This is a genomic window from Variovorax sp. W2I14, assembly GCF_050435205.1.
Taxonomy (GTDB): domain Bacteria; phylum Pseudomonadota; class Gammaproteobacteria; order Burkholderiales; family Burkholderiaceae_C; genus Variovorax; species Variovorax paradoxus_C.
In genome coordinates this window covers 4,168,291-4,280,547 of the sequence record NZ_JBNDJX010000001.1, presented here as the reverse complement: position 1 = coordinate 4,280,547, position 112,257 = coordinate 4,168,291, and the positions used below count along the sequence as shown (strand labels likewise).

107 protein-coding genes and 2 tRNA genes (2 of these 109 cut by a window edge) are annotated in these 112,257 nt (G+C 66.1%); 65 read left to right on the top strand and 44 right to left on the bottom strand.

The genetic code is table 11. The features are described from left to right. On the top strand, positions 1–1,004 hold the 3' portion of the coding sequence (locus QF040_RS20185) for an acetyl-CoA C-acetyltransferase (RefSeq protein WP_429612533.1). It extends 175 nt beyond the left edge of the window; the window shows 1,004 of its 1,179 coding nt (coding positions 176–1,179); the start codon falls outside the window, past its left edge; it ends in the stop codon at positions 1,002–1,004. A gap of 150 nt (positions 1,005–1,154) precedes the next feature. On the opposite strand, the gene QF040_RS20180 is transcribed toward QF040_RS20185, so the two are convergent. The 6 genes from QF040_RS20180 to QF040_RS20155 all read right to left on the bottom strand — a co-directional run bounded on the left by QF040_RS20180 (position 1,155) and on the right by QF040_RS20155 (position 6,372). Beyond that, positions 1,155–1,637 carry a hypothetical protein gene (locus QF040_RS20180; RefSeq protein ID WP_429612532.1) on the bottom strand — a complete coding sequence of 161 codons (483 nt, stop codon included), beginning with the start codon at positions 1,635–1,637 and terminating at the stop codon, positions 1,155–1,157. Between the two features lie 184 nt (positions 1,638–1,821). Next, the gene (locus tag QF040_RS20175) at positions 1,822–2,553 is read right to left on the bottom strand and encodes a ubiquinone/menaquinone biosynthesis methyltransferase (protein ID WP_429612531.1); all 732 of its coding nucleotides are present in this window, start codon (positions 2,551–2,553) and stop codon (positions 1,822–1,824) included. A gap of 4 nt (positions 2,554–2,557) precedes the next feature. Then, positions 2,558–3,004: a hypothetical protein gene (locus QF040_RS20170; RefSeq protein WP_429612530.1), complete on the bottom strand. Its 447-nt coding sequence runs from the start codon at positions 3,002–3,004 to the stop codon at positions 2,558–2,560. A gap of 100 nt (positions 3,005–3,104) precedes the next feature. Next, a complete protein-coding gene (locus tag QF040_RS20165) occupies positions 3,105–3,980 on the bottom strand; it encodes a DMT family transporter (RefSeq protein ID WP_429612529.1) in 876 nt (291 codons plus the stop codon). 35 nt (positions 3,981–4,015) lie between these two features. Then, positions 4,016–5,635, bottom strand: coding sequence for a metallophosphoesterase (locus QF040_RS20160; protein ID WP_429612528.1), 1,620 nt, complete (start codon positions 5,633–5,635; stop codon positions 4,016–4,018). 65 nt (positions 5,636–5,700) lie between these two features. Then, positions 5,701–6,372: a nitroreductase gene (locus tag QF040_RS20155; protein WP_429612527.1), complete on the bottom strand. Its 672-nt coding sequence runs from the start codon at positions 6,370–6,372 to the stop codon at positions 5,701–5,703. Between the two features lie 350 nt (positions 6,373–6,722). On the opposite strand from QF040_RS20155, the gene QF040_RS20150 reads away from it, so the two are divergent. Next, positions 6,723–8,363 carry a 3-(methylthio)propionyl-CoA ligase gene (locus QF040_RS20150; RefSeq protein WP_429612526.1) on the top strand — a complete coding sequence of 547 codons (1,641 nt, stop codon included), beginning with the start codon at positions 6,723–6,725 and terminating at the stop codon, positions 8,361–8,363. 269 nt (positions 8,364–8,632) lie between these two features. On the opposite strand, the gene QF040_RS20145 is transcribed toward QF040_RS20150, so the two are convergent. From QF040_RS20145 to QF040_RS20135, 3 genes are all read right to left on the bottom strand, one after another. Next, positions 8,633–9,118: a copper chaperone PCu(A)C gene (locus QF040_RS20145; RefSeq protein WP_429612525.1), complete on the bottom strand. Its 486-nt coding sequence runs from the start codon at positions 9,116–9,118 to the stop codon at positions 8,633–8,635. Positions 9,119–9,163: 45 nt separating this feature from the next. Continuing rightward, the gene (locus QF040_RS20140) at positions 9,164–9,781 is read right to left on the bottom strand and encodes an SCO family protein (protein WP_429612524.1); all 618 of its coding nucleotides are present in this window, start codon (positions 9,779–9,781) and stop codon (positions 9,164–9,166) included. A 112-nt stretch (positions 9,782–9,893) separates the two neighbouring features. Continuing rightward, positions 9,894–10,295, bottom strand: a complete 402-nt coding sequence (locus QF040_RS20135; protein WP_429612523.1) for a DUF2946 family protein — start codon at positions 10,293–10,295, stop codon at positions 9,894–9,896. A 265-nt stretch (positions 10,296–10,560) separates the two neighbouring features. Here QF040_RS20135 and QF040_RS20130 point away from each other — a divergent pair, with 265 nt between their 5' ends. From QF040_RS20130 to QF040_RS20080, 11 genes are all read left to right on the top strand, one after another. Further along, complete coding sequence (locus QF040_RS20130) at positions 10,561–11,001, top strand: helix-turn-helix domain-containing protein (protein WP_429614677.1); 441 nt, start codon at positions 10,561–10,563, stop codon at positions 10,999–11,001. Positions 11,002–11,109: 108 nt separating this feature from the next. Continuing rightward, a complete protein-coding gene (locus QF040_RS20125; RefSeq protein WP_307601403.1) occupies positions 11,110–11,556 on the top strand; it encodes an SRPBCC family protein in 447 nt (148 codons plus the stop codon). Between the two features lie 212 nt (positions 11,557–11,768). After that, positions 11,769–13,055, top strand: coding sequence for a tyrosine-type recombinase/integrase (locus QF040_RS20120; protein ID WP_429612522.1), 1,287 nt, complete (start codon positions 11,769–11,771; stop codon positions 13,053–13,055). Between the two features lie 267 nt (positions 13,056–13,322). After that, complete coding sequence (locus tag QF040_RS20115; protein ID WP_429612521.1) at positions 13,323–13,685, top strand: hypothetical protein; 363 nt, start codon at positions 13,323–13,325, stop codon at positions 13,683–13,685. Beyond that, the gene (locus tag QF040_RS20110; RefSeq protein ID WP_429612520.1) at positions 13,630–14,037 is read left to right on the top strand and encodes a helix-turn-helix transcriptional regulator; all 408 of its coding nucleotides are present in this window, start codon (positions 13,630–13,632) and stop codon (positions 14,035–14,037) included. Before QF040_RS20115 ends, QF040_RS20110 begins: the two co-directional genes overlap by 56 nt. A gap of 65 nt (positions 14,038–14,102) precedes the next feature. Then, positions 14,103–14,975, top strand: coding sequence for a hypothetical protein (locus QF040_RS20105; protein ID WP_429612519.1), 873 nt, complete (start codon positions 14,103–14,105; stop codon positions 14,973–14,975). Next, positions 14,972–15,256, top strand: a complete 285-nt coding sequence (locus QF040_RS20100; protein WP_028258539.1) for a hypothetical protein — start codon at positions 14,972–14,974, stop codon at positions 15,254–15,256. Before QF040_RS20105 ends, QF040_RS20100 begins: the two co-directional genes overlap by 4 nt. Positions 15,257–15,273: 17 nt before the next feature. Continuing rightward, entirely contained in the window at positions 15,274–15,579 is a 306-nt protein-coding gene (locus QF040_RS20095; protein WP_429612518.1) for a hypothetical protein, read from the top strand. A 318-nt stretch (positions 15,580–15,897) separates the two neighbouring features. Further along, complete coding sequence (locus QF040_RS20090; protein ID WP_429612517.1) at positions 15,898–17,595, top strand: phage major capsid protein; 1,698 nt, start codon at positions 15,898–15,900, stop codon at positions 17,593–17,595. Positions 17,596–18,207: 612 nt separating this feature from the next. After that, the gene (locus tag QF040_RS20085) at positions 18,208–19,077 is read left to right on the top strand and encodes a serine/threonine-protein kinase (protein WP_429612516.1); all 870 of its coding nucleotides are present in this window, start codon (positions 18,208–18,210) and stop codon (positions 19,075–19,077) included. A 13-nt stretch (positions 19,078–19,090) separates the two neighbouring features. Beyond that, a complete protein-coding gene (locus QF040_RS20080; RefSeq protein WP_429612515.1) occupies positions 19,091–20,239 on the top strand; it encodes a hypothetical protein in 1,149 nt (382 codons plus the stop codon). A 225-nt stretch (positions 20,240–20,464) separates the two neighbouring features. On the opposite strand, the gene QF040_RS20075 is transcribed toward QF040_RS20080, so the two are convergent. Beyond that, a tRNA-Met gene (locus QF040_RS20075) sits at positions 20,465–20,541 on the bottom strand. Between the two features lie 263 nt (positions 20,542–20,804). Between QF040_RS20075 and QF040_RS20070 the strand changes: the two genes are divergently transcribed. Further along, positions 20,805–21,470, top strand: coding sequence for a sigma-70 family RNA polymerase sigma factor (locus QF040_RS20070; protein ID WP_429612514.1), 666 nt, complete (start codon positions 20,805–20,807; stop codon positions 21,468–21,470). A gap of 73 nt (positions 21,471–21,543) precedes the next feature. Continuing rightward, positions 21,544–22,935 carry a hypothetical protein gene (locus QF040_RS20065; RefSeq protein WP_429612513.1) on the top strand — a complete coding sequence of 464 codons (1,392 nt, stop codon included), beginning with the start codon at positions 21,544–21,546 and terminating at the stop codon, positions 22,933–22,935. A 28-nt stretch (positions 22,936–22,963) separates the two neighbouring features. On the opposite strand, the gene QF040_RS20060 is transcribed toward QF040_RS20065, so the two are convergent. Further along, a complete protein-coding gene (locus tag QF040_RS20060) occupies positions 22,964–23,743 on the bottom strand; it encodes an enoyl-CoA hydratase (protein WP_307612062.1) in 780 nt (259 codons plus the stop codon). 129 nt (positions 23,744–23,872) lie between these two features. Between QF040_RS20060 and QF040_RS20055 the strand changes: the two genes are divergently transcribed. Further along, on the top strand, positions 23,873–24,460 hold the full coding sequence (locus QF040_RS20055) for a DUF2325 domain-containing protein (protein ID WP_429612512.1): 588 nt from the start codon (positions 23,873–23,875) through the stop codon (positions 24,458–24,460). On the opposite strand, the gene QF040_RS20050 is transcribed toward QF040_RS20055, so the two are convergent. From QF040_RS20050 to QF040_RS20040, 3 genes are read right to left on the bottom strand one after another with little or no spacing between them, the layout of a single operon-like run. Beyond that, positions 24,457–26,289, bottom strand: a complete 1,833-nt coding sequence (locus tag QF040_RS20050) for a M61 family metallopeptidase (RefSeq protein WP_429612511.1) — start codon at positions 26,287–26,289, stop codon at positions 24,457–24,459. The two genes, QF040_RS20055 and QF040_RS20050, sit on opposite strands and share 4 nt — an antisense overlap. Continuing rightward, on the bottom strand, positions 26,289–27,011 hold the full coding sequence (locus QF040_RS20045) for a DsbC family protein (protein ID WP_429612510.1): 723 nt from the start codon (positions 27,009–27,011) through the stop codon (positions 26,289–26,291). The genes QF040_RS20050 and QF040_RS20045 overlap by 1 nt, the downstream gene beginning before the upstream one ends. A 34-nt stretch (positions 27,012–27,045) precedes the next feature. Next, positions 27,046–28,173 (bottom strand): FAD-dependent monooxygenase, encoded by a 1,128-nt coding sequence (locus tag QF040_RS20040; protein ID WP_429612509.1) that lies wholly within the window; start codon positions 28,171–28,173, stop codon positions 27,046–27,048. A 195-nt stretch (positions 28,174–28,368) separates the two neighbouring features. Between QF040_RS20040 and QF040_RS20035 the strand changes: the two genes are divergently transcribed. Then, entirely contained in the window at positions 28,369–29,250 is an 882-nt protein-coding gene (locus QF040_RS20035) for an MOSC domain-containing protein (protein ID WP_429612508.1), read from the top strand. A gap of 1 nt (position 29,251) precedes the next feature. Here the strand turns inward: QF040_RS20035 and rbsD are convergent, their stop codons facing one another. The 6 genes from rbsD to QF040_RS20005 all read right to left on the bottom strand — a co-directional run bounded on the left by rbsD (position 29,252) and on the right by QF040_RS20005 (position 35,390). Further along, on the bottom strand, positions 29,252–29,650 hold the full coding sequence (gene rbsD, locus QF040_RS20030) for a D-ribose pyranase (RefSeq protein ID WP_429612507.1): 399 nt from the start codon (positions 29,648–29,650) through the stop codon (positions 29,252–29,254). Beyond that, entirely contained in the window at positions 29,647–30,609 is a 963-nt protein-coding gene (gene rbsK, locus QF040_RS20025) for a ribokinase (protein WP_429612506.1), read from the bottom strand. Before rbsK ends, rbsD begins: the two co-directional genes overlap by 4 nt. After that, entirely contained in the window at positions 30,606–31,679 is a 1,074-nt protein-coding gene (locus QF040_RS20020; protein WP_013543603.1) for a LacI family DNA-binding transcriptional regulator, read from the bottom strand. The genes rbsK and QF040_RS20020 overlap by 4 nt, the downstream gene beginning before the upstream one ends. Positions 31,680–31,720: 41 nt before the next feature. Next, on the bottom strand, positions 31,721–32,710 hold the full coding sequence (locus QF040_RS20015; protein WP_429612505.1) for an ABC transporter permease: 990 nt from the start codon (positions 32,708–32,710) through the stop codon (positions 31,721–31,723). Continuing rightward, the gene (locus tag QF040_RS20010) at positions 32,707–34,317 is read right to left on the bottom strand and encodes a sugar ABC transporter ATP-binding protein (RefSeq protein WP_429612504.1); all 1,611 of its coding nucleotides are present in this window, start codon (positions 34,315–34,317) and stop codon (positions 32,707–32,709) included. The genes QF040_RS20015 and QF040_RS20010 overlap by 4 nt, the downstream gene beginning before the upstream one ends. A gap of 119 nt (positions 34,318–34,436) precedes the next feature. Further along, on the bottom strand, positions 34,437–35,390 hold the full coding sequence (locus QF040_RS20005; protein WP_307501580.1) for a sugar ABC transporter substrate-binding protein: 954 nt from the start codon (positions 35,388–35,390) through the stop codon (positions 34,437–34,439). Between the two features lie 200 nt (positions 35,391–35,590). Between QF040_RS20005 and ychF the strand changes: the two genes are divergently transcribed. After that, positions 35,591–36,682: a redox-regulated ATPase YchF gene (ychF, locus tag QF040_RS20000; protein ID WP_306881537.1), complete on the top strand. Its 1,092-nt coding sequence runs from the start codon at positions 35,591–35,593 to the stop codon at positions 36,680–36,682. Positions 36,683–36,804: 122 nt separating this feature from the next. Here the strand turns inward: ychF and QF040_RS19995 are convergent, their stop codons facing one another. Beyond that, the gene (locus tag QF040_RS19995) at positions 36,805–37,794 is read right to left on the bottom strand and encodes a trypsin-like peptidase domain-containing protein (protein WP_429612503.1); all 990 of its coding nucleotides are present in this window, start codon (positions 37,792–37,794) and stop codon (positions 36,805–36,807) included. 133 nt (positions 37,795–37,927) lie between these two features. On the opposite strand from QF040_RS19995, the gene QF040_RS19990 reads away from it, so the two are divergent. Further along, positions 37,928–38,602 carry a glutathione S-transferase gene (locus QF040_RS19990; protein ID WP_429612502.1) on the top strand — a complete coding sequence of 225 codons (675 nt, stop codon included), beginning with the start codon at positions 37,928–37,930 and terminating at the stop codon, positions 38,600–38,602. 15 nt (positions 38,603–38,617) lie between these two features. Here QF040_RS19990 and QF040_RS19985 read toward each other — a convergent pair whose 3' ends face one another. Continuing rightward, positions 38,618–39,088 carry a YqaA family protein gene (locus QF040_RS19985; RefSeq protein ID WP_013543594.1) on the bottom strand — a complete coding sequence of 157 codons (471 nt, stop codon included), beginning with the start codon at positions 39,086–39,088 and terminating at the stop codon, positions 38,618–38,620. A gap of 184 nt (positions 39,089–39,272) precedes the next feature. Between QF040_RS19985 and dusB the strand changes: the two genes are divergently transcribed. The 3 genes from dusB to purH are packed head-to-tail and all read left to right on the top strand — an operon-like array spanning position 39,273 to position 42,210. Next, positions 39,273–40,331: a tRNA dihydrouridine synthase DusB gene (dusB, locus tag QF040_RS19980; protein WP_429612501.1), complete on the top strand. Its 1,059-nt coding sequence runs from the start codon at positions 39,273–39,275 to the stop codon at positions 40,329–40,331. A gap of 19 nt (positions 40,332–40,350) precedes the next feature. Continuing rightward, on the top strand, positions 40,351–40,587 hold the full coding sequence (locus QF040_RS19975; protein ID WP_007838304.1) for a Fis family transcriptional regulator: 237 nt from the start codon (positions 40,351–40,353) through the stop codon (positions 40,585–40,587). A 15-nt stretch (positions 40,588–40,602) separates the two neighbouring features. Then, positions 40,603–42,210, top strand: a complete 1,608-nt coding sequence (gene purH / locus QF040_RS19970) for a bifunctional phosphoribosylaminoimidazolecarboxamide formyltransferase/IMP cyclohydrolase (protein WP_429612500.1) — start codon at positions 40,603–40,605, stop codon at positions 42,208–42,210. A gap of 108 nt (positions 42,211–42,318) precedes the next feature. Here purH and QF040_RS19965 read toward each other — a convergent pair whose 3' ends face one another. From QF040_RS19965 to thiD, 3 genes are read right to left on the bottom strand one after another with little or no spacing between them, the layout of a single operon-like run. Further along, complete coding sequence (locus QF040_RS19965; protein WP_429612499.1) at positions 42,319–42,807, bottom strand: hypothetical protein; 489 nt, start codon at positions 42,805–42,807, stop codon at positions 42,319–42,321. 3 nt (positions 42,808–42,810) lie between these two features. Then, entirely contained in the window at positions 42,811–44,091 is a 1,281-nt protein-coding gene (gene hemL / locus QF040_RS19960; protein WP_429612498.1) for a glutamate-1-semialdehyde 2,1-aminomutase, read from the bottom strand. Between the two features lie 7 nt (positions 44,092–44,098). After that, entirely contained in the window at positions 44,099–45,061 is a 963-nt protein-coding gene (thiD, locus tag QF040_RS19955; RefSeq protein ID WP_307601437.1) for a bifunctional hydroxymethylpyrimidine kinase/phosphomethylpyrimidine kinase, read from the bottom strand. A gap of 111 nt (positions 45,062–45,172) precedes the next feature. Between thiD and QF040_RS19950 the strand changes: the two genes are divergently transcribed. The 6 genes from QF040_RS19950 (at position 45,173) to QF040_RS19925 (ending at position 55,167) form a co-directional block, all read left to right on the top strand. Further along, positions 45,173–45,343: a rubredoxin gene (locus QF040_RS19950; protein WP_007838397.1), complete on the top strand. Its 171-nt coding sequence runs from the start codon at positions 45,173–45,175 to the stop codon at positions 45,341–45,343. 79 nt (positions 45,344–45,422) lie between these two features. Then, positions 45,423–45,821 carry a response regulator gene (locus QF040_RS19945; protein WP_013543588.1) on the top strand — a complete coding sequence of 133 codons (399 nt, stop codon included), beginning with the start codon at positions 45,423–45,425 and terminating at the stop codon, positions 45,819–45,821. Beyond that, positions 45,821–46,186 carry a response regulator gene (locus tag QF040_RS19940; protein ID WP_013543587.1) on the top strand — a complete coding sequence of 122 codons (366 nt, stop codon included), beginning with the start codon at positions 45,821–45,823 and terminating at the stop codon, positions 46,184–46,186. Before QF040_RS19945 ends, QF040_RS19940 begins: the two co-directional genes overlap by 1 nt. 19 nt (positions 46,187–46,205) lie before the next feature. Next, positions 46,206–46,739 (top strand): chemotaxis protein CheW, encoded by a 534-nt coding sequence (locus QF040_RS19935; RefSeq protein WP_013543586.1) that lies wholly within the window; start codon positions 46,206–46,208, stop codon positions 46,737–46,739. A gap of 42 nt (positions 46,740–46,781) precedes the next feature. Beyond that, positions 46,782–49,100, top strand: coding sequence for a methyl-accepting chemotaxis protein (locus QF040_RS19930; RefSeq protein WP_429612497.1), 2,319 nt, complete (start codon positions 46,782–46,784; stop codon positions 49,098–49,100). A gap of 34 nt (positions 49,101–49,134) precedes the next feature. Next, positions 49,135–55,167: an Hpt domain-containing protein gene (locus QF040_RS19925; protein ID WP_429612496.1), complete on the top strand. Its 6,033-nt coding sequence runs from the start codon at positions 49,135–49,137 to the stop codon at positions 55,165–55,167. A gap of 45 nt (positions 55,168–55,212) precedes the next feature. Here the strand turns inward: QF040_RS19925 and QF040_RS19920 are convergent, their stop codons facing one another. Continuing rightward, the gene (locus tag QF040_RS19920) at positions 55,213–56,712 is read right to left on the bottom strand and encodes a cryptochrome/photolyase family protein (protein WP_429612495.1); all 1,500 of its coding nucleotides are present in this window, start codon (positions 56,710–56,712) and stop codon (positions 55,213–55,215) included. Between QF040_RS19920 and QF040_RS19915 the strand changes: the two genes are divergently transcribed. From QF040_RS19915 to QF040_RS19890, 6 genes are all read left to right on the top strand, one after another. Continuing rightward, positions 56,713–57,312, top strand: a complete 600-nt coding sequence (locus QF040_RS19915) for a YqgE/AlgH family protein (protein ID WP_429612494.1) — start codon at positions 56,713–56,715, stop codon at positions 57,310–57,312. A 118-nt stretch (positions 57,313–57,430) separates the two neighbouring features. Continuing rightward, positions 57,431–57,856 carry a Holliday junction resolvase RuvX gene (ruvX, locus tag QF040_RS19910; protein ID WP_013543581.1) on the top strand — a complete coding sequence of 142 codons (426 nt, stop codon included), beginning with the start codon at positions 57,431–57,433 and terminating at the stop codon, positions 57,854–57,856. Between the two features lie 5 nt (positions 57,857–57,861). Next, positions 57,862–58,359 (top strand): bifunctional pyr operon transcriptional regulator/uracil phosphoribosyltransferase PyrR, encoded by a 498-nt coding sequence (pyrR, locus tag QF040_RS19905; protein ID WP_429614676.1) that lies wholly within the window; start codon positions 57,862–57,864, stop codon positions 58,357–58,359. Between the two features lie 88 nt (positions 58,360–58,447). Then, on the top strand, positions 58,448–59,410 hold the full coding sequence (locus QF040_RS19900) for an aspartate carbamoyltransferase catalytic subunit (protein WP_013543579.1): 963 nt from the start codon (positions 58,448–58,450) through the stop codon (positions 59,408–59,410). Further along, the gene (locus QF040_RS19895; protein ID WP_429612493.1) at positions 59,407–60,690 is read left to right on the top strand and encodes a dihydroorotase; all 1,284 of its coding nucleotides are present in this window, start codon (positions 59,407–59,409) and stop codon (positions 60,688–60,690) included. Before QF040_RS19900 ends, QF040_RS19895 begins: the two co-directional genes overlap by 4 nt. A gap of 18 nt (positions 60,691–60,708) precedes the next feature. After that, positions 60,709–61,455, top strand: a complete 747-nt coding sequence (locus QF040_RS19890; RefSeq protein ID WP_013543577.1) for a lysophospholipid acyltransferase family protein — start codon at positions 60,709–60,711, stop codon at positions 61,453–61,455. 271 nt (positions 61,456–61,726) lie between these two features. Here the strand turns inward: QF040_RS19890 and QF040_RS19885 are convergent, their stop codons facing one another. The 3 genes from QF040_RS19885 to QF040_RS19875 all read right to left on the bottom strand — a co-directional run bounded on the left by QF040_RS19885 (position 61,727) and on the right by QF040_RS19875 (position 63,399). Next, positions 61,727–62,416 (bottom strand): site-2 protease family protein, encoded by a 690-nt coding sequence (locus QF040_RS19885; RefSeq protein ID WP_429612492.1) that lies wholly within the window; start codon positions 62,414–62,416, stop codon positions 61,727–61,729. A 43-nt stretch (positions 62,417–62,459) separates the two neighbouring features. Then, a complete protein-coding gene (locus QF040_RS19880) occupies positions 62,460–62,831 on the bottom strand; it encodes a hypothetical protein (RefSeq protein ID WP_429612491.1) in 372 nt (123 codons plus the stop codon). Positions 62,832–62,973: 142 nt separating this feature from the next. Beyond that, positions 62,974–63,399 (bottom strand): nuclear transport factor 2 family protein, encoded by a 426-nt coding sequence (locus tag QF040_RS19875; protein WP_429612490.1) that lies wholly within the window; start codon positions 63,397–63,399, stop codon positions 62,974–62,976. A 75-nt stretch (positions 63,400–63,474) separates the two neighbouring features. On the opposite strand from QF040_RS19875, the gene QF040_RS19870 reads away from it, so the two are divergent. The 7 genes from QF040_RS19870 (at position 63,475) to QF040_RS19840 (ending at position 67,281) form a co-directional block, all read left to right on the top strand. Continuing rightward, positions 63,475–63,915, top strand: a complete 441-nt coding sequence (locus QF040_RS19870) for a winged helix-turn-helix transcriptional regulator (RefSeq protein ID WP_429612489.1) — start codon at positions 63,475–63,477, stop codon at positions 63,913–63,915. Positions 63,916–64,106: 191 nt separating this feature from the next. Further along, complete coding sequence (locus tag QF040_RS19865; protein ID WP_429612488.1) at positions 64,107–64,628, top strand: STM3941 family protein; 522 nt, start codon at positions 64,107–64,109, stop codon at positions 64,626–64,628. A gap of 125 nt (positions 64,629–64,753) precedes the next feature. After that, on the top strand, positions 64,754–64,948 hold the full coding sequence (locus QF040_RS19860; RefSeq protein ID WP_306881555.1) for a hypothetical protein: 195 nt from the start codon (positions 64,754–64,756) through the stop codon (positions 64,946–64,948). A gap of 173 nt (positions 64,949–65,121) precedes the next feature. Then, positions 65,122–65,865, top strand: a complete 744-nt coding sequence (locus QF040_RS19855; protein ID WP_429612487.1) for a nitroreductase family protein — start codon at positions 65,122–65,124, stop codon at positions 65,863–65,865. A gap of 43 nt (positions 65,866–65,908) precedes the next feature. Further along, the gene (locus QF040_RS19850; protein ID WP_429612486.1) at positions 65,909–66,346 is read left to right on the top strand and encodes a cupin domain-containing protein; all 438 of its coding nucleotides are present in this window, start codon (positions 65,909–65,911) and stop codon (positions 66,344–66,346) included. A 24-nt stretch (positions 66,347–66,370) separates the two neighbouring features. Beyond that, positions 66,371–66,826 (top strand): carboxymuconolactone decarboxylase family protein, encoded by a 456-nt coding sequence (locus tag QF040_RS19845; protein WP_429612485.1) that lies wholly within the window; start codon positions 66,371–66,373, stop codon positions 66,824–66,826. A 119-nt stretch (positions 66,827–66,945) separates the two neighbouring features. After that, a complete protein-coding gene (locus QF040_RS19840) occupies positions 66,946–67,281 on the top strand; it encodes a YnfA family protein (protein ID WP_307601466.1) in 336 nt (111 codons plus the stop codon). A 35-nt stretch (positions 67,282–67,316) separates the two neighbouring features. Here QF040_RS19840 and QF040_RS19835 read toward each other — a convergent pair. After that, positions 67,317–67,391: transfer RNA gene (locus QF040_RS19835), tRNA-Arg, on the bottom strand. 254 nt (positions 67,392–67,645) lie between these two features. Between QF040_RS19835 and QF040_RS19830 the strand changes: the two genes are divergently transcribed. The 4 genes from QF040_RS19830 (at position 67,646) to QF040_RS19815 (ending at position 71,891) form a co-directional block, all read left to right on the top strand. Beyond that, complete coding sequence (locus QF040_RS19830) at positions 67,646–68,677, top strand: Bug family tripartite tricarboxylate transporter substrate binding protein (protein ID WP_429612484.1); 1,032 nt, start codon at positions 67,646–67,648, stop codon at positions 68,675–68,677. 276 nt (positions 68,678–68,953) lie between these two features. Then, positions 68,954–69,475, top strand: coding sequence for a tripartite tricarboxylate transporter TctB family protein (locus QF040_RS19825; RefSeq protein ID WP_307501657.1), 522 nt, complete (start codon positions 68,954–68,956; stop codon positions 69,473–69,475). Between the two features lie 19 nt (positions 69,476–69,494). Next, complete coding sequence (locus QF040_RS19820; protein WP_013543565.1) at positions 69,495–71,027, top strand: tripartite tricarboxylate transporter permease; 1,533 nt, start codon at positions 69,495–69,497, stop codon at positions 71,025–71,027. Positions 71,028–71,054: 27 nt separating this feature from the next. After that, on the top strand, positions 71,055–71,891 hold the full coding sequence (locus QF040_RS19815; RefSeq protein ID WP_429612483.1) for a cytidylate kinase family protein: 837 nt from the start codon (positions 71,055–71,057) through the stop codon (positions 71,889–71,891). A gap of 164 nt (positions 71,892–72,055) precedes the next feature. Here the strand turns inward: QF040_RS19815 and QF040_RS19810 are convergent, their stop codons facing one another. Further along, complete coding sequence (locus QF040_RS19810; RefSeq protein ID WP_013543563.1) at positions 72,056–72,664, bottom strand: Crp/Fnr family transcriptional regulator; 609 nt, start codon at positions 72,662–72,664, stop codon at positions 72,056–72,058. A 152-nt stretch (positions 72,665–72,816) separates the two neighbouring features. Here QF040_RS19810 and oxc point away from each other — a divergent pair, with 152 nt between their 5' ends. The 11 genes from oxc to QF040_RS19755 all read left to right on the top strand — a co-directional run bounded on the left by oxc (position 72,817) and on the right by QF040_RS19755 (position 84,899). Beyond that, positions 72,817–74,640: an oxalyl-CoA decarboxylase gene (gene oxc, locus QF040_RS19805; RefSeq protein ID WP_429612482.1), complete on the top strand. Its 1,824-nt coding sequence runs from the start codon at positions 72,817–72,819 to the stop codon at positions 74,638–74,640. Between the two features lie 34 nt (positions 74,641–74,674). After that, positions 74,675–75,931: a formyl-CoA transferase gene (frc, locus tag QF040_RS19800; protein WP_013543561.1), complete on the top strand. Its 1,257-nt coding sequence runs from the start codon at positions 74,675–74,677 to the stop codon at positions 75,929–75,931. A gap of 36 nt (positions 75,932–75,967) precedes the next feature. After that, entirely contained in the window at positions 75,968–76,402 is a 435-nt protein-coding gene (locus QF040_RS19795; protein ID WP_013543560.1) for a PAS domain-containing protein, read from the top strand. Positions 76,403–76,418: 16 nt separating this feature from the next. Further along, a complete protein-coding gene (gene frc / locus QF040_RS19790) occupies positions 76,419–77,666 on the top strand; it encodes a formyl-CoA transferase (protein ID WP_307601474.1) in 1,248 nt (415 codons plus the stop codon). A 171-nt stretch (positions 77,667–77,837) separates the two neighbouring features. After that, the gene (locus QF040_RS19785) at positions 77,838–78,224 is read left to right on the top strand and encodes a hypothetical protein (RefSeq protein ID WP_307501673.1); all 387 of its coding nucleotides are present in this window, start codon (positions 77,838–77,840) and stop codon (positions 78,222–78,224) included. Between the two features lie 14 nt (positions 78,225–78,238). Next, positions 78,239–79,411 carry an ADP-forming succinate--CoA ligase subunit beta gene (gene sucC / locus QF040_RS19780; protein ID WP_429612481.1) on the top strand — a complete coding sequence of 391 codons (1,173 nt, stop codon included), beginning with the start codon at positions 78,239–78,241 and terminating at the stop codon, positions 79,409–79,411. Between the two features lies 1 nt (position 79,412). Continuing rightward, the gene (sucD, locus tag QF040_RS19775) at positions 79,413–80,312 is read left to right on the top strand and encodes a succinate--CoA ligase subunit alpha (RefSeq protein WP_429612480.1); all 900 of its coding nucleotides are present in this window, start codon (positions 79,413–79,415) and stop codon (positions 80,310–80,312) included. Between the two features lie 61 nt (positions 80,313–80,373). Continuing rightward, on the top strand, positions 80,374–81,150 hold the full coding sequence (locus QF040_RS19770; RefSeq protein WP_429612479.1) for a fumarylacetoacetate hydrolase family protein: 777 nt from the start codon (positions 80,374–80,376) through the stop codon (positions 81,148–81,150). A gap of 60 nt (positions 81,151–81,210) precedes the next feature. Further along, positions 81,211–82,224, top strand: a complete 1,014-nt coding sequence (locus tag QF040_RS19765; RefSeq protein ID WP_429612478.1) for a 2-dehydropantoate 2-reductase — start codon at positions 81,211–81,213, stop codon at positions 82,222–82,224. Positions 82,225–82,396: 172 nt separating this feature from the next. Continuing rightward, a complete protein-coding gene (gene pyk / locus QF040_RS19760) occupies positions 82,397–83,818 on the top strand; it encodes a pyruvate kinase (RefSeq protein ID WP_429612477.1) in 1,422 nt (473 codons plus the stop codon). A gap of 133 nt (positions 83,819–83,951) precedes the next feature. Further along, complete coding sequence (locus tag QF040_RS19755; RefSeq protein ID WP_429612476.1) at positions 83,952–84,899, top strand: LysR family transcriptional regulator; 948 nt, start codon at positions 83,952–83,954, stop codon at positions 84,897–84,899. A 54-nt stretch (positions 84,900–84,953) separates the two neighbouring features. On the opposite strand, the gene QF040_RS19750 is transcribed toward QF040_RS19755, so the two are convergent. Then, a complete protein-coding gene (locus QF040_RS19750) occupies positions 84,954–85,127 on the bottom strand; it encodes a hypothetical protein (RefSeq protein WP_429612475.1) in 174 nt (57 codons plus the stop codon). 702 nt (positions 85,128–85,829) lie between these two features. On the opposite strand from QF040_RS19750, the gene oxlT reads away from it, so the two are divergent. The 6 genes from oxlT to QF040_RS19720 all read left to right on the top strand — a co-directional run bounded on the left by oxlT (position 85,830) and on the right by QF040_RS19720 (position 93,855). Next, the gene (oxlT, locus tag QF040_RS19745) at positions 85,830–87,119 is read left to right on the top strand and encodes an oxalate/formate MFS antiporter (RefSeq protein WP_373423469.1); all 1,290 of its coding nucleotides are present in this window, start codon (positions 85,830–85,832) and stop codon (positions 87,117–87,119) included. A gap of 497 nt (positions 87,120–87,616) precedes the next feature. After that, a complete protein-coding gene (locus QF040_RS19740; protein ID WP_429612474.1) occupies positions 87,617–88,117 on the top strand; it encodes a formate dehydrogenase subunit gamma in 501 nt (166 codons plus the stop codon). Beyond that, positions 88,114–89,673: a formate dehydrogenase beta subunit gene (locus QF040_RS19735; RefSeq protein ID WP_429612473.1), complete on the top strand. Its 1,560-nt coding sequence runs from the start codon at positions 88,114–88,116 to the stop codon at positions 89,671–89,673. The genes QF040_RS19740 and QF040_RS19735 overlap by 4 nt, the downstream gene beginning before the upstream one ends. A 47-nt stretch (positions 89,674–89,720) precedes the next feature. Further along, entirely contained in the window at positions 89,721–92,597 is a 2,877-nt protein-coding gene (gene fdhF, locus QF040_RS19730; protein ID WP_429612472.1) for a formate dehydrogenase subunit alpha, read from the top strand. A gap of 15 nt (positions 92,598–92,612) precedes the next feature. After that, positions 92,613–93,503, top strand: a complete 891-nt coding sequence (gene fdhD, locus QF040_RS19725; protein ID WP_429612471.1) for a formate dehydrogenase accessory sulfurtransferase FdhD — start codon at positions 92,613–92,615, stop codon at positions 93,501–93,503. 43 nt (positions 93,504–93,546) lie between these two features. Next, positions 93,547–93,855, top strand: a complete 309-nt coding sequence (locus tag QF040_RS19720; protein WP_429612470.1) for a formate dehydrogenase subunit delta — start codon at positions 93,547–93,549, stop codon at positions 93,853–93,855. 93 nt (positions 93,856–93,948) lie between these two features. Here the strand turns inward: QF040_RS19720 and QF040_RS19715 are convergent, their stop codons facing one another. The 9 genes from QF040_RS19715 to QF040_RS19675 all read right to left on the bottom strand — a co-directional run bounded on the left by QF040_RS19715 (position 93,949) and on the right by QF040_RS19675 (position 104,045). Next, positions 93,949–94,242 carry a hypothetical protein gene (locus QF040_RS19715; protein WP_307597492.1) on the bottom strand — a complete coding sequence of 98 codons (294 nt, stop codon included), beginning with the start codon at positions 94,240–94,242 and terminating at the stop codon, positions 93,949–93,951. A 243-nt stretch (positions 94,243–94,485) separates the two neighbouring features. Then, entirely contained in the window at positions 94,486–98,565 is a 4,080-nt protein-coding gene (locus QF040_RS19710) for a translocation/assembly module TamB domain-containing protein (RefSeq protein ID WP_429612469.1), read from the bottom strand. A 14-nt stretch (positions 98,566–98,579) separates the two neighbouring features. After that, the gene (locus tag QF040_RS19705) at positions 98,580–100,511 is read right to left on the bottom strand and encodes an autotransporter assembly complex protein TamA (protein ID WP_429612468.1); all 1,932 of its coding nucleotides are present in this window, start codon (positions 100,509–100,511) and stop codon (positions 98,580–98,582) included. Between the two features lie 85 nt (positions 100,512–100,596). Continuing rightward, on the bottom strand, positions 100,597–101,784 hold the full coding sequence (locus QF040_RS19700; protein WP_013543538.1) for a vWA domain-containing protein: 1,188 nt from the start codon (positions 101,782–101,784) through the stop codon (positions 100,597–100,599). Between the two features lie 2 nt (positions 101,785–101,786). Further along, the gene (locus QF040_RS19695; protein WP_429612467.1) at positions 101,787–101,948 is read right to left on the bottom strand and encodes a hypothetical protein; all 162 of its coding nucleotides are present in this window, start codon (positions 101,946–101,948) and stop codon (positions 101,787–101,789) included. Between the two features lie 124 nt (positions 101,949–102,072). Further along, positions 102,073–102,288, bottom strand: coding sequence for an addiction module protein (locus QF040_RS19690; RefSeq protein WP_429612466.1), 216 nt, complete (start codon positions 102,286–102,288; stop codon positions 102,073–102,075). Between the two features lie 33 nt (positions 102,289–102,321). Further along, positions 102,322–102,924, bottom strand: coding sequence for a GNAT family N-acetyltransferase (locus QF040_RS19685; protein ID WP_429612465.1), 603 nt, complete (start codon positions 102,922–102,924; stop codon positions 102,322–102,324). A gap of 18 nt (positions 102,925–102,942) precedes the next feature. Continuing rightward, positions 102,943–103,194, bottom strand: a complete 252-nt coding sequence (locus tag QF040_RS19680; protein WP_093442654.1) for a hypothetical protein — start codon at positions 103,192–103,194, stop codon at positions 102,943–102,945. After that, positions 103,191–104,045 carry an AAA family ATPase gene (locus QF040_RS19675; RefSeq protein ID WP_013543535.1) on the bottom strand — a complete coding sequence of 285 codons (855 nt, stop codon included), beginning with the start codon at positions 104,043–104,045 and terminating at the stop codon, positions 103,191–103,193. The genes QF040_RS19680 and QF040_RS19675 overlap by 4 nt, the downstream gene beginning before the upstream one ends. A gap of 162 nt (positions 104,046–104,207) precedes the next feature. On the opposite strand from QF040_RS19675, the gene QF040_RS19670 reads away from it, so the two are divergent. Then, on the top strand, positions 104,208–104,903 hold the full coding sequence (locus tag QF040_RS19670) for a c-type cytochrome (protein ID WP_307684416.1): 696 nt from the start codon (positions 104,208–104,210) through the stop codon (positions 104,901–104,903). A 76-nt stretch (positions 104,904–104,979) separates the two neighbouring features. Here QF040_RS19670 and pcaG read toward each other — a convergent pair whose 3' ends face one another. Together pcaG and pcaH are read right to left on the bottom strand one after the other, a co-directional pair. Further along, positions 104,980–105,591 (bottom strand): protocatechuate 3,4-dioxygenase subunit alpha, encoded by a 612-nt coding sequence (pcaG, locus tag QF040_RS19665; protein WP_429612464.1) that lies wholly within the window; start codon positions 105,589–105,591, stop codon positions 104,980–104,982. Positions 105,592–105,605: 14 nt separating this feature from the next. Then, positions 105,606–106,331: a protocatechuate 3,4-dioxygenase subunit beta gene (gene pcaH, locus QF040_RS19660; protein ID WP_307597500.1), complete on the bottom strand. Its 726-nt coding sequence runs from the start codon at positions 106,329–106,331 to the stop codon at positions 105,606–105,608. Positions 106,332–106,435: 104 nt separating this feature from the next. Here pcaH and QF040_RS19655 point away from each other — a divergent pair, with 104 nt between their 5' ends. Further along, positions 106,436–107,419 carry a LysR substrate-binding domain-containing protein gene (locus QF040_RS19655; RefSeq protein WP_429612463.1) on the top strand — a complete coding sequence of 328 codons (984 nt, stop codon included), beginning with the start codon at positions 106,436–106,438 and terminating at the stop codon, positions 107,417–107,419. Here QF040_RS19655 and QF040_RS19650 read toward each other — a convergent pair whose 3' ends face one another. Further along, positions 107,420–107,854 (bottom strand): DUF1841 family protein, encoded by a 435-nt coding sequence (locus tag QF040_RS19650; protein ID WP_007838777.1) that lies wholly within the window; start codon positions 107,852–107,854, stop codon positions 107,420–107,422. It lies immediately after the preceding gene. A gap of 499 nt (positions 107,855–108,353) precedes the next feature. Here QF040_RS19650 and QF040_RS19645 point away from each other — a divergent pair, with 499 nt between their 5' ends. Further along, positions 108,354–112,257, top strand: partial view of a hypothetical protein gene (locus tag QF040_RS19645; RefSeq protein ID WP_429612462.1) — the 5' portion only. The gene runs 767 nt beyond the window's last position; only the first 3,904 of its 4,671 coding nucleotides appear in the window; its start codon is at positions 108,354–108,356; its stop codon lies off the right edge, out of view.

Below are 112,257 nucleotides of genomic sequence, written 5' to 3'. Positions count from 1 at the left end.
TCGGCGAGCAGGCCTCGAACATCGCGCGCAACGCGGTGCTGGCCTCGCGGCTGCCCGAGTCGGTGCCGGCCACCTCGGTCGACCGGCAGTGCGGCTCGTCGCAGCAGGCGCTGCACTTCGCGGCGCAGGCCGTGATGTCGGGCAGCATGGACATCGTGATCGCCGCCGGCGTCGAGAGCATGACGCGCGTGCCGATGGGCACGCCGAACATCCTGCCGATGAAGAACGGCCTGGGCTTCTACGTGAGCCCGCTGATGCAGAAGCGCTACCCCGACATCCAGTTCAGCCAGTTCACCGGCGCCGAGATGATCGCGAAGAACTACGGCATCGAGAAATCCGAGCTCGACGCCTACGCGCTGCGCAGCCACCGAAACGCCATCGCCGCGACGAAGGCGGGCCGCTTCGACGCCGAGATCGTGCCCGTGGCCGCGCGCCTGAACGACGGCACCGAGCCGGGCGACATGCACACCACCGACGAAGGCATCCGCTACGACGCCACGCTGGAGAGCATCGCCGGCGTGAAGCTCATCGCCGAAGGCGGACGCTGCACCGCGGCCACCGCGAGCCAGATCTGCGACGGCGCGAGCGGCGTGATGGTGGTGAATGAGCGCGGGCTCAAGGCGCTGGGCGTGAAGCCGCTCGCGCGCATCCACCACATGAGCGTGATGGGACACGACCCGGTGATCATGCTGGAGGCCCCGCTGCCCGCGACGCAGCGCGCCTTGAAGAAGGCCGGCATGAAGATCGAGGACATCGATCTGTACGAGGTCAACGAAGCCTTCGCACCGGTGCCGCTGGCATGGCTGCAGGCATTGGGTGCCGACCCGGAACGCCTGAACGTGAATGGCGGCGCGATCGCGCTGGGCCATCCGCTGGGCGCCTCGGGCACCAAGCTGATGACCACGCTGGTTCAGGCGCTCGCGCAGCGCGGCAAGCGCTATGGGCTGCAGACGATGTGCGAAGGCGGCGGCATGGCGAACGTGACGATCATCGAGCGGCTCTGAGCGAGGACGGTCGGCGGCCCGCGCGAGAACGCATACGGAATCGCGTTCGATCTTGCCAAAACCGTTCGGGCTGAGCTCGTCGAAGCCTCGCGCGGCGCTTCGACAAGCTCAGCGTGAACGGATCTCTACTCTTTCGAACGCGACCCGGTATCAGGCCTGCCAGGCCTTCAGCGCGGCCCGCAGGCACTCCTCGAAACCACGCTCCACGCGCGACGGATTCACCGACTCGATGCCCAGCGCCTCGTGCGTGACGCCATGCTCGCCCGAGCGCTGGTCATAGGACGACACGTGGTGCACCTGCCGCGTCGCCGCGAAGGCACGCAGCGTGAAGACCGACTCCCGCGAAGCCAGGTCTTCAAGCCTCACACCGGCGACTGGCGAGAAGCGCACGGAGATGTAGGGCTTGTAGGGATTGGCGAGGTCGTCGTCGACTATCGCATCGTGCCGCGAGGCGACGAGGTCGGAGGCGAAGGCGTCGAGCAGCGGCCTCACGCCCGCTTCGACCCGCGTCTTGAACTCCGAGAGAAAGGCTTCGCGCGCGACCTGCGTGTTGATGGCGGCGGCCGCCTTGCTGGCGGCACGCGCGGCGATCGCGGCCTTGTGTTCTTCGATTGCTTTCTTGACCAGCGACATGGGGGAGCTTCAGGTGTCTGCGTTCGCGTTCGCCCGAAGCGCCGAGGGGCGGCGCAGGATCGGGGGCGGGTGGGGCCCAAGTGACTCCAGACGGAAAAATCGGGCGCGGCGACTGTAACGGCGTGGCCCGGCCCGCCAATGGGCAAAGGCAAAAAGTATCGTTTGGCGATACTGAAGGTAGCAGTCAGGCGCGCGGCACTAGGGGCTTGCGCGCGATATGGATCGCGACGATGCCGAGCGACAGCCGCTCGAACGAGACGTCTGCGAATCCCATCTCCCGGAGTTCGGCGGCGAGCCCTTCGGCCGTGGGAAAGTCCTGGATGCCCTTGAGCAGGTAGCGGTAGGCCGAAGCGTCGCCGCCGGTCGCAGCCCATCCGATGACGGGCATGCACACGGCCATGTAGCCGAGGTAGGCGCGGTGAAGCCAGCGCACCGAAATGTTCGACGCTTCCAGCGCGATGAAGCGACCGCCCGGCTTGAGCACTCGAAGCGCTTCGCGCAGTGCCAGCTTGCGCTCGCAGATCTTGAGACCCAGTGAGATGGAATAGAGATCGACGCTGTTGTCCGCGACGTCCGGCATCGCATGCGCATCGAGCACGCGGAACTCGACCGGCACCTTCAGTTGGGCGGCGCGCCGGCGCGCAATCGCGAGCATCTGCGGGCTGATGTCGGTGGCGAGAATCTTCTGGCCCGGCTGCAAGCCCTTGTGCTGCGCCACCTTCAGCACGACGTCGCCCGTCCCTGCTGCGACATCGAGAAGATCGGTCCATGGCTCTTGCGTGATGAGCGCTGCCACTCGCCGCTTCCACAGCCGGTGAATGCCGAAGCTGAAGAGGTCCGACAGCAGGTCGTAGCGTCCGGCGATGCGGCCGAACACGTCGTCTTCTTGTGTATGGAAGTCGGCGGCGTTGTTCATGGGCTCACGCCCCTCGGGAAAACAGCCGGAACGGGGAACTCAGCAAACAGCCGATCCACAGCGATGCGAGCCCATCCGATGCCTCGTCGTGCCAGCCGTGCTTGTCGTCCCAGCGCAGCGCGTCGTCTTCGATCTGCACGCTCCACCTGGCATCGGCGAGCACTTCGCGGCGAATGCGGTTGAGGCAATCGACCCAGTGGCGCGCGCCCTTGTGCATGGCGAAGGGCTTGTTGTCGGGGAGCGCGGTTGCGCCCGAGAACACCTCTTCGCCCTTGGGCCGGGAGGTTTCGTAGAGGGTGAAGCTTTCCCAGTTGAGGCCCTTGCCCGTGTGGGCGTAGCGCTCGATCTCGGCGGTGACCTCGAATGCCTGCACGATCGAATCGATGCGCTGCGTTTCGCTGGGGGTCAGCGGTGTGTCCCGCTTGGCGGTGTAGTAGATGCTGAAGCCCATGGTGCGATGCCCTGAGTGCTGGTGGTCCGCTGCGGAGGCGCGGTGGTGGGCGGGATTCTGCCGCAGGGTCGTGCCTCGCTCCCGGGCGGATCGGTCGCCTCTACCTGATGCGGGCCCCACTCGCAAGCACGATCCCCGGCACCACCAGCGCCAACGCCAGCACCACCGCCGCCGTGATGGGCTCGCCCATGAAGAAAGCCGCGCAGAGCGTCGTCAGCACCGGCACGGCCGCCGCCGACAGCGAGGCGCGTGCCGCGCCGAGGTGCGAGATGGCCACCGCGTAAATGACCAAGCCGAGCGTGCCGGCGACCATGCCTTGCCCCACGGCCTGCAGCGCGACATCCGGCCAAGGCGCGCCGAGCAGCCGCGGCATGCCTGTGAACCACAACAGCGGCAGCAGCAACAGCGTCGACCACCCATTGACGAAGGCCGCACCTTGCCACGGTGTCAGGCCGCAGTGCCCGAACGCGAGCGAGTAGACGGCCCAGAGCATCGCCGCCGCGAGAAAGAGCAGATCGCCTTGCCAGCTCAGCGAGCCCGGCCGGAAGCTGCCCACCGCGAAGAGCGCCATGCCGAGGGCGATGCAGCAGAGACCGATCAATCGAACGCCTTGCACCTTTTCTCCCTTGTGGATGCGCGCCCCGATGGCCGTGAAGAGCGGCAGGCTGCCCGCCAGGAAAACGCCCATGTGGCTGGCCGGCGCCCACTGCGCACCGGCGAGCACCAGCAACCCGAAGGGCAGGCCGCCACCGAGGACCAGCAGCACGAGGGCGATGCGTGGCGCCTTGGGCGAGCCTCGCCCCTTGCCGAACAGGAAGGGACACAGCAGCAATGCCGGAATGCCGTAGCGCAGCAGCGCGATGTCCAGCGGGCCGAGCGTGGTCGTGACGCCGTGGCGCGAGATGAGTTGCCAGGTGCTGCCGACGAGCGCCGCGGCCAGTGCGGCAAAGAAGCCGATGGGAAGGTTGCGATCCATCGGGCGAGTCTGGCGACGGCCCGGCGCGAAAGCTATCAGATTCGTGCGCCCTTGCCGAGCATGCGGCGGGCTTCGCCCAGCGTGACGCCGACCTCCTGTTTGAACACCGCGCCGAGGTGGCTCTGGCTGCAGTAGTTGAGATCGTGCGCGATGCCGGCGAGGTCGCGGTCGCCATCGACGAGGCGTTCCATCGCCGCGACCAGGCGCAGATGCTGGCGGTACTGGTGCAGGCTGAGGCCAGTCTGCTTCCTGAAGCTGCGCGCCATATGGAAGGGAGAGCGCGAGACTGCATCGGCGACTTCGTGCAGCGACGGGCCTGCGTGCCGGTCGGCGGTTTCCGCGAGCAGTCGCCGGGCGTTGGCGACGGGCTCGGTCAGCGGTATCAGCCTGCGCGCGGAACGCAGCTCGCCGACCAGCGAGGCGATGCCGGCCGCATCGTCGTTGCCCGATCGAAGCTGCTGCTGCGCGGCATGAACGCGGTAGAGCGACTTCGGCGAGAGAAAGCAGACAGCCGGCTCCGAATCCCCGGAGACCCGTTGATGTCCGCTGACGACCACGCTGCGCCGCGTGGCCCGCACACCCGGCCGCAGTTGGTAGATCGCCGCATCGCCGAAGCTGACGGCGGTCAGCCCGTCGACCAACCAGGTGTCGTTGCCGAAGCGCAGGTCCAGCATCGCGCGGCTGATCGGAAAGACGATGCGCTGCGACGCCATGACGTACGGCGCGCTCCATTCATGGCTGCCATGCGCGTGGGAGCGAACGTGCTCCACCTCGAACTCGCGTCCTGCGTAGAGAAGTGTTCGTTCGTGGGGCATGGCGTGCGTGTATGCGTGTGCGGGTGAAATCGCGAGTGGCAGTGTCACGCAAACGGATACGGCCCGTCCATCTTTCCGATGTGGCTCACATGGCTCACCATGCCCTCTGCCTCGTCCCACAGATGCAGCATGCAACCCGGCCGCCCCAGGTACGACGCGGGCGCCGCATCGGGCGCAAGCTGCAGTGCGATCTCGGTCGTGCTGCTCGGGCACGAACAGACGACGGTGCCCGCGCCAGCGCCTGAGCATCGTGCGATGCACGTGGCCGCAGAGCACGAGCTCGATGTTGCCGACGCTCCGCACGATGGCCTCGAGCGGCGCCGTGTCGATGTACCGATAGCTGTCCATGTACGGAATGCCGCTGGTGAACGGCGGGTGATGCAGCATCAGCAGCGTGGGCTTCTCGCGGTCGGCTTCGAGCGTGCGCTGCAGCCATGCGAGGCCCTCGGCATCGACGTGCCCGTGATGGAGACCGGGAATGCAGGAGTCGAGCGCGACGATGCGCACCGGGTGCGTGTCGATGCGGTAGTGCAATGCGCCCGTCGCGGGCAAGTAGGCGTGGTCCGCGAAGGCGGTGCGGAAGTTCTCGCGATGGTCGTGGTTGCCGGGGATGACGAGGTAAGGAATCGAGAGCCTTGCCAGCAAGCGGCGAGCTTCCGCGTATTCCTCGGAGCGGCCTTCATCGACGAGGTCGCCGGTCAATAGCACCAGGTCGGGCCGCTGGTCGAGCGCGTGCAGGTGCGCGATGGCCTCTTCGAACATCCGGTTCGAATCGACCACGCCCTGGTACAGCTGGCCGGCGGGTTGGACGTGCGGATCGGAGATCTGGGCGATGAGCATGAAAGGGAGTTCCGAGGTTTCCTTCGGCCAAGCAGGATTCGTTCCCTCTGCCGATGTCCCGTCGATCAGATGCCGATGAATTCGGCCACTTCGGCAAGCGGCGCGCGCTCCGTCACCAGCGCATCGAGCGGCTTGCTCCGGTCCGCGTACCCGATGGCCATGCCGGTGAACAGCATGCGCTCGGGCGGCAGCGCGATGAACTTGCCGATGGTCTGCGGGTACATCGCCCAGCATTCCTGCGGACAGCTGTCGAGCCCTTCGGCGCGCAGCAGCAGCATGACGTTCTGCAACATCATCCCGAGGTCGGACCACTGCGGCGGGCCCATGCGGCGGTCGACCGTGCAGAACAGCGCGAGCGGTGCGCCGAAAAACTGGTAGTTGCGCGCAAACCATTCGCGCCGCGCGGCCTTGTCCTCGCGCGGAATGCCCAGGCGCGCATACATCGCCTCGCCGACCGCGAAGCGGCGGTCGCGATACGGCGCGACGAGTTCGCGCGGGTAGATGTCGTATTCGGTTCCTTCGCCGGTCGGCGCCTCCTGCACGCGGGTGCGCATGATCGACTTGAGTTCGTCGAGCCGTTCGCCGCCCACCACATGCAGGTGCCACGGCTGCAGGTTGCCGCCCGATGGTGCGCGCAAGGCTTCCTGCAGCACGCGGCGAATGACGTCGGGCGCCACGGGCCGGCCCTGAAATTCGCGCACCGATCGACGGCTCGCAACGGCTTCGTACACGTTCATGCTTTGGCTTTCACTTTCGTTCATTCGGGAAGAGGGCGGGGATGCATTCATCTTGAACGAGGCCGATGCTAGTACGTCGCCCCGGAGATTTCGAAACATGACGAAAGCGATGGATTCGCGTCGAGGGCAAGGCGCAAACCGCAGCGATACCCGTAGGTATCGCGAGGATTTGCAACGCCGCCATCGGTGCGAAGACGCGCTTTCGTGTTTCGAAATCTCCGGGGCGGCGTACTCGGGACAACCCCGGGGTGCTCAATCGTCCGTTCCGACGATGTGGCGTGCAGAGGCTGCTGCCTACGATGCAGCCGGCCGCTGCATGAGATTCCCGTCGGCGCACAGGAGACAAGAACATGTTCGGATTGATGCAAGACCGCCCGCTGTTGATCTCTTCGCTGATCGACCATGCGGCCACCTTCCACCCGCATGCCGAGGTCGTGGGGCGCACGGTGGAAGGGCCGGTCCATCGCACCAACTATGGCGAGGTGCAGCGCCGCTCGAAGCAGGTGGCCAACGCGATGAAGGTGCTGGGCATCGAGCCCGGCGACCGCGTGGGCACGCTCGCATGGAACACGTACCGCCACCTCGCCCTGTACTACGGCGTCTCGGGCTCGGGCGCGGTGCTGCACACGGTGAACCCGCGGCTTTTTCCTGAGCAGATCGACTACATCGTCAATCACGCGGAAGACAAGGTGCTGTTCTTCGACACCAGCTTCGCGCCGCTGGTCGAGCAGCTCGCGCCGAAGCTGAAGACCGTGCGCGCCTTCATCGCGATGACCGACCGCGCGCACATGCCCGCCATCGATGTGCCCAGCCTGCTGTGCTACGACGAACTCGTCGGCGCGCAGAGCGCGCACTACACCTGGCCCGAGTTCGACGAGCGCACCGCGTCGTCGCTCTGCTACACCTCGGGCACCACGGGCAATCCCAAGGGCGTCTTGTATTCGCACCGCTCCACTGTGCTGCATTCGCTGATGGAGTGCGCACCCGACACCTTCGGCGTCAACTCGCAGATGACGCTCCTGCTTGCGGTGCCGATGTTCCACGCCAATGCATGGGGCATGCCGTATGCGGCCGCGATGACCGGTATGAAGCTGGTGATGCCTGGTCCGCACATGGACCCGCAGAGCCTGTACGAGCTGATGCGCGACGAGAAGGTTGGCTTCTCGCAGGCCGTGCCGACCATCTGGCTCATGCTGTTCCAGTACTTCGACGCGCACCCCGAGATCGACACGCACGCCATTGGCCTCAAGCGCATCGGCGTGGGCGGTGCGGCCACGCCGCGCGCCATGATCGAACGCTTCGAGCGCGATTTCGGCGCCGATTTCGTGCAGGGCTGGGGCATGACCGAGACCAGCCCCATCGGCGTGATCGGCAACCTCTTGCCCAAGCACCGCGCGCTATCGAAGGAGGAGCAGACGACGGTGAAGATGAAGCAGGGCCGCGGCGTGTGGGGCGTGGAGATCAAGATCGTCGGCGAAGACGGCCAGCGCCTGCCGCACGACGGCAAGGCCTTCGGCCATCTGCATGTGCGCGGGCCGTGGATCGCGAGCGGCTACTTCAAGGGCGAGGGCGGATCGGTGCTCGACGCCGAAGGATTTTTTCCGACGGGTGACGTCGCCAACATCGACGAGGACGGCTATGTGCAGTTGGTCGACCGCGCGAAGGACGTCATCAAGTCGGGCGGCGAGTGGATCTCGTCCATCGACCTGGAGAACGCAGCGAGTGCGCACCCGGCCGTGGCCGAGGCTGCGGTGATCGGCATCGCGCATCCGAAGTGGCAGGAGCGGCCGCTGCTCATCGTGGTGAAGCGCGCGGGCGCGGAGGTGACCGGCGAGGAACTGCTCACTTTTCTTTCGACGCGCGTGGCGAAATGGTGGCTGCCGGACGACGTGGCCTTCGTCGACAGCCTGCCGCATACAGCCACCGGCAAGCTGCTGAAAACCAAGCTGCGGGAAATGTTCAAGGGATATGTCGCGGCGAAGTCAGTTTGATGACTTGTTCGTTTTTTCTGTGGACAACTCTGTGGGTTGCCGGAGGAGGGCACCCTTCAAAGCGAGCATTGGCGGGCCTTCCCACCACGTTGCCTGTTGAATGAGCAGCCCGTCGGCCGACGGGGAATGCGGGCTACGCAAACCGGTGGGTTCAGGCTCGGCATAGGGGGAAATCCTCAGCAGATTTCTTGTGCGATGCGCGGCGGTCTTGGGTAACATCGCCGGCCGTTCGTGCGTGACGACCGGCGATTCATCTCTTGCAACGTCGCTCAGTGCTTGTGCTCGCCATGCGCGGCTGCAGGCTTGGCCGCGCTGTTGAGCGCGCGTACCGGCGCCTTCACCTCCAGCGTTTCGCGCTTGCCGTCCTGGCCTTCGAACACCAGCGTGAGCGGCACCGTGTCGCCTTCCTTCACCTGCTGCTTGAGGTCGAGCAGCATCACGTGATAGCCACCGGGCTTGAGCTCCACGGTCTTGCCCGCGGGCAGCACGACCGAGGGCACCTGGCGCATGCGCATCACGCCGTCCTGCATCGCCATTTCGTGCACCTCGACGACCGGCGTCACGGGCGAACTGGCCGAGATGAGCTTCGTGTCCTTTGCGGCGCTGAGCTGCATGAACGCGCCGGTGGCCTGCTGCTGCGGCACGGTCGCGCGGACCCATGCTTCCTTGACCGTGACTTGCGCGTGCGCGGTGGCCACGAGGAACGAAGCAGCGGAGAGGGCGAGGATGCGGGCGATGGGGGTCATGTTCGTCATGAGAGAAATCTCCTTGGATGTGAATGGATCGGGTTGAACTGAAGTTCAGGCGGTCGTCTTGAGAATCTTGCGCAGGTCTTCGGCGCATTCCGGCGCGCCTTGTTCGTGGCGCAGCACCAGCCGGATTTGTCCTTGCGGGTCGTACACGTAGCTGAAGGCCGAATGGTCCATCGTGTACGAGGAACCGGTGGGCACTTTCTTGTAGTAGGCCTTGAAGGCCTTCGCCGTCTCGCTGGTTCTCTGCAGGTCGCCGTAGAGGCCGATGAAGCTCGGATCGAAAGCGTTGGTATAGGCCTTGAGCACGACGGGCGTGTCGCGCTCCGGATCGACGGTGACGAAGATCACCTGCAGGCGCTCGCCGTCGGCGCCGAGCATGTGGCGGATCTCGGCGGCGCGCAGCAGCGCGGTGGGGCAGACGTCGGGGCATTGCGTGAAGCCGAAGAACAGCATCACGGCCTTGCCCTTGAAGTCGGCCACGGTGCGCTCGCGGCCGTCGGGGTCGGTCAGGCGGAAGTCCTGCGCGTAGTTGGCGCCGGTGATGTCGATGCCGTTGAAGCTCACGGGCAGTACCTTGTCGCAAGCGGCGAGGGACAGCGCGGCGAGGCCGCCGCCGGCAATGAGCAGATGGCGGCGTGAAAGTTGTCGAGGTCGTGTCGTGTGCATGAAAGCTCTTTCTGGCGGTCGCGCGAACGCGAGCGCATGAATGGCGGGAACGCGCGATGTGCGGCAACCACCATCGAGGCGGCATCTCACATGCGCAGGAACCGGAAGCGAATCAGCAGAGAGCGGGCGGCCCGCGTGCCGGCGGCGGCGCTGCGGTGATGGTGGCGATGTGCGTGTGCGCGACCACCGCGGCCGCGTGGACCGCGGGCACGACGGCTGGCAGCGAGACGCCGGGTGCTGCGGGCGGTGCGCCGCCGAGCACGCACAGCGGGCAGTCGAGGTGACCGGTGCCCAGCTCGTGCGCGCCGTCGTCGGTGTGCACGATGGCCTTGACCGAACCGCTGGCCGAGCAGACCAGTTCCATCGACACCGGATGCACCATCGGCGAGGCGATGGCCGCGCCGAGCGAGAGCGCGAACCACAGCAATGCCCAGCGAATCAGCGGCACGCCCGGACGCCGCAAGACCGCGTGGGCTGCGTGCCTGTTCGGTGCGGCGTGGAAAGGCGTGGGCATTGGCGCGGATTATCGGCGAGGCGTGCGGGCCGGGCATGTGCCTGCACTTCGCGGATGAAAGGGCTTTGCTTATGCGCGCGGACATGGACCATCAACTTCGAATCTCCACCGCGATCGAGGACCTGGACGTGCCGCTCATCCATCGCTTCCTGTCGGAAGAGTCGGCATGGGCGCGGCAGATTCCGATCGAGACCGTGCGCACGTCCATCCGCAATTCGTTGAACTTCGGCGGCGAGGCCGTTTACGATTTGGTCACAATGTGGGCATGCCAAACATTGCATCCATCCTCAAAGCCGAAATTTCACGCGTTGCCAGGAAAGAAGTGCGCGCGGAGATCGACATCCTCAAGAAGGCCTCCGCCAACCATCGTGCCTCGATTGCTGCATTGCGCCGGCAGGTGAGTGCATTGGAAAAAGAGCTGCGGCGTGCCGCCAAGGGCTCTTCGCGCCGCGCACCGGCCGATGATTCCGGCGACGCGAACGAGGCGGGACCGAAGCGGCGATTCAGCGCGACCCGGCTGGCTGCGCACCGCAGCAAGCTCGATCTCTCCGCGGCGTCCTACGGAAAGCTCGTGGGCGTGTCGGGCCAGACGATCTATCACTGGGAGCAGGGGAAGGCCCGGCCCCGTGCGGCGCAGCTCGAGAAGCTCGCTGCAGTCAGAGAGCTGGGCAAGCACGAAGTGGCAGAGCGGTTGGAAACCGCGTAGAAGGAAGCATCGCCCGTCCAGGGCGATTGATTGGCAGGATCTACGGTTTCTCGGTCCTTGTGATGCACCTTGGATGTCCGTAGGCTCATGGTTTCGAAAGGAAGAACCATGAGCACGAACACAGTCAGATTGCATCGCGTCCTTGCCGCAAAACCCGAAAAGGTCTACCGGGCGTTTCTCGACGCAGACGCCAAGGCGCGGTGGCTGCCGCCCAATGGCTTTACGGGCAAGGTCCACGAGATGGAGGCCAAGGTGGGCGGCAAGTACAAGATGTCGTTCACGAACTTCACCACGGGCAAGAGCCATTCGTTCGGCGGCGAATACCTGGAACTCGTGCCGAACGAACGGCTGCGCTACACCGACGTTTTCGACGATCCGAACCTGCCGGGGAAGATCCAGGTGACGGTCACGCTGAAGCAGGTGTCGGTCGGCACGGAACTGAGCATCGTCCAGGAGGGGCTGCCCGAGGTGATTCCGGTGGAAGCCTGCTATCTCGGCTGGCAGGAGTCGCTGCGGAATCTCGCGAGGCTGGTGGAGCCGGAGATCAACGAGTAGCGGGCGCCGCGCAGTCGTCTGTCGGCCAGGCGAAAAAAAGCCCTAAGTAGTTGATCTACTTAGGGCTTTTGGCTTTGGCGGAGAACCGCTTCGGCAGTGTTGGTGGCTCTTCACTGCATCGAAAGATGCGCCGAGAGCCGCATAAATGCTGATTTTTTGTTCGGGTGCGACCTTGAGTTACTGCCATAGTTACTGCACCTAGACGAACCAATATGCCACGCAATCTCATCGGCTCCGACACCGCCCTTCGATCCATCAAGCCCGGCGACCCACGCCGGCGCATCTCGGACGGCGAAGGCCTCTATCTCTTGCTCTTCGTGAAGGGAGGTGCGCACGGGTGGCGCTTCGACTACAGCATCCAAGGCAAGCGAAAAACACTTTCGCTGGGCACCTACCCAACGGTCGGCATCGGCTTGGCCCGAGAGCGGGCAGAGGATGCGCGAAAGAAGGTGGCCCAAGGGGTTGACCCCAGCGAGGCGCGAAAGGCCGTCAAAGCGGCCAATGCGCAGGTTCGAGAAGCATCGGCTCGTGCTGAGGCCGGTCTCCCGTTGCTTGATAGCTTTGAGCACGTTGCGCGGGAGTGGTACGACGTGCGGCGGGGTGATTGGGCGCAGAGCTACGGCATCAAGATCATCGGCCGCCTTGAGAACGACGTGTTCCCGTACATCGGTGCCCGACCCATTGCGCAAATCGACCCGCCCGAGCTGCTTACGGTGTTGCGTCGCATCGAAGGGCGCGGTGTTGTCGAGACGGCGCATCGTGCGCTTGAGAATTGCGGCCAAGTGTTCCGCTATGCGGTTGCCACGGGGCGCGCGACAAGCAACCCGGCGCGCGATCTCAAGGACGCTTTACGTAAGCCGCTCGTGCAGCACTTTCCCGCGATCACTGACCCCAAGCGCCTCGGCGAATTGCTGCGCGCGTGCGATGGCTACAAGGGCACGCATGTTGTGCGCACGGCTTTGAAGCTTGCTCCGATGGTTTTGCTGCGGCCGGGCGAGTTGCGCCATGCGCGATGGGAAGAAATCGACCTCGATGGGGCGTTGTGGACCGTGCCCGCCGCACGCATGAAGCGGAAGAAGGTTGGGAAGTTGCACGGCGCGCCGCACCTAGTGCCGTTGTCGACGCAGGCCGTCGAGGCGCTACGCGATCTGCATCCGCTGACCGGACGCAGTGCCTACGTGTTCACGGGCGAGCGCAGTCACGAGCGGCCGATGAGCGATGCCGCAATCAATGCGGCGCTGCGCGCTATGGGCTTCGGGAAAGACGAGGTGACGGGTCACGGGTTTCGCGCGACCGCGCGCACCATCCTTGCGGAGCGCCTCGGGGTCGATGAGTCCGTCATAGAGGCGCAGCTCGCGCACGCCGTGAAAGACAGTCTCGGCCGCGCCTACAACCGCACAGAGTTTCGCGTGGAACGTTTTTCGATGATGCAGAAGTGGGCCGATTACCTCGATGAATTGCGCCATGGCGCCAACGTGGTGAAGCTACACGCGGCTTGACGGAAGCGGCCGAGAACGTTTAGAGTTATGTCGCCTCGTGATGAGCGAGGTCGGGATTGGTCTCCCGAAGAAGTCCTGCGACGAAAGCCGCAGTTACCGCCTTGGTCTGCGGCTTTGTCGTTCGTGCCCCTTTTTTGGCGGCTCGATGGGCGGGCGCAAGCCCGGCCGGTTTCCGCAAGGACTTCCCGGTAGACCAACCCGTCGAGCTGCCGCCTTTGATTGGTCTCAGGGACGGCGGTTTTTGTAAACCGAAGTCCTTGGAGGCCTATGGCCGATTCTTCTAACGCTGGCGTTGACGCCGGCTGCTCTTTCGCGAGCTATCGCCCCACCGCTCAATTCAAGCCCTTCGAATGGGTTCGATGGGAAGGCCTGAGCCCTCCCCAGCGGAAGCTCGCCGAATTCTTGAACGATGCGCGCGACGTGGTGCAAGGCACGCACATGCTCGCCCAACTGCTTTCCTGGGATGAAGACCGGCGCGAAGCTGCTTGCTCCGACGAGAGCCCGGCACCCTTTTTCAATGCATGCCACCGCGGCGCGCTTGGGCGGCTTATGTCGGTTTCGCTAGGGCTTCTCAATGCTCAGATCGAACGCCAATGTGACGCGCTGGACAGTGCGCGCCGCCATGACTGAGGAGCAGGTGATGACATCGCAGGCCTTCTCAATGTCACCTCTTGTCGGTGATCCTCTTCCCATGTTCACTTCCGAAACCGTCCGTATGGAGACTCCAACCCCTCTCAAGGCTGCGCCTGGCGACCGCTTTCTCAGGATTCAAGAGGTCGAGCGCCGCGTGTGCCTGAAGAAGAGCGCGATCTACGCGCGCATGGCTACCGGCGCATTCCCGCGAAGCATCTCGCTGGGCCGTCGCTGCACGGTGTGGCTGAAGTCCTCCATTGATGGATGGATCGCCGAGCAGATCGAGACGGCCAACAACCTGGCCCTCTCGCCTGCGGGCAACACCGCGAAGCAAGCACCGAGGGCTTGAGCGCAATGGCGGATATGCATTGGTTCCGGTGGCATCACGGAACGGTCACTGATCCGAAGTTTGGCTTGATTGCGAAGAAGGCGGCCACTTCGGTGGCCAACGTCATTGCGATCTGGGCGTGCTTGCTGGAAGCAGCCAGCGCGTCCGAGGAGCGGGGCGACCCGGGAACGCTCGACTTCGAGGCCATCGACTTTTCTCTCGGCTTGGACGAAGGCACCGCCGAGCGCGTGTATGGGCTCATGCAGGACCGTTCGTTGATCGCCAAGGACACAGGTCGCCTGACCGCGTGGGAGAGGCGGCAGCCCAAGCGTGAACGCGATGACGATACCAGCGCCGAACGGAAGCGCCGCCAGCGTGAACGAGAAGCAGGAGACGTGACGGCTGTTGTCCCGCCAAGTCGCGCCGAATCAATCAGTGTCACACCAAGTCACGCCACGTCACGCCAAGTCACGCCCAGAGGAGAGGAGAGGAGAAGAGATAAGAGAACACCCCCCTACCCCCCGCAAGCGGGGGAAGTGGGGGGCGATGAATCTCAAACCTCCACGAAAGCGGGAACCGTCTGCAAAGCCATAAAGGCCAAGGGCGTTGCCGATGTCAGCCCCTCGAATCCGAAGCTGCGTGCGTTGGTCGAGAAAGGCATAGGCGTGGAGACCTTCGAGCAGGCGGCAGAGCTGTGCGTGAAGGCGACGCCGCCGAAAGGCATGGCATACCTGCTTGGCATTGTGGAGCGCCAGTTGCGGGAGGCCGCTGACATTGGCGCGAGCCCGGGTATGCCTGAAGCCGCATGGGACGCAACGCGCAGCAGCATCGAGGCGAAGGCCGCAGAGCTTGGCATTGCAAAGTGGAACGACGCGGACCTGAGCGTCCATCGTGAGCAGTGGCCTGCGTACCTGGCACGGGTGAGGGCTGCGGTCGAGCGCAAGGCGATTCACGCATGAGCGCCGCCGCATTGCAGATCGCACGTCGGCTGGCCTATGCGATCAATTCAGCGTGCTCGGTACGCGGCGACAACGACGCGAATCGGATAGCCCTGCTTGAAGAGGCAAGTCAATTGCCGTTGGAGGTGCAGCGCGGCTTGGCCGAGCACTTCGAGTTGGTCTATGTCGAGCTGCGACCTCGGGATCAATCGGCCACGGGTCCTTCCGCAGAGAGGCCCGTTACGGGTAATTCGAACCCCAACCTTGGACTGTTCGACGACTCCCCTAAGGGGGTTAAGTGAAGATGAATGGAGCAACCATGAGCAAGCGTATTGAAGATTTGATGCTGTCCGATGAGGACTCGGCCGCAGTGAATGCCCTCCTCGCCACGGCCGCTCGCGAGCGGCGCTTCGGCGCCCTGACGTTCTTCGCCGAAAGCCGTTGCATCGCGTGGTGCGGGTTGCTCTACGACGGCGTGCTGACGGCTCAGACGTTCATGCCGGCGGCGAGCGCGGCGACGGGCGAGGCCGTGGCCCGATGCCTGGCCGATACCCTTCTCACGAGCATCCGTGCTAAGAGCGCGCAGTCGGCGACCGACGCCGCTCTTCGCAAGATCATGAACTGAGGCGCTCTTGATTTCACGTCGAATTCATGATAACGTGGCACTGCTTCACGCAATCTGAAGTAAGCGACTCTCACGCCGTAGTGAGCGGTGCGCCGACACAGACGACACGTCGCGATGTAAAGCGGCATTCACGCGAAAGCAAACGAGGACGGCATCTGCCGTCGCCCATCCCCGCAAGGGGTTAACCGTTTGCGCCTGCTGAATCGCCGTATTCGGACGCTATGCATGCGCTGGAGTCTCTTCATGCCAGAAACAAGGCACCGAGCGTTCACTGCGACACGCAAAGGTGATGCGGCAAAAAACACGTTTGAAGCGAGCTTGAGCTCGGAATACCAGTACCTGCGCGGGTACGGGTACGAGGTGCTTTCGCACGAATCGAACGCTGTCGATCTGTCGCGCAGCAAGGACGGCCTTCCGCTGTTGCTGCAGCACGATCCTGGCCGCCCCATCGGGATGGTCGAAAACATCCGCATCGAATCGAAAAAGCTGCGCGCTCGGCTTCGCTTCTTCACGACAGAGGCCGGCATCGAGGCGGCCACCATGGTTGCCGAGGGACTGCGCACGCTGTCCATCGGCTACGTGGTCGATGACGCTCAGCAGACGGGGACGCGCGACAACATGCCCGTTTTCACAGTCAGCCGGTGGACGCCTTTCGAGTGTTCGCTGGTTTCCATTCCCGCCGATCCCTCCGTAGGCATCGGCCGCTCTTCTTCATCTTTCAATTCAAACCACATCATGACCACTGCAACCGAAGCAACTGAAATCTCCGCACTGCAAACGCGCGCCCGCGAGGCCGAGCGCGCGAACGAAATCAACGCGATTGCCGCCTTGATCCCCGGCGGCCCTGAGCTGGCACAGCGAGCCATTGGCGCCGGCGAATCGGTCGAAGCCTTTCAGCGTTCGCTCATCCGGCACCTTTCGACCAAGCCCGTGGCAACCGCAGACATCCGAGGCAATATCGCGCCTGCTGGTGATCGCTACAGCCTGCGCAACCTCATCCTGGCATCTGTCGATCCGGCCAAGTACGGGCACCTGTGCGGCTACGAGCGCGAGCAATCGTCGGAGATTGAACGCCGCTTCAGCATGCGCGCTGAAGGGTCGTTCATCCCGGCGAGCGTCCTTCGGCGTGACCTGGCAACCGGGCTTAACGGCGGGCGCAGTGTCATCGAGGACACGATGCGCGAAGACATGCTGTTGCGCGTGCTTCGCCCCCAGGCTCGCGTGATTCAGGCAGGCGCGCGCGTCCTCGGCGGGCTCTCGGGGAACCTTCGTATTCCGCGACAGACCGCCGGCGCCGAGACCTCATGGAAGACCGAACAAGGCGAGGCCTCCGAAACGAATGTTGAACTCGACGACTTGGAACTGAGCCCTCGACGGCTAACGGCCTACATCGACGTATCGAAGCAGCAGCTCATTCAATCTTCGGTCGAAATCGAAGCGATGCTGCGCGACGACCTCATGAAAGCCGCGGACCAGCTGATCGACTTCGCCGCCATCAACGGCACTGGCATCGGCACTCAGCCGCTCGGCATTCGATACACGCCCGGCGTTGGCACGGTGGTGGGAGGCGCGAACGGTGCGGCCTTCAACTGGGGTCATGTGGTGGATCTTGAAAGCCGCGTCGCTGAGACCGATGTCGCGATGAATCGGCCGGGCTACCTGGCCAATGCAGCAACTCGCGCCTGGATGCGCAAGACGCAGCGCGGGCCGGACATGGACTTCATCCTTGAGGGCAAGGTGCAGGACGAGCCATTGAACTCATGGCCGCTGCTCGTGAGCAACAACGTTCCGAAGAACCTCAGCAAGGGCACTTCGAACGGCATCTGTTCGAGCCTGATCTTCTCGGGCGATTGGAGCGAATTGCTCATCGCGCAGTTTGGCGAGCTGGATGTGATCGTGGACCCCTACACCTTGGCTTCGACGGCCACGGTGCGGATCACGATCAATCAGTTCGTGGACATCGCGGTTAGACAGCCCAAGGCCTTCTCGATCATGGAGGATGGACTCACGGCCTAGTACCTGGATCTTCCTCGTTCAGGCAGCCGGCCAGCATCTTGAACTGGCCGGCTGGCTAAAGCAAAGCGTTCCATCGAGGTTTGCCCGTCGTGACTGGCTCCTCAGATGGTGCAATACTCGACAAATGGTGTGGAGAGGGGCGTTGCGGCGCCTGATTTTTGAACATGGAATTGCAAGAGAAGCCCAACAATCTCGGTTTCGCCAGTGAGGCGATCCTCGTGGAGGCGTTCGTCCAGAAACTGGCACGCGGCCGTAGTCCTTGGGGAAAGTTAGAACTTGCGACTGAGTGGGATCACAAAAGCGGAAGTGTCGATGTACTTGGTCGGACCCGGCAGAAGTCTCTCATTGCATTCGAAGCTAAATTGACAGAGTGGAAGCGCGCATATATGCAGGCGTATCGAAACGCTGCTTATGCAAACAAAGTGTTAGTCTTGATGCCGCCAGCGACTGTGCATCGAGCCCTCGCGGAGGCTGCCGAATTTGAGCTGCGAGGGATTGGCCTTTGCTCTTTTGACGGGCGTGAGATTCGAGTCTTGATCGAGCCGAAGGAACAAGACGAACTGCTCCGATGGGTGCGAGAGCGCGCACATACCCATTTCAATAGCCTTCGTCATGAGCTCGCACCCGCCGCCGCCGCTACTCCCCGCTCCAAGCCCCCTCGATGCCGCAAGAGAGTTCTGCAACCAGCGGGGCTATGACCTAGGCGACGACCTGGGCTCAGGGGCGTTCAAGCTGGTTTACAACGCCACCATTGATGGCGTGCCATTCGCGCTAAAGGTTGCGCCCGTTTACGGGTCCACTGAGCGCTTTGAGCGAGAGACCGACGCACTTTTGAGCTGCGCGCATCCCAGCATCGCGACCCTTCGTGAAGGCCTCTTATTCGAAATGGGCCCGACTAAGTTCTGGCTGGTCGTTGAGGAGTTGCTTTCTGGCGGCACTCTTGAAGCTCGCCTGGCGGCGGGCCTTCTAACCCGGGAAGAAGTGCGGACGATAGGCGCGCACCTGGCGAACGCCTTGGCGCACCTCCAAGAGCGGCGGCTGGTGCATAGGGATGTGAAGCCAGCAAACATACTTTTCCGGACTGATCTGACCATCCCAGTATTGACTGATTTCGGTATTGTTCGGGTGCTTGACGCACCCACCATTACTCAGGCATTTGCTGCCCAAGGTCCAAATACGCCAGCCTTCGCGGCTCCCGAGCAACTGAATAACGAGATGCCCCTTATTGATGGTCGCACCGATCAATTCGGCTTGGGCGTGGTCCTAGTTATGTCGCTGCTCGGAAGGCACCCATATATGGGTGAAGGAGAGCACATACAACACGCGATCGAACGGGTGCGCGCGCGCCAACCAATGCCCGCACAAAATATTGATTTGTTGACCGCCCAGGGTTTTACAAGCCTCATAAAGGCCCTGCAGCCTTGGCCCGCCCAGCGTTATCGGAAAACCAGCGAATTTGCAGAAGCAATTCGCACTAGTTGAAAGAGATTGATAAATGTCCGCATATCTTCAGCTTGGGCACGAATCTTGGAGTCTGATTGATGAGCCTGCTCTCGCAGACTTCAAAGGAATTGTTCTTAGTCCGGTTAACGACACGCCCGAATATGTCGAAGAAAGATTAAAGCGGCTCAAGGAGCGTCGAGGCGACTACGAGATAATTCTTGACCCGCAGTTTTATAATCCCGCGAGCAACAAAGCGAAGCTGGCCCAGTGGTCATTTTTTCCGAGTGACTTTGAAACCGCAGTAGGCGAGAGCTTGGATTGGTGGGCGCCTCGCGCAAAGGCAGTGGTCGAGGAAGCTGTGAATCTAGGGTTTGACGCAGTTTGCAGCCCGATCCGTATTCCGAAGATTTTTACCTCTGAGTACTACGCTCATGCAATGACGGTCGCGGACCTCACTTGTGAGTTTGCCGAAGAAACTGGGGTAGACGTTCTGGCGACGCTAATTGTGCGAATGAAGGATCTCTCGAATCCTCAAAAGGCGTTCGAAATCGCTTCCATAATGTCGAGAGGCGCGTCCGAGCGGGTCTACATCATATTTTTAGACGACCTGCCGCAGAGGGAGCCATTTGATGATAGTGAGGCGTTGCCCACTGCGGTTCACCTGATTCGTCTACTGACTGACCAGGGTTTGCGCGTGCATGTCGCTTTCTGCGCTCATGACCTCGTGCTTTGGAAGCATGCCGGAGCGGCGGATATTTCATCTGGAAAATGGATGAACGTACGCAGATTTTCACCTGGCCGTTGGGAAGAAGAGGAAACAGGCGGGCGCCAAGTTCCCTATTGGAATGAGGGGCCGCTCATTACTTTGCTCCGTGAACAGGACGTTAAGCGTCTGGATCGCGATGGATGGTTTAAGAATCGAAGTTTCTCTGCAAATCCCTTTGGCGCGCAAATCTTGGAAAGCATCCGAAGTGGCGCAGGAGCGCCCTGGCAGAAGCTCTCGTGGTTGCAGTATTTGCGTTGGACATCCAACGCGGAGGCGCTCTTTTCGAAGCCCGAGACAGCGGAGCGCTATCTTGAGCGCGCCGATTCGCTGTGGACGGAATTACAACTGAAGAAGATCCTTCTGATCGACCGCTTCAATGACGGAAGTTGGGTTCGGATCTGGCTCAATGCAGTCCGGGAGGGTAGCTCCAGATAACTGAGTGGCGCCCAGTCGTCGGGGAGGCGGCACGGGCGCTGAGGCCTTCGCGTCGCAGTAACTTGATGCCTGTCTATGAACGGGTATGGCGGTTACTGTCGAAGTTACTGCAAAATGCCGCGGAAGCACCCGGAGTTATGCGGATCGAGGCGGAAAGAAAAAAGCCCTAAGTAGTTGATTTACTTAGGGCTTTTTGACTTAAGCGGAGAACCGCGAAAGTAGTGTTGGTGGCTCTTCACGGATTCGAACCGCGGACCTGTGGATTATGATTCCATCGCTCTAACCGACTGAGCTAAAGAGCCGTTTCAGCGTTTTGCGCTGAGCCCAAAATTATAGCCCAGTCCGCGGGACCAGTTCAACCACCCGCCGGCAGCTTGCCCAATTCTTCCGTCACCAGCCGCACGATCGGCCGATCCGGCGTCTGGACCGAGTAGTTGGAAACATCGGCTGCGTCTCCCGAATCGGTCTGCTCGCAAGGGTTCGGGGTTTAGCCGCGCGACTTTTTTCCCGGTGGCGAACCCCGATGCGCTCCGCCGCCCGTACAAGCTCAGGTGAAAATCCGCCGATGTCTGCGCTCCCACGCGCCCCTTCCGCCAAAGCCGCCACCGAGCGCGACGCCATGCCCGACGATCAGTTGATGCTGGCCTACGCCCACGGTGACGCCGCCGCGTTCGACGTGCTCTATGCGCGCCACGAGGGCGGGCTGTTCCGCTTCGTCAAGCGCCTTTTGGGCGCGCGGCTCGCGGCGCAGGCCGACGAGGTGTTCCAGGACACCTGGGTGCGGATCATCTCGGCGCGCGAGAGCTTCTCGCCGCAGGGCGCCGCCTGGCGCACCTGGGCCTTCACGATCGCGCACAACCTTGCGATGGACCGCCTGCGCGTGAGCGGGCGCGAGGTGGCGCTCGGTGCGCATCCGGACGACGACGGCGATGCCGTGCCCACGCTCGACTGCGGCGTCCGCGGCGCGGTCGATGCCGCCGCGCATCCGTCCGCGGAGGAGCTCGCCTTCTGGCGCGCCGCCGGCCGGCGCCTGCTGGCCTGCCTCGATGAATTGCCGGTCGACCAGCGCGCCGCATTCCTGCTGCACCACGAAGACGGCCTGACCGTCGAGGCGCTGGCGGCGAGCCTGGAGATCGGTTTCGAGACGGTGCGCAGCCGCCTGCGCTACGGCTTGCAGAAGCTGCGTGGGTGCATGGAACGCTACCTGTCGGTGCTGGAGCAACGCGCATGAGCGCAGTGCCGGGCCGCCCCAAGCAAGCTCGCTCCCGCCTGGCGGGAAGGCGCGCAGCGCCAAGGGTGCACCGATGAGCGACGACATCGATCTCCACGACGACGGCGACCTGCGCGACCCGGCGCTGCGCCGCGCGCTCGACCATGCGCCCGATCGCGATGCGACGCCCGATCCGCGCACGCGCGATGCGATCCGGAAGATGGCGCACAACCTCGCCGCTGCGCCCACATCGGCGCCGGCATCCGCCGCCAATAACGCGAGCGCCGCGCCCTGGTGGCGCCGGCTGTTCGGCGGCGGCGACACGCGCGCACGCATGCCTTGGAACGCGGCCTTCGCCACCGTGCTCGTGGCCGGCTTCGTGACCGTGCTGTGGCACCGCGAGCCGATCCCCGATGCGAGGCTCGATGGCGAAGCGAAGGTCGCCAGCGCACCGGCGCCGGCACCCGCCGCAGCGCCGACGCCGCCCGCGGCGGAGACTGCATCCAGCCCCGCGATCGTTGCGCAGCAGGCGCCCTCGGCGGCGGAAGCACCCGCAGCTCCCGCGCGCGATGCGGTCAGGGAAGCGCCGGACCGCGCGACGGTGGATGCCGCCCGCAAACCCGCGCCGGCGGCTGCTCGAAAGCAGACAGAAGCGGCACCTGCACCGGAGGCAAAGGCGGCGCCTGCCGAACCGGCGTCGCCGCCTGCTCTGACCGAAGAGCGATCGGCGGCAGTGCATCTTCCTCCGCCGCCAGTCCTCGCTGCTCCGGCGCCTCCACCCGCACCTGCAATAGCGCCCGCACCACCGGCATTCGCGGCGGCAGCGCCGGGCGCAGCCGAGTCGTCTGCACGCGTGCGTCAGAAGAGCGAAAGCGCGCAGGATGAAAGAGAGCTGGAGAGGCGCAGTGCCTATGCCGCCGCGCCACCCGCGCCTTCGGTCGCACCCGCTCCCATCGCCGTGCCCGAAAGAGCGCCACCTGCCGTAGTGGCCGCTGCGCCACCCGCACCTGTGGCACCGGCGCCCTTGCGACGGGAGCTGCCGGCCAACGCATCCGGGGCCGTCGCGCCGGGAGGCAGTCCGAATGCCGACGTCTCGGGCGCCCTGCGCGACACGGCCCCGCCGCGCGCTGCTGCCGCCGCCAAGGCCGCCAGGTCGCCGACGGGTGCTTCGGCGTTCTCCGCGCTCGATCACTGGACGTCCTTCGACTTCGTGCGTGCGGGCCTGGGCGTGCGGCACGCGCGCGGCGACATCGAAGGCCTGGCGGCGCTGGTGAACACGGTGGCTCGCTCGGCCACGACGGCGGATATGCAACTGGACGCGCCGGTCGAGGCGCGCCTGTCGCTCCATCAGGGCGGCACGGTGATCGCGGTGCTCGAGATCGCGGGCGGCCAGGTGCGCTGGACGCCGCAGCCCGGCGGCACCGCCACGGTCGGCACGCCACCGGCACCGGCGCTCGCCGCGCTGCGGGCGTTGCTGACGCGCTAGTTAATCAGTAGCTGCGCGCCGCAGCGCCTCAGGCGTTCTTGAAATCCGGCGCCCGCTTGTTCAGGAAGGCGTCCATGCCTTCCTTCTGGTCGACCGTGGCGAACAGCGCGTGGAACAGCCGGCGCTCGAACATCACGCCGTCGCTCAGGCCGCTTTCGAAGGCGCGGTTGACCGATTCCTTGGCCGCCATCACCGAGATCTGCGAGAAGCCGCAGATGATGAGTGCCGCGCCCAGCGCCTCGTCCGCCAGCTTTTCGTAAGGCACCACGCGGCTCACGAGGCCCGCGCGCTCGGCTTCGGCGGCGTCCATCATGCGGGCGGTGAGCACCATGTCCATCGCCTTGCTCTTGCCCACCGCGCGCGGCAGGCGCTGCGTGCCGCCGGCGCCGGGGATCACGCCGATCTTGATCTCGGGCTGGCCGAATTTGGCGGTGTCGGCCGCAATGATGAAGTCGCACATCATCGCCAGCTCGCAGCCGCCGCCCAGCGCAAAGCCGGCCACCGCGCCGATCACGGGCTTGCGGATCGTGCGGATGGTTTCCCAGTTGCGCGTGATGTAGTCACCCTTGTAGGTGTCGATGAAGCTGTACTTCGCCATTGCCGCGATGTCGGCGCCGGCCGCGAAGGCGCGTTCGCTGCCGGTGAGGATGATGCAGCCGATGGCGTCGTCCGCATCGAAGGCCTTGAGCGCCTGGCCCAACTCGGTCATGAGCGCGTCGTTGAGCGCGTTCAGGGCCTTGGGGCGGTTGAGGGTGATGATGCCGACCTTGCCTGCTTCGGTCCGCACTTCGATGTTTTCGTAGCTCATGGTGTCTCCGGGAGAGGTGGGAAAAATTCGTCCGGGCCACTATACCGAGCAAGGCCTCCGGCCTGCTGACGCCCAATGCCCTTCCAGTTGAGAATTGCTCTCATCTAGAATGGCCACATGGAGTTCCCGATGCAAGAACATGCCGTGTTGCTGCGGGCGTATGCCCGGGTGCAGGAGCGCTGCTCGCGCCTGCTGACCGAACAGGCCGCGCTGGTCGAGCGGCTCGAGGCGCAGATCGTGCGCCTGCGCGGCGCGCTGGTGGCGCGTGATTCGGCCATTGCGATGGTGCGCGAAGAGCTCGCGGCGCGCGCGGCCGGGGGCGGTGCGCTGCCCAAGCGCCTGCACGCCCTGCTGTCGCCGGCCAGCCGGCGCCACGAGATGCCGCCTGCGCCCGAAGCGCCGGCCGATCTGCGCGAAAAGGCCGTGCTCTGCGTCGGGCGCGAGGAAGAAGCGCCTTCGCTCGCACGCCAACTGGTCGAAATCGCCGGTGGCCGCTACCTGCACCACGACGGCGGCGACGATGCCGACGATCCGGCACTCGAAGCCGGCCTGCGCGCCGCCGACCTCGTGATCTGCCAGACGGGTTGCATGAGCCACGGCGCCTACTGGCGCGTGCAGGACCATTGCCGGCGTACCGGCAAGCCCTGCGTGCTGGTGGGCGAGCCGCAGCCGATGCTGTTTGTGCGGAACCCGGCGGCGACGGAAATCGCTGGTTAACCGGCCAACCAGCCCGTCACTTTCGCAGCGTCGTGCGTGAAGAGGCGCCAGGTGGTCACGCCTGTCGGCAGCGTGAGCGGCAGCCGGAGCAGCTTGCGATCGCGCGCAACGATGGCGGTGAACTTCGTCGTGTCGCCCAGATACAGCGCGAGATCGTCCAGCTTGGCGATGCGCCAGGCCTGCGCAGATTTCTTCTTGCCAACAGCGGGCAGCTCGATACCGATCCACTCGTCATTGGCCGAGAAGCCGGCCTTTTCGGCCGCACCGCCGCGCAGCACCACCTTGACCTGCACGCTGCCGTTGGCTTCGGCCACGCGCAGGCCGAGCACCTGCGCCTGCTGCGACGGATCTTCGAGCGTCGCCACGCCGTGCGTGCGCAGGAGCTGCGAGATCGGCAGCTCCTCGGTCGAATGCACCCAGCGTGCAAGCTCCTGCGCATACGAGCGGCCGCTCACGGCTTCGAGTGCGGCCGCGATGTCCGCTTCGCTGATCGGCCCGCCGCCGCTGTGCGTCCACAGGTGGCGCATCACGTCGTCGAGCGATCCCTTGCCTTCGTGGCGCAGCGTGAGGTCGAAGCACAGCGCCACCAGGGCGCCCTTGGTGTAGTAGCTCACCGTGCTGTTCGGCGTCTGCTCGTCCTGGCGGTAGTACTTGACCCAGGCGTCGAAGCTCGCGTCGGCGACGGGCTGCACGAGCCGGCCCGGCGTCTGCTGCACCTGGTTGATGGTCTTGTTGAGGAGGCGCAGGTACGCCGCGTCGTCGATGCGCCCTGCGCGGCGCAGCAGCAGGTCGTCGTAGTAGCTCGTGAAGCCCTCGAAGAACCACAGCAGCTGCGTGTAGTTCTCGCGGCTGTAGTCGTAGTGGGCGAACTCCGCCGGACGCATGCGCTTGACGTTCCAGGTGTGGAAGTACTCGTGGCTGATGAGTCCCATCAGCGTGGTGTAGCCCTCGGCCTGCTTCTTCTTTTCGCCGCGCTGCGGCAGGTCGCGGCGGTTGCAGATGAGCGCCGTCGAATGCCGGTGCTCGAGCCCGCCGTAGCCGTCGTCGACGGCATTCAGCATGAAGACGTAGCGGTCGATCGGCAGCTTCGGTCCGCCGCGCTTGCCGGCCTTGTCGCCGTGCCAGAAGCGCATCTCGGCTTCGCAGATGGCCTTGGTGTCGGCGATCAGCCGGTCGCCGTCGAACGAGGCGGCGGCACCCGCGATCACGAAGCGGTGCGGCACGCCGCAGGCGTCGAATTCGGCGCTCCAGAAGGCGCCCATTTCGACCGGGCTGTCGGCCAGCTCGTCGTAGCCGCTGGCCTGGTAGCTGCCGAAGCCTTGCTTGTCGACCTTCGTAGGCACGAGCGCGGTGGCGCACGACCAGGCGGCGCCGTCGGCCGCCAATGACGGCGCGACGATGTCGAGCGCGTGCGGCGCATCGGTCTGCCCCTCGACGCGCAGGCACAGGCTCGTGCCATTGAAGAAGCCGCGTTCGGCGTCGAGCCAGGCGGTGCGCACCGAGTTGTCGTACGCGCAGACCTGGTAGTGCAACACCAGCGGCTGGCCCGGTGCGCAGTCGACCAGCCAGCTGCATTTGTCGACCTGCGTCAGCGTGGGTTTGCGGCGCCCCTGCGTGGCGCGCAGGCCCTGCAGGTTCTTGGCGAATTCGCGCACCAGGTAGCTGCCTGGAATCCACACCGGCAGCGTCACCCGCTGCAGCGCGGCGGGTGCGTCGATGGTCAGCGTGACGGCGAAGAGGTGCGCATGCAAGTCCGCGCACTCGACGCGATAGCGCACGCCTGCAGCGGGCGCGGCAGTTGCGCGCCGGGAAACGGCTTTCGTCGCCATCAGCTGGCGGAAGCGGCGAGTTGCTTCTCGACCTGCTCTGCGGGAATGGCGCCCGGCGTGCGTGTGCCATTGCTGAAGATCAGCGTGGGCGTGCCGGTGATGTTGTACTTGCGGCCGAACTCGACGTTGCGCTGAAGCGCGGTCACGTCGCAGCTGCTCGCCGCGGCGGTGGGTTTGGTGCCGCCTTCCATCCAGTCGCTCCAGGCCTTGCCCTTGTCCTTGCTGCACCAGATGTCGCGCGACTTGGCGCTCGAATCGGCGCCGAGCACCGGGTAGAGGAACAGGTAGACGGTGACGTTGTCGATCGTCTTCATGTCTTTTTCGAAGCGCTTGCAATAGCCGCAGTTCGGATCTTCGAACACCGCCAGCTTGCGCTTGCCGTTGCCCCGCACGATCTTGATCGAGTCCTTCAGCGGCAGCTTGTCGAACGCGACTTCGCTGAGCTTCTCGACGCGCTCCTCGGTGAGGTTGCGGCGCGTCTTCACGTCGATCAGGTTGCCCTGGATCAGGTAGCTGCCCTGCTCGTCGGTGTAGAAGATCTGCGAGCCGTTCACCCGCACTTCGTAGAGGCCGTTGACCGGCGACTTCGTCACTTCGTCGATCGGCGGGAACTGCGGAATGCTGGCCGGCAGGTTCTTGCGGATCTCGGCTTCGCCGGCGGTGGCGGTCATGGCCGCGCCCAGCGTGCAGGCGGCGAGAAGGAGGGTTCGTGCGAGGGTCATGGGAAAGAAGTCCGTTCGGTTCGAATGTGTGGCGTCATGCCTTCAAGCCCATGGCTTGCGCGGTGATCCAGTGCTTGAAGAGGCGCGTGCGGTCGAAGCCGCGCATGCCCCAGTTGCGCAACGCAGGCAGCGGGCCCAGGTTGTGCGAAAAAAGTTGCTGCAGGCCGTCGGTGGCGAGGCTCATCTGCAGCACGTCGGCGCGGCGGGCGCGTTCGTAGCGGCGCAAGAGGCGCGCATCGCCCACGCTGCGCCAGTAGTCGCGGGTCTTGATCACCTCGGCCAAGGCGGCCGCATCGGCCAGGCCGAGGTTCAGGCCTTGGCCCGCGAGCGGGTGCACCGTATGGGCCGCATCGCCCGCGAGTGCCCACGACCGGCCCGCTTGTCCGGACATCGCGCCGGTCCAGCGGTCGGCGATGGCGCGTGCGAGCGGCCAGGCCGCGCGCTCGCTCGCGAGCTTGAGCGCACCGAGCGCGCCATGGCTGGCCTCGGTCACTGCGGCGTTGAATTCTTCGTCGCTCTGCGCGAGCAGGGCGGGGGCCCGGAGCTGGTCGACCGACCACACCAGCGCGACCGTCTTGCCGTGCGTGCCGCCCAACGGCAGCAGCGCGAGCACTTCGCCCTTGTCGTTGAACCACTGGCGCGCGATGCCGTCGTGCGACTGCTCGGCTTCGAGGCGGGCGGCCACCGCATGCTGCGGATAGCGCGTCACTTCGTAGCTCACGCCGAGCGCTTCGCGCGTCGCGCTGGCCTTGCCTTCGCACACCACGGTGAGCGGCGCGGGCACGGGCTCGGTCACGACTTCGATCTGGGGCTGGAATCGCACCGCATCGGCCAGTTGCTGCTCGAGCGCCGGCACATCGACGATCCATGCCAGTGCATCGACCTTCTGGCGCGCCGCGCTGAACTGCACGCGGCCGCCTTCGTCGCCATGCACCAGCATCTCGCGCACCGGCGTGGCGTGGGCCGCATCGGGCCAGGCGCGCAGTGATTCGAGGAGGGTGCGGGAGGCCGTGTTGAGCGCGTAGGCGCGGATGTCCTGCTTGCCTTGCGCGGCGGGCGGCACCACCAGCGCCACGCGCACGCGCTCGCGTGCGAGCAGCAGGGCCAGCGTACGGCCGACGATGCCGGCGCCGCGAATGCAAACTTCTGGGGGGAGGGCCATCGAAGGATTGTAAGAACATGACCGCCCCCAGGGCTTCGCGCACTTCGTGTCGCTTCGCCAACCCCCTCGTGGGGGCGATACCAGCGGCCCGGCAAAGCCGGTTCCGCGGTATCCGCCCGAGGGGCTGGGAACGGGGTTTCGGCGCCGATGCGGGACAATCGCGGTCGCTTTCCAAGGATTCAAGGAACCCCCACCGTGTCGCAGCCCGTTTTCGACCTCGAAGCCACCATCGCGCGCCTGCTCGTCTACCCCGTCAAGTCGTGTGCCGGTGTCGAACTCAATGAAATGCTGCTGACCGAAACAGGCCTCGAATTCGACCGGGCCTGGATGGTGGTCGATGCCAACGGCGAGTTCGTCACCCAGCGCCAGATTCCGCGCATGGCGCTCATCAAGCCGCAGATGAAGCACATGGAGGTGGTGCTGCGCGCCCCCGGCATGCTGGCCCTGCACCTGGCCTTCGACCGCGTCGAGAAGCCCGTCCGCGTGCGGGTGTGGAAAGACGAAGTCGCCGCCTACGACATGGGCGACATCGCCGCCCAGTGGTTCAGCGATTTTCTCTCCGAGCCCGGCAAGCCGCAGACCCTGCGGCTGGTGCGCTTCGATCCCGAACACAAGCGACTGTCGAGCCTGAAGTGGACCGACGGCGTCGAGGCGCTGAACCAGTTTGCCGACGGCTATCCGCTGCTGGTGGCGAGTGAAGGGTCCCTGGTCGAACTCAACGAGCGGCTTGCCGCGGCGGGGCACGAGGCGGTTGGCATCGAACGTTTCCGGCCCAACATCGTGCTGGCCGGCATCGAGTCGCACGACGAAGATCGCGTCGACGCGCTGCATGTCACGACCGGCGAAGGCGAGGCCGAACTCAGGCCGGTCAAGCCCTGCACGCGCTGCCCGATCCCGGACATCGACCCGACCACCGCCGTCAGCAGCCCTGAGGTCGGCAATGTGCTGCGCACCTATCGCGCCGATGCGCGCGTCAATGGCGGCATCACCTTCGGCATGAACTGCATCGTGGTGCAGGGCGTGGAACACATGCTCAAGGTCGGGCAGACCGTGGGCGCGAACTACCGGTTCGAGTGATTTAGAACGTCACGCCCGCGCACAGGACGATGTTGGCGTAGGGCGTGCATTCGCCGGTGCGGATCACCGCCTTGGCGCGCGCGCTCAGGCGCTTGAGTTCCTCGTGAGAGACCGTCTCCGGCACCACGGCCAACTGGCCTTCGCACCATGCGGGCAGCGCGCCGGCGGGCAGTTGCTCCACCGCCTCGCGCGCCAGCAGCGCACGCTCCACCTGCATCTCCGACAGCACGGCCTTGAGCACGTCCGTGATGCGCGGAATGCCGGGCGTGAGCGCGAGGTCGATGCGCTTCGGGCCCTCGGGAATCGGCAGGCCCGCATCGCCGATGACCACCATGTCGCCATGCCCCAGCGCGGCAATCACTTGCGAGAGTTCGGCATGCAGCAGGGGAGAGCGTTTCACAGCGTGATCCAGTCAGGAGGCAGGGGGCTTTGCAGCACGGCGTCGCGCTGCGGAATAGACGGTTGGGCGCCGGGCTGCTGGATGCACAGCGCCGCGGCGCGGATGCCAAGGCGCACGGCTTCGTCGAACGATTGGCCTTCGCCCAGTGCCACGGCCAGCGCGCCCAGAAAAGTGTCGCCCGCGGCGGTGGTGTCGACCGCCTGCACCTTCGGCGCGGGATGATGGCGCGCACCGTCGGCATCGACGGCCACCGCGCCGCGCGAACCGAGCGTGACGACCACGCGCGCGATGCCCTTGGCGCGCAGCGCCCGGCCCGCCCGCGCGGCGTCTTGCGGGCTGTCGGCCGATTGGCCGCACAGCGTCTCGGCCTCGATCTCGTTGACCACCAGCGTGTCGATGCGCGACCAGAGCGGCTCGGCAATCGCCTGCACCGGCGACGGGTTGAGCAGCACCTTGCAGCCCGTCTCGTGCGCCACCGAAATGGCACGTGCGATCTGGTCCATCGGCGTCTCGAACTGCGTCACCAGAAAGGCCGCGCCCCGCAGTTGCTCGCGCATCGCCGCTTCATCGATTTCGACTCGCGCGTTGGCGCCGGGAATGATCACGATGCGGTTCTGCCCGCTGTCTTCCACCAGGATCAGCGCCGTGCCCGTGGGCTCGCCCTCGACCGTGCGCAATGCAGCGGTGTCGATGCCGTCGCGCTCCAGCGATTCGCGCAGCGCGCGGCCGTGGGCATCGTCGCCCACGCAGCCGATCATGCGCACCTGAGCGCCTTCGCGCGCGCAGCTCACGGCCTGGTTGGCGCCCTTGCCGCCGGGGATGTTGGCGATCGAATGGCCGATCAGGGTTTCGCCCGCGGCCGGTGCATGGGGGACGCGCAGCACCAGGTCCATGTTGAGGCTGCCGAGCACCACGATTCGCGGTGCTTCGGGACTGCGGGAAGAAGGCTTCGGACTCACGGGGTGCGGGACTTTCGGTTTTCCGTTGAAGGCGATTCGGTGGCCGGTGCGGCCGGCTCCTTGAAGCTCGCATGGCGCGCGGTCGAGGCGCGCACGCGCAGCTCGGGTTGCAGCACCACCTTGCGCGCATCGCGCCGCTTGCCGCTCACGCGCTCCAGCAGCATGTCGACCGCCAGTGCGCCGATGCGCTCCTTGGGCTGCGCGACGGTGGTGAGCGGCGGGCTGGTGTAGGCCGAGAGTTCGATGTCGTCGAAGCCGACGATCGACAGCTCGTCGGGCACGTGCACGCCGCTTTCATGCGCGGCGCGCAGGGCGCCGATGGCCATCAGGTCGTTGCAGACGAACACGGCCGACGGCGGATGCTCGGTGCGCAGGATGGCGTGCATCGCCTCGTAGCCGCTCTGGCTGGTGAAGGCGCCGCGCCACAGCAACGCATCGGCGTTCGGTGTGGTTCCGGCCTCGGCCAGCGCCATGCGCCAGCCTTCGATGCGCTGCTCGCTGGGCGTGAGGCCCTCGGGCCCGCCGAGGCAGGCGATGCGCTTGTGGCCGAGCGACAGCAGGTGCCGCACCGCGAGCAGGCCGCCCTGCATGTGCGCGGTTTCCACCAGGTCGCAGCTCGGATCGGCGATCTCGCGGTCGACCAGCACCGTGGGGATGCGCAGGCCCTGTAGCTGGGTCACGAGCGAATCGTCATCGCCCGTCGACACCACGATCAGCCCGTCGATGCGGCGCTCGGCCAGCACCTGCAGGTACACGCTCTGGCGGCGGGGCTCGTCGTCGGTGTTGCACAGCACCAGCGTGTAACCGGCGCCGAAGCACCGGTCTTCCACGATGCGCACGATCTCTGCGAAGTAGGGATTGGAGCTGTTCGGAATCAGCATTCCGAGCGTCGAGGTGGTGTTGCTCTTCAGGCTGCGCGCCATTGCATTCGGCACGTAGCCCAGTTCGCGGATGGCGAGCTCGACGCGCTCGCGGCCCTTGGCGCTCACATGGCGCGTGTCGTTGACCACGTGCGAGACGGTGGTGACGGAGACTCCGGCGCGCAACGCGACATCCTTGATGGTGGCCATGGTTTGTGTTCCTTGTTCCTGGTGGGTTCGTTCACACCTTCTTAGGCCAGGCGGCGGTCCGCGCGGCGCTGGCGCAAGGTGTCGATGATCACCGCAACCACGATCACCGCCCCGGTGATGATCCGTTTGCTCGGCTCGCTCGCGCCCACCTGCGCCAGGCCCGCTTCGAGCACCGCGATGATCAGCACGCCGAAGAAGGTGTTGACCACCGAGCCGCGCCCGCCCATGAGGCTGGTGCCGCCGATGACCACGGCCGCGATCACCTGCAGCTCGATGCCGACGCCCGCATTCGGGTCGGCCGCTTCGAGCCGCGCCGACTGCATCAGGCCCGCGAGCCCCGCAAGAAGGCCGGTGACGGCGAACACGATGATGCGGATCGGCCGCGGATCGACACCCGCCAGGCGCATCGCTTCTTCGTTCGTGCCGATGCCCACCACATGCCGGCCGAACACCGTGCGCGTGAGCACCATCTGCCCGATGACGACCAGCACCACCGCGAGCACGAAGGCAGCCGAAATGCCGCCGATCCATGGCGCGGCGAGGCCCGAGATCGCATCGCCCACGTACTGCGTGCGCGAGTCGGTGACGAGGTAGGCGCCACCGCGCACCGCTTCGAGCATGCCCAGCGAGACGATGAAGCTCGGCAGCCGCCATGCGACCGACACCGCACCGGTCACCGTGCCGCAGATCAGGCCGGTGGCGAGGCCGAGTGCTGCCGCGAGAGGAACGGAGAGCTTCCATTCGAGAATGGCCGCGGCCGTCACGGCCGCGCTGAGCGCGAGCACCGAGCCGACCGACAGATCGATGCCCGCGATGATCAGCACGAAGGTCATGCCCACCGCCATCACCGCGAGCGCGGGGATTTCGTTGGCAATCGAGATGAAGGTGTCGCGCGTCAGGAAGTATTCGCTCATCGAACCGAAGAGCGCGACCATGCCCACCAGCACGACCGTGAGGCCGAGGTAGGTGCCCAGCTGGCCCTTCAGTGCGGAGGTGCGCGGATTGGAAGTCGAGGCTGCGGCTGCGTTCATGGTGTCTCGGCAGTGGCCGGTTGGGCCAGGTTCGAATCGGAAGAGAAAGAGGGGGCGGAGGCGGAGGGGCGTCCGGTCGCGTCGCTGAAGGCGGCGGCGAGCAGCGATTGTTCGCTCCACTCGCCGCGCTCGAACACCGCGACCAATTTGCCGGCGCTCATCACGCCGATGCGGTCGCACATGGCCATCAGTTCGCGCAGGTCGCTCGACACCATCAGGAGCGCCTTGCCGGCGTCGGTCATGCGGTCGAGTTCGGCGTACAGGTCGGCGCGCGCACCGACGTCGACGCCGCGCGTAGGTTCATCGAGCAGCAGCACTTTGCATTCGCGATGCAGCCAGCGCGCGAACACCACCTTCTGCTGGTTGCCGCCGCTGAGCGTGGCCACCGGCTGTTCGATGCTGCGCGAGCGGATGCGCAGCAGCTCCACCAGTTGCCGCGCGATGCTGCGTTCCTTGGCGCGCTGCAGCCAGCCGGCGTGCGAGATCGCGCCCAGGTCGCTGAGCGTCGCGTTGACGCGGATCGATTGCGTGAGCAGCAAGCCCTGCGACTTGCGGTCTTCGGTGACGAGGCCGATGCCGGCGCGGATCGCCTGCATCGGCGAGCGCCAGCCCTTGCGCACGTGTTGCACCGGTTCTGCACCGGTCTTTGCGTCGTAGAGAGAAATTTCGCCGCGGTCCGCGCGGTCGGCGCCGAACAGGAGGCGCACCAGTTCGGTCCGGCCCGAGCCGACCAGGCCGGCGAGGCCCATGATTTCACCGGCGTGCAGGTCGAGGTCGACATCGCGCACCATCTGCGTCCTGCCGAGGCCGCGCGCGCTCAGCAGCACCGGCCCGGCGACGCGGCGGTCGCGCCCTTCGTGCTCGTGCACCGCGCGGCCGACCATGCGCTGCACCAGTTCGGATTCGCGCACGCCGGCCATGGCGCGCACGTCCACCAGCCTGCCGTCGCGCAGCACTGCCACGCGGTCGGCGATGCGCTGAAGTTCTTCGAGGCGGTGCGACACGTAGACGATCGCCACCCCGCGCGCCTTCAGCAGTTCGATCTGCTCGAAGAGGTGCGAGGTCTCGCGTGGCGTGAGCATCGCGGTGGGCTCGTCGAGCACCAGCACGCGCGTGTCGTCCTGCAGGTTGCGCGCAATTTCCACCATCTGCTGCTGGCCGATGCCCAGCCGCGCGACGGGCGTGGCCGGGTCGATGTTCTCCATGCCGATCTTGGCGAGCTGGCGTGAGGCCAGTTCGTAGAGCTTGGCCTTGCGGATCCAGCCGGTCTTGCTCGGGAGGCGGTCGAGCAGCAGGTTCTCGGCCACCGACAGCGTGGTGACCAGCCCCAGCTCCTGCATCACCATGCGCACGCCCAGGCGCTCGGCATCGCGGCGGGAGCCCGGCTGGAACGGCTTGCCGTCCAGCAGCATCTGGCCGCGGGTGGGCTGCACCAGGCCGCAGACGATCTTGGAGAGCGTGCTCTTGCCGGCGCCGTTCTCACCCGTGAGGGCGAGCACTTCGCCTGCGTTCAGGACGATCGAGACGTCGTCCAGCACCGGCGCCGCGTAGTCCTTGCCGAGCGCGCTCAGCGAGAGCACCGGCGCGCTGCGATCGTTATCAGCCATCGATGGCAACCTTATTCCAGAAACACCGAGGAACCGGCTTCGCCGGGCCTCAGGTGTTGCCCCCGGTAGGGGGTTGGCGAAGCGACACGAAGTGCGCGAAGCCTGGGGGCGAGCAACATTTATTTCGACGACTTGGTGACCAGCACCACGTCGGTCTTCACTTCGGCGGGCATTTCCGACTGCTTCTTCTTGTCGGCGATGGCCTTCAGCGCGGTCTCGATACCGAACACGGCCTGCTTGGCGGCGAACTGGTCGGCCGTGGCGAGCACGCGGCCGTCGGCCAGCATCGGCTTGATGGCGCCGATGTTGTCGTAGCCCACGACCAGCACCTTGCCGGTCTTGCCCGCGGCCTTGACGGCAGCCACTGCGCCGAGCGCCATGCTGTCGTTGCCGGCGAGCAGCGCCTTGAGATCAGGGTGCTCGCGCATCATGCCGGCGGCCACGGTGTTGCCCTTGTCGATTTCCCACTGGCCCGACTGCACGCCCACCACCGTCACGTTGGCGGCCTTCATGGCGTCCTGGTAGCCGAGGGTGCGCTGCTGCGCATTGAAGGTGGTCGAGACGCCTTCGATGATGCCGACCTTGTCGCCCGCCTTCAGCTCCTTGGCGAGCGCATCGCCCACCAGCTTGGCGCCCGCGCGGTTGTCGGGGCCGACGAACGGCACCTGAATGCCCTTTTCCTTCAGCGCGGCGGCGTCGAGCTGGTTGTCGATGTTGACGACCAGGATGCCCTTGTCGATGGCCGCCTTGATCACGGGCACCAGTGCCTTCGAATCGGCCGGAGCGATGACCAGCGCATTGATCTTCTGGGCCACCATCTGCTCGACCATCTTGATCTGGGCGGAGGTGTCGGTCTCGTCCTTGATGCCGTTGGCCACCAGCGTGTACTTCGCGGCGTTGGCCTTGTTGTGCGCCTTGGCGCCGTCTTCCATGGTGCGGAAGAACTCGTTGGCCAGCGACTTCATGACCAGCGCCACCTTGGGCTTGTCCTGTGCGAAGGCGGGCGTGGCGGCGATGGCGCCCAGCAGCGTGAGCGCGGCGGCGCTTTGCAGGGTGCGGCGGGTGAACTTCATGGTGTGTCTCCTGGGTGGTTGAGCGGTACGCCGGTCTGTGCCGGGGGGTGTCGATATTAACCAACGAAAACGTTTGCGCAAACGTTTGCTAATCGGGTTTAACCCTGAGCCGCGAGGCGATGGAAGAGGGGGCGAAGACCTGCGGGATGGGCACGAAACCATGGTCGCCTAAAATGCCCGGTTACCCAAGAGGACCTCCCATGAGTTTGCAATGCGGCATCGTCGGCCTGCCCAACGTCGGTAAATCCACCCTTTTCAATGCGTTGACCAAGGCCGGCATCGCAGCGGAAAACTATCCGTTCTGCACCATCGAGCCCAACGTGGGCGTGGTGGAAGTGCCCGATCCGCGGCTCGCCCAACTGAGCGCGATCGTCAATCCCGAGCGCGTGGTGCCCGCCATCGTCGAGTTCGTCGACATCGCAGGCCTTGTGGCCGGCGCAAGCACCGGCGAAGGCCTCGGCAACAAGTTCCTCGCGCACATCCGCGAGACCGACGCCACCGTGAACGTGGTGCGCTGCTTCGACGACGAGAACGTGATCCACGTGGCCGGCAAGGTCGACCCGATCTCCGACATCGAAGTGATCCAGACCGAGTTGTGCCTGGCCGACCTCGCCACGGTCGAGAAGGCGCTGCACCGCCACACCAAGGTGGCGCGCTCGGGCGACAAGGACGCCCAAAAGCTCGTCGCTTTGCTCGAACGCTGCCAGGCCGCGCTGAACGAGAACACGCCGGTGCGCGCGCTCGAGTTCACCAAGGAAGAGCAGCCGCTGGTCAAGAGCTTCACGCTCATCACCGCCAAGCCCGCGATGTTCGTCGGCAACGTGGCCGAAGACGGTTTCGAGAACAACCCGTACCTCGACCGTTTGCGCGAGTACGCCGCCAAGCAGGGCGCGCCCGTGGTCGCCATCTGCGCGAAGATCGAAGCCGACCTGGCCGAGATGGACGACGAGGACAAGAAGATGTTTCTCGCCGAAATCGGCCAGGACGAGCCGGGCCTGAACCGCCTGATCCGCGCGGCTTTCAAGCTCTTGGGCCTGCAAACGTATTTCACCGCCGGCGTGAAGGAAGTGCGCGCATGGACCATCCACATCGGCGACACCGGCCCGCAGGCGGCCGGCGTGATCCACGGCGACTTCGAGAAGGGCTACATCCGCGCCCAGACCATCGCGTTCGACGACTACATCGCCTTCAAGGGCGAGCAGGGCGCGAAGGACGCGGGGAAGATGCGTTCGGAAGGCAAGGAATACGTCGTGAAGGATGGCGACGTGATGAACTTCCTGTTCAGTTCATAAATCGGCTCGCCCCCAGGCTTCGCGCACTTCGTGTCGCTTCTCCAACCCCCTACCGGGGGCGACACCTGCGGCCCGGCGAAGCCGGTTCCGCGGTGTCTCGCGAATAGGCCCCGGAGCCTCGCTTACTTCGCGGGCTGCTGCTTGCCCCACACCACGGTGTTGTCCACCGCATAAGCGGCACACACCACCTTGCGTTCCGAGCACCCCCTGAGATGCTCGGTCAGCGCAGCCGAGTTGGTGGCCGTTCCGAACTTGTTGTCGCTCGTGATCAGAAACGCTCGCGGGCGCGCCTGCAGCAGGAACTGGCGGTACGACACGCGGATCTGCGCCGGGTCGTTGCCGACGACCGGCAGGCCGGCTTCGTCGGCCAAGTCGGCATGGCCTGAAGGCGTGGGTTCTCCGTCGGAGCCGAGCGTCACGCCGACGTTCTTCAGCAACTCGCGCCACTTCGTCATTTCCGCGATCACGCGTTGCGGCAGTTCCATCACCCACTGCGCCGGATAGGCAAAGCCGAGGTTCGCGCCGCCGGGCGCCACGCTGTCGGTGACGCCGACGAGCCGGCCTTCTTCATCGAACAGCCCGCCGCCGCTCGAACCCGAGGACACCGGCGCGGAGGTCTGGATGATCGGCAACTGGCCTTGCGAGCGGGGCCGCAAAGCGGAGATCAGACCTTCGCTCAATGTGAGTTCGAGTCCGTGCGGGCTGCCGATGGCGAACACGCGCTGGCCGACGCGCAGGCCTTCGACCGGCGCGATCTGCACGGCGGGCAACTGCAGCGGCGTTTCCGTCATCAGCACGCACAGGTCGCGCGACGGATCGGGGTCGCGCAGGATGCTCTTGATCTTGATGGTGGTCTGGCCCTGCGTCACGGTGGCCGACGTGGCGCCGTTCACCACATGGCAGGCCGTGGCCAGTGCCGCGGGCGTGACCGCCACCGCGCTGCCGACGCTGGTCTTGTTGTTGCCCTGGTCGCCCTTGACGGTCCAGACCGCGGGCGATGCCTTGCGAAAGATTTCTTCGGGTTGCAGCGCCCATGTGTGCGAAGCCAGGGCGCCGAGCCAGAGGCCGGCTGCGAGGGGCTTCCAAGGCCAGGACTGCAGGGAGTTTTTCATCTGGATAAGTTTAGGAAGCGGCCCTCCGGGTTCACCGTAGGCGGGCGCGCTGTGTCGGTGGGTGTCAAAGCCCCGTGGTCGCTGCTGTTGGTTAGACTGCGCGCGCCCCGATTCCTCCACAAGGCCCGCCGTCATGCTCACCGTTCACCACCTCAACAATTCGCGCTCGCAGCGCGTGCTCTGGCTGCTCGAAGAACTCGAACTGCCGTACGAGATCGTCCACTACCAGCGCGATGCGCAAACCATGTTGGCACCCGCTTCGCTCAAAGCCATTCACCCGCTTGGCAAGTCGCCTGTGGTGACGACCGACGAGGGCCTCACGCTCGCTGAGTCGGGCGCGATCATCGAGACGGTGATCGAGCGCTACGGCCACGGCCGCCTCGCGCCCGCGGCCGGCACGCCGGAGGCTTTGCGCTACCGCTACTGGATGCATTTCGCCGAAGGCACGGCGATGTCGCCGCTTCTGCTCAAGCTGATCTTCGACCGCATCGAGACGACGAAGATGCCCTTCTTCGCGAAGCCCATCGCCAAGGCCATCGCGGCCAAGACCAAGGGGGCTTTCATCAACCCGAACATCGCGAGCCATCTGAACTACATGGAGTCCGAACTCGGCAAGAGCGAATGGTTCGCCGGCGATGAATTCAGCGGCGCCGACATCCAGATGAGTTTCGTGATCGAAGCTGCGCAGGCGCGGGGCGGGCTCGATGCGAAGCGGCCGAAGCTGATGGCGTACCTGGAGCGCATCCACGCGCGTCCGGCCTACAAGCGTGCGCTGGAGCGCGGCGGTCCCTACGGCCTGTTGAGTTGAGCGGCTGAAGTCTCGTCAGGACGGGAAGACGTACAGCAGCGCGACCGTCATCGTGACGTAGCGCAGGAACTTCCCGATGGCCATGTAGCCGAGGCATGGCCAGAACGGCAGCTTGAGCCAGCCCGCGACCGCGCACAGCGGATCGCCCACCAGCGGCAGCCAGCTCAAGAGGCACGCCTTCGGTCCCAGCCTCTCGAGCCACCCGAGCACGCGCACATGGTGTTTCGAGTGCGAGTATTTGTCAGCGACCTTGTGCGCGCCGTAGCCCATCCACCAGTCGACCGCGCCGCCCAGCGTGTTGCCGATGGTCGCCACCGCGATCGCCGGCCAGAACATGTCGGGGTTGAGCTTCAGCAGGCCGAAGAGAAAAGGCTCAGAGCCCACGGGCAAGAGCGTGGCCGAAACGAAGGCGGCGACGAACAGCGTCGAGAGGCCGTACTGCGGCAGCGCCAGAAGCGCCATGAGGGAGTCGAGCCAGGCTTGCATGAGGTGGGGCGAAAAGGTGGCGGAGTATAGGCAGCGCTTACGTCGCATCCACGTGGGAGAAAGCCCCGCAACACATTGGTGTTTACGCCTGTCCGCGGGCGCAAATCGTTTCAGTCGCTGAAATCGCAGGTGGCTACAATCGTGCCTCATTTTTCAGCAGCCGAATCGCACAGCCTCCTTCCCAATGACCTTGCAGATCGGCACCCACACGCTGGAAAACCGCCTGTTCGTCGCGCCCATGGCCGGCGTGACGGACCGGCCCTTCCGCATGCTGTGCCGCGAACTCGGCGCGGGCTATGCAGTCAGCGAAATGGTCACCTCGCGCAAGGAACTGTGGGGCACGCTCAAGACATCACGCCGCGCGAATCACGATGGCGAGCCGGGCCCCATCGCGGTGCAGATCGCCGGCACCGATGCAGCCATGATGGCTGAGGCCACCGTCTACAACATCGAGCGCGGCGCGCAGATCATCGACATCAACATGGGCTGCCCGGCCAAGAAGGTCTGCAACAAGTGGGCCGGTTCGGCGCTGATGCGCGACGAGCCGCTGGCACTCGAGATCGTGCAGGCCGTGGTCGATGCGGCACAGCCGTTCAACGTGCCGGTCACGCTCAAGATGCGCACCGGCTGGAGCGAAGACAACCGCAACGCGGTGAAGCTCGCGCGCGATTTCGAATCGGCCGGCGTGCAGATGCTCACTGTGCACGGCCGCACGCGCGAGCAAGGCTACAAGGGCCACGCCGAGTACGACACCATCGCGGCGGTGAAGGCCGCGGTGCGCGTGCCGGTGGTGGCCAATGGCGACATCAACTCGCCCGAGAAGGCGCGCGATGTGCTCGCGGCCACGGGTGCCGACGCGGTGATGATCGGCCGCGCCGCACAGGGCCGTCCCTGGATCTTTCGCGAGATCGCGCACTTCCTGGACACCGGCACGCACCGCGCGCCGCCGCTGGTGGCCGAGGTGCGCCGCCTGTTGCTGGATCACCTGGTGGAGCACTACGCGCTCTACGGCGATTTCAGCGGCGTGCGCACCGCGCGCAAGCACATCGGCTGGTACGTGCGCACGCTCCCCGACGGCGAAGCGTTCCGCGCCACCATGAACACCATCGAAGACTGCGCCGAACAGCTGCGCGCGGTCGGCGACTATTTCGACGGGCTTGCGGACCGCATGGACCGCATGCCCGCGCACCAGGCGGCCGAAGAGCTGTCCGGTGAAGAGGAGGCGGCCTGCGCCGTCGATTGAGAGAGGAAGAGAAGAAGCAATGAGCAAGAAACACATCGAGGACTGCGTGCGCACCAGTCTGGACAGCTACTTTCGCGACCTGCGCGGCACCGAACCCGACGGCATGTACGAGATGCTCGTGCGCGTGGTCGAGAAGCCGCTGCTCGACGTCGTGATGACGCGCGCCGAAGGCAACCAATCCAAAGCCGCGCAATGGCTGGGCCTCAACCGAAACACGCTCCGCAAGAAATTGGTCGAGCACAAACTTTTGAAATAACTTCACGGCATACCCATGGCTCAGACCGCACTCATCTCCGTTTCCGACAAGACCGGCATCCTCGAATTCGCCCAGGCGCTGCACGCGCTGGGCATCAAGCTGCTGTCCACCGGCGGCACCGCCAAGCTGCTGGCCGATGCCGGCCTGCCGGTGACCGAAGTCGCCGACCACACCGGCTTTCCCGAAATGCTCGACGGCCGCGTGAAGACGCTGCATCCCAAGATCCACGGCGGCCTGCTCGCGCGGCGCGACCTGCCCGCGCACGTGGCGGCGATCAAGGAACACGGCATCGACACCATCGACCTTCTGATCGTCAACCTCTACCCGTTCGAGTCGACCGTGGCCAAGCCCGGCTGCACGCTCGAGGACGCCATCGAGAACATCGACATCGGCGGCCCGGCCATGGTGCGCAGCGCGGCCAAGAACTGGAAGGACGTGGGCGTGCTCACCGATGCGGCGCAGTACCCCGTGGCACTCGCTGAGCTCAAGGCCGGCGGCAAGCTCAGCGACAAGACCAAGTTCGCGTTCTCGGTGGCCGCGTTCAACCGCATCGCCGACTACGACGGTGCGATCAGCGACTACCTCTCGGCCATCGACTTCGACGCCAGCATCGGCCAGCCCGCACCGACGCGCTCGCTGTTTCCCGCGCAAAGCAACGGCCGCTTCGTGAAGGTGCAGGACCTGCGCTACGGCGAAAACCCGCACCAGCAGGCCGCGTTCTACCGCGACCTCTATCCCGCGCCCGGCTCGCTCGTCTCGGCCAGGCAATTGCAAGGCAAGGAGCTCAGCTACAACAACATCGCCGATGCCGACGCGGCATGGGAATGCGTCAAGAGCTTCGACGTGCCGGCCTGCGTGATCGTCAAGCACGCCAACCCCTGCGGCGTGGCCGTGGGCAAGGACGCGAACGAGGCCTACGCCAAGGCCTTCAAGACCGACCCGACCTCGGCCTTCGGCGGCATCATCGCCTTCAACCGGCCCGTTGACCTGGCCACCGCGCAAGCCGTCAACAAGCAGTTCGTCGAAGTGCTGATGGCACCGGGCTACACGCCCGAGGCGCTCGAAGTGTTCCAGGCCACCAAGGCCAAGCTCAACGTGCGCGTGCTCGAGATCGCGCTGCCACCGGGCGGCGCCACCGACTGGGACAACGGCCGCAACCTGATGGACGTGAAGCGGGTCGGCTCGGGCCTGCTCATGCAGACCGCCGACAACCACGAGCTCGCCGCGAGCGACCTCAAGGTGGTCAGCAAGAAGCAGCCCTCGCCGCAGCAACTGCAGGACCTGCTGTTCGCATGGAAGGTCGCGAAGTACGTCAAGAGCAACGCGATCGTCTTCTGTGCCGACGGCATGACGATGGGCGTCGGCGCGGGCCAGATGAGCCGCCTCGATTCGGCCCGCATCGCCAGCATCAAGGCCGAGCACGCGGGCCTGTCGCTGAAGGACACGGCCGTGGCGAGCGACGCCTTCTTCCCGTTCCGCGACGGCCTCGACGTGGTGGTGGATGCGGGCGCGAGCTGCGTGATCCAGCCGGGCGGTTCGATGCGCGACCAGGAAGTGATCGATGCCGCCGACGAGCGCGGCGTCGTGATGGTGCTCTCGGGCGTTCGCCACTTCAGGCACTGAGCTCGCCCCCAGGCTTCGCGCACTTCGTGTCGCTTCGCCAACCCCCTACCGGGGGCAACACCTGCGGCCCGGCAAAGCCGGTTCCGCGGTGTTCCCGAACGGAACCGCTTACTCGTGGGTGCCGAACCGGTACTTCAACTGGAACGTGATGGCGCCGTACAGGCGGTTCCTGATCGTCGGCACGTAGGCGATGTTCAGGCCCCAGTTCTTGCCTTCGATGGCGGCTGTCGGAAGGATCGCCGGGAACCAGTTGCCGTCGCGGTAGTTGGGGTAGCCGTCGAAGCCGCCCACCACCGCGCCGAACTTCACGCCGTAGAACTCGAAGGGCAGCACATACAGCCCGATGTAGTGCGACTGCCTGCGGTCGCTGTTGTGGAACGCACCCGCCGTGATGCGGTAGGTGTCGTTCAGCGGGTACTCGAAGCCCAGGCCGAAGTTGGAATTTTCCAAGCCCTTGCCGCTGTCGAAGTGCGCCGAATAGAAGCCCGGGTTGACCCAGATGTTCTTCGGCTCGAAGGCGGACTGCGCAAGCGCCAGGCCGGGTAGAAAAAGAGCAAGAGAAACACTCACTACCGGCAGCAGGCGCAGGGCGTTCATGGACTAGGGCGTTCTGAAAATCTCTCGTGCCGCTTCTATGGTGGCTGCGATGTCGTCCTCCCCGTGCGCTGCGCTCACGAAGCCTGCTTCGTAGAGCGCGGGGGCAATATACACGCCGCGATCGAGCAAACCATGAAACAACGCATTGAATTTCGCGTTGTCGGTTGTCATCACGGTTGCATAGTTTTGCGGCAGATCCTTCATGAGGAAGAAGCCGAACATGCCGCCTTCGCTGTCGGCGTTGAAGGGCCGGCCTTCGGCGGCTGCCGCGGCCTTCAAACCGTCGACCAGCGAGCGCGTCTTCTTGCCGAGCGCTTCGTAGAAGCCGGGCTTCGCAATTTCCTTCAGCGTGGCGAGTCCGCAGGCCGTGGCCACCGGGTTGCCCGACAGCGTGCCGGCCTGGTAGACCGGGCCCTGCGGTGCAAGCTGTTCCATGATGGCGCGCGGACCGCCGAAGGCCGCAAGCGGCATGCCACCGCCGATGACCTTGCCGAGTACGGTGAGGTCGGGCTTGATGCCGAGTACGCCCTGCGCACCATGCAGGCCGACGCGAAAACCAGTCATCACCTCATCGAAGATCAGCAGCGCGCCGTGCTGCGTGCAAAGCTCGCGGCAGCGCTTGGCGAATTCGGGCGTGGCGCGCACGAAGTTCATGTTGCCGGCAATGGCTTCGATCATCAGGCAGGCGATGTCGTTGCCGTGCAGCGCGAAGGCCTCTTCGAGCTGCTGCAGGTTGTTGTACTCGAGCACGATGGTGTGCTGCACCACCTCGGGCGGCACGCCGGCCGAGGTCGGGTTGCCGAAGGTGGCCAGGCCCGAGCCGGCCTTCACGAGCAGTGCGTCGGCATGGCCGTGGTAGCAGCCTTCGAACTTGATGATGCTCTTGCGGCCCGTGGCGCCGCGCGCCAGGCGCAGGGCGCTCATCGCGGCCTCGGTGCCCGAGCTCACGAGCCGCACCATTTCCATGGAGGGCACGAGCGCGAGGATGGCCTCGGCCAGTTCGATCTCGCGCTCGGTCGGCGCGCCGTACGAAAAGCCTTCGAGCACGGCCTTCTGCACCGCCTCGACCACGGCGGGGTGGCCATGGCCCAGGATCATCGGACCCCAGGAGCCGATGTAGTCGATGTAGCGCTTGCCGTTGGCGTCCCAGAAATAGGCGCCTTCGGCGCGCTGGATGAAGCGCGGCGTGCCGCCGACGGCCTTGAAGGCGCGCACGGGCGAGTTCACGCCGCCGGGGATCACGGCGCGGGCGCGCTCGAAGAGGGTGTCGTTCTTGTCGGTCATCGATCGGTCAGTGTCGGGTGTCGTGTGGGGGGAGGGCGAAGTCTTGGGGCGCGTCGGGGTCGTCGTCTTCTTCGTCGTCCTCGGGCTCGGCCCAGAACAGGCGGTCAGGCAGCACGTGGCCCATGCCGGGGCGGAAACCCGCGTCCAGGCACCGGTCCATGTAGGCGAGGGCTTCGCTCGTCGCGGCCACGAGGTCGGTGCCGCTCGCGAGCAGGGCGGCCAGCGCGGCCGAGAGCGTGTCGCCCGCGCCGGCGAAAACCGCTTCGAGCCGCTCGTACTTCTCGTTGACGAGCACCGACTGCGGCGAGGCCAGCACGTTGTCGATGAACTGGTCGGGCAGCACCATGCCGGTGACCAGCGTGTAGGGCACGCCGAACTCGCCGGCGGCCTTGGCGATGTCGCGCGCACCGGGCGCCCGCTCGCCGCTCCAGTCCGGAAGCAGCCAGCGCCACAGCGTACTGTGGTTTCCGACCAACACTGTCGTCTGGGGCAAAACGAGCTCGCGAAACGCGTCCAGATAGGCCTCGATCTGGTTCTCGTCCCACCAGGACAGGTTCGGCATGTAGGCCACCACGGGCACTTCCGGGTAGTCGGAGGCGGTCTCGGCGATCGTGCTCAGGGCGTCGGGCGTCCCGACGAAACCCACCTTGATCAACTGGACTTCCACGTCCTCCAGGATGGCCCGCGCCTGCTCGGCGATGGCCTCCTCGTCGAACGCGAAATGGTCGAATATCTCGGCCGTGTCCCGGGCGTAGGCGCCGGTGACCACGGGCAGAATGTGTGCGCCCACCGACGCCATGGCGAGGGCATCGGCACCCAGGCCGCCGGCACCGCTCGGATCGCTGGCGTTGAAGACCAGCACGCAGGGCGGATTCAGGTCGCGTTCGGCGAGCGCTTCGGCGTCCTGCGAGGGGTCGTTAAGATCGCCCGGTTTGCGGGCGTTGTCTGCTGGAAGTAAGTAGATGGTCATACGCCGGGCGGAATCCCCTGGATGGTGGCATAGGCGCGACGTTTATCGCTCGCCAGTGAGATACGCATAGATACACTCGTTGCATTTAATGAACAAGGACTTTAAGCTCCGATGAATACGAAAACTTGGATGTGCCTGATTTGTGGGTGGATCTATGACGAAGCGGTGGGTGTACCGGAAGACGGGATCGCGGCAGGCACGGCCTGGGCCGATGTTCCGATGAACTGGACCTGTCCTGAGTGCGGTGCACGCAAGGAAGACTTCGAAATGGTTGAAATCTGAAGATTGGCATAGGGCTACGCGATCTGCGTCGATGTACGGCGCGGCGGGCATCCAAGTCTCATGAGCAGGAGCGTTTGCAATGGGCCCGAATGGATCAGGTTACAAGGTGCTGGTCATCGATGACAGCAACACCATCCGGCGCAGTGCCGAGATTTTTCTGAAGCAGGGTGGGCACGAGGTTCTTCTGGCGGAAGACGGTTTCGATGCGCTCTCCAAGGTTAACGACCACAAGCCCCATCTGATTTTCTGCGACATCCTCATGCCGCGTCTCGATGGCTACCAGACGTGCGCCATCATCAAGCGCAACGCCCATTTCTCCAAGGTTCCGGTCGTCATGCTGTCTTCGAAAGACGGTGTATTCGACAAGGCCCGCGGCCGCATGGTCGGGTCGCAAGACTACCTGACCAAGCCTTTCACCAAAGACCAGCTGCTGCAGGCCGTGCAGCAGTTTGGCATCGTTCAACAGGAAGTGCAGTAATGCCTATTCGAAAAATCCTCGTCGTCGACGACTCCAAGACTGAACTGGTGTTTCTGACCGACCTCCTCCAGAAGAACGGCTTCGCCGTGAAGACGGCCGAAAACGCCGACGACGCGATGCGCCGCCTGGAAGAAGACCAGCCCGACCTGATCCTCATGGACGTGGTCATGCCCGGCCAGAACGGCTTCCAGCTCACGCGCGCCATCGCCCGCGACCCGAAGTACGCGGCCATCCCGATCATCCTGTGCACCAGCAAGAACCAGGAAACCGATCGCGTCTGGGGCATGCGCCAGGGCGCTCGCGACTACATCGTGAAGCCGGTCAACGCGGCCGATCTGATGTCCAAGATCAGCGCGCTGGCCTGAGCAGGAGTCGGCTGAGTCCATGGCGAATCGCGACGCACTGAGAGCCTTCCAGTCCCGGCTTGCAAGCCGTCTGCAGGCTGCGCGCACGACAGGCGTGGCCGCGACGTGGCTTGCCGTCGAGGCGGGCGAGGGCAAGTACCTCTTCCCGCTGGGGCACGCCGGCGAAATCTTTCCCTGGACGCCGCCGCAGCCCGTGCCCTACACGGCGCCGTGGTTCCTCGGCGTCGCCAACCTGCGCGGCGGCCTCTATGGCGTCGTCCAGCTTTCGGGCTTCGCCACCGGCGGGTCCGGCGCACTGGCCGCCACCGAGGCGGCGCGCATCCAATCGCGGCTCGTTGCATTCAACGAGCTGCTCGAAGTCAACTGCGCATTGCTGGTCGACCGACTGGCGGGGTTGCGGGGCGCGGAGGCCTTCACGGCCTCCGAAGCTCCGGGCGCAGAAGCACCTGCGTGGCACGGGCATCTGTACACCGACGCAGCAGGGGAGCGCTGGCAGGAAGTCAACCTGCAGGCGCTTTCGCAGCAACCCCAGTTTTTGAGTATTGGTGCGTAGTGCCTTGGCACGCAGCACTGGCAACCACCTGAAGGACCGACCGTGAGCTCGATCGCCGACAAGTTCAAGAAATTACTGCCCGTGAGCAACGGGAACGACAAGGCCCGCGTCGACGGCTCCGGTTCGATATCGCTCGACGATGTCGATACGGTTCAGGTTCCGGACGAGAAAACCGTGCGCATCGCGAGGAAGGGCGAAAGCTCGTCTCCCGTCGCGCCCGCGCCCACCGGCTTCGCCGATGGCGGCGGCCTGGCCGGCGGCGAGAACCCCGACGCGCTTGACGCGGCAGCGCTCGATGCCGTCCCGGCCGCGGGCCGGGCGGGCTCCAGCCAGGCAAAGCAGCAGCGGATCCTGGCCATCCTGCTGGCCGTCACGGTGTTGCTGCTGCTCCTGGTGGCCGGCTCCGCCATTCTTCGCGCGGAACGCCTCGCCCAGCAGGTGGCGGCCACCGGCCAGTCGCTGATGCAGTCGCAGCGTCTGGCCAAGTCGATCTCCCAGGCCCTCGTCGGCAGCGCCTCGGCGTTCGTCGAAGTGAAGGACAGCGCCGACGACCTCTCGCGCCGCGTCTCGGGTCTCACCAACGGCGACGACGCCTTGCGCCTGGAGCGCGTGGGCAACCAGTACGACGAGGAGATGAACAAGATCAATCCTCTCGTCGCACGTGCCGACACCAGCGCCAAGGCCGTGCTGGCCCAGCGCCAGATCCTGACCCAGGTGGGTGCCGCCTTGCGCGACATCAACCAGCAGTCGTCCACGCTGCTCGAAATGACGGAAACCGTCGCGTCGCTGAAGATGCAGCAGAACGCCACGTTGCCCGAGATCTCGGCCGCCGGCCAGCTCGTGATGCTGACGCAGCGCATCGGCAAGTCGACCAACGAATTCTTCACGGTCGAGGGTGTGAACCCCGACGCCGTGTTCCTGCTGGGCAAGGACCTGAACACCTTCCAGGAAACCACCCGCGGCCTGCTCGACGGCAATGCGCAGCAGCGCTTCCCCGGCTCGAAGGACCCGCAGACGCGCCAGCAGCTCGAAGCCATCCTGAAGACCTACGAGCAGATGCGTACACAGGCTTCCGCCATTCTGGGCAACCTGCAGGGTCTGGTGGCGGCGCGCGAAGCGCAGGCTTCCATCCTGACCGACAGCGAGCCGCTGCGTAAGTCGCTGGGCGACCTGCAGGACAAGCTGTCCGCCCGCACGGGTCTGGGCGCCGGAACGATCGTGCTGCTGTTCGTGCTGTCGCTGGCCGCCCTGGCATTCGCCGGCGCCATCGGTTTCGTGCAGGTGCGCGAAGGCCGCGAACGTGCCGCCAACGCCGAACGCGAGCGTCTGGCCGCCGAGCAGACTTCGGAAGAAGCCGGCCGCATCAACAACGCCAACCAGGCCGCCATTCTTCGGCTGATGAACGAACTGCAGACAGTGGCCGAAGGCGACCTGACGCAGGAAGCGACCGTGACGGAAGACATCACCGGCGCCATCGCCGACTCGGTGAACTACACGGTGGAAGAACTGCGTTTGCTGGTGGGCAACGTGCAGAACACGGCAACCCGCGTGGCGCAGACGACGTCGCAGGTGGAAAACACCTCGACCGAACTGCTGGCCGCCTCGACCGAACAGCTGCGCGAGATTCGCGAAACCGGCCAGTCGGTGCTGACCATGGCCGAGCGAATCAACGGTGTGTCCACGCAGGCGCAAGAGTCCGCCACGGTGGCGCGCCAGTCGCTGCAAGCCGCATCGTCGGGTCTGCAGGCCGTGCAGAACGCCATCGGCGGTATGAACTCCATCCGCGACCAGATCCAGGAAACCTCCAAGCGGATCAAGCGCCTGGGCGAGTCGTCGCAGGAGATTGGCGAAATCACCGAGCTGATCTCGGACATTACCGAACAGACGAACGTGCTGGCCCTGAACGCCGCCATTCAGGCCGCATCGGCCGGTGAAGCCGGTCGAGGCTTCTCGGTGGTGGCGGAAGAAGTTCAGCGACTGGCCGAACGCTCCGCAGACGCCACGCGCCAGATTTCGGCGCTGGTGAAGGCGATTCAGACCGACACGCAGGATGCGGTGGGCGCCATGGAGCGTTCCACGCAGGGTGTGGTCGAAGGGGCCAAGCTGTCCGACAACGCGGGTACCGCGCTGACCGAGATTGACCGCGTGTCGCGCCGCCTCGCCGAGCTGATCGAGCAGATTTCGCAGTCCGCCTCCCGCGAAGCCGATTCGGCCAACGTGGTGGCTGCCAACATCCAGCACATTTTTGCGGTGACCGAGCAGACCGGTGAAGGTACGCGGACCACGGCCCAGCAGGTGCGCGAGCTCTCGCAGATGGCGGAAGAACTGCGCCGCTCGGTAGCCCGTTTCAAGATTGCCTGACGACAACAGATAGATAAGAACGGCGAGCAACCACGTGTCGATTCAAACCCCTGCCACGGCCCCCATCGCCGGCAACCTGCCGGCCACCGAAGACCTCGGGCCGCTGGCCTGGGTGCTGGGAGAAATCCAGAAATCCCTCGACGGTGTGGGCAAGTCGTTGCGGCGCTTCGTGCGCGACGTGGGCAGTGCAACCGAGCCCGAAAGCGGCCCGCTGCAGATGGCCCGCCAGCAACTGCACCAGGCCGTCGGCGCGCTGCAGATGGTCGGGCATTCGTCGCCCGCGCTGGTGCTCGGCGCCATCGAATTCGCGGTGCAGGGCTTCATTGCCGAACCGCAGCGCTGCACCGACAGCGCCGTGCTGAAGATCGAGCGTGCCGGCTTCGCCGTCACCGATTTCCTCAGTGCGCTGCTGGCCGGCAAGTCCGTGTCGTCGGTCGCGCTCTTTCCCCAATACCGCGATGTGCTGGAACTGGGTGGCAACGAGCGCGTCCATCCGGCCGATCTCTGGAGCACCGCCTGGCGCTGGGTCGAGGTCAAGCCCGCGCTCACGCAGGCCGCCGTCGCCTACGACCCGGCCGTGCGCTCGCGGCTCGACCGCGAAGTGCTGCAACTGGTCAAGACCGGTGACGTCGAGGCCGCCAGGCGCCTGCAGGGCCTGTGCCTGGGGCTCGGACGCGGTGCGCTGCTGCCCCGCGTCGCCAGTTTCTGGACGTTGGCCGCGGGCTTCTTCGAAGCCCTGTCGCTCTGCCTGATTCCCGCCGACGCCTACGTCAAGCGCGCCGCCACGCGCGTGCTGCTGCAGTACGCCACGCTGGCGCGCGGCGACAGCCTCGTGTCCGACCGCCTCGGCCAGGACCTTTTGTTCTTCTGCGCGCAGGCCGTGCCCACCGCCCGCGACGAAGCCGCCACGCTGCGCACCGTGCGCAGCGCCTGGGGCGTCGCCCACGAGCAGCACATCGACTACACCGTCGAGCAGTTCGGCCGCTTCGATCCGCTGGTGCTCACGCAGGCCCGCAAGCGCATCGAGACCGCCAAGGAAATGTGGTCGGCGCTCTCGGGCGGCGACATCACCCGCACGCGCCAGGTGGCCGACACCTTCGCGCAGCTGGGCGAATCGCTGCAGAAGCTGCATCCGCCGAGCCTGCCGATGGTCGAGGCGCTTTCGCATGCCGTCGAGGCTTCGGTCAAGTCGGGCCAGCCGCCCGACACCGAACTGGCGATGGAAGTCGCCACCTCGGTGCTGTACCTGGAAGCCGCGCTCGAAGACCTCGATCCGAGCGATCCGCAGCTCACCTCCCGCACGCTGCAGCTCGCGGGCCGCATCGAACGCGTGCGTGCGGGCGGCCATTCCGAGCCGCTCGAGCCGTGGATGGAAGACCTGTACCGCCGCGTGAGCGACCGCCAGACCATGGGCACCGTGGTCGACGAGCTGCGCAGCCACCTGAGCGAACTCGAGAAGTCGCTCGACCAGTACTTCCGCCGTCCCGCCGAAAAGGGCCTGCTGCGCACCGTGCCGACGCAATTGATGCAGATGCGCGGCGTGTTCTCCGTGCTCGGCCTCGAGCAGGCCGCGCTCACCGTGCAGCGCATGCGGGACGACGTCGAGGCCATGCTGGTCAGCACCTCGCCCGCCGAGGAAATGGCCGGCTTCGACGCGTTGGGCAACAACCTGGGCGCGCTGGGCTTCCTGATCGACATGCTGGGCTACCAGCCCGCGCTGGCCAAGCGCCTGTTCGTGTTCGACACCGAGGCCGGCGAACTCAAGCCGCTGATGGGCCGCCAGGCCGCCGACAGCCACGAAGGCGACGTTGCAGCCCCCGCCGCCGAGCCGGTGCTCAGCATCGAGGAAGTCGACGCGCAGATCGCCTCGAAGCTCGCCGCGCTCGCCACGCCCGCCAAGAAGACCAAGCCGACGCCGCTCGAGGAATTCAGCCGCAAGGCCGAGAGCTGGACCTCCAAGATCACCGGACCGGGCGTGCTGCCCGACACCGAAGTCACAGAGCTGGAAGAAGACGACCTCCAGAACATCTTCCTGGACGAGGCTCGCGAGGTGGTGCACAACGGCTTGGCCGCCATCACCGAACTGGGCAGCCATCCGGACGACATCGAAGAACTCACCATCCTGCGCCGTGCGTTCCACACGCTCAAGGGCAGCTCGCGCATGGTCGGCCTCACCGACTTCGGCGATGCCGCCTGGTCGCTCGAGCAGGTGCTCAATACCTGGCTGGCCGACCAGCGTCCCGCCACGCCGGAGATGCTGTCGGCGACCGAGCGCACGCTGCGCGACTTCGGCCAGTGGGTCGAAGCCATCGCCTCGGGCGAATCGCATTCCTGGCAGGCCGGCCCGTTCAGCCGCGTGGCCGATGCGCTGATGGCCGGCGAACCCGTGCCACCGCCGGTGCGCGTGGTCGACGCCGAGCAACTGGCCGTGGCCGCCCGCCACATCGCCGCCGAGCCCGAGCTGCCGCCGCTGCCTGATCTGTCGTTCCTGCCGGACCTCCCGGTGCAGGCCGCGCCCGAGCCGTTCCCCGAACTGCCCGCGCTCGAAGAAGAGTCGCAGAAGCCCGTGTCCGCGGACGCGGACGACGACTTCACCTCCACCGACTTCATCGATTTCGAGACGAAGCAGCCCACCTCGCCCGCACCGCTGGAGGCGCTGCCCACCGGTGACGATTTCGATTTCCTGGCACCCGCGAAGACGCAGGCGCCCGCCGAGCCGGCCGCTGCCCAGCCCAAGGCCGTCGAGCCCGAAGCGGGCATCGAGGCGACGGTGCCGACCGCCACCAGCCTGCCGGACTTCGCCTGGGACCTGAACCCGCTGCCTGTGCCGGCGAACGAGCCCAAGGCCAACGACATGGCCCTGCCTCCGCTGGAGGCGCTGCCCGAGCTGGAACTGGCTCCCGAGGCGCAGCCGGAGCCCGAACCCGTGGCCGAGGCCGAGGCCGAGGTCTCCGCCCCGGTCGAAGCTCCCGCCGAGCCGCCGGCCGTCGTGGCCGAAGAAGAAACGCCGGAGCCTGTCGCCGCACACGAGTCCGTCGAGACGGTGGAAGCCATCGAAGTGACGGAAGCCGTGGAGGCTGTGGAGGTTGCGGAAGAAGAACTCTCCGCCTCCGCCAGCGCCGAAGACCAGGTCAAGGTGATCGGTCCGCTGCGCATCGGCATCGCGCTCTACAACGTCTACCTCAACGAAGCCGACGAATGGTCCAGGCAACTGGCCACCGACGTCGGCGAATGGGCGCTCGAATCGCACGAGCGCCTGCCCGACTCGACCATTGCGCTGGCGCATTCACTGGCCGGCAGTTCGGCCACCGTCGGCTTCCACAGCCTCTCGGGCATGGCGCGCCTGCTCGAATCGGCGCTGCAGCATCTGCAGATGCAGGGCAGCGGCACGCGTGAACAGGGTGTGGTGCTGGTCGCCGCGGCCGACGAGCTGCGGCGCCTGCTGCATCAGTTCGCCGTGGGGTTCCTCCGCGATCCGGCCGAAGGCACGCTGCAGGCGCTGCGCGACATCGCAGCGGCACCCATGCCGCTCGAAGCCGCCGTGCGCAGCGAAGTCCGGCCGTTCCAGCAGATCGTGTCCACCAGCGACGGCATCGCCGACGTGGCGCTGGACGATTCCGAAGATGCCATCGACCTGGCCGATGCCGTCGATGCCGACCTGTTCCCGATCTTCGAGGAAGAAGCCGCCGACCTGCTGCCTCAACTGGGCGAAGCGCTCCGCCAGTGGTCGCACCATCCCGACGACAGCGCGCCTCGCGCCTCGGTGCTGCGCACGCTGCACACGCTCAAGGGCAGTGCGCGACTGGCCGGCGCCATGCGCCTGGGCGAACGCGCGCACCGCATGGAATCCGAGATCGAAGTCCTGGGCTCCCAGGGCGCCGAGCGGGCCGACATCGAAAAGCTCCTGGCCCGCCTCGATGCCCTGCAGGCCACCTTCGACGCGCTGCGCGCGGCCGACGATGCCACGCAGGTCGAGATGGCCCAACTCGTTGCCGCGGCCACCGCGCCTTCGCCGGCCATCCAGCTGGTTCAGGTGGCGCCCGAAGGCGGCGTGCCGGCGAACGACGAAGAAGCCGCTCCGGTCGCCGATGCGTCGGAAGACGCTGCCGGCCCGGTCGTCACGATGCTGCAGCCGCGCCCGGCGCCCGCCTTGCTCGCGCCGCTGCGCGCCGCATCGGGCCAGGCCGTGCGCATCCGCACGCAACTGCTCGACCGCCTGGTCGCGCAGACCGGCGAGGTCATCATCACGCGCTCGCGCCTCGAAGCCGAACTCGGCCAACTGCGCGGATCGCTGTCCGACCTCACGGGCAACCTGGACCGCCTGCGCCAACAACTTCGCGACATCGAAGTGCAGGCCGAAAGCCAGATGCAGTCGCGTCTCGCGCAAGCCAAGGATTCGCAGCAGAGCTTCGACCCGCTCGAGTTCGACCGCTTCACTCGCGTGCAGGAACTCACGCGGATGATGGCCGAGTCGGTGAACGACGTGGCCACCGTGCAGCGCACGCTGCAAAAGACGGTGCAGGCCACGGAAGACGACCTGAGCGTTCAGGCGCGCCAGACCCGCGAACTGCAGCGCGGCCTGCTGCGCACGCGCATGGTGGAGTTCGAAGGCATTTCCGACCGCCTCTACCGCGTGGTGCGCCAGGCGTCGAAGGACACCGGCAAGCAGGTGCGGCTGGACATCGTCGGCGGCTCCATCGAAATGGACCGTGGCGTGCTCGACCGGATGACGCCCGCCTTCGAGCATCTGCTGCGCAACTGCGTGGCGCACGGCATCGAGGACTCGGCGGCGCGCGAAAAGGCCGGCAAGGAGGCCAGCGGCCTCATCGTCATCGACCTGCATCACGAAGGCAACGACGTTTCGGTGAGCTTCCGCGACGACGGCGCCGGCCTCGACCAGAAACGCATTGCCGAGCGCGCCCGCGCACTCGGCCTGCTGGCGAGCGACCAGGAACTCACGCCGGAAGAAGCCACCGAGCTGATCTTCAAGCCCGGCTTCTCGACGGCCGGACAGGTCTCCGAGCTGTCCGGACGCGGCATCGGCATGGACGTGGTGCGCGCGCAGATCGCGGCGCTCGGCGGCCGCATCGAAACGCACAGCACGCCTGGCCAGGGCACCACCTTCAAGCTGGTGCTGCCGCTGACCACCGCCGTGACGCACGTGGTGATGCTGCGTGCCGGCGAGGTGTCGATCGGCGTTCCGTCGAACCTCGTGGAACTGGTTCAGCGCGTGAGCGGCACCGACCTGGAAGCGGCCTACCTGCACAACAGCCATCCGTTCGGCAGCGAACAGGTGCCGTTCTACTGGGCCGGCGCACTGTTGCAGGCCTCGGCCCGCAGCGGGCATGCCGGTGCCAAGAACAACACCCTCGTGATCGTGCGAAGCGCGGCACAGCGCGTCGCGCTGCACGTGGACGAAGTGCTGGGCAACCAGGAAGTCGTGGTGAAGAACCTCGGCCCGCAGCTCGCGCGGCTGCCCGGTCTCGCCGGCATCTCGGTGCTGGCCTCGGGTGCGGTGGCGCTGATCTACAACCCGGTGGCGCTCGCGGCAGTGCACGGCGAACAGGCGCGCCAGCGCCAGGCCGCCGCGCTCGTGGCGCCGGCAAACGCAGCGTCGGCCGCGGCCGACCAGGACGCACCGCAGGTTCCGATGCCGGTGCTGGCTCCGGTGGCGCCGCAGGTGCCACTGGTGCTGGTGGTGGACGACTCCATCACCGTGCGCCGCGTCACGCAGCGTTTGCTGCAGCGCGAAGGCTACCGCGTGTCGCTCGCGGCGGACGGCCTGCAGGCGCTCGAACGGCTGCAACAGGAGCGCCCGTCGGTGGTGCTGTCGGACATCGAGATGCCGCGCATGGACGGCTTCGACCTGGCGCGCAACATCCGCGCCGATGCCGCGCTGGCCGAGCTGCCGATCATCATGATCACCTCGCGCATCGCCGAGAAGCACCGCGATTACGCGCGCACGCTGGGCGTGAACCACTACCTGGGCAAGCCGTACTCGGAAGAGGAACTGCTGCGCCTGGTTCGTGCGTACACGACCGAGTCGACGCTGGCAGCCGCAGCCTGACGCGCTCCGGCGATCATCCAGAGAAAGGCCCTTCGGGGCCTTTCTTTATTTCTGCAGCGCCTTGGCCCGCGCCACGCCGTAGCGCTGCAGCGTCTTCTCGCGTGCCTCGGCATGGTCCACCACGGGCATGGGATAGGTTTCGCCCAGCTTGATGCCCGCTGCCTCCAGCTCGACCGGCGAGGCCGTCCAGGGCGCGTGGATCGTCGCGTTCGACAGCCCCGCGAGCTGGGGCAGGTAGCGTCGGATGAACTTGCCTTCGGGATCGAAACGCTCGCTCTGCGTCACCGGGTTGAAGATGCGGAAGTAGGGCTGCGCATCGCAGCCGCTGGAGCTCGCCCACTGCCAGCCGCCGTTGTTGGAGGCCAGCTCGAAGTCGTTCAGGTGCAGCGCGAAGTAGCGCTCGCCCCGGCGCCAGTCCAGCCCCAGGTCCTTGCACAGAAAGCTCGCCACCACCATGCGCAGGCGGTTGTGCATGTAGCCGCTCTGGTTGATCTGCAGCATGGCCGCGTCGACCAGCGGGTAGCCGGTGCGGCCCTCGCACCAGGCGTCGAAGAGCTGGTCGGCATGCTTGCCGTGGTGCCACTGGATCTTGTCGTACTCGGGGCGAAAGCTCTTCGATTCGCCGTCCTTGTGCACGTGCGGGAAGTGCGTGAGGATCTGGAAGTAGAAGTCGCGCCAGATCAGTTCGGCGAGCCACGTCGCCGCGCCCGCGTTGCCCTGCAGCGAGAGCTGGTGCGCCACGCTCGCCACCTGGCGGATCGACACCGTGCCGAAGCGCAGGTGCACGCCCATGTAGCTGGGGCCGCGTACCGCGGGGAAATTGCGCGCTTCGTCGTAGCGGTCGATGCGCTCGAAGAAATCCTCGAACAGCACGCCGGCACCGAGCGAGCCGGTCGGAATCTCCAGCGTCGACAGGTTGGTCTTCTCGAAGCCCAGTTCGCCCAGCGAGGGCATCGGCTCGCGGTAGGCCTGGGGCGGCGGAACCAGCGCATCTGCGTGGCCGCGCACCGGGTAGGGCTTGAGAAAGAACGAATCCACCTTCGCGAGCCAGGCCCGCTTGTAGGGCGTGAACACGGTGTAGGGCTGGCCGGTCTTGGTCAGCACCTCGTCGCGGTCGAAGACGGTCGAGTCCTTGTAGGTGTGAAAGGCGATGCCCGCGTTGGCCAGCGCGCCGAGCACCTTGGCATCGCGTTCCAGCGCATCGGGCTCGTCGTCGCGGTTGGCGAACACGGCCTGCACATCGAGGTCGCTCGCGAGCGCGGGGATTTCCTGCACCGCGTGGGAGTGCCGCACGATCAGCCCGCCGCTCAGTGCGCCCAGTTCCGCCTGCAGCTCCAGCAGCGATTCGCGGATGAATTCAACCCGCCGGTCGGCGCTGGGCAAGGGGTCCAGGATCGCCTTGTCGAACACGAAGACGCAGACCACCTGGCGGCAGGCGCGAAGGGCGCGGTAGAGCGCTGCGTTGTCGTCCACGCGAAGGTCGCGGCGGAACCACATGAGCCCCTTGGGATAGGTCTTGTCGACGGCCAGTAAAATGGGTGGCATATGGCCGCCGATTCTGCCCCGATGAACCTCACGCATCACTTTTTGATAGCGATGCCCGGGATGGAAGACAAAACTTTCAACCGCAGCGTCGTGTACCTCTGCGAACACAGCGAGCGCGGTGCGCTCGGCCTGGTGATCAACAAACCCAGCGACATCAACCTGAAGGTGCTGTTCGAGAAGATCGAGCTGCACCTGTCCCGCCCCGAGCTGGGCGACGCCCCCGTCTTCCAGGGCGGCCCGGTGCAGACCGAGCGCGGCTTCGTGCTGCACGAGCCGGTCTTCGCCCATGCCGAGAAGCCCGAGGAATCGGTCTACGCCTCGACCATGACCATTCCCGGCGGCCTGGAGATGACCACCTCCAAGGACGTGCTCGAAGCCCTGGCCACCGGCGCCGGCCCGCGCAAGGTGCTGGTCTCGCTGGGCTATTCGGCCTGGGGCGAGGGCCAGCTCGAATCGGAACTGGCCGAGAACAGCTGGCTTACCGTGAGCGCCGATCCGGCCGTGATCTTCGACACCCCGATCGAGCAGCGCTACGACAAGGCGCTGCTGCTGCTGGGCCTCGAAGCCTGGAAGCTCTCCCCCGACGCCGGACACGCATGATGACCTCGGCTCGCCCCCAGTCTTCGCGCACTTCGTGTCGCTTCGCCAACCCCCTACCGGGGGCGGGCCGGCCGCTTCGGGCGGCCGTGCGCGGCGGCCCCCTGTGAGTGGACCGGCGATGTCCGACAGTGCTGCGTCCTCATCTGTTCCCGTCCCGCCCCATTTCCAGACCTTCCTGGCCTTCGATTTCGGCCTGAAGCGCACCGGCGTGGCCAGCGGCAACCGGCTGCTTCAAAGCGCCACGCCGCAGGCCACCATCAAGGCCGAGGGTGATGCCCGCTTCGCGCAGGTCGAGGCCCGCATCAAGGAATGGCAGCCCGACGCGCTGGTGATCGGCGTGCCCTATCACCCTGACGGCGCCCCGCACGAAAACACTCGCCGCGCGCAGAAGTTCGCGCGCCAATTGCGCGGCCGATTCAACCTGCAGGTGTTCGAAGTCGACGAGCGCTACAGCACGACGGAAGCGCTGTCTTCCGGCGCCAGAGACGCCGACGCCGCTTCGGCCTGCATCATCCTGGAGCAATTTTTGAGGAGTCTCCCGTGAGTTCCATTTCCGCCATTCCCGATGCCGAAGGGCTCTACACGGGCCTCCTGGCCGGCGTGAAGGCGCTGCTGCGCCCCGAAACCAGGCTGGTCGGCATCACCTCCGGCGGCGCCTGGCTCGTCGAGCGGCTGCAGAAAGACCTGGGCCTGCCCGGCGCGCCCGGCGTCATTTCCTCGGCGATGCACCGCGACGACTTCGCGCGCCGCGGCCTCTCGGCCAGCGCGCAGACCTCGCTCCCCTTCGACGTGAACGGCACCGATGTGCTGCTGCTCGACGACGTGCTCTACACCGGCCGCACCATCCGCGCGGTGCTCAACGAGCTGTTCGACTTTGGCCGCCCCGCCTGCGTGCGGCTCGCCGTGCTGGTCGATCGCGGTGGACGCGAGCTGCCGGTGGCGGCTGATTTCGCGGCCGCCAAGCTGACGCTGCCCGACACGCAACTGCTGGCCCTGGCCCGCGCCGACGACGGCGCCTTCAGCCTCAAGGTGGAGGAGAACAAGTGAACCCCCACGTTCATCACTTCGTGTATTCACTGCCCCCCGAGGGGGCGCCGGCCTCCCTTGGGGCGGCCCGGCGGGAGGCCTACAAGTAATGCTCTACAAGCGAAATCCGCAGCTCAACAAGAACGGCGAGCTCATCCACCTGCTGTCGATCGAAGGCCTGCCCAAGGACATCGTCACGCACATCCTCGATACCGCCGCCAACTTCACGAGCGTGAGCGACCGCGAGGTGAAGAAGGTGCCGCTGCTGCGCGGCAAGAGCGTGTTCAACCTGTTCTTCGAGAACAGCACGCGCACCCGCACCACCTTCGAGATCGCGGCCAAGCGCCTGTCGGCCGACGTCATCAACCTGGACATCGCGCGCTCCTCGGCCACCAAGGGCGAGTCGCTGCTGGACACCATCGCCAACCTGAGCGCCATGGCCGCCGATTTGTTCGTGGTGCGCCACAGCGAGTCGGGCGCGCCCTACCTGATCGCGCAGCACGTCGCGCCGCATGTGCACGTGGTGAACGCCGGCGACGGCCGCCATGCGCATCCGACGCAGGGGCTGCTCGACATGTACACGATCCGCCACTACAAGAAAGACTTCGCGAACCTCACGGTCGCGATCGTCGGCGACGTGCTGCACTCGCGCGTGGCGCGCTCGGACATCCATGCATTGACGACGCTCGGCTGCGCCGAAGTGCGCGTGGTCGGCCCCAAGACACTCGTGCCCGGCGACATGGCCGGCATGGGCGTGCGCGTGTGCCACACGCTCGAGGAAGGCATCAAGGACTGCGACGTCATCATCATGCTGCGGCTGCAGAACGAGCGCATGAGCGGCGCGCTGCTGCCTTCGTCGCAGGAGTTCTTCAAGACTTATGGACTCACGCCGGAGAAACTGCAGCTCGCGAAACCGGATGCGATCGTGATGCACCCGGGGCCGATCAACCGCGGCGTGGAGATCGACTCCGCGGTGGTCGACGGAAAGCAGAGCGTGATCCTTCCGCAGGTCACCTTCGGCATCGCGGTCCGCATGGCCGTCATGAGCATCGTGGCGGGTAACGAAGCATGAACACTCTCATCACCAACGGCCGCGTCATCGACCCCGCCTCGGGCACCGACAAGAAGACCGACATCGCCATCGCCGACGGCAAGATCGCCGGCATCGGCAACACGCCGGCCGGCTACAAGGCCGACCGCACCATCGACGCCGCGGGCTGCGTCGTCGTGCCCGGCCTCGTCGACCTCGCCGCGCGCCTGCGCGAGCCCGGCTACGAGCACGAAGGCATGCTCGAAAGCGAAATGGCCGCGGCCATCGCCGGCGGCGTGACAAGCCTCGTGTGCCCGCCCGACACCGACCCCGTGCTCGATGAGCCCGGCCTTGTCGAAATGCTCAAGTTCCGCGCCGAGAAGCTGCAGCGCGCGCGCCTCTTTCCGCTCGGCGCACTCACGCGCAGCCTCGCCGGCGGCGTGCTCACCGAGATGGCCGAACTCACCGAGGCCGGCTGCATCGGCTTCAGCCAGGCCGACGTGCCGCTGGCCGACACCCAGGTGCTGCAGCGCGCGCTGCTCTACGCAAGCACCTTCGGCTACACCGTGTGGCTGCGCCCGCAGGATCGCGACCTCGGCAAGGGAGTGGCCGCCAGCGGCCCGCTCGCCACGCGCCTGGGCCTCTCGGGCGTGCCCGTGTCGGCCGAGACGATCGCCATCTTCACCATCGTCGAGCTCATGAAGAGCACCGGTGCGCGCGTGCACCTGTGCCGCATCTCCAGCGCCGCGGGCGTGGCGCTGGTGCGCGCGGCCAAGGCACAGGGGCTGCCGCTGACCTGCGACGTCAGCATCAACTCGCTGCACCTGGCCGACACCGACATCGGCTACTTCGACAGCCGCGCGCGCCTGAACCCGCCGCTGCGCCAGCAGGGCGACCGCGACGCGCTGTCGGCCGGCCTGGCCGACGGCACCATCGATGCGCTGGTGTCCGATCACACGCCGGTCGAGGCCGACGCCAAGACGCTGCCTTTTGCCGAAGCCGAGCCCGGTGCCACCGGCCTCGAACTGTTGCTACCGCTCGCGCTGCAATGGGGCGAGCGCAGCGGCGCGGGCATCGCACGGGCTATCGAGGTCATCACCTCCGCGCCTGCGCGTCTGCTGGCCACCGTCGATGCGGGCACCGGCATCGGCCGCCTGGTCGAAGGCGGCGTCGCCGACCTGTGCGTGGTCGACACGGCGCTCGAATGGCAGGTGCAACCCGACCAGCTCAAGAGCCAGGGCAAGCACACGCCGTTCGCCGGCTATCCGGTGCAGGGCCGTGCGCGCCACACGCTGGTCGCCGGCCGCGTCGTGCACGGCTGAGAACGAAATCCACGCGCCATGCTTCATTCGCTGAAGGCCTGCTGGCGGTTGCTGCATGCGGTCGGGCATGCGCTGGGCGGCTGGTGGACGATCCGCTTTGCGTTTCCGAAGATGTCGCAGGCCGAGCGCAACGCGCGCGTGCAGGAGTGGTCGCGCCGCATGCTCGAGATCATGGGCATCACGCTCAAGGTGCAGGGCACGGCGCCGACCCAGGGGCCGGTGCTGATCATCAGCAACCACCTGTCATGGCTCGACATCACCGCCATCCATGCGGCGCGGCATGTGCGCTTCGTGTCGAAATCGGGCGTCAAGCACTGGCCGGTGATCGGCACGCTGTCGACCGGCGCGGGCTCGCTCTACATCGAGCGCGAACGCCGACGCGACGCGCTGCGCGTGGTGCATCACATGACGGAAGCACTGCGCGAGGGCGACATGATCGGCGTGTTCCCCGAAGGCACCACGAGCGACGGCCGCGGGCTGCTGCCGTTCCATGCCAACCTGCTGCAGGCCGCGATTTCTTCCGGCGCACCGGTGCTGCCCGCCGCGCTGCGCTTCGCCGATGCCGCGACCGGCGAAACCAGCCAGGCGCCGCGCTACATCGACGACGACAACCTGCTCACCTCGCTCTGGAACACGCTGCGCGCGCCGCCTTTGCTGGCCATCGTGCGCTTCGGCGAGCCGCAGGACTCGCACGGCCGCGAGCGCCGCACCTGGGCGCAGTCGCTGCATGAAGACGTGCAGCAGCTGCGCCGCGAAACACATTGAGCCGCTGAGCGGCAGCCGCAAAAAAAGCGCCCTCGAAAGGGCGCTTGAACGACGCACGGATGCGCCGTGAGGAGGAAGCGGGAACGCGGGGAAAGGCGTCAGAGGATGCCGAAGACCTTCAATCCGATGATCACGATGATCGGCACGCCGCAGAGCCAAAGGATGATGCTTTTCATGATCGAAGTCTCCGTGAGCTAAGTAGGGCTCTACATTGGCCGCGCGTTCGGCCCGTGCTTGCGGGAGAAGGCAAACCTTGCGCGTGGGCGCGTGCCTACAAGACCTGGACGACGAAGGCGCCGATCGCCACCGCCCAGGAGAGCGCCAGCGCCACACAGAGCCACAGGCCCCATTCGGTGAGCCTCTGCAGCCATGGCAAGGAATCCTCGTGGAGGTCGCGCTTCATCAGTGCAAGCAGCGCCTGGCCGCCGTTCATCGCCGGCAGCGGCAACAGGTTCAACGCCGCGAGCTTGGCGGCCAGCATGCCCAGCAGAGGCAGGAAGCCCTGCTGCGTGGCGAAGGCACGGGCGCCTTCGATCAACCCCTGTGCGGTGCCGAGCGGCGAAGCCCCGCCGGCCACGATCTGCACGAAGCCATGGCCGATGCTGGCCAGCGCCGAGCCGGGGTGCAAAAGCAGCGCGACCACCGCGAGCGAGGCAGCGCCTGCCAGCGGCAGGAGCACCTGCACGGCCCGTGGCTGGTGGTCGAAGGCGTCGTCGACATGGCCCTGCTCGGCGGGTGCCTCGTAGGTCGTGTCTTCAGACCGCGTGTCCTTGAAGGTGACCGAGCCGCCGAAGGGCAACGCGCGGAGCTGGAAGATGCCGAAAGAAAACAGCACCGGCCCGAAGCCCAGTGAAACCTGCCGCACCGCAATGCCCAGCCAGCGGCCGATGACGGCCATGACGGAAACATGGAGCGCCGCCAGCAGAGCGATGGCGGCAATGAACTTCAGTGCAACGAGCATGGCCCGCGGATGGTAGCGGGCCCTCGCGACGACGGAAGATCAATCAGTCGCGATCTTCGTAATAGCGGCGATGTTGCTCGCGCTCCCACTGCCGGCGACGCCATTCACGGCGCTCGGCACGGCGCTCTTCCCAACGCTCGGCGCGACGCTCTTCCCAGCGGGAAGCAGGCTCGTAGTACACCGGCGCGGGCGTGGAGTACACAGGTGCCGGGGGTTGGTAGTAGGTCGGTGCCGGCCGCGAGTAAACGGGTGCCGGCTCGTAGTAGACCGGTGCCGGCTGGCCGATGACCACGCCCGGCAGATTGACGCCAACGGACCAATGGGTCTCCGCATTGGCCGATGCGCCGGCGAACAAGGCGCCTGCGGCGACGAGGCCTGCGGCGGCCAGCTTGAGAACGGTTCGGGGAATCGACATTTCATCTCCTGAAGCGGGGCATGGAACAGCCCTGATGTCGTATCCAACGCCCCGGCGCACGAGGCCGCTCACATCGCTTAGGTGAAGTACCGTTCCCAAATGTCACTCAGGTTGCGAAACGATGGCGCCGCGGAACCGCGCACTAACCCCAGAACGCGTCTTCCGCCGCCTGGTCTTCGGAGAACAGCCACACCTCGCAGATGCGCCCATCTTCGATGCGCAGCACGTCCACGCCCGACATCGCCATCGACGCCCCCGGTTTTTCCGCGCTGAAGTGCAGCGGCGTCGCGACCCGGTCGCTCTGCGCCATCAGCGGCCCGACGCTGTCGATACGAAAGCTCCCGCCGCTGCGTTCCATGAAGCGCCCCAGCAGCGCGTAGACGGCCTCCTTGCCCCGGTGCGTGCCCGAGAGGCTGCCGCTGCCCGGCTGGTGCCAGACGATGTCGTCCGCGAAGATCTTGCCGACTGTCTCGAAGTCGCCCTTGGCGATGGCGTCGAAGTAGCCGCGGACGAGTTCGATGTTCTGCTGCGGGGTTGTGGTGGTGTCGATGGTGGTGTTCGTATTCATGGCGCGGACAATAGCCACCCGCATTCCCTCCCGCAAGAACGCACCCCAACGTGCCCAAGGCACCTCGAAGTGACCATGGAAGAACAACAACAAGACCCGCAACCTGCCGCTCACCCGGCATGGAACCCGTACCTCGCCACCTGCCCGACGCGGCAGGTGCTCGACTGCATCGCCGACAAATGGGCCGCGCTGGTGGTGGGCTTGCTGATCGGCGGCACGAGGCGCTTTGGCGAACTGCGCCGCGAGATCCAGGGCGTGTCGCAGAAGATGCTCACGCAGACGCTGCGCTCGCTGGAGCGCGACGGCATCGTGCGCCGCGAGGTCTACGCCACCGTGCCGCCGAAGGTCGAGTACTCGTTGACCCCGCTGGGCCAATCGCTCGCGGCCACGCTGGAGGAACTGCGCCTCTGGGCGGAACGGAACATCGAGGACGTGCTCCGGAATCGGGCGACGTTCGATGCGGCGGCAGCGGTGGCGAGTGAGAGCGCTCCGGCATCGGCAGCAAAGAACCGCTGAGCAGCAGGGGCAACTGAGGGCTGGACGCATTCTTTCGTTCATGCCCCGCGCCCGCTGCGGCACCCCGTTTCCCTCGCAAGCACCTCCCGCCGAGCCGCGCCATCCGGCGTACGCAGGCCGGCGGTTTTGCGTTGCCGCACGAAGGCGTTAATCTGCCGCAGCTTTCATTTCCAGGGACGGAACTGCTTCCAATGACTCCTGTCGTCATCTATCCAAGCCGCCTGCGCGTCAGCCTGCTCCTCGTAGGCTCGGTCCTTTTCGTAGCCGGGGGCATCTGGCTGCTGAGAAATCCCATCCGGGGCGACGAGTTCATGGGCTGGCTCAGCGGATGGGCCAGCATCGTCTTCTTCGGCGCGGTCGGGCTCTTTGCACTGGGCAGGCTCGTGTCGAGAAAGCCGGCAATCACGATCAATCTCACCGGCATCACGGACAACGCATCGGGACTGTCCGCGGGCTTCATCCCGTGGGCCGACATCACCGATGCGCAGATCGTGCATTTCCAGCAGCAGAAGTTTCTCGGCGTATCGCTGCGCAATCCGAAGGACTACCTTGCCAAGGCCTCGCCCTTCAAGCGCATGCTGATGAAGGCCAATTCATCGCTCGTGGGCTTCGTCATCAACATTCCCCGGATCGCGCTGCCGGTGAGCCTCGAAGAAGTGCTGGCGCACATCGAGCGCTTCAGGCAGGCCGCGGCGGTTGCGCCCCGCGTGTGACGACGCAGGCGGCGCACGGCGATGAGGCAGGCACAGCGGGCAGGCAGCGCCCGGCTTGAGCGCCCTGGCGGGGCGGGCACGCTGCGCATCTGCCGCGCGATGCGCGTTTCTGGATGACGGCCGCCATGAAAGAGATTCGCCTGGGCTGGTCGCTGGAGGTCAGCCACCTCAAGCATCAGATCCAGGCCGCCGCGAGCTGGAAGCCCGAGACGCCCGCGCTGCGCCGTGACCTGGAGATCATGGCCGAGGTGGGCAACGAGGTCTTCGGCGAAGGCACGCACTGGATCGAAGAGCGGACGGTGCCCACCAAGCCTGAGTGAGTATGTGAGTGAATGAAAGTGAAAGGCGATGCCGTCGCCCTTTCGCTTGCGTTTCCTGCGCATCCAGCCGCAGTTGAACGGCATGCAATATGGAACTGCAGAACCATCAGTTCCGTTCTTCGCCAGCCGCGCCCATGATCGCCTCCCGCAGTCATTCAGCAGGAAACGACACCATGATGGCCGACACCCTCATCGATGAGCCCGACGTGGCGCAGCCCGCCGCCGAAGGGCCGCAGGAGGCGATCGCAAGATGCGTGGCCACCGTCATGCGTTCGCGCCGCGCGACGCGTGCCTTCAAGGCGCAGCCGCTGCGCCGCGAAGTCGTCGAAGCAATCCTGCAAGACGGCGCCTTTGCGCCGAGCGGCGCCAACATCCAGCCGTGGCGCGTGCACGTGCTCAGCGGCGCGGTCAAGAACGCGCTGACCGACGTGCTCGTCGCCGCTTCCCGCGCCGGCACCGCACCGGTGCCCCAGCACTTTCCCGAGCCGTTGCCCGACACCTACCGCGCGAGGCTCATGGACTTCGGCGCCCGCTACTACGCCTCGCTCGGCATCGACCGCAACGACACGCCCGCCCGCACGCGCCAGACCGAGCGCAACTACGCATTCTTCGGCGCGCCGGTCGGCCTCATCTTCAGCATCGACCGCCGGTTGAAGCCGCACAGCTGGATCGACCTCGGCCTCTTCGCGCAGAACGTGATGCTCGCAGCGAAGGCGCGCGGCATCGACACCTGCCCGCAGGTGGCGTTCGCGCAGTTCCATGAACCGATCGCGGCGCATCTGCACATGTCGCCCGACGAGGTGACCGCCTTCGGCATGTCCATGGGATACGGCGACCCCGAGGCTGAAGTGAACCGCGCCGCGATGCCGAGAGAGCGCGTGCACGACTTCGCGCGGTTCTCCGGCTTTCCGGCCTGACCTTTCTTTTCTTTCGATTCTTGATTCAGGAAAAAAAGCGCTCATGAACATCTCATCGCTTGCCGCCGCTGCTGCTATCGTTGTTGTCGCAGCCGGCACCCTCGGCGCGCTCGCGCCCCTTCCCGCCGCCGCACACGAGCCGGCCGAAAGCGTCACGCCCGCACTCAAGCAAGTGATTCCGAACATCCCCGGCAAGTCGCTGGTCGCGGTGGTCGTCGACTATCCGCCGGGCGGCGCTTCGCCGGCGCATGTGCATGCGAAGTCGGCCTTCATCTACGGCTACGTGGTGGCGGGCGCCATCGAGTCGCAGGTGAACGATGGCCCGAAGCAGATTCTTCGTGCCGGCGAGAGCTTCTACGAGCCGCCCGCCGCGAAGCATCCGGTCAGCCGGAACGCGAGCAAGACCCGGCCCGCGAAGCTGCTCGCCGTGTTCGTGGTGGACACCGACGACACCGCGCTCACGACGCCCATCTCCCACTGATCCGATCTCCAGGAACACGACACCATGACCCAACGCCTCGACTACAACCAGATCGCCCCGGCCGGCATCAAGGCCATCGGCACCGTGTACGGCTACGTCGCGCAGAGCGGCCTGCCGCCGGTGCTGGTCGACCTGGTGTACCTGCGGGTCTCGCAGATCAACAACTGCGCGTACTGCCTGGACATGCATACGCGCGATCTGTTGAAGAAAGGGCAGGCCGTTGAAAAGCTCGCGCTGCTGCAGGCGTGGCGCGAAGCGGGTGCGCTCTTCGACGCACGCGAGCGTGCCGCGCTGGCGTGGGCGGAGTCGGTGACACGGGTGGCGGAGACGGGCGTGCCGGACGGCGATTACGACGCGGCACGGGCGGTCTTCGAGGAGCGGGAGCTGGTGGACCTGACCATCGCGATCGGGTTGATGAATGTCTACAACCGGATGGCGATCAGTTTTCGGAATACGCCGCAGGCGGTGGGTGCCAAGTAAAGCCGAGCGCTGCTCGGCGGATCGGTTGATCGGATAACAGTCCAATCTCGTCGTCATGCGGGGCTGCACCCGCGTGCGGCTCAAAGGGCTTCGGTGCCGCATGCCAGGACAATCGCGGGATGGACGTGCTCAAGACCCTCTCCCTCTTCATCGTGACGGCGCTGGCGGAAATCGTCGGCTGCTATCTGCCCTATCTCTGGCTGAAGCAGGATCGTTCAGCCTGGCTGCTGCTGCCCGCGGGAATGGCCCTGGCGCTCTTTGCCTGGCTACTTTCGTTGCATCCGGCGGCGGCTGGCCGTGTCTACGCCGCTTACGGCGGCGTCTACATCGGGGTGGCGATCCTGTGGCTCTGGTCGGTCGATGGCATTCGGCCGACGATGACCGATTGGGTTGGCGTGGCCGTGAGTCTCGCTGGCATGGCGATCATCATGTTCGGCCCGAGACCGACGGCCTGATCCGGGGCTCGAAGCCGGCTTGCTGGTGCGGGTGCTGGTGCCTTCGACAGGAATCGAACCTGTATCTGAGTCTTAGGAGGACCCCGTTCTATCCATTGAACTACGAAGACGACTGGCGCGATGGGCTGGGTGCCCGGCCGGCGAGGGGTTGCCGGTGCGCGCCGCGATTTTATAGGGTTCCCGCCGCCGCTTCGCTGCACTGCAAAAAACCGGCCAGCGCGGGCTAACCCCGATACGAAATCTCCAAGAAGTTGACCACGGTCAAGTCGACGCGGAACGCGTGCGCGCAACATCCGCCCTGTTCGTATCTCCGCTCAGATCCAAGAATAAAAAAGGGCGAACCCTACACAGATTGGAGACAGACATGACGATGAAAAACATCGCTTCGCAGGCCGTCCGCAGCTGGCCTGTAAAAGCTCTTGGCGCGGCCGTCCTGGCGCTGGCCGCAGCCACCCCCGCCTTCGCGTGGGAGCCGTCCAAACCCGTGGAGTTCGTGATTCCCGCCGGCACCGGCGGCGGCGCCGACCAGATGGGGCGGCTGCTGCAGGGCATCGTCATCAAATACAAGCTCATGAAAGAGCCGCTCATCGTCGTCAACAAGTCGGGCGGCGCGGGTGCCGAAGGCTTTCTGGCGGTGAAGGAAGCCAAGGGCGATCCGCACAAGATCATCATCTCGCTGTCGAATCTCTTCACCACGCCCATGGCCACCGGCGTGCCGTTCAACTGGAAGGACATGACGCCCGTCGCGATGCTGGCGCTCGACCAGTTCGTGCTGTGGACCAACGTCGACGCGCCCTACAAGACGGCCGGCGAATACATCGCCGCCACCAAGGCCGCGGGTCCCAACAAGTTCAAGATGGCCGGCACCGGCTCCAAGCAGGAAGACCAGATCATCACCGTGGCGCTCGAGAAAGCCACGGGCACCAAGTTCATCTACGTGCCCTTCAAGGGCGGCGGCGAGGTCGCGGTGCAGCTGGTGGGCGGCCACGTGCATTCCACGGTCAACAATCCGATCGAGGCGGTCGCGCAATGGCGTGCCGGCAAGCTGCGCGCGCTGTGCGTGTTCGACGACGAGCGCATGCCCTTCAAGGCGAAGGTGACCGACACGCAATCGTGGAACGACGTGCCCACCTGCAAGGAAGCGGGCGTGCCCACCAAGTACACGATGCTGCGCGGCATCTTCATGCCCGCGGGCGTCACACCCGAGCAGCTCAAGTTCTACACGGACCTCTTGACCAAGGTGGCCGCCACGCCAGAGTGGAAGGAATACATGGAGAAGGGCGCCTTCAACCCGACCTTCATGACCGGCAAGCCGTTCGCCGACTGGCTCACCACGGCCGAGACGACGCACCGCACGCTGATGTCCGACGCGGGCTTCCTGGCCAGCAACAAGTAAGCCGGACTCGCGGTCGATGAATTGACGACAACCGTTCGGGCTCCCTTCGACAGGCTCAGGATGCACGGGCTCTTTCGCCTCGCCGCCCGTTCGGGCTGAGCTTGTCGAAGCCTTGCGCGGCGCTTCGACAAGCTCAGCGTGAACGGTTGGTTGTTGATCAGCGCGAACGGTTGGCTGTTGATCGGCGCGAACGGTTGGCTGCCGATCAGCGAACGGTTTTTGGTTGATTGGCGCGATCGCGCTTTCTTTCTCTCACACACAAACGACGGGGGCTCCATGGAGCACGAAGAAATTTCCGATGGGGCGCCGCGTTCGGGCGTCGCCACCTACGTGGTCGAGGCGGTGGTCGCGGCGCTGCTGCTCATCATCGGGCTGGTGGTGGTGTTCGAGGCCCGCAAGCTCGGCGCGGGCTGGACGAGCGATGGGCCGGGGTCGGGTTACTTCCCGTTCTTCATCGGCGTGATCATCACGATCTCGGGCGCGGGCATCCTGTACCAGGCACTGCTCGGCAAGAACCGCAACACCGAGGTGTTCGTGGATTCCGTGCAGCTCAAGCGCGTGCTCTCGGTGCTGGTGCCGGCCAGCGTGTACGTGCTGTGCATCACCTTCGTGGGGCTGTATGTCGCATCGGCGGTCTACATCGCGCTCTTCATGATCGTGCTGGGCAAGTACTCGTGGGTGAAGAGCGTGATCGCGGCCCTCGCGGTCAACACGGTCTTCTTCTGCATGTTCGAGGTGTGGTTCAAGGTGCCCCTGTTCAAGGGCGCACTCGACCCCCTCCGGTTCCTCGGCTACTGAACTCACGGAGCACAGCGAAATGGACGAAATCAGCGCCCTGATGCAGGGCTTTGCAGTGATCCTGACCCCGATGAACATCGCACTGATGTTCGTGGGGATCATTCTTGGCGTGCTCATCGGCGTGCTGCCGGGGCTGGGCGGCGCCAACGGGGTGGCGATTCTGTTGCCCCTCACGTTCACGATGTCGCCGACCTCGGCCATCATCATGTTGTCGTGCATCTACTGGGGTGCGTTGTTCGGCGGGGCCATCACCTCGATCCTGTTCAACATCCCCGGCGAACCCTGGTCGGTGGCCACCACCTTCGACGGCTATCCGATGGCCCAGCAGGGCAACGCGGGCGCCGCGCTCACCACGGCGTTCACGTCGTCGTTCGTGGGTGCCTTCATCGCGGTGGTGATGATCACTTTTCTCGCGCCGCTGGTCGCGAAGTTCGCGCTCAAGTTCGGGTCGCCCGAATTCTTTGCGGTGTACTTGCTGACCTTCTGCAGCTTCGTCGGCATGGGGAAAGGGTCGCCCTTCAAGATCCTCGCGTCGATGGCGCTCGGCTTCGCACTCGCCTCTGTCGGCATGGACACGGTCACGGGCCAGCTGCGCCTGACCTTCGGCCAGCCCGAGCTGATGCGCGGCTTCGACTTCCTGATCGCGGTGATCGGCTTGTTCGGCATCGGCGAAATTCTGCTGTCGATGGAAGAGGGCCTGAAGTTCTCCGGCAAGAGCGCCAAGATCGATCCCAAGGTCGTGCTGCAAACCTGGAAGCAACTGCCGCAGTACTGGGTCACGTCGCTGCGCAGCTCGCTCATCGGCATCTGGATGGGCATCACGCCCGGCGGCGCCACGCCGGCTTCGTTCATGGCCTACGGCCTCGCCAAGAAGATGTCGAAGAAGGGCTCCAAGTTCGGCACCGGCCAGATGGAAGGCGTCGTCGCTCCCGAGACCGCGGCGCACGCCGCAGGCACCAGCGCGCTGCTGCCGATGCTGGCGCTGGGCATCCCCGGTTCGCCGACCGCCGCCGTGCTGCTGGGCGGCCTGCTGATCTGGGGCCTGCAGCCCGGGCCGCTGCTCTTCGTGGAGCAGAAGGACTTCGTCTGGGGCCTCATCGCCAGCATGTACCTGGGCAACATCGTGGGCCTGATCGTGGTGCTGAGCACGGTGCCGCTGTTCGCCTCGATCCTGCGCATCCCGTTCTCGATCATCGCGCCGGTGATCATCGTGATCTGTGCGATCGGTGCCTACACCGTGCACAACGCGATGCTCGACATCTGGTTCATGCTCGGCTTCGGCGTCATCGGCTACCTGTTCAAGAAGCTCGACTTCCCGCTCGCGCCGCTGGTGCTCGCGCTGGTGCTCGGGGACAAGGCCGAAGACTCGTTCCGGCAGGCGATGCTGGTCTCGCAAGGCGACGTGATGATCATGTTCTCGAACCCGCTGGTGGGTGGCATCACGACGCTGGCTTTGGTGCTCCTGTTCTGGCCGCTGATCTCCAAGGGCATCGCCCTCATCAAGCCGCCCAAGAAGCCCGACGAGTTCGCCGTCGAGCGTCCGGTGGATTGAGAGAGAAAGCACAAGGAGCACACACACATGCCAGTCATCGCACTGACCCAGGAAATGGGTTCCCTCGCCAAGGACGTTTCGGTCAAGCTCGCGGAAACGCTCTCGCTCGCCGTGATGCGCCACGAAGTCATCGACCACGTGGCCGAGAAGATGCAGGTTTCCAAGAGCCTCATCGGCCGCCTGCGCGGCGGCAAGGCCGGCCTCTTCGAGCGCCTGAAGACCGACCAGCGCAGCGTCGCGCTCTACACCGCCGACGAACTCTTCGCGCTGGCCGACCGCGGCAACGTGGTGCTGCGCGGCTGGGGCGCCACATGCCTGCTGCGCCCAGTGCCGCACGTGGTGTGCGTGCGCATCACGCGCTCCATGGAGAAGCGCGTCGAGTGGCTGATGGGCGACCTCGAGACCGACGACGCCGCATTCGCCGAAGCCGAGATCCGCCGCAGCGACCAGGCGCACGCGGCGCGCATGCATGCGCAGTTCGGCGTGACCTGGGGCGACCCGGTGCTTTACGACCTGGTGCTGAACACCGACCGCGTGACCGTCGACAGCTGCGTCGAGCAGATCCGCCAGCTGGTGGCGCGCCCCGAGTTCGCGGAGACGCCCGAGTCGCGCGCGCTGCTGAAAAACATGGCGCTGCAGGCGCGCGTGAAAGCGGCGTTGAAGGAGCAGACGGAGACGAGCGACATCCGCGTCACGGTCGATGCGAACCAGGGCGAGGTGATCCTGCGCGGGATCGTCTTGAACTCGGAAGAGCGCGCGCAAACCGAAGCGGTGGCGGCCGCTGTGCCCGGCGTGACCGGGGTGCACAACCAACTGCGGTTGATGGCGACTTCGCGGCGCTTCGCATCGGCCAAACAGACCTGAGTCTGCGGTTTGTCTTGCTCCCTCTCCCGCTTGCGGGAGAGGGCTGGGGTGAGGGGAGGGCCTTCGACGTGACGCCGTGATGTGATGAGGGCCGCTGCACCCTCACCCCAACCCTCTCCCGCAAGCGGGAGAGGGAGCAAATCCCAACCCCCCAAAAGCCGCGCCTAAATCTTCCCGCGCTTGCGAAGCCGACTAAGGGTTTCCGCGGAGAGATTCAGATAAGAAGCCAGCTCCTTGCTAGGAATCCGGTCTTCAAGCTCCGGGTGCTTCCTCATGAACCGGTGCACGCGCCCCGGCGCATCGAGCAAATGCAGCGTGATCGTGTGCGCCATGATCTCGCTCATCCCCTTCATCACCAGGTACTCGAACAGCTCCTTCGTCTCGGGGTGCCGGTTCAAGAAGGTGATCCATTCCTTCAGCGGCAGGCTCGCCACGCGGGCCTTGGTGACGCACACGATGCCGTAGGGCGTCGGCGTGCCCAGCCGCAGTGCCGCATAGCTCGTTTCCATGTCGTGCTCGTCGGCGAAGCGAAGGATCATTTCCTTGCCTTCCGGGTTGCTCACGACCCGCTTGAGGATGCCGTCGAGGATGAAGTACTGCTCCATCTCGCGCACCCCCTGGTGCAACAGGAAATCGCCCTTGTTGCCGTCCACGATCACGAGGTGGGCTTCGAGTTCTGCGCGGTCGCTCTCGCTCAGGTCCTTGAGCAGGACGTTCTGCCGGAGCTGCGCGCGAATGATGTTTTTTTCCGGGTGGTTTTCCAACAACGTCATGGGTCCCGTCTTGCTCGAATTCGCAACAACTTCTGGTTCATCTGGCCGGTGCCGTTTTCCGGAAAGTTGACCGAGGTCAACGTTCGAAAGCATGCCCCCGAATCATAGTCCCGGCTCGGGCCTCGGCCATTCACCAAAGCAGAAGGAGAGACATGTCTTCAGTAAGAACGGACAAAGAGGCATCCACGACCCTGGACGACGCCCTCAAGCCCACGAGCCGGGCCGTTGACGGCGATGCGGTCGTGCGAGCCCTCAAACCGGTGGCGGACGACGCACCGGAGGCCGAAACGACCGACGGCTTCCACCTGGTCATCGATGCGCTGAAGCTGAACGACATCGACACCATCTTCGGCCTCCCCGGCATCCCGATCACCGACCTGACGCGCATGGCGCAGGCCGAGGGCATGCGGGTCATTTCGTTCCGCCACGAGCAACACGCCGGCAACGCCGCAGCCGCCGCGGGCTTCCTCACGCAAAAGCCCGGCATCTGCCTCACGGTGTCCGCCCCCGGCTTCCTGAACGGCCTCACGGCACTGGCCAACGCGACCACCAACTGCTTCCCGATGATCCTCATCAGCGGATCGAGCGAACGCGAAATCGTCGACCTGCAGCAGGGCGACTACGAAGAGATGGACCAGCTGGCCATCGCCAAGCCGCTGTGCAAGGCCGCCTTCCGCGTGCTGCACGCCGAAGACATCGGCGTGGGCATCGCCCGCGCGATTCGCTCGGCACTCTCGGGCCGCCCCGGTGGCGTGTACCTCGATCTGCCGGCCAAGCTCTTCGCGCAGACCATGGATGCGGCCAAGGGCAAGGCATCGCTCATCAAGGTGGTCGATCCGGCACCGCGCCAGATCCCCGCACCCGATGCGGTGAAGCGCGCACTCGACCTGCTCAAGGGCGCGAAGAAGCCGCTCATCCTGCTCGGCAAGGGCGCCGCCTACGCACAGGCCGATGCCGACATCCGCGCACTGGTCGAGAAGACGGGTATTCCCTACCTCCCGATGTCGATGGCCAAGGGCCTGCTGCCCGACACGCACGTGCAATCGGCCGCCGCCGCGCGCTCCTACGTGCTGCAGGAAGCCGACGTGGTGCTGCTCATCGGCGCACGCCTGAACTGGCTGCTCTCGCATGGCAAGGGCAAGACCTGGGCGCAGGACAAGGGCGCCAAGCAGTTCATCCAGATCGACATCGCACCGACCGAGATCGACAGCAACGTGGCCATCGCCGCGCCGGTGATCGGCGACATCGGCTCCTGCGTCGCGGCGCTGCTCGGCGGCATCGATGCCAAGTGGGCCAAGCCGCCGACCGAGTGGACCGGCGCCATCGCCGAGCGCAAGGACAAGAACCTCTCGAAGATGGCCGTGACGCTCGCCGCGCGCCCGTCGCCGATGAACTTCCACAGCGCGCTCAGCGTGATCCGCGACCAGGTGAAGGCGCGGCCCGACGCCATCGTGGTGAACGAAGGCGCCAACACGCTGGACTTCGCGCGCAGCATCGTGGACATGTACGAGCCGCGCAAGCGCCTCGACGTGGGCACCTGGGGAATCATGGGCATCGGCATGGGCTTTGCCGTTGCCGCGGCCGTGGTCACCGACAAGCCGGTGATCGCCATCGAGGGCGACAGCGCCTTCGGCTTCAGCGGCATGGAGGTGGAAACCATCTGCCGCTACAACCTGCCGATCTGCATCATCGTCTTCAACAACAACGGCGTGTACCGCGGCACCGACGTGAACGCGAGCGGCACCGCCGACGTGGCGCCCACCGTGTTCGTGAAGAACGCGCGCTACGACAAGCTGATGGAAGCCTTCGGCGGCGTGGGCGTCAACGCCACCACCGCCGACGAGCTGCAGAAGGCCCTGACCGAGGCCGTCGCCTCGCGTCGCCCGACGCTGATCAACGCCGTCATCGACGAAACCGCGGGCACGGAGAGCGGGCGCATCACGAGCCTGAACCCCGCCACGGCGAAGAAGAAGTAATCCCATCCCGTATTCAGCATCCAGGAGATATCACATGAGCGACAACAAACCCCTCAACGGCATCAAGATCATCGACTTCACGCACGTGCAAGCCGGTCCCGCCTGCACGCAGATGCTGGCCTGGTTCGGCGCCGACGTCATCAAGGTCGAGCGCCCCGGCGCCGGCGACGTCACGCGCTCGCAGCTGCGCGACATTCCCGATGTGGACGCGCTCTACTTCACCATGCTCAACAGCAACAAGCGCTCGCTCACGCTGGACACCAAGCAGCCCGAAGGCAAGCTGGTGCTCGAGAAGCTCATCAAGGAATCGGATGTGCTGGTCGAGAACTTCGGCCCCGGCGCGCTCGACCGCATGGGCTTCACGTGGGAGCGCATCCAGGAACTGAACCCGAAGATGATCGTCGCCTCGGTCAAGGGCTTCAGCGACGGCCACCACTACGAAGACCTCAAGGTGTATGAGAACGTTGCGCAGTGCGCCGGCGGCGCCGCATCGACCACCGGCTTCTGGGACGGCCCGCCGACCGTGAGCGCCGCCGCTCTGGGCGACAGCAACACCGGCATGCACCTGGCCATCGGCATCCTGACGGCCATCATCGGCCGCGAGCAGACCGGCAAGGGCCAGCGCGTGGCCTGCTCGATGCAGGACGCGGTGCTCAACCTCTGCCGCGTGAAGATGCGCGACCAGCAGCGCCTCGATCGCCTCGGCTACCTCGAGGAATACCCGCAGTACCCGCACGGCACGTTCAGCGACGTGGTGCCGCGCGGCGGCAATGCCGGCGGCGGCGGCCAGCCGGGCTGGGTGCTCAAGTGCAAGGGCTGGGAGACCGACCCGAACGCCTACATCTACTTCACCGTGCAGGGCCACGCCTGGGCGCCGATCTGCGACGCCATCGGCAAGCCCGAATGGAAGACCGACCCCGACTACATGACCGCCAAGGCGCGCCAGCCGCACATCACCGACATCTTCGCAACCATCGAAGCCTGGCTGGCCGAGAAGACCAAGTTCGAGGCGGTCGACATCCTGCGCAAGTTCGACATTCCGTGCGCGCCGGTGCTGACGATGAAGGAACTGCTGAACGACGAATCGCTGCGTGCCAGCGGCTCGATCGTCGAGGTGCCGCACAAGGAGCGCGGCAGCTACTTCACCGTGGGCAGCCCGATCAAGTTCTCGGACCTCAAGCCCGAGATCACCGGTTCGCCGCTCCTGGGCGAGCACACCGAAGAAGTGCTGGCCGAGCTGGGCTACTCCAAGGCCCAGATCGACAACCTGCGCGAAGCCAAGGCCGTCTGAGGCCGTAGCGAAAAGAGAAAGAAGCGGGAGCGCACCTTGACCTCATCGACCATCGATTTCGAGCAACTTGTCGCCGGAGCCGGCGACGCGATCATGGTCTGCGATGCCAAGGGTGCGATCACGCTGTGGAACAAGGCTGCCGAGCGCATCTTCGGCTTTACCGAAGCCGAAGCGCTCGGGCAGTCGCTGGACATCATCATCCCCATGCGACAACGCCAGAGGCATTGGGATGGCTACAACAAGACGATGGAAACGGCGGTCACCAAATACGGTGCCGACGTGCTGCGCGTGCCCGCCCTTCACAAGGACGGCCACACCCTTTCCATCGCCTTCACGGTCTCCATGCTGTTCGCCCCCGATCAAAAGGTTTCGGGCATCGTCGCCATCGTGCGCGACGAAACCGCCCGCTTCGCCGAGGAGCGCAAATTGCGCGCCCGTCTGGTAGAAGTCGAAGCCGCGACGAACAAATAAGACAGGAGACAACACGATGAGCAAGGCACTCGAAGGCGTTCGCATTCTCGACTTCACGCATGTGCAGTCGGGCCCCACCTGCACCCAGCTTCTGGCCTGGTTCGGCGCCGACGTGATCAAGGTCGAACGGGCCGGCGAAGGCGACGCGACGCGCGCCCAGCTGCGCGACATTCCCGGTGTGGACAGCCTCTACTTCACGATGCTGAACCACAACAAGCGCTCGATCACGCTGGACACCAAGAACCCCAAGGGCAAGCAGGTTCTGGACACGCTGATCAAGACCTGTGACGTGCTGGTGGAGAACTTCGCACCCGGCGCGCTCGACCGCATGGGCATCACCTGGGCACACATCCAGAAGCTCAACCCGCGGATGATCGTCGCGTCGGTCAAGGGCTTCGGCCCCGGCAAGTACGAGCACTGCAAGGTCTACGAGAACGTCGCGCAATGCGCGGGCGGTGCCGCATCGACCACCGGCTTCGAAGACGGCCCGCCCGTCGTCACCGGCGCGCAGATCGGCGACAGCGGCACCGGGCTGCACCTGGCGCTGGGCATCGTCGCCGCGCTCTACCAGCGCAACAACACCGGGCGCGGCCAGCAGGTGCTCGCACCGATGCAGGACGCGGTGCTCAACCTCTGCCGCGTGAAGATGCGCGACCAGCAGCGCCTGGAACGCACCGGCACCATGCACGAGTACCCGCAGTACCCCGACGGCAAGTTCGGCGACGCGGTGCCGCGCGCGGGCAACGCCTCGGGCGGCGGGCAGCCGGGCTCCATCCTCAAATGCAAGGGCTGGGAGACCGACCCGAACGCCTACATCTACTTCATCACGCAGGGTGCGGTGTGGCCGGCGGTGTGCAAGGTGATCGGCGAGGAGAGCTGGATCACCGACGAGGCCTACGCCACGCCGGCCGCGCGCTTGCTGCACCTGAAGCCCATCTTCGCGCGCATCGAGCAATGGACCATGACCAAGACCAAGTTCGAGGCCATGGACATCCTCAACGAATACGACATTCCGTGCGGCCCGATTCTTTCGATGAAGGAAATCGCCGCCGATGAATCGCTGCGCGAGACCGGCACCATCGTCGAGGTGGACCACCCGACGCGCGGCAAGTACCTGACCGTGGGCAACCCCATCAAGATGTCCGACAGCCGGACCGAGGTGACACGGGCGCCCTTGTTGGGCGAGCACACCGAAGAAGTGCTCCGGCAATTGGGCTATGGCGTGGACGAAATTGCCATGCTGCGCACCGAGCGCGTGATTTGAATTAACAGCGCGCCGGCCGATCGATAAATAAAGCGTTTTTTGCAAATGGCGAGAGCCATTTGCAATGGACAGCCACGCTCTCCTTTGCCAATTCACATATAACGCATGGCAAATGCATTCAATAAAATAGTTTAACTATTATTTATCGATCATCGAATCTACATTTTGACCATGCCAGCCCACAAGCCATTTGTCGCCCGGCATTCAATTTCTAGGAGAAATTTCATGATGATCGACGATTTGCCTATTCAATACTGGAGCTCCGAGACGGAGCGCAACGCCTACAACGCGGCGTTCTACGAATTGGGCCTGCGCTGGCACTGGGACCGCGAAACCTATTGCCAATTGCTGCGCCAGAGCCAGGACGGCACCGAGCGTATTTGCCATTACCTCGCCACGCACCAGCCGCATCTTTTGCGCGCCTACGACGCCAAGTCATTGGCCGAGGTGATCGAGCAAAAGAAGGAAGTGCACCAGCAGCGCGAATTGAGCGAAGGCCTCGGACGCCGCCGCTATTTCAATTGGGCCGAAAGCCGCGGCGCGGAATTGGGCGCCTGAAGCCATCAATTGCCATGAATATCCACGAATACCAGGGCAAGGACGTATTGCGCAAATACGGCGTCACCACGCCCCGCGGATTCGCATGCGCCTCGGCCGACGAAGCCGCCGACGCCGCCACCCGCCTGGGCGGCCGCGCCTGGGTGGTGAAGGCGCAGATCCACGCCGGCGGCCGCGGCAAGGGCGGCGGCGTGAAGCTCGCGTGGTCGGTCGACGAAGTGCGCCGGCACGCGAGCCAGTTGCTCGGCATGACGCTCAAGACCCACCAGACCGGCCCCGAAGGCCGCGTGGTGAAGCGACTCCTGGTCGAAGAAGGCATCGAGATCGACAAGGAGATGTATCTGGCCCTGGTGGTCGACCGCGAATCGGGCCGCGTGGCGCTGATGGCGTCGAGCGAAGGCGGCATGGACATCGAGGAAGTCGCTGCGCGCACGCCCGGCAAGATCCACAAGGTGCTCATCGACCCGGCCACGGGCCTGAAGGGCAGCGAAGCCGACATCGTGGCGCGCAGCATCGGCCTCTCGGGCAAGTCGGTGATGCAGGCGCGCACGCTGATGCAGAACCTCTACCAGGCGTTCGACGCGAGCGATGCGTCGCTCGCCGAAATCAACCCGCTGGTCGTGACGCGCGACGGCCGCGTGATCGCGCTCGATGCCAAGTTCAACTTCGATTCGAACGCGCTCTATCGCCAGCCCGAGATCGTGGCGATGCGCGACTTTGACGAAGAAGATCCGGCCGAGCTCGAGGCCTCGCGCTTCGATCTCTCGTACATCGCGCTGGACGGCGACATCGGCTGCCTCGTCAACGGCGCGGGCCTGGCGATGGCGACGATGGACGTGATCAAGCTCTACGGCGGCTCGCCCGCCAACTTCCTGGACGTGGGCGGCGGCGCGACGGCCGAGAAGGTGACGCAGGCCTTCAAGCTGATGCTGCGCAACCCCAACCTGCGCGCGATCCTGGTCAACATCTTCGGCGGGATCATGAAGTGCGACGTGATCGCGCGGGGCGTGATCGCGGCGGCGCGCGAGGTCGAACTCTCGGTGCCGCTGGTGGTGCGCATGAAGGGCACCAACGAGAGCCTGGGCCGCACGATCCTCGCGCAATCGGGCCTGCCGATCATCACGGCCGACGACATGGCGGACGCGGCCCGAGAGGCCGTGGCTGCGGCACGGCGGAGGAACCACTGAGATGTCGATCCTCATCAACAAGCACACCCGCGTCATCACGCAGGGCATCACCGGCAAGACGGGCCAGTTCCACACCGCGATGTGCCGCGACTACGGCAACGGCCAGAAGTGCTTTGTCGCGGGCGTGAACCCGAACAAGGCGGGCAAGTCCTTCGACGGCATTCCGGTCTTCGGCACCGTGAAGGACGCGAAGGCCGAAACCGGCGCGACCGTGTCGGTGATCTACGTGCCGCCGCCGTTCGCAGCGGCCGCGATCGACGAAGCGGTCGATGCAGAGCTGGACCTCGTCATCTGCATCACGGAAGGCATTCCGGTGCGCGACATGATCCGCACGCGCCATCGCATGGAGGGCAGCAAGACGCTCTTGCTCGGGCCGAACTGCCCGGGGCTCATCACGCCCGACGAAATCAAGATCGGGATCATGCCGGGGCACATCCACCAGCGCGGGCGCATCGGCGTGGTGTCGCGCTCGGGCACGCTGACCTACGAGGCGGCGAGCCAGCTCGCGCGCTTCGGCATCGGGCAATCGACGGTGGTGGGCATCGGTGGCGATCCGGTCGGCGGACTCAAGCACATCGACGTGCTCAAGATGTTCAACGACGACCCGCGCACCGACGCCGTGATCATGGTCGGCGAGATCGGCGGCAACGAAGAAGAGATCTGCGCGCGCTGGATCAAGGACCACATGCGCAAGCCCGTGGTCGGCTTCATCGCAGGCGCCACCGCGCCGCCGGGCAAACGCATGGGCCATGCGGGCGCCATCGTTTCCGGCGGGCGCGGCACCGCGCAGGAAAAGCTCGCGGTCATGAAGGAATGCGGCATCCATGTGACGAGCAATCCGGCGGAGATCGGGAAGCTGCTCGCGTCGCTCGTCATTCCCGACTACCTCCCGTTCGACTGATCGATCGATCCAACGATCACTGGTTGAACGGCCTCGCGGATTTCAAGAAAGCACACAACAAATGAAACAGCAGAAGCAGCAGTGGGTCCGTTTCGAAGACGCCGGCAAGCCCGCCTTCGGCACCGTGCAGGGCGATGCGGTGCACGAGCACCAGGGCGACATGTACGGCCGCTCCGAACCCACGGGCCGCGTGTTCGTGCTCGCAGGCCTGAAGCTGCTCACGCCCAGCGAGCCAACGAAGGTGATCGCGCTGTGGAACAACTTCCACGCGCTCGGCGCCAAGCTGAGCCTGCCGGTGCCCGCGGAGCCGCTGTATCTGCTGAAGGCGCCCAACTCTTTTGCGGCGCACGGCGATGCGATCAGGAAGCCGCTGTGCGAGGGCAAGGTGGTGTTCGAAGGCGAGCTGGGCATCGTCATCGGCAAGACCGCGATGGCCGTGGCCGAAGCCGATGCGCTCGACCACGTGTTCGGCTACACCTGCGCCAACGACGTGACAGTGGCCGACATCCTGAACCGCGACGCATCCTTCGCCCAGTGGGTGCGCGCCAAGGGCTTCGACACCTTCTGCCCCATGGGCCCGGTGGTGGCCACCGGCCTCGACCCCGCCACGCTCGTCGTGACCACCGTGCTCAACGGAGAAGAGCGCCAGAACTATCCGATCAGCGACATGCGCTTTTCCGTACAGCAACTGGTCAGCCTGATCTCGCAGGACATGACGCTGCACCCCGGCGACGTGATCCTGTGCGGCACCTCGGTGGGCGTCGGCTCGATGAAGCCGGGCAGCCAGGTCGAGATCGGCATCGAAGGCATCGGCAAGCTCTCCAACCGCTTCGGTTGAGACGACAAAAAGCAGCCTTGCCGGCCTCGCGCAACGCATTCAAAACTACTGGGGATCGACATGAAGATTGCAGTCATCGGAGCGGGCGCCATCGGCGGCCTGGTCGGCGCGAAACTCGCGCTGGCGGGGGAGGACGTGACGTTCATCGTGCGCGGCGCGAACCTTGCGGCCATCAAGGCGAACGGCTTCAAGCTGGTCTCGGCCGAGGGCGAGGAGCAGGTCGCGCGCAACGTGAAGGCCACCGACAGCTACGACGAGGCCGGCCCGCAGGACATCGTCATCCTCGCGATGAAGGCCCACCAGGTCGAGGCCGTGGCGAACGACGTGCCCAAGCTCTTCGGCCCCGAAACCATGGTCGTGACGATGCAGAACGGCATTCCGTACTGGTACTTCCACAACCACGGCGGCGCGCTCGCGGGCACGCCGGTGCGCAGTGTCGACCCGACGGGGCTGGTGAGCGCGAAGGTGCCGGCGGAGCGCGTGATCGGCTGCGTGGTGTATCCCGCATCGGAGCTCATCGCGCCGGGTGTGGTGAAGCACATCGAAGGCGACCGCTTCCCGGTCGGCGAACTCGACGGCTCGTCGAGCGAGCGCGTGAACCGCGTCTCGGCCTGCTTCACCGGCGCGGGCTTCAAGGCGCCGGTGCTGGACAACATCCGCTCCGAGATCTGGCTCAAGCTCTGGGGCAACCTCACCTTCAACCCGATCAGCAGCCTCTCGCATTCGACGCTGGTCGACATCTGCCAGTACCCGCCGTCGCGCGACCTCGCGGCCGCGATGATGCGCGAGGCCCAGGCCGTTGCGCACAAGCTGGGCATCGAGTTCCGCGTGACGCTGGAAAAGCGCATCGCCGGCGCCGAGAAGGTCGGCAAGCACAAGACCTCGATGCTGCAGGACGTCGAAGCCGGTCGCGCGCCGGAGATCGATGCGCTGGTGGGCGCGGTGGTCGAACTGGCGCGCTTGACCGACACATCGACGCCGCACATCGACACCGTCTACACGCTGGTCAAGCTGCTTGCGCGGACCATGGAAGAGCAGCGCGGGCGCGTCAAGCTCCATGAGGTCGCGGCATGAGCGACATGTCTTTCTCCCTCTCCCCTTGGGGAGAGGGTGAGGGTGAGGGCATGGGCCTTCACACGCGTGCAGCTTCCGCCATCGCCGCCGGCCCTCACCCCAGCCCTCTCCCCGAGGGGAGAGGGAGCAACAGCCGTACCGTGAACGCCCATCCCAAAACACAGGCCATCCCATGAGACGCACACGCAGCGCAAAGATCGTCGCCACGCTCGGCCCGGCCACACCCGACGAGCAAGCCATTCGTGCGCTGTTCGAGCGTGGCGTGGATGTCTTCCGGCTGAACTTCAGCCACGGCTCGCAGCACGACCACGCGCGCCGGCTGGAGGCGATCCGCCGGCTCGAGAAAGAGTTCGGCCGGCCCATCGGCGTGCTGCTCGACCTGCAGGGCCCGAAGCTGCGGCTGGGCACCTTCGAAGGCGGACGCGCGCAGCTCGAAGCAGGGCGGCGCTTTCGCCTCGACATGGACACGAAGACCAGCGGCGACTACCGCCGCGCACCGCTGCCGCACCCCGAGATCTTCGCGGCGCTGCAGGCCGGCACCGACCTCCTGCTGGACGACGGAAAGCTGCGCCTGCGCGTGGAGAGCCATGGCGCCGATTTCGCGGAGACGACGGTGGTGGTCGGCGGGCCGATCTCCGACCGCAAGGGCGTCAATGTGCCAAGCGTGCTGCTTCCCATTTCGCCGCTCACCCCGAAGGACCGCGACGACCTGGACTTCGGCCTCTCGATGGGCGTCGACTGGGTCGCGCTCTCGTTCGTGCAAAGACCTGAAGACATCACCGAGGCGCGCGAGATCATCGGCAAGCGCGCATGGATCATGGCCAAGCTGGAGAAGCCCGCGGCCATCGAGCACCTGGACGGCATCGTCGCGCTGGCCGACGGCGTCATGGTCGCGCGCGGCGACCTCGGCGTGGAGCTGCCGCCCGAGCAGGTGCCCGAGCTGCAGCGCCGCATCGTGCGCGCCTGCCGCCAGCACGGCAAGCCGGTGGTGGTGGCCACGCAGATGCTCGAATCGATGATCGCTGCGCCCGTGCCCACGCGCGCCGAAGTGTCCGACGTGGCGACCGCCATCTACGACGGCGTCGATGCGGTGATGCTCTCGGCCGAATCGGCTTCGGGCAAGTACCCGCTCGAAGCGGTCGGCATGATGGACCGCATCGTCGCGCGCGTGGAGGCCGATCCGTCGTACCGCACCGGTATCGATGCGACGCACGATGCGGCGCTGTCGACCACGGCCGATGCCGTGTGCGCCTCGATGCGCCAGGTGGCCGCGCTGCTCGCGCCGGCGGCCACCGTCACCTACACCTCGTCGGGCTTCACGAGCCTGCGCGCCGCACGCGAGCGGCCCGCGGTGCCGATCCTGAGCCTCACGCCCGATGTGGCGGCGGCGCGCCGCATGGCGATGGTGTGGGGCGTGCATGCGGCGCTCGTGGACGATGTGCACGACGTGGCCGAGATGATCGACTGCGCCTGCCGCACCGCGCAGGCCGAAGGGTTCGCGAAAGCGGGCGATGACGTGGTGGTGGTGGCGGGGTTGCCGTTCGGCTTGTCGGGCACGACGAACCTGTTGCACGTTGCACGAATTCCGAACTGATGCCGATCGCCTGGGAAGAACGTTGCCCCACCCACCGTTCACGCTGAGCTTGTCGAAGCGCCGCGCGAGGTTTCGACAAGCTCAACCCGAACGGCCGGGGTTCTCAGCCCGAACGATCTTTTGACCCTGTCTGATGAAGCACGCAACCCTGCGCCAGTTGAAGGTCTTCGAGGCGGTCGCGCGGCTCTTGAGTTTTTCGCGCGCGGCGGAGGAACTTCACCTCACGCAGCCGGCCGTTTCCACGCAGGTCGCCAAGCTCGAGGAGCATGCGGGCAACGTGCTGTTCGAGCAGTTCGGCAAGAAGATCTTCCTGACGCCAGCGGGCGCCGAGCTGCTGCAGATCAGCCGCGCGATCATCCAGCAGTTCGAGGCGGCCGAGAACGCGATGATGCAGTTCAAGGGCGTCTCGGGCGGCAAGCTCAATGTGGGCGTCATCAGCGCGGGGGACTACTTCTTTCCGCGCCTGTTGGTGGAGTTCGCGAGCCGCCACCGCGGCGTGACGCTGAACTTCACCGTGCACAACCGCGAGGGGCTCTTGACCCACATCGCGGAGAACCTCACCGACCTCGCGATCATGGTGCGGCCGCCCACCGATCTCGACACGTCGAACCAGGCCTTTGCGCCGCACCCTTACGTGATCGTCGCGCCGCCGACGCATCCGCTGGTGGGCGTGCCGGGCATTCCATTGAAGCGCTTGATGCGCGAGCCGTTCGTGGTGCGCGAGAGGGCCTCGGACACCTGGCACTCGATGGAAGACGGCTTCGGGCGCGAGCTGGAGCACATCAACATCGCGATGGAAATCCGCAGCACAGAGACGATCAAGCAGGCGGTGATCGCGGGCATGGGCGTGAGCTTCGTCTCGGCGCACACCATCAGCCAGGAGCTGAAGGCCGGCAGCCTCTGCGTGCTCGACGTGGAAGGTTTTCCGTTGATGCTCAACTGGTACGTGGTGCATCGCCGCACCAAGCGCCTGCCGCCGGTGGCGCAAGCCTTCAAGGACTTTCTGCTGAGCGATGGCGCATCGCTGATCTCGCAGATCGTGCCGTTCAAACCGCTGGAGTCACGACAACAGCAGGCCTGAAAAAACAAAAGAGCGCTGGAAGCGCTCTTTGTCTTTGGGGCGGGGCACGATCGATCAGTTGGTCAGTGCGCTGCGGATGCTCTTGCGGTGCTGCACGAGTGCGGCGCGGGCGGCCTTGTACATGATCACGATGGGCATTGCGGCGACCAGATCGCGCAGTGCATCGTCGTTGGTGGCCGATTGCGGGGCAGTGCGGATCGCGCGGGAATCGAGGGTGGTGTTGCTCATGGAAATGCTCCTAAGAAGTTGAATCAAAAAGACTGAAGGGATTACCCGCAATTTTAGGGTTTACCCTAGACGATCGCAAACGCTGATTTCGAGTTTCTTGACCTAGGTCAATTTTTCTCCCGATGGATGTAGGGTGCAAGCACGCGAATTACGCCGTTGTTCAGGGCGTGTGCGCAGGCCACCGGGTACTCCCCTCCGCGAATGTCCCCCGCTTCGCTCCTCCTTTATTTCGCTGCGGGGAGCACCCGATGCCCTGCGCACTTGGGCACGCTGCTGGCATATCGCTGATCAACGACTGCTCTGAAAACGAGCACGCCGATGGGGTGCCTTGCGCAGCGAAATAAAGGAGGAGCCGAAGGCGGGGGACATTCGCGCAGCAAGGTACCCCGTCGGCGTGATCGCCGCCCTGAACAACAGCGCCAAGAACAACAACACCGCATCACCAAGCCCTTCCAAAAACGAAGCCAAGTGCTAGGGATATCTCGGGGGTCTCGCAACTCGCGATTCGTGTGAACTTGACTGCGGTCAAGAGTTTTTGAGTCGTGCAGTCCGACAGTCATCCACGCGCAAAAACAAGTGATTCATTTCCCGTTTTTCACTCGCTGATTGCGTCGTCTTTCCCGAGACCGTCGGACTCATCAAAACATTAAGGACAACTCCATGACTCGGCCAACCACCACGATTGCGGGTTCCAACCCCGCGATGTATCCACCTTCGGATTCCACCTACGCCGTCACCGCCAAGCGGTCCGAAGCGTATCGATGGGGACAGTTGCTGATCGGCATCGTCTGCATGGCGATGATTGCGAACCTGCAATACGGCTGGACCCTCTTCGTCAACCCCATCGCTGAAAAACACGGCTGGAGCCGCGCCGCGATCCAGGTCGCCTTCACCATCTTCGTCCTCACCGAAACCTGGCTCGTGCCCATCGAGGGCTACCTCGTCGACCGCTTCGGCCCACGCCCCGTGGTGCTCGTGGGCGGCGTGCTCTGCGGCCTCGGCTGGGTGATGAATTCGTTCGCCGCTTCGCTGCCGATGCTTTACGTCGCAGCGGCCGTTGGCGGTATCGGCGCGGGCGCGGTGTACGGCACCTGCGTGGGCAATGCGCTCAAGTGGTTTCCCGATCGGCGCGGGCTTGCAGCGGGCATGACCGCCGCGGGCTTCGGTGCCGGCTCGGCCCTCACGATCATCCCGATCTCCGTGATGATCAAGACCAGCGGCTACGAGTCCGCGTTTCTCTATTTTGGGATCGGTCAGGGCGTGATCGTCTTCGCCCTGGCCTGGTTGCTCACCCGTGCACCCGATCACGTGAAGGCGGCGTCGAGCCGCGGCAACGTGCAGCAGTCGCAGCGCGACTACGCACCGTCGGAGGTACTGCGTTCGCCCATCTTCTGGGTGATGTACGCGATGTTCGTGATGGTGGCGGCCGGCGGCCTGATGGCCACCGCGCAGCTCGCGCCCATTGCGCAGGACTTCAAGATCATGGACGTGCCGGTCAACATCATGGGCCTGGTGCTGCCCGCGCTGACCTTCGCGCTCGCCATCGACCGCGTGCTCAACGGCCTGACGCGGCCCTTCTTCGGCTGGGTCTCCGACAAGATCGGCCGCGAGCAGACGATGTTCGTCGCCTTCGCGCTCGAAGCGGTCGGCATCCTGGCGCTGTACCACTACGGCCAGAACCCGATCCTCTTCGTGCTGCTGACCGGCATGGTGTTCTTCGCCTGGGGCGAGATCTACAGCCTGTTCCCCTCGACCTGCGCCGACACCTTCGGCTCCAAGTACGCCGCATCGAACGCCGGCATGCTCTACACCGCGAAGGGCACGGCCTCGCTGCTGGTGCCGCTCTCCAGCGTGCTCGCTGCATCCACCGGAAGCTGGCATGCGGTGTTCATCGTCGCGAGTGCGGTCAATGCCGCGGCCGCGCTGATGGCCTGGTTCGTATTGCGTCCGATGCGCCGCAAGCACATCGAGGCCAGCCGCCAGGCGTCCTGATTCCATCGTTCTTTCAGTCAGCGAAGGCCGATGCGTGAGGCGCGCGAGCGCAGCACATCGGCCAGGGGTGCGGTGCCCTTTGCTTGTACGGGTTGCTGGGGCTGCGGCAGACCGTGCCGCAGTTGGCCATCCGCACCGAGGTCGGCGTTCCGCACGACCTGCTCGACAAGGTGGCCGCAGTTCGCGGCCTCGCTTTCCCTGAGCTTTCCAAACGCGGCAGTGAAGTCCGGCCTCGGCCCGCTGGGCCGCGAGTACCTGCTGGCCGCGGGCGGTACCGGCTACGTCCGGCTCGACGTGGCGCCCGGCCCCTTGTTTCCGGGAAATTGACCTGAGTCAAGGTCTTTGCCTTCGTATTCCTCGACAGTGCCTCCAGAGCGGGAAACCGCAATGTTTTCCTAGGGCAATCGGCAGTGTCTGCGAGCGTATTTCGGTCGTAGGATGAAAAAGCCGGAAGAGCAAAAACCCACGATGAATGACAACCCGGTAAGGAGCGCCGCATGAACGAAGTGGGCCGACACGCCACGATGAGCGAATCCGATGAACTGGCCGCGGTGCGCCAGGTGCTGCTCCAACGCGCGGAAGAGCCGGGGGCGCTGCTCCCGATCCTTCACGACGTGCAGGACGCGCTGGGCTACATACCGCCGCACACCGTGACGACGATCGCCGAGGGGGTGAACCTCTCGCGCGCCGAAGTGCATGGCGTCATCACCTACTACCACCACTTCCGCTCCGCACCCGCGGCGCGCCATGTGATCCAGATCTGCCGGGCCGAGGCCTGCCAGTCGATGGGCGCCGATGCGCTGCTGGCCCATGCGGAGCTTCGCCTCGGCTGCAGCGCGCATGGCCACTCGAAGGACGGCAACTTCACGCTGGAGCCGGCCTTCTGCCTCGGCCTCTGTGCCTCGTCGCCCGCGATGACGATCAACGAAGAACCGCACGCGCGCATGACGACGCGTTCGTTCGATGCGCTGGTGGCGCAATACGGAAGCTGCGCATGAGCCTCACCATCTATGTCCCGCGCGATTCGGCCGCACTGGCAGTCGGCGCTGAACGCGTGGCCGAGCGCATCGCGCAGGAAGCCGCGATTCGCGGCGTGTCTTTCGGCATGGTGCGCAACGGGTCGCGCGGCCTGTTCTGGCTGGAGCCCATGGTCGAGGTGAGCACGCCCGCCGGTCGCGTGGCTTACGGGCCGGTGACCATCGACGACGTGGCCGACCTGTTCGATGCCGGCTTCGCCGAAGGCGCGCAGACGCACCCGCTCTCGCTCGGCCTGACCGAAGAGATCCCCTACCTGAAGAAGCAGGAGCGCCTGACCTTCGCGCGCATGGGCATCACCGATCCCGTGTCGGTCGCCGACTACGAAGCGCACGAAGGCTATGCGGGCCTGCGCCGCGCGCTCGGCCTCAAGCCCGAGGAAGTGGTGCAGCAGGTGCTCGACTCCGGCCTGCGCGGCCGTGGCGGCGCGGCGTTCCCGGCCGGCATCAAGTGGAAGACGGTGATGGCGACGCCGGCCGCGCAGAAGTACATCGTCTGCAATGCCGACGAAGGCGACTCGGGCACTTTCTCCGACCGCATGACGATGGAGGGCGACCCGCTCATGCTTGTCGAGGGCATGACCATCGCAGGCATCGCCACCGGCGCGACCAAGGGCTACGTCTACATCCGTTCCGAATACCCGCACGCCATCGCGACGATGAACGAGGCGATCCGCGCGGCGGAAGCCGCCGGCTTCCTCGGCGAGAACATCCTCGGCTCGGGCCAGACCTTCTGGCTCGAAGTGCGCAAGGGCGCGGGCTCGTATGTGTGCGGCGAAGAAACCGCGCTGCTCGAAAGCCTGGAAGGCAAGCGCGGCATCGTGCGCGCCAAGCCGCCGCTGCCGGCGATCACCGGGCTCTTCGGGCAGCCGACGCTCATCAACAACGTGATCACGCTCGCGAGCGTGCCGCTGATTCTTGCGCGCGGCGCGGAGTACTACCGCGACTTCGGCGTGGGCCGTTCGCGCGGCACGCTGCCGATGCAGCTGGCCGGCAACATCAAGCACGGCGGGCTGGTCGAGAAGGCCTTCGGCGTCACGCTGCGCGAGCTGCTGTACGACTATGGCGGCGGCTCTGCATCGGGCCGGCCGATCAAGGCGGTGCAGGTCGGCGGCCCGCTGGGTGCCTACCTGCCCGAATCGCAATGGGACCTGCCGCTGGACTACGAGGCCTATGCGGCCGTGGGCGGCACGGTGGGCCACGGCGGCATCGTGGTGCACGACGACACGGCCGATTTGTCGAAGCTCGCGCGCTATGCGATGGAGTTCTGCGCCATCGAGTCGTGCGGCAAGTGCACGCCGTGCCGCATCGGATCGACCCGCGGCGTCGAGGTGATCGACAAGATCCGCGCGGACAACAAGCGCGTGGAGCACGTCATCCTGCTGCGCGACCTGTGCAACACCATGGTCCACGGTTCGCTGTGCGCCATGGGCGGCATGACGCCGTTCCCGGTGCTGTCCGCACTCGACCATTTCCCACAGGACTTCGGTCTCGTGGTCCCCGATCGCAAGGCTGCTTGAGCGCGTCGCTCGCACCGCACCGCACAAGCAGCAGGAGACAAGAACACATGCTCGACCATCTGAAAGAAATCGACTACGGCACCCCCAAGCGCGAATCGACGCGCGAAGTGACGCTGGAGATCGACGGCAACGAAGTCACCGTGCCCGCGGGCACCTCGCTGATGCGCGCGGCCGTGGATGCCGGCATCAACGTGCCCAAGCTCTGCGCCACCGACAGCCTGGAGCCGTTCGGCTCGTGCCGCCTGTGCCTGGTCGAGATCGAAGGCCGCAAGGGCTTTCCGGCCTCGTGCACCACGCCGGCCGAAGCCGGCATGAAGGTGCGCACGCAAACGCCCAAGCTGCAAGACTTGCGCAAGGGCGTGATGGAGCTCTACATCTCCGACCATCCGCTCGACTGCCTCACCTGCTCGGCCAACGGCAACTGCGAGCTGCAGGACATGGCGGGCGTCACCGGCCTGCGCAACGTGCGCTACGGCTTCGACGGCGCGAACCACCTGAAGGACCAGAAGGACGAGTCGAACCCGTACTTCACGTATGACCCTTCGAAGTGCATCGTGTGCAACCGGTGCGTGCGCGCCTGCGAGGAAACGCAGGGCACCTTCGCGCTGACCATCAGCGGCCGCGGCTTCGAGTCGCGCGTGTCGCCGGGGCAGGACGAAGCCTTCATGGAGTCGGAGTGCGTGAGCTGCGGCGCCTGCGTCGAAGCCTGCCCGACGGCCACCTTGCAGGAGAAATCGGTGATCTGGCTCGGTCAGCCCGAGCACAGCATCATCACCACCTGCGCCTACTGCGGCGTGGGCTGCGCCTTCAAGGCCGAGATGAAGGGCAACGAGGTCGTGCGCATGACGCCGTGGAAAGACGGTAAGGCCAACGAAGGCCACTCGTGCGTGAAGGGCCGCTTCGCCTGGGGCTACGCCACGCACCAGGACCGCATGCTCAAGCCGATGATCCGCAAGAACATCAGCGACCCGTGGCAGGAGGTGAGCTGGGACACCGCGCTCAACTACGCGGCCGGCGAATTCAAGCGCCTGCAGGCCAAGTACGGCAAGGACTCCATCGGTGGCATCACGTCGTCGCGCTGCACGAATGAAGAAACCTACCTCGTGCAGAAGCTGGTGCGTGCGGCTTTCGGCAACAACAACGTCGACACCTGCGCCCGCGTGTGCCACTCGCCCACGGGCTACGGCCTGAAGCAGACGCTGGGCGAATCGGCCGGCACGCAGACCTTCAAGTCGGTGGAGAAGGCGGACGTGATCATGGTGATCGGCGCCAACCCGACCGATGGTCACCCGGTGTTCGCCTCGCGCATGAAGAAGCGGCTGCGCGAAGGCGCCAAGCTGATCGTGGTCGATCCGCGCCGCATCGACATCGTGAAGTCGCCGCACGTGAAGGCCTCGCATCACTTGCAGCTCAAGCCCGGCACCAACGTGGCCGTGGTCACCGCGCTCGCACACGTGATCGTGACCGAAGGGCTCACGGCCGATGCCTTCATTGCCGAGCGCTGCGACACCGCTTCGTTCGCCGCCTGGAGAGATTTCGTCGCGCAGCCCGAGCAATCGCCCGAAGCCACCGAGAAGGCCACCGGCGTGCCGGCTGCCGAGATGCGCGCAGCGGCGCGCCTGTTCGCGAGCGCCGCCAACGGCGCGATCTTCTACGGCCTGGGCGTGACCGAGCACAGCCAGGGCTCCACCACGGTGATGGGCATCGCCAACCTCGCCATGGCCACCGGCAACGTCGGCCGCGAAGGCGTGGGCGTGAACCCGCTGCGCGGCCAGAACAATGTGCAGGGTGCGTGCGACATGGGCTCGTTCCCGCACGAGCTGCCGGGCTACCGCCATGTGTCGGACAGCACCACGCGTGCATCGTTCGAAGCGGCCTGGGGCGTGACCATCGATCCGGAGCCGGGCCTGCGCATTCCCAACATGTTCGAGTCCGCCATCGGCGGCGGCTTCAAGGGCCTCTATTGCGAGGGCGAGGACATCGTGCAGTCGGACCCCAACACGCAGCATGTGGCCGCGGCCATGATGGCGATGGAATGCGTGGTGGTGCAGGACATGTTCCTCAACGAAACCGCCAAGTACGCCCACGTGTTCCTGCCGGGTTCGTCGTTCCTCGAGAAGGACGGCACCTTCACCAACGCCGAGCGCCGCATCTCGCGCGTTCGCAAGGTGATGCCGCCGAAGGCGGGCCTCGCAGATTGGGAGATCACCGTGAAGCTCGCGCAAGCGCTGGGCTATCCGATGGACTACAAGAGTCCCGAGGACATCATGGCCGAGATCGCCGCGCTGACGCCGACCTTCCACGGCGTGAGCTACAAGCGCCTGGACGAACTCGGCAGCATCCAGTGGCCCTGCAACGACGACGCACCCGAGGGCACGCCGACGATGCACATCGATGCCTTCGTGCGCGGCAAGGGGCGTTTCATCGTCACGCAGTACGTGGCCACCGACGAGAAGGTCACGCGCAAGTTCCCGCTGCTGCTGACCACCGGGCGCATCCTCTCGCAATACAACGTGGGCGCGCAGACGCGCCGCACCGACAACAACCTGTGGCACGGCGAAGACCGGCTGGAGATCCATCCGCACGATGCGGAAGAGCGCGGCGTGAAGGACGACGACTGGGTCGGCATCCAGAGCCGCGCGGGCGAGACGGTGTTGCGCGCCACGGTGTCCGAGCGCATGCAGCCGGGCGTGGTCTACACGACCTTCCACTTCCCCGAGTCGGGCGCCAACGTGATCACCACCGACAACTCCGACTGGGCCACCAACTGCCCCGAGTACAAGGTGACGGCGGTGCAGGTGATGCCGGTGATGCAGCCCTCGACCTGGCAGCAGGAGTACAGCCGCTTCAACAAGACGCAGCTCGACCTGGCGACCGCCGCGTCTGCGACGGACCGCAGCAACGAGACGATCCCCGCGAAGTAGGGAAGCAAGCGCGCCATGAACAACATCGCCACCCTGCCGGCCGCCGAAGGCGCCGACACCTTCTGCGAAGGCGCGCTGCTGCTGCCGGTGCACGGCGTGCGCGGCGGCGAAGCCTACGCGGTGCAGGACTGGGTGGCCGAGGAAGTGCCCGTGGCGCTGGAGTTCAACGGCATCTCGCACGCGGTGATGCTCGCGACGCCGCTGGACCTGGAAGACTTCGCGCTCGGCTTCTCGCTCGGCGAAGGCATCCTCGATGCGGCGCACGAACTCTATTCGGTGGACATTGCGCCCTCGGACCTCGGCATCACGGTGCGGCTGCAGGTGTCGAGCGCCGCGTTCAACCGCTTGAAGCAGCGGCGCCGCACGATCGCGGGCCGCACCGGCTGCGGCCTTTGCGGCACCGAGAGCCTGGCGCATGTGTCGCGCGAACTGCCGGTGCTTGGCGATGCCACCGTGGCGCTGGAGCGCCAGGCCATCGCGCGCGCGATGTCGCAGTTCCAGTCGCTGCAGACGTTGCAGCAGGCCACCGGTGCGGTGCACGCGGCGGCGTGGTGCTCCGCCGAAGGCGAGGTGATGTGGCTGCGCGAAGACGTGGGCCGCCACAACGCGCTCGACAAGCTCATCGGCGCGCTCGCGAGCAATGACATCGATGCGTCGACCGGCTTCATCGCCGTCACCAGTCGCGCGAGTTTCGAGATGGTGCAGAAGACTGCGATGGCGGCTGTGCCGCTGCTGGCCGCCGTGTCCGCGCCGACTTCGTTCGCGGTCGCCACAGCGGAACGCGCGCGGCTCACGCTGGTCGGCTTCGCGCGCAAGGACGACCTGGCCGTCTACAGCCACCCGGAGCGCGTGGCGACGGCTGGGCAGGAACTCACATCCACATCAACCGGGCGCCGCGCGCACTGACGCGAGCTGCCGGCAAGCTACTTCATCTCTTCAAAGGCAGTGCATGCACGACCACGATCCGACGGCGCAACTGGTCAAGATGGCCAACCAGATCGGCAGCTTCTTCCAGGCCCAGTCGCCCGACAACGCGACGCTGGCGACGGGCGCAATCGCGGCGCACCTGAAATCGTTCTGGGCGCCGAGCATGCGCATGCAGCTGATCCGCGCGCTCGAAGCGGGCGGCGCGACGCAGCTGATGCCGATCGTCGCGTCGGCCGTGCGCAGCCATCGCGCGAACCTGCTGCCGGGCGGGGCGGTCGAGCTGGCGGGAAGGAAAGAGCAGTTTCCGCCGGGGGGCGGCGACGCGGGCTGATCGGGCGCGCGTCGTTTTCAACGCGGTGAGCAGCAGCGGAATCTGGCCGCGATGCTCACCGCCGCCGCACCGCCGGCAGATCGGCCGCGGCGGCTAGACGCCCCAGTTCCGCTCCTGCTGCGACTTCAGCAGCGCCTCATAGCAAAGGCACAGCGGCATCGCGATGAACACCATGCCGGCGACATAGATCACCAGGCTCATCACGGGAAATTCCTCGCCGCCCCAGTGCGGAATCGACGTGCCGATCGCAAGGAGCGCGATGACCGCGATCACTGCATGCAGTGCGCTGCGCACGAGCGTGATCCGTTGCGCTGCCGGCGGGTCGTAGGTCTGACGGTCCGATACCGGAACCGGGCTGTGGCCGCCCTTGTCTCCATCATTTTTCATCGTCGCTCCTCGGTGAAGGCGTCAACGAATTGTTAACTCCGGGTTCGGCCCGGTCAAGATCGAAGTCCCTAGTACATCGCCCCAGAGATTTCGAAACACGAAAGCGCGTCTTCGCCCCGATGGCGGCGTTGCAAATCCTCGCGATACCTACGGGTATCGCTGCGGTTTGCGCCTTGCCCTCGGCGCGAATCCATCGCTTTCGTCCTGTTTCGAAATCTCCGGGGCGACGTACCAGGATTTCGATCAGTCGTACTTCAGGGTGTAGATCAGGTCGAGGCCGCTGGTCTGGCCCGCCTGTCCGCGCAGCGTGAGGCGTGTCGTCAGGTCGTAGAAGATGAAGAGCGTGCCGAAGGTGCCGCCGACGCTGCGTTCGTAGGTCACGTAGAAATCCTTCGACAGCCGCTTGCCCAGCGTGACCGCCGACTCGCGCAGATCGCCGCCGCTGCCCGGGCCCTTGAAGCCGAGTTCGTCGAGGCCGAAGCGGCTGGCGAGGCTGCCGCCGCTGCCGCTCTTGCCGATCTTGCCCAGCACCGCGAGCGCGGCCTGCTGCAGCAGCGCCGACTCGCCGCCGCTGGTGGCCGAAGCGCGCCCGAGGATCACCCACGAGAGCGTTTCCGCATCGGAGAGCGCGGGCTCCGAATAGAGCTTCACGCGCGGCGACTGCGCGCTGCCCGAGATCTGCACGCCCGCGCGCTGAGAGATGTTCGGGCGGATCGCGAGGATGTCCAGCTGCGGGTTGTCGAAAGGCCCGTTGAAGCGCGCCACGCCGGTTTCCACATCGAGCTGCTGGCCGTAGGCGCGGTACTGGCCCTTCACGGTCTTCACCTCGCCGGTGATGCGCGGCGGCGCGTTGAGCTTGGTGCTGCGGATTTCCAGGTCGCCTTCGAGCCGCGTCGTGATGCCGCGGCCCTGCACCGCGAAGTCGTCGCCGAGGTCGAAGTTCACGACGATGTCGGGCGGCTTCGCGGTCTGCGGCTTGGCGGCCTGGGCGTCGGCGCGGGCCGATTCGCGCTGCGCGGCCTCGGCCGCTTCGCGGTCCTTGGCGGCCGAGCGCACGACCACGTCGGTGCCGAGACTCGGCGCGGTTTCGTCGGGCAGGATGATGACGGCGCGGTCGGTCTTGAGCTTGCCGCGCACGGTGAACTGGCCGGCATCGAGCCGCGCCTGCAGGTCGCCCGAGAGCGTGACCTGCCGGTCGGTGCGCACCAGCACGCGCAGTGCGCGCAGTTCGCCTTGCAGGGCCATGCGGATGCTCGGCGTGGCGGTGCCCGGTGCGGCGCCCCAGCTCATGTCGCCGCGCGCCGAAAGCGATCCGCCATCGGTGCCCGCCTCGCTTGCCGCGGTGCTGCGGTTGCCGCTCTGGCCGCCGATGCGGGCCGAGCTGCCGGCGCCGCCCTTGAGCGTGAACTCGGTGATCTCGATGCGGTCGCCGGCGAGGCTGGCGCGCAGGCGCCCGTCGCGCAGGTCCAGCCCTTCGACCGGTGCGCGCAGCGCGAGCTTGTCGGCGCCGAGCGTGCCGTTCCAGCGCGGCGCTGCGCGGTTGCCCGAGAGCGTGGCGTTGGCGTCGAGCGTGCCGGCGATGCGCCAGCCCGGCGGCGCGAGCATCGACCACACGCCCAGGTTCGGCAGCGTGGCCTTGATGCTGCCGCCGAGCGGCGCATCGGGCGCCCACTGCCAGCCGCCTGCGCGATGCGTGACGCGCGTGTTCATGTCGGCGTTGATCTTGCCGGCGCGTTCGCTGTCCCAGGCCAGCGTGGCGCGCACCGCATCGCCTTCGGCGTCGAGGCGCAGCTCGGCCTGGCGCAGGCCCGCGGGGGTGCTGGGCGAATCGGCGCCGCCCGCCGAGGCGGAATTCATCGTGCGCTCGCTCGCCGTGCCCGTGCCGGTGCTCGTGATGCGGGTGACCAGCGCGGCCTCGCCGGCCTGCACGCGGATGTCGCCGCTCTGGCGCGCGATGCGGGCCTTGGCGCGCAGCGTGTCGCCGGCGTCGATGTCCCAGTCGCCGTCGAACATCAGGTCGCCGCTGATGCCCAGTTCGCTGAGCGTCGAGCTCGCACCGAAGGCGCCGGCCCAGGCCATCGGCAAGCCCTGCATCTGGCCCTTTGACTGCATGCGGAACACCTTGTTGGGCGCGGCGCCGCTCTGGCTGAAGCGCAGCGGCTGCCAATCGATGCGCACGGTGCCGGGCACGGGGCCGCGCAGCGTGGCCGACGCGGCGGAGGCTTCGACGTCGAGGCGGGCCGGATTGCCGCCGGCGCGGATGGTGGCGGTGACTTCGCGGCTCAACTCCACGATCCACGGGTTGCCGGGGCGGGCGCTGTCCTGCGCCTGCAGGCGCAGGCTGGCGAGGGCGGCGCGCCACTGGTTGGCGCCGGCGATGCCGCCGCTGGCACGGGTGTCGAGCGTGATCTTCTGGGTGCCGGTGGTGGCTTCGCCTTTCAGCGTGAGCGCGGCCTGCGCGAGGCTGCCGGCCAGGTCGACCTGCAGTTCGCGCAATTGCACCGCTGTGGCGGTGCCGCCCGGCTGCGCGGCCGGCAGGTTGAGGTCGAGGCGGGGCACGGTGAGCGCGGCCTTGAGCGTGGGCTCCGCAATGCCGCGCTGCGCCGGTGCGTTCGCGTTCTCGATGCGGCGCTGGATGGTCCGCCAGCCGCCTTGCCAGCTCGCGTCGAGCCGCGCCGAGCCCTTGGCCGTCGTGCCTGCGAACACGCCCGAGAGACCGGGCAGGCCTTCGACCCAGCGCTGCAGGGTGTCGGCATCGTCGATGCGCGCCTTGATGTCGCCTGCGCCCGCGTCCGGCGCGATGCGGCCCTCGACCTGCGCACCGCCGCCGGGCAGCATGAGGTTGAGCTTGCCGCTCGCGGCCTGCTCGGCCACGCGCACCTGCAGCTTGCCGTCGACGCTCGCGCGCTGGGCTTCGATGCGCAGCGTGCGCAGGTCGAGCACCTGGTCTTTCCACTGGCCCTGCGCCAGCGCGCGGTCGAGCGCGAAGCCCGGCAGCGACTTGCTGCCCGCGCCGCCTTCGGCCTTGAGCGATGCGTCGAAGGTGATGGTGTCTTCGCGCTGCTGCGCCGTCACCTGGCCGCTGACGGGCGCGCCGGCGAGTTCGCTGTGCAGTGCGCCGGGCCGCACGCTGCGCACCGTCGCGCGAATCTGCCAGGGCGCGGGTGCGGGGCTCCAGCGCCCTTCGGCATCGATGCGGCCGCCGCCGGCGCGCACGGTGGCTTCGGGGATGGTCCAGTTGGTGCCATCGAAGCCGACGCGGCCTTGCACCTGTTCGACCGGGAGCTTCGATCGGTCCCACGGGCCGGGCAGGGCGTTGCGGATGTCGGCCGAGGCCTTCCATGCGGACGCGCCCGCATCCGGATCGGGTTCGACCGAGACGGTGCCGGTGAGCTGGGTTTCCGGCACACCGGGCCAGAGGCTCGATGCGTCGACATTGCGCAGGTCGGCCTTGGCATCGATCACCGGCTGCGGCAGCCAAGGGGCGATCTGCGCCTGCAGCTTGGCTTCCATCGGCGCATCGGCGTTCTCTTCGGCGGGCTTGAGTTCGGCGGCGACCTGCAGGCGCGCGGCCGTGCCGGCGAGCGTGCCCTTCACGGTGGCTTGCGCGATCACATCGATGTTGTGGTCTTCGGCGAGCGGCGCCTTCACGCGGCCATCGAGCGCTGCGTCGATCGCCATCGGCGCGGGACCCTGCAGCTTGACGCGTGCGCTGTAGTGGCCATCTGCGATGTCGACGCCCTTCACTTCGAGCGCGTGCTCGGCGTTCTTGTAGACGTAGCTGCCGGTGAGGTTCTTCGCCTCCAGCACGGGCGGACCGGCCCAGCGCACCTCGTCGATGCGGAAGGGCACATCCACGTCGACGGGCAGCACAAGTTGTTCGAGCGGCTGGGTGGGCTCTTCGCTCGGCGCACCGCGCTTCTCGATCAGCACCTGCTTCGCATGCACCTCGCCGAGCTGCACCTTGCGCTGGAAGAGTGGCGCGAACTGCCAGCCGATGGTGGCGTCGTTCACCTCCACGGCGATGCTCTCGCTCTGGTACTTGAGCCAGCCGATGTGCCCGCCGGTGCGCAGCGACCCGGTTACGTCGCGGCTTTCGAGCGTCTGGCCTGCAGGGAGGCGCTGCGCCGCTTGCGCCAGCGCGAAGGCGAGCGAAGTGTTCGAGCCCAGCCACCACCATGCGCCCGCGACGAGCAGCAGCACGGCGAGGAAGAGGCCCGCGAAGGTCCATGCCAGCGCGCGCACGACGCGGCGCGCGCGCGAGCGCTTGGCGGCCGGCGGCACGGGCGGCATCGGGTTGGAGACGGCTTCTTCGTTCGACATCGAATGCTGTGCGGTCAGAAGGTGAAGCCGAGGCGAAAGTGCAGGCGGAATTTCTTCGTGTCCACGCCGTAGGCCAGATCGGCCTGCACCGGCCCGACCGGGCTGCGCCAGCGCGCGCCCACGCCCACGCCCACCTTGGGCTTGAGCTCGCCGGGCTTGTCGGCCACGGCACCGGCATCGACGAACACCACGCTCTCCCATTCGGTGAGCTTGTTGTTGTAGACGAAGGGGCGCTGCCATTCGACGCTCGCCACGCCGAGGTAGCGGCCGGCCACCGTCTGGCCGTCCGCGCGCACGGTGCCGATCTGCTTGTAGCTGTAGCCGCGCACGGTGGTGTCGCCGCCGGTGAGGAACATCAGCGTGGAAGGAATCTGCGCGGAGTCTTTCGCAGACACCGCGCCGGCCTCAAGGCGCAACTGCAGGCGGCTGCGGCGGGCGCGCGCTTCGGTGTCATCGGCCGAGCCGATCGGAAGGATGCCCAGCCCGCGCACATAGGTGCGGGTGAAGGGCGTCTGCTCGCCCGTGAGCGTGTAGCCGGCCGCGAGTTCGAGCGCGAGCGCGTAGCCGCGCGTGGGGGCCGAGTTGTTGTCGAAGTAGCGCCCGGTCCAGCCCCAGTTGGCGGTGACCGCCGAGGCCGAGGGCGGCGCGTCGATGCCGCGGTTCTGCGCGTAGTCGTACTGCAGGAAGTAGCTGCGATCGATGTGGTCGCTGGATTTGTTGCGCCCGCCGCGCAGCCGGCCGCTGTCGACGATGTAGCTGCCCGATTCCTCGCGCTTGAGTTCGGCGCCGGAGAACCAGCGCCAGCCCTTGTCATCGGGAATCGCGTTCCACTCGGTGCCCAGCGACTGGATGTCGTTGTCCACCGAAAGCCGCGAGACCGCGCGCCAGCCGAGCAGCGGAATCTGGTTGTGGATGTGGTCGATCGACAGGCGCGGGCCGTTGTCGGTGGTGAATCCGGCCCCCAGCACCACTTTCTGCAGCGGCGCCTCGCGCAGTTGCGCGATGACCGGCGCGGCCAGCGGGTTGCCGCTCTCGGTGTCGAGCGTGAGGAACACCGAGTCGTAGTAGCCGCTGCTGGCCAGGCGCTGCTGGGCGTCGAGCAGCTTCTGCTGGTCGTAGTCGGTGCCGCTGGGCAGGCGGGCGATGCGGCGCGCGCCGTCGGGGTCGTATCGCGAAAGGCCGCGCAGCACGAGCGGGCCGAACTTGTAGGCGGGCCCCGACTGGTAGGTGACGCTCAGGCGCGCCTCGCTGCGGTCGGCATCGACCTCGGCGCGGCTCACTTCGATGTTGCCGGTGGGGAAGCGCTTGGCCGTCAGGCTGCGCAGCGCAGTGGTCTTGGCGTCGTCCCAGGCCTGCTGAGTAAAGGGAAGGCCTGCGCGGAGCGCCCAGCCGGTGCGGATCGAATCGCGCTGCGCCTCGGCGGTGGCGTCGTCGGCGATGGCTCCGGCATAGCTGATCTGCACATTGCTCACCTTGGTGGGCTCGCCCGGCGCGACGGTGATGACGATCTCGCGCGGGGCCTTGGTGCTCTCGGGCGTCTCGTTGAGTTCGAGCGTCAGCGTCGGGGTGAAGTAGCCGAGGGTGCCGAGCAGTTCGCGCGCATTGGCTTCGGCGGCGACCATGAGGCGGGAGATTTCCGTCGCGCCGAGGTCGTCGAGTTCGCGGTAGCGCTGGATTTCCAGATGGAGCGTGAGGTAGTCGCGAACCGCTTCAGGTCCGCGCACGTCGACGGTGAAAGCATCGCGCCTGTCGGCTTTCTTCTCGTCCTTGCTGCTGTCCTTGGCGGCGGTGCTGTCGGCATCGCCGCTGCGCACGAGGCCGGCCACGGGCTTGCCCTCGGAGCTTTCTTTTTTCGGCAGCAAGCTGCAGCCTTGCAAAAGAAGGACGCCACAAAAAAGCAAAGCCGGCCACCACGCCGGCGAAGAAACGGATACCACCCTGACCATGGGCGGATTCTGACAGCAAGATTTGTCCGTTCCTGAAGCTTCCGGATACAGAACGGCGCTGTCCTGCTGGTGTCCTACTTGCGCATTACTTGGAGAGCATGCGCATCGCGTCTTCCAGGCCGCGCAGCGTGAGCGGGTACATGCGGTTGGACATGAGCTGCTGCATCACCGCGATGCTCTGCCTGTATTGCCACACGCCCTGGGGCTCGGGATTGATCCACGCGAACTTCGGGAAGGTGTGCGTCAGGCGCTGGATCCACTCGGCGCCGGCTTCCTCGTTGTTGTATTCGACGCTGCCGCCGGGCTGCAGGATCTCGTAGGGGCTCATGGTCGCGTCGCCGACGAAGATGAGCTTGTAGTCCTTGTTGTACTTGCGCAGGATGTCCCAGGTCGCGAACTTCTCGGAGAAGCGGCGCTTGTTGTTCTTCCACATGAAGTCGTAGACGCAGTTGTGGAAGTAATAGAACTCCAGGTGCTTGAACTCGGTCTTCACGGCCGAGAACAATTCCTCCACGCGCTGGATGTGCTCGTCCATCGTGCCGCCCACGTCCATCAAGAGCAGCACCTTGACGTTGTTGTGGCGCTCGGGCCGCATCTTGATGTCGAGGTAGCCGGCGTTGGCCGCGGTCGAGTGGATGGTGTTGTCCAGGTCCAGCTCTTCCTCGTGGCCTTCGCGCGCGAACTTGCGAAGGCGCCGCAGCGCCACCTTGATGTTGCGCGTGCCCAGCTCCTGGGTGTCGTCGTAGTCCTTGTAGGCGCGCTGGTCCCACACCTTCACGGCGCTCTTGTTCTTGCCCGCGCCGCCGATGCGAATGCCCTGCGGGTTGTAGCCGCCGTTGCCGAAGGGCGAGGTGCCGCCGGTGCCGATCCACTTGCTGCCGCCCTCGTGGCGTTCCTTCTGCTCCTCGAAGCGCTTCTTGAGCGTTTCCATGAGCTCGTCCCAGCCCATCTTCTCGATCTTGGCTTTTTCTTCGGCGGTGAACTCGCGCTCGAGCGTCTTCTTGAGCCAGTCGAGCGGCACTTCCTTCGTGAAGTCGGTGAGCATCTCCACGCCCTTGAAGTAGGCGGCGAAGGCACGGTCGAACTTGTCGTAGTGCTTCTCGTCCTTCACGAGCGCGGTGCGCGAGAGGTAGTAGAAGTCGTCGATGCCATAGGCGCCGTCGGAGTTGGGGCCCACCACGTCGGCTTGCAGGGCTTCGAGCAGCGTGAGGTATTCCTTGACGGACACCGGCAGCTTGGCCGAGCGCAGGGTGTAGAAGAAATCGATGAGCATGGTCAGATTCCCGGCCAGTGCGCGGGGCTCTGGCGAAAGTGCAGGCAGGCGACGATCATGACCTCGTCGCCCCGGATCCGGTAGTGCAGGCCGTAAGGGAACTTGCGCAGCTTGAGCCACCGAAATGGCGCGCGTGTCATGGAGAACTGGAGAGGGTCGCGCATCAGGATTTCCTGTGCTGCCGCGATGACGGAAAGGAACTCGGCGCCCAAGCCTGTGCGACGGGATTCATACCATTAGCCAGTTCGATTTCGCGTGCGGCTGCTGGTTCGAACTTGAGGCCGAAGCTCACAAGCGCACGCCCAGCTTGTCGGCGATTTGCTGCAGCGTGAGTTCATGGCCTGGATGGGCATCGTTCCAGGCGGCGCGGTGCTGCAACTCGGCATGGACTTCGTCGCTCATGGCGGGGACAAGCGCCTGATCGATGCTGTCCCACAAGTCCTCGACGAGCTGCAGCTTCTCGTGCGTGCCAAGATGACTCAGATCGTTCAGTACGGCGTTCACGGTTTCTCTCCGAAGCGATGAATGTGATTCTGCTCAAGTGTGCGAGGAGGCGCCGGCGCGCCGCTCGAGCAGGTAGAGCAGCTGGGCCTTCACCTCGGGCCACTCGCCCGCGCGCAGGCTGTACATGACGGTGTCGCGGATGGTGCCGTCCCGGCGCATCGCGTGGCCGCGGATCACGCCGTCTTTCTTCGCGCCCAGGCGCTCGATGGCGCGCTGCGAGGCGAAGTTGAAGTTGTCGGTGCGCCAGCCCACCACGTTGCAGCCGAGCGTGTCGAACGCGTGCGTGAGCATCAGGAGCTTGCAGGTGGTGTTGATGTGGGTGCGCTGGCAGCGCGCCGCGTACCAGGTGTAGCCGATCTCGACGCGCTTCACGCCCGGCAGGATGTCGTGGAAGCTGGTGCTGCCGAGCACGGTGCCGGTGGCTGCTTCGGTCACGGCGAAGGCGAAGCGGTCGGCCGTCTTCAGCGCGGTCTCGATGTAGGCGCGGGTGTTCTCGGGCTCGGGCACGGAGGTGACGCGAAGCTTCCAGAGTTCGCCATCGGCGGCCGCGGCGCGAAGGCCCTCTTCGTGGTCGAGCGACAGCGGCACCAGCGCGATGTCGCGGGCCTTCAGCGTGACAGGTTCGACGAACGCCATCTCAAACACCTCTGAATTTCAGCTTCTCGGATTGCCGTACTTGCGCACATACCAGGCGCGTGCGATCTGCACCCCGCCACCGCCGCCGAGGCCGATCAGGAGGATGCCGAAGATCTCCTTGTTGCCGTAGCCGCCGGCGCCGAAGGCATCCAGGCCCAGCAGCAGCCCGACCCAGCGGCCGAGCAGCGCACCCGCGACGAACAGCACCGCCTGGGCCACGCCCAGCTTGAGCAGTTGGCCCGTGGGATGCGGCCGCGGTGATTCGCTCATCGGTTGTTGCGCTGCATGAAGACGAGCTTCTCGAAGAGCGTCACGTCCTGCTCGTTCTTGAGCAGCGCGCCCACCAGCGGCGGCACGGCGACCTTGTCGTCCTTGCTCTGCAGGGCTTCGAGGGGGATGTCTTCGGCCACCAGGAGCTTGAGCCAGTCGAGCAGTTCGGAAGTCGAGGGCTTCTTCTTGAGGCCGGGCAGGTTGCGCACGTCGTAGAAGGTCTTCATCGCGGCCGTGAGCAGCTCCTGCTTCAGACCCGGGAAGTGCACGGCGACGATGTGCTTCATCGTCTCGGCATCGGGGAACTTGATGTAGTGGAAGAAGCAGCGGCGAAGGAATGCGTCGGGCAGTTCCTTCTCGTTGTTGGAGGTGATGAACACCACCGGCCGGTGCTTGGCGCGGATGAGCTCGCGCGTCTCGTAGCAGTAGAACTCCATGCGGTCGATTTCGCGCAGCAGGTCGTTCGGGAATTCGATGTCGGCCTTGTCGATCTCGTCGATGAGAAGGGCCACCGGCTCGTCGGCCGTGAAGGCCTGCCACAGCACGCCCTTGACGATGTAGTTCTGGATGTCCTTCACGCGCTCGCCGCCGTCCACGTCGGACAGTTGCGAATCGCGCAGGCGGCTCACCGCGTCGTATTCGTACAGGCCCTGCTGCGCCTTGGTGGTCGACTTGATGTGCCACTGCAGGAGCGGCAGTCCCAGCGATTGCGCCACTTCCTCGGCCAGCATGGTCTTGCCCGTGCCGGGTTCGCCCTTGACCAGCAGCGGGCGCTTGAGCGTGATGGCGGCGTTGACCGCCAGCATCAGGTCCTGAGTGGCGACGTAGTTGTCTGAGCCCTGGAATTTCATGAGTGAACGAGAAGCGAGGTGGAAAGGCGGGGTGGAGAAAAGAACACACTCGACGCGCATCGCACAGCCTCTTGGGCAGCTCTGCGGGGTTCCCGGAGGACCCTTGCATATAATCGAATGTTGATTCGAAAAACTGTATCTCCACGAGATTGTGCGCGCAAAATGAACAAGCTGTTGACCACGATGTTTGCCCTTGCTGTCGCTTGCGTGACGCTCTCGGCACAAGCCCAACAAGTCACTGGCAAGGCCCAGGACGGGGCAAAGAAGGTTCAGATGTGCGTGGGCTGCCACGGCATCATTGGCTACCAGGCCAGCTTCCCTGAAATCCACAAGGTGCCGATGATCGCGGGCCAGAGCGCCACCTACATCGTCTCCGCGCTCACCGCGTACAAGGGCGGCGACCGCAAGCATCCCACCATGCGCGCCATTGCCGATTCGCTCTCCGAGCAGGACATCGCCGACGTGGCCGCCTACTACAGCCAGCTGGGCGTGAAGGAAGGCGATGCACCGCCCGCCGCGCTCGCCAAGGCCATGCCCGAGAACATCACCGCGCTGGTCGGCCGCAACGGCCCCGACAACAGCTGCACCAAGTGCCATGGCGCCAACTTCAACACCCCGAACGACGGCACCGTGCCCAAGCTGGCCGGCCAGCATGCCGACTACCTCTTCGTCGCGCTCAAGTCGTACCGCGTCAAGAACAACGCCCACCTCGGCCGCTCGAACGCGGTGATGGCCGGCCAGGTCGAACCCAAGAAGTTCACCAACGCCGAGCTCAAGACGCTGGCCAGCTACATCGCCTCGGTGCCCGGCGAACTGAAGACGGTGCCCGAGTCGCGCATCCATCACGCAGCGCAGTAAACACACTCGGCGCTTCGTGTTTCTCCCAACAAAAAGCCCGCATCGCGCGGGCTTTTTGTTGGGGATTTCCCTGAGATCAAACGTCGAAGAACGCCGTCTCGTCCGCGCCTTGCATGCGGATGTCGATGCGGTAGCTCACTGCGCCGCCTTGCTCCACGCGCTGGGCGATGAGCGTATGGCGGCGCTCGGCCGGCACGCTCTGCAGCACCGCGTCCTTCGCGTTCGCTTCGGCCTCGTCGCTGAAATACACGCGCGTGAACGCATGCAGCAGCAGGCCGCGCATCAGCACGATCAGGTTGATGTGCGGTGCTTCGCCGGGCGCTTGTGCGCCGGGCTTGACGGTGTGGAACACGAAGCGGTTCTGCGCATCGGTGCCGGTGCCCACGCGGCCGAAGGCGCGAAAGCCCAGCGCGCGCGCTTCTTCGGGCGTCTGCGGGTAGCGGCCTTCGCCGTCGGGCTGGCTGATCTCGACGAGCGCATCGCCGATGGCATTGCCGTCGCCGTCGATCACCCGGCCTTCGAGGCGGATGCGTTGGCCGGTCGCACCGTCGAGCGCCACGACGGCGTCGAAGGGCTGATCGAAGTCGTAGCCGTATTGCGTGGCGGTGAGGCCGTAGGCGAAGTAGGGGCCCACGGTCTGCGAAGGCGTCTGGCCGAAGTCGGCTTCCTGTGCGGTCATCAATGGCATGGGGAATTCCTCTTTCAGCGGTTCTCGAACGGCGTCTCGTCGGCGCCGCGCAGCACGATGTCGAACTGGTAGCCCAGCGCGTAGCCCTCTTCGGTGATGTCGAGATTGAAGTCGGCAATCAGCCGGTTGCGGTAGCGCTCGGGGGTGCCGGTGATCATCGGGTCGTACTGCATCAGCGGGTCGCCGGGGAAATACATCTGCGTGACAAGGCGGCTCGCGAAGCTCTGGCCGAACAGCGACAGGTGGATGTGCTGCGGACGCCAGGCATTCGGATGGTTGCCCCATGGATACGCGCCCGGCTTGATCGTGAGGAAGCGATAGCGGCCTTCGCTGTCGGTCAGGCACCGGCCCGCGCCGAGGAAGTTCGGATCGAGCGGCGCATCGTGCTGGTCGACCTTGTGCACGTAGCGCCCGGAGGCGTTGGCCTGCCAGAGCTCGACCAGCGTGTTGGCGACCGGGCGGCGGCGCTCGTCGAGCACCTGGCCGGTGAGGATCATGCGTTCGCCCAGCGGCTCGCCGTTCTTGCGCGCGTTGCGCGTCAGGTCGTGGTCGAACTCGCCGATGCTGTCGTGGCCGTACACCGGCTGCTGCAGCTCGCCGAGCGAGGCCTTCAGCGGGATCAGCGGCTTCTGCGGGCCGCGCTTCACCGTGGACTTGTAGCCGGGATAGACGTAGGCGGGATGGGAGTCCCAGTCGCGCGGGGTGAGCGCGGGAAGGGGGCCCTTGGTGGGGGTCGTCATGTGCGTTGTCTCCTGTCGTGGGACGAATTCTCGAGGCGCCACTTTAGAAGCGCAGTTCAATGATGTAAATTGAAGATTGCTCCAGTTTTCATAACCAACAGTCATTGAATAAGCCCGCCGATCTTCGCCAGGATTTCATCCGCAACGTGCAGTTGCGGCACCTGCGCGCCTTCGTCGCCGTGGCGCAGGAGCGCCATCTGGCGCGCGCGGCGGCGCGGCTTGCGCTGAGCCAGCCGGCGGTGTCGAAGACGCTCTCTGAACTCGAAGCCATCGTGGGCACGCGCCTGGTCGACCGCAGCCAGGCCGGCCGCCGCGGCGTGCAGGGGCTCACGCCGGCCGGCGAGCAACTGCTGGCGCATGCGTTGCGCGTGCTCGAAGCGCTCGACGCGAGCGCCGAGGCGGTGGCGCCAACGGCCGGCGGGCGCATCGAGCGCCTGCGCATCGGCGCGCTGCCGAGCGTGGCGCCGGCGCTGCTGCCGTCGGCACTCGCGCGGCTGCGGGACCACTGGCCCGCCGCACAGATTGCCGTGAAGAGCGCCGCCAACGCGGTGCTGCTCGACGAGCTGCGCGCCGGCGAACTCGACCTCGTGGTCGGCCGCATGAGCGATCCGCGCCTCATGGCCGGCCTGAGCTTCGAGCTGCTCTACACCGAGCCCCTGGTGTTCGCCGTCCGCGCGGGGCATCCGCTCGCGCTCAAGCCGGCGCCGGTGCAGGCCGTGCTCGACTATCCGCTGGTGGTCTACGGCGAGGGCACGATCCCGCGCCACAACACCGAGAGCTTTTTGTCGGCGCGCGGCCTCGTGCTGCCGACCCATGCGCTGCAGACGCTCGACGTCGGCGTGGCGAGCGCGCTGGTGGCGGTGTCGGATGCGGTCTGGATCACCCCGCTCGGCGCCGCGCGCAGCGAGCTGGCAGAAGGCCGGCTCGTGCGCCTGCGCATCGACACTGCGGGAACCGAAGAGCCGGTCGGCCTGTTGTTGCGCAGCGATGCCGAGGCGTCGTCGCTGCGCGTTGCGATGGCCGCGTTGCTGCGCGAAGGCGCGAAGCAGCAAGGCGACTTGCCGGCGCGGAGTAGGCAGAAACCCTGATCAGTCTTTGGTCGCGCGGCGCTGCACGCAGGCCACGTAGCCCTCGCCATCGGGCGGGCGCCCCGCGCGCTGGCTCTCCCACATCATCTGGCCGAGGCAATCCATCGCCTCGTGATGCGCATGCAGCAGCGAACCACGGCGCGCCGCCAGCAGTTCGACGGCCTGGCGGATGCCGCGCGGCTGGTCGATGGAGCACTGCTCGCTGATCGACAGATGCATCGACAGATGAAGGAACGGGTTCTCGCGTCCGTTCGATCCGTCGTACACGCGCGCCACCGCGGCATCGGCATCGGCCAGGTCTTCGTGGTACTCGGGGTGCTCGTCGATCCAGCCGGCGGCGATGGTCTCGAGCGCTTCCATCGGAAGGCCCTGCCGGTGCTTGGCGTACACATCGCAGAAGAAGCGGCGCACGTCTTCCTGGGAGGGGTTGAACATATATATAGATAAGAAGAGGGTGAAGAAAGCGCGTGGAGGAAGTCGCTCGAAGTGCCATTGCGCGCCGGCCTTCGCGGCACCCGGAACACGTCCGGCGTTCCGGGTACGGGGCGTTACATCGTTACGTAACGAATCGCGAAATGACCTCCTTACGCGCTGTTTCGATGTGCGGCCGCGCCGACGTTTTTCAAAAAAATTCTCATGTAAATCAACGACTTGAATCGCTTGCGACGCTGCGTTGGCAAGGCTTGCAAAAAGCGGCACGCAAGTTGCCCCTGTACATGCATCTTTTGTCACAGAGGCTGCCATGAACGCTCCACAAGCATCGACCGTATCGACCGAAGGACTTGCCGCATCCAGCGCAGCTCCTGTGGTTCTCGCCCAAGCCACCGTCACTCCGCTAGGCAGTCCTGCCGCGATGGGTTCGGCGGCTTCCGCCGCCCCTTCCGGGCCTGCCAGCATCGGGACATTGTCCAATGCTACGCCCGGCACTGCCGTGATGCGCGACGGTGTCCGCATCCCGGTGGATGGCAACCAGACCCTGATCGCGGGTGACCGCGTGATCGTGCCGCAGGACGGCCACGCCAACGTGCTGTTCCCCGGCTCGGCTTCCAACAAGGCGCCGCTGGCCGGCGTCTTCACCGGCGGCACCGATGCGACCATCGGCTCGACCAAGCTGCCCGGCGGCCTCGAACAAGTGAATGTGGATGTGGCCTCCGGTGACCTGCAGGTCACCCCGCCCGACAGCGACGCGGACGCAGCCGCGCTGGCCGTGACCAAGAAGCTCGCTGCCGGCAGCGGCATTGGCCTCGGCGAATTCGCGCTGGGCGCGCTGGGTGCCGCGGCACTGGGTGCCGCACTGAGCGGTGGTGGCGATGGCGGCAGCAGCGGCGTGCCGTTCCTGGTTCCCGGCATCGGCGATGGCGGCGATGCGGATGCCGACGCGGATGCGGATGCCGATGCGGATGCAGACGGCGATGCTGACGCCGATGCCGATGCCGATGCCGATGCCGATGCCGATGCTGATGCTGATGCTGATGCTGATGCTGATGCTGATGCTGATGCTGATGCTGATGCTGATGCTGATGCTGATGCTGATGCTGATGCTGATGCCGATGCCGATGCCGATGCCGATGCCGATGCAGACGCCGATGCCGATGCAGACGCCGATGCCGATGCAGACGCTGATGCCGATGCAGACGCTGATGCCGATGCAGACGCTGATGCCGATGCAGACGCCGATGCCGATGCAGACGCTGATGCCGATGCAGACGCCGATGCCGATGCCGATGCCGATGCCGATGCAGACGCTGATGCCGATGCCGATGCAGATGCCGATGCAGACGCAGATGCAGACGCCGATGCAGATGCAGATGCAGATGCAGATGCCGATGCCGATGCCGATGCCGATGCCGATGCCGATGCAGACGCCGACGCCGACGCCGATGCCGACGCAGACGCAGACGCAGACCACCTGCTCGATCCGGGCGACAACCTCGTCGGCGGTGCCATCGGCGCGATCGACGATACCCTCGGCCTGGGCGGTGTCCTGGCGCCCGTGTCCGGTGTGGTCGACGGTGTGACCGATGTGGTCGACAGCGTGCTCGCTCCGCTGGTCGGTTCCGAGTTCACCCCGAACGACCCCAACGAGTTCGACCCGGTGGACACCGCCGTGGGCAACATCCTCGATCCGCTGGGCGAGACGATCAGCCCCGTCGTGGACAACATCCTGGGCGCCGGCGTGACCGATGCGCTGCTCGGCTCGCTGCTGGGCCAGGTCGACTACGTGACCGACGGCCTGAGCAACCTGCTCGGTGGCGAAGGCCCGCTGGGCGGCCTGACCGCCGGCCTCGGCCTGGACGAGCTGCTGGGCGAAGACGGCCTTGTCGGCGGTCTGCTCGACGGCGTGCTGGGTGAAGACGGCCTCGTTGGCGGTCTCCTGGGCGACGACGGCCTGGTCGGCGGCCTGCTGGGCGACGACAGCCTCGTCGGCGGCCTGCTCGGCGACGACGGCGCGCTGGGCGGCCTCCTGGGCAACCTGCTGGGCGACGACGGCGCACTGGGCGGCCTGCTCGGCGAAGACGGCCTGCTCGGCGGGGTCGTGGGCGGTGTGCTCGGTGCGGACGGCCTCCTGGGCAGCCTGCTCGGCGACGACAGCGCCCTCGGCGGCCTCCTGGGCGACGACGGCCTGGTCGGCGATCTGCTCGGCGAAGACGGCGTGCTCAGCAACCTGCTGGGTGAAGACGGTCTTGTCGGCGGCCTGCTCGGCTCCGACGGCCTCCTGGGCGGTCTGCTCGGTGAAGACGGTCTCCTCGGCGGCGTGCTGGGCGAAGGCGGCCCGCTGGGCGGCGTGCTCGGCGGCGACGGCCTGCTCGGCGGTCTCCTCGGTGATGACGGTCTCTTGGGCGGTCTGCTCGGCGACGATGGATTGGTAGGCGGCCTGCTCGGTGAAGACGGCCTCCTCGGCAGCGACGGCCTCCTGGGCGGTCTGCTCGGCGGTGACGGCCTCGTGGGCGGCTTGCTCGGCGACGACGGCCTCCTCGGCGGCCTGCTGGGTGACGACGGCATCGTCGGCGGCCTGCTCGGCAACGACGGCCTCTTGGGCGGCGTGCTCGGGGACGACGGCCTGGTCGGCGGTCTGCTGGGCGGTGACGGCCTCGTGGGCGGCCTCCTCGGCGACGACGGCCTGCTCGGTGGTGTGCTGGGCGACGACGGCATCGTCGGCGGCCTGCTCGGCGACGACGGTCTGGTCGGTGGCCTGCTCGGACCGGACGGCCTGGCCGGCGGTCTGCTCGGCGACGACGGCATCGTCGGTGGTCTGCTCGGTGACGACGGCCTCCTGGGCGGTCTGCTCGGCGGCGTCCTGGGCGGCATCGGCGGCGGCAACCCCGGCACGCCTGGCGGCCCGGCGCTGCTCGATCCGACCGACGGCATCGTCGGCGGCATCGTCGACGGCCTGAACGACGGCGTGCTCGGCGAACTGGGCCTCGGCGACCTGCTGACCCCGGTGGTCGGCCTCACCGACAACGTCACCGACGTGGTCGACGGCCTGCTGGCTCCGATCCTCGGCGACGTGTTCACCCCGAACAACCCCAACGTCCTCGACCCGGTCGACGGCGTGGTGGACCAGGTGACGGACGGTGTGAGCGGCCTCGTGAGCCCGCTGGCCGACCAGCTGCTCGGCGCGGGAACGACCGCGGCGCTGCTGAATGCGGTGGACACGCAAGTGGACTTCCTCACCGACGGCGTGGCGCACCTGCTGGACGGTGACCTGCTCGGCGGCGTGCTGGGTGACGACGGCCTGCTGGGCGGTCTGCTCGGCGGCGACGGCGGCCTCCTCGGCGGCGTGCTGGGTGACGACGGCCTCTTGGGCGGTCTGCTCGGCGGCGACGGCGGCCTCCTCGGCGGCGTGCTGGGTGATGACGGCCTGCTGGGCGGTTTGCTCGGCGGTGACGGTGGTCTCCTCGGCGGTGTCCTGGGTGATGACGGCCTGCTGGGCGGTCTGCTCGGTGGCGACGGTGGTCTCCTCGGCGGTGTCCTGGGTGACGACGGCCTGCTGGGCGGTCTGCTCGGCGGCGACGGCGGCCTCCTCGGTGGTGTTCTGGGTGATGACGGCCTGCTGGGCGGTCTGCTCGGTGGCGACGGTGGCCTCCTCGGCGGTGTCCTGGGTGACGACGGCTTGCTGGGCGGTTTGCTCGGCGGTGACGGCGGCCTGCTCGGCGGTGTTCTGGGTGACGACGGCTTGCTGGGCGGTTTGCTCGGCGGCGACGGTGGTCTGCTCAGCGGTGTCCTGGGTGACGACGGCTTGCTGGGCGGTTTGCTCGGCGGCGACGGTGGCCTCCTCGGCGGTGTCCTGGGTGATGACGGCCTGCTGGGCGGTTTGCTCGGCGGCGACGGTGGTCTCCTCGGCGGTGTCCTGGGTGACGACGGTCTGCTGGGCGGTTTGCTCGGCGGCGACGGTGGCCTGCTCGGCGGCGTGCTGGGTGACGACGGCCTCCTGGGCGGTTTGCTCGGCGGCGACGGTGGTCTCCTCGGTGGCGTGCTGGGTGACGACGGCCTCCTGGGCGGTGTCCTCGGTGGTGACGGTGGCCTGCTCGGCGGCATCCTGGGCGACGACGGCCTCGTAGGCGGTCTGCTCGGCGGCGACGGCGGCTTGCTCGGCGGCGTGCTGGGTGACGACGGCCTCCTGGGCGGTGTCCTCGGTGGCGACGGTGGCCTGCTCGGCGGCATCCTCGGCGACGACGGCCTCGTGGGCGGTCTGCTCGGTGGCGACGGTGGTTTGCTCGGCGGCGTGCTGGGTGACGACGGCCTCCTGGGCGGCGTCCTCGGTGGCGACGGCGGCCTGCTCGGCGGCGTGCTGGGTGACGACGGCCTCCTGGGCGGCGTCCTCGGTGGCGACGGTG

Excerpts from the sequence above, each read along its gene's own strand:
- thiD (WP_307601437.1), bottom strand. The coding sequence starts at position 45,061 with ATGACCATCTACTTACTTCCAGCAGACAACGCCCGCAAACCGGGCGAT.
- QF040_RS19865 (WP_429612488.1), top strand. The coding sequence starts at position 64,107 with ATGACTCCTGTCGTCATCTATCCAAGCCGCCTGCGCGTCAGCCTGCTC.
- QF040_RS20115 (WP_429612521.1), top strand. The coding sequence starts at position 13,323 with ATGGCCGATTCTTCTAACGCTGGCGTTGACGCCGGCTGCTCTTTCGCG.
- QF040_RS19820 (WP_013543565.1), top strand. The coding sequence starts at position 69,495 with ATGGACGAAATCAGCGCCCTGATGCAGGGCTTTGCAGTGATCCTGACC.
- QF040_RS19765 (WP_429612478.1), top strand. The coding sequence starts at position 81,211 with ATGAAGATTGCAGTCATCGGAGCGGGCGCCATCGGCGGCCTGGTCGGC.
- QF040_RS19810 (WP_013543563.1), bottom strand. The coding sequence starts at position 72,664 with ATGACGTTGTTGGAAAACCACCCGGAAAAAAACATCATTCGCGCGCAG.
- QF040_RS19650 (WP_007838777.1), bottom strand. The coding sequence starts at position 107,854 with ATGTTCAACCCCTCCCAGGAAGACGTGCGCCGCTTCTTCTGCGATGTG.
- QF040_RS19995 (WP_429612503.1), bottom strand. The coding sequence starts at position 37,794 with ATGAAAAACTCCCTGCAGTCCTGGCCTTGGAAGCCCCTCGCAGCCGGC.
- ychF (WP_306881537.1), top strand. The coding sequence starts at position 35,591 with ATGAGTTTGCAATGCGGCATCGTCGGCCTGCCCAACGTCGGTAAATCC.
- QF040_RS19900 (WP_013543579.1), top strand. The coding sequence starts at position 58,448 with ATGCTCTACAAGCGAAATCCGCAGCTCAACAAGAACGGCGAGCTCATC.
- QF040_RS19920 (WP_429612495.1), bottom strand. The coding sequence starts at position 56,712 with ATGCCACCCATTTTACTGGCCGTCGACAAGACCTATCCCAAGGGGCTC.
- QF040_RS19860 (WP_306881555.1), top strand. The coding sequence starts at position 64,754 with ATGAAAGAGATTCGCCTGGGCTGGTCGCTGGAGGTCAGCCACCTCAAG.
- QF040_RS20165 (WP_429612529.1), bottom strand. The coding sequence starts at position 3,980 with ATGGATCGCAACCTTCCCATCGGCTTCTTTGCCGCACTGGCCGCGGCG.
- QF040_RS19915 (WP_429612494.1), top strand. The coding sequence starts at position 56,713 with ATGGCCGCCGATTCTGCCCCGATGAACCTCACGCATCACTTTTTGATA.
- QF040_RS19815 (WP_429612483.1), top strand. The coding sequence starts at position 71,055 with ATGCCAGTCATCGCACTGACCCAGGAAATGGGTTCCCTCGCCAAGGAC.
- frc (WP_013543561.1), top strand. The coding sequence starts at position 74,675 with ATGAGCGACAACAAACCCCTCAACGGCATCAAGATCATCGACTTCACG.
- QF040_RS19875 (WP_429612490.1), bottom strand. The coding sequence starts at position 63,399 with ATGAATACGAACACCACCATCGACACCACCACAACCCCGCAGCAGAAC.
- QF040_RS19975 (WP_007838304.1), top strand. The coding sequence starts at position 40,351 with ATGAGCAAGAAACACATCGAGGACTGCGTGCGCACCAGTCTGGACAGC.
- sucC (WP_429612481.1), top strand. The coding sequence starts at position 78,239 with ATGAATATCCACGAATACCAGGGCAAGGACGTATTGCGCAAATACGGC.
- fdhD (WP_429612471.1), top strand. The coding sequence starts at position 92,613 with ATGAACAACATCGCCACCCTGCCGGCCGCCGAAGGCGCCGACACCTTC.
- QF040_RS20120 (WP_429612522.1), top strand. The coding sequence starts at position 11,769 with ATGCCACGCAATCTCATCGGCTCCGACACCGCCCTTCGATCCATCAAG.
- QF040_RS19710 (WP_429612469.1), bottom strand. The coding sequence starts at position 98,565 with ATGTCGAACGAAGAAGCCGTCTCCAACCCGATGCCGCCCGTGCCGCCG.
- QF040_RS19735 (WP_429612473.1), top strand. The coding sequence starts at position 88,114 with ATGAGCCTCACCATCTATGTCCCGCGCGATTCGGCCGCACTGGCAGTC.
- QF040_RS20050 (WP_429612511.1), bottom strand. The coding sequence starts at position 26,289 with ATGGCGACGAAAGCCGTTTCCCGGCGCGCAACTGCCGCGCCCGCTGCA.
- oxlT (WP_373423469.1), top strand. The coding sequence starts at position 85,830 with ATGTATCCACCTTCGGATTCCACCTACGCCGTCACCGCCAAGCGGTCC.
- QF040_RS20040 (WP_429612509.1), bottom strand. The coding sequence starts at position 28,173 with ATGGCCCTCCCCCCAGAAGTTTGCATTCGCGGCGCCGGCATCGTCGGC.
- QF040_RS20160 (WP_429612528.1), bottom strand. The coding sequence starts at position 5,635 with ATGCTCATCGCCCAGATCTCCGATCCGCACGTCCAACCCGCCGGCCAG.
- QF040_RS19840 (WP_307601466.1), top strand. The coding sequence starts at position 66,946 with ATGGACGTGCTCAAGACCCTCTCCCTCTTCATCGTGACGGCGCTGGCG.
- QF040_RS19945 (WP_013543588.1), top strand. The coding sequence starts at position 45,423 with ATGGGCCCGAATGGATCAGGTTACAAGGTGCTGGTCATCGATGACAGC.
- QF040_RS20175 (WP_429612531.1), bottom strand. The coding sequence starts at position 2,553 with ATGAACAACGCCGCCGACTTCCATACACAAGAAGACGACGTGTTCGGC.
- dusB (WP_429612501.1), top strand. The coding sequence starts at position 39,273 with ATGACCTTGCAGATCGGCACCCACACGCTGGAAAACCGCCTGTTCGTC.
- QF040_RS19890 (WP_013543577.1), top strand. The coding sequence starts at position 60,709 with ATGCTTCATTCGCTGAAGGCCTGCTGGCGGTTGCTGCATGCGGTCGGG.
- QF040_RS20155 (WP_429612527.1), bottom strand. The coding sequence starts at position 6,372 with ATGAACGTGTACGAAGCCGTTGCGAGCCGTCGATCGGTGCGCGAATTT.
- QF040_RS19700 (WP_013543538.1), bottom strand. The coding sequence starts at position 101,784 with ATGCTCATCGATTTCTTCTACACCCTGCGCTCGGCCAAGCTGCCGGTG.
- hemL (WP_429612498.1), bottom strand. The coding sequence starts at position 44,091 with ATGACCGACAAGAACGACACCCTCTTCGAGCGCGCCCGCGCCGTGATC.
- QF040_RS19880 (WP_429612491.1), bottom strand. The coding sequence starts at position 62,831 with ATGTCGATTCCCCGAACCGTTCTCAAGCTGGCCGCCGCAGGCCTCGTC.
- oxc (WP_429612482.1), top strand. The coding sequence starts at position 72,817 with ATGTCTTCAGTAAGAACGGACAAAGAGGCATCCACGACCCTGGACGAC.
- QF040_RS20100 (WP_028258539.1), top strand. The coding sequence starts at position 14,972 with ATGAGCGCCGCCGCATTGCAGATCGCACGTCGGCTGGCCTATGCGATC.
- QF040_RS20005 (WP_307501580.1), bottom strand. The coding sequence starts at position 35,390 with ATGAAGTTCACCCGCCGCACCCTGCAAAGCGCCGCCGCGCTCACGCTG.
- QF040_RS20170 (WP_429612530.1), bottom strand. The coding sequence starts at position 3,004 with ATGGGCTTCAGCATCTACTACACCGCCAAGCGGGACACACCGCTGACC.
- fdhF (WP_429612472.1), top strand. The coding sequence starts at position 89,721 with ATGCTCGACCATCTGAAAGAAATCGACTACGGCACCCCCAAGCGCGAA.
- QF040_RS19940 (WP_013543587.1), top strand. The coding sequence starts at position 45,821 with ATGCCTATTCGAAAAATCCTCGTCGTCGACGACTCCAAGACTGAACTG.
- QF040_RS19750 (WP_429612475.1), bottom strand. The coding sequence starts at position 85,127 with ATGAGCAACACCACCCTCGATTCCCGCGCGATCCGCACTGCCCCGCAA.
- QF040_RS19675 (WP_013543535.1), bottom strand. The coding sequence starts at position 104,045 with ATGAAATTCCAGGGCTCAGACAACTACGTCGCCACTCAGGACCTGATG.
- QF040_RS19785 (WP_307501673.1), top strand. The coding sequence starts at position 77,838 with ATGCCAGCCCACAAGCCATTTGTCGCCCGGCATTCAATTTCTAGGAGA.
- sucD (WP_429612480.1), top strand. The coding sequence starts at position 79,413 with ATGTCGATCCTCATCAACAAGCACACCCGCGTCATCACGCAGGGCATC.
- QF040_RS19720 (WP_429612470.1), top strand. The coding sequence starts at position 93,547 with ATGCACGACCACGATCCGACGGCGCAACTGGTCAAGATGGCCAACCAG.
- QF040_RS19830 (WP_429612484.1), top strand. The coding sequence starts at position 67,646 with ATGACGATGAAAAACATCGCTTCGCAGGCCGTCCGCAGCTGGCCTGTA.
- QF040_RS19950 (WP_007838397.1), top strand. The coding sequence starts at position 45,173 with ATGAATACGAAAACTTGGATGTGCCTGATTTGTGGGTGGATCTATGAC.
- QF040_RS20055 (WP_429612512.1), top strand. The coding sequence starts at position 23,873 with ATGCAAGAACATGCCGTGTTGCTGCGGGCGTATGCCCGGGTGCAGGAG.
- QF040_RS20010 (WP_429612504.1), bottom strand. The coding sequence starts at position 34,317 with ATGGCTGATAACGATCGCAGCGCGCCGGTGCTCTCGCTGAGCGCGCTC.
- pcaH (WP_307597500.1), bottom strand. The coding sequence starts at position 106,331 with ATGACGACCCCCACCAAGGGCCCCCTTCCCGCGCTCACCCCGCGCGAC.
- purH (WP_429612500.1), top strand. The coding sequence starts at position 40,603 with ATGGCTCAGACCGCACTCATCTCCGTTTCCGACAAGACCGGCATCCTC.
- pcaG (WP_429612464.1), bottom strand. The coding sequence starts at position 105,591 with ATGCCATTGATGACCGCACAGGAAGCCGACTTCGGCCAGACGCCTTCG.
- QF040_RS20125 (WP_307601403.1), top strand. The coding sequence starts at position 11,110 with ATGAGCACGAACACAGTCAGATTGCATCGCGTCCTTGCCGCAAAACCC.
- QF040_RS20180 (WP_429612532.1), bottom strand. The coding sequence starts at position 1,637 with ATGTCGCTGGTCAAGAAAGCAATCGAAGAACACAAGGCCGCGATCGCC.
- QF040_RS19845 (WP_429612485.1), top strand. The coding sequence starts at position 66,371 with ATGACCCAACGCCTCGACTACAACCAGATCGCCCCGGCCGGCATCAAG.
- QF040_RS19740 (WP_429612474.1), top strand. The coding sequence starts at position 87,617 with ATGAACGAAGTGGGCCGACACGCCACGATGAGCGAATCCGATGAACTG.
- QF040_RS20110 (WP_429612520.1), top strand. The coding sequence starts at position 13,630 with ATGCTCAGATCGAACGCCAATGTGACGCGCTGGACAGTGCGCGCCGCC.
- pyk (WP_429612477.1), top strand. The coding sequence starts at position 82,397 with ATGAGACGCACACGCAGCGCAAAGATCGTCGCCACGCTCGGCCCGGCC.
- QF040_RS20080 (WP_429612515.1), top strand. The coding sequence starts at position 19,091 with ATGTCCGCATATCTTCAGCTTGGGCACGAATCTTGGAGTCTGATTGAT.
- QF040_RS19870 (WP_429612489.1), top strand. The coding sequence starts at position 63,475 with ATGGAAGAACAACAACAAGACCCGCAACCTGCCGCTCACCCGGCATGG.
- QF040_RS20020 (WP_013543603.1), bottom strand. The coding sequence starts at position 31,679 with ATGGCCACCATCAAGGATGTCGCGTTGCGCGCCGGAGTCTCCGTCACC.
- QF040_RS20085 (WP_429612516.1), top strand. The coding sequence starts at position 18,208 with ATGAGCTCGCACCCGCCGCCGCCGCTACTCCCCGCTCCAAGCCCCCTC.
- frc (WP_307601474.1), top strand. The coding sequence starts at position 76,419 with ATGAGCAAGGCACTCGAAGGCGTTCGCATTCTCGACTTCACGCATGTG.
- QF040_RS19715 (WP_307597492.1), bottom strand. The coding sequence starts at position 94,242 with ATGAAAAATGATGGAGACAAGGGCGGCCACAGCCCGGTTCCGGTATCG.
- QF040_RS19935 (WP_013543586.1), top strand. The coding sequence starts at position 46,206 with ATGGCGAATCGCGACGCACTGAGAGCCTTCCAGTCCCGGCTTGCAAGC.
- QF040_RS19685 (WP_429612465.1), bottom strand. The coding sequence starts at position 102,924 with ATGGCGTTCGTCGAACCTGTCACGCTGAAGGCCCGCGACATCGCGCTG.
- QF040_RS19705 (WP_429612468.1), bottom strand. The coding sequence starts at position 100,511 with ATGGTCAGGGTGGTATCCGTTTCTTCGCCGGCGTGGTGGCCGGCTTTG.
- QF040_RS19985 (WP_013543594.1), bottom strand. The coding sequence starts at position 39,088 with ATGCAAGCCTGGCTCGACTCCCTCATGGCGCTTCTGGCGCTGCCGCAG.
- QF040_RS20015 (WP_429612505.1), bottom strand. The coding sequence starts at position 32,710 with ATGAACGCAGCCGCAGCCTCGACTTCCAATCCGCGCACCTCCGCACTG.
- QF040_RS19755 (WP_429612476.1), top strand. The coding sequence starts at position 83,952 with ATGAAGCACGCAACCCTGCGCCAGTTGAAGGTCTTCGAGGCGGTCGCG.
- QF040_RS20070 (WP_429612514.1), top strand. The coding sequence starts at position 20,805 with ATGTCTGCGCTCCCACGCGCCCCTTCCGCCAAAGCCGCCACCGAGCGC.
- QF040_RS20130 (WP_429614677.1), top strand. The coding sequence starts at position 10,561 with ATGCCAAACATTGCATCCATCCTCAAAGCCGAAATTTCACGCGTTGCC.
- QF040_RS19990 (WP_429612502.1), top strand. The coding sequence starts at position 37,928 with ATGCTCACCGTTCACCACCTCAACAATTCGCGCTCGCAGCGCGTGCTC.
- QF040_RS20065 (WP_429612513.1), top strand. The coding sequence starts at position 21,544 with ATGAGCGACGACATCGATCTCCACGACGACGGCGACCTGCGCGACCCG.
- QF040_RS20150 (WP_429612526.1), top strand. The coding sequence starts at position 6,723 with ATGTTCGGATTGATGCAAGACCGCCCGCTGTTGATCTCTTCGCTGATC.
- QF040_RS19825 (WP_307501657.1), top strand. The coding sequence starts at position 68,954 with ATGGAGCACGAAGAAATTTCCGATGGGGCGCCGCGTTCGGGCGTCGCC.
- QF040_RS19855 (WP_429612487.1), top strand. The coding sequence starts at position 65,122 with ATGATGGCCGACACCCTCATCGATGAGCCCGACGTGGCGCAGCCCGCC.
- QF040_RS19885 (WP_429612492.1), bottom strand. The coding sequence starts at position 62,416 with ATGCTCGTTGCACTGAAGTTCATTGCCGCCATCGCTCTGCTGGCGGCG.
- QF040_RS20060 (WP_307612062.1), bottom strand. The coding sequence starts at position 23,743 with ATGAGCTACGAAAACATCGAAGTGCGGACCGAAGCAGGCAAGGTCGGC.
- QF040_RS20140 (WP_429612524.1), bottom strand. The coding sequence starts at position 9,781 with ATGCACACGACACGACCTCGACAACTTTCACGCCGCCATCTGCTCATT.
- QF040_RS19670 (WP_307684416.1), top strand. The coding sequence starts at position 104,208 with ATGAACAAGCTGTTGACCACGATGTTTGCCCTTGCTGTCGCTTGCGTG.
- QF040_RS19850 (WP_429612486.1), top strand. The coding sequence starts at position 65,909 with ATGAACATCTCATCGCTTGCCGCCGCTGCTGCTATCGTTGTTGTCGCA.
- QF040_RS19695 (WP_429612467.1), bottom strand. The coding sequence starts at position 101,948 with ATGCGCGACCCTCTCCAGTTCTCCATGACACGCGCGCCATTTCGGTGG.
- QF040_RS20135 (WP_429612523.1), bottom strand. The coding sequence starts at position 10,295 with ATGCCCACGCCTTTCCACGCCGCACCGAACAGGCACGCAGCCCACGCG.
- QF040_RS19680 (WP_093442654.1), bottom strand. The coding sequence starts at position 103,194 with ATGAGCGAATCACCGCGGCCGCATCCCACGGGCCAACTGCTCAAGCTG.
- QF040_RS20145 (WP_429612525.1), bottom strand. The coding sequence starts at position 9,118 with ATGACGAACATGACCCCCATCGCCCGCATCCTCGCCCTCTCCGCTGCT.
- ruvX (WP_013543581.1), top strand. The coding sequence starts at position 57,431 with ATGTCCGACAGTGCTGCGTCCTCATCTGTTCCCGTCCCGCCCCATTTC.
- QF040_RS20045 (WP_429612510.1), bottom strand. The coding sequence starts at position 27,011 with ATGACCCTCGCACGAACCCTCCTTCTCGCCGCCTGCACGCTGGGCGCG.
- QF040_RS20095 (WP_429612518.1), top strand. The coding sequence starts at position 15,274 with ATGAGCAAGCGTATTGAAGATTTGATGCTGTCCGATGAGGACTCGGCC.
- QF040_RS19895 (WP_429612493.1), top strand. The coding sequence starts at position 59,407 with ATGAACACTCTCATCACCAACGGCCGCGTCATCGACCCCGCCTCGGGC.
- QF040_RS19965 (WP_429612499.1), bottom strand. The coding sequence starts at position 42,807 with ATGAACGCCCTGCGCCTGCTGCCGGTAGTGAGTGTTTCTCTTGCTCTT.
- QF040_RS19770 (WP_429612479.1), top strand. The coding sequence starts at position 80,374 with ATGAAACAGCAGAAGCAGCAGTGGGTCCGTTTCGAAGACGCCGGCAAG.